We start from the raw sequence: 114544 nt of genomic DNA, 5'->3' as shown, positions 1-114544 counted from the left end.
TCGACATGCTTCTGTCGATGCAGGGTATCTCCAAGTCCTTTGCGGGGATTGCTGCGCTCCGCTCGGCTTCCCTCGATATTGCCGAGGGCGAGATCATGGCGCTCGTCGGCCAGAACGGCGCGGGAAAATCGACGCTGATCAAGATCCTCACCGGCGCCTATCAGCGCGACGAGGGATCGATCCGCTTCAATGGTGAAGATGTCGCCTTCTCGACGCCGGCCGAAAGCCAGGCCGCCGGGATCGCCACGATCTACCAGGAAATCAATCTGGCGCCGCAGCGCTCGGTCGCCGAGAACATTTATCTGTCGCGCGAGCCGAAGAAATTCGGCTTCCTCGACCGCCGCGCCATGCGCGAAGGTGCCCGCAAGGTGCTCGCCACCTTCAATCTCGACATCGACGTCGATCTTCCGGTTTCCCGCTTTAGCGCCGCTACGCGTCAGATGGTCTCGATCGCCCGCGCCGTCACCCAGAATGCCCGGCTGCTGATCATGGACGAGCCGACCTCTTCGCTCGACGAGCGCGAGGTGGCCGTGCTTTTCGAGACGATCCGCACGCTTCAGAAAAGTGGCGTCGCGGTGATCTTCATCGGCCACCGCCTCGACGAGCTCTATGCCATCTGTGACCGCGTCACCATCATGCGCGACGGACAGACGGTTGCCGTCAGCGCCATGAAGGACATCCCGAAGATGGAGCTCGTGCGCCACATGCTCGGCCGCGAGCTTGCCGCCTTCGAGGCGCTGAGTCGCGATGCCGACAATGCGATCGAACGGCCCGTCCGCCTCGAGCTCGAGGGCGCCGGCTCCGGTTTGCGCGTGCGTGACGTCGATCTTCTGATCCGCGAAGGCGAGATTTCAGGGCTTGCCGGCCTTCTCGGCTCCGGCCGCACGGAAACGGCGCGCATCATCTTCGGCGTCGACAAGCTGGAACGCGGCAGCCTGCGCTTCGGCGGCACCGACCGGAACTATGCCGAACCGGCCGCGGCGATTGCCGATGGCATCGGCCTGGTGTCAGAAGACCGCAAGGTGGATGGCATCGTGCCCGACATGAGCATCCGCGAGAACATGACGCTGGCGCTGCTGCCGAAGCTCAAGAAGGCGGGCATCGTCGATCGCGTCCGCCAGGACGAGATCGTCGCGCGCTTCATCAAGTCGCTCGGCGTCAAATGCGCCTCGCCGGATCAGCCGATCAAGGAACTGTCGGGCGGCAACCAGCAGAAGGTGCTGCTGGCGCGCTGGCTCTGTACCGATCCGCGCGTGCTGATCGTCGATGAGCCGACCCGCGGCATCGATATCGGCGCCAAGTCCGAGATCCTGCGCCTGCTGCGCAACCTCGCGGACGAAGGCCTCAGCGTATTGATGATTTCGTCGGAGCTGGAGGAGCTGCTTGCCGCGGCCGACCGTGTGACCGTGTTGAGCGATGGAGCATCGGTGGCGGTTCTTCCGCGCCGGGAGCTTTCTGAACAGAGCCTTCTCGCCGCGATGGCGCATCAGGTAGATTGATATGACGATGACGGACACTTCCCTCAAAGCCGACGCCCCGCCCCGGCCCTCCGCCCTGCAGATCGCCAGCCGCTACGGCACGTTCGCGGCCTTCCTGTTGTTGATCGCCGTCAACATCGCGATCACCCCGAACTTCCTCTCGTGGCAGACGCTGAACGTCAACCTGACCCAGGTCGCCACCATCGTCATCGTCGCGACCGGCATGACGCTGGTGATTGCGACGGGCGGCATCGATCTCTCGGTTGGTTCGCTGATGGCGATATCGGGTGCCGTCGCGCCAATGATCTTTCTCGGCACGCTCGTGCCGATCGACAATGCGGCGCTCGCCGTCGGCCTCGCCTTTGTGCTGCCCGTGATCGTCGCCATGCTCTTCGGCTGGTTCAACGGCTTTCTTGTCACGCATTTCTCGATCCAACCGATCGTCGCGACGCTGGTGCTCTTCATCGCCGGGCGCGGCATCGCGCAGGTGATGACCAACGGCAATCTGCAGGTCTTCAAGAACCCGGCCTTCCAGTGGATCGCCATGGGCAATGTCGCGGGCATCCCGGCCCAGGTTCTGCTGATGGTCGTCATCGCCGCGCTCGCCTATTGCCTGATCCGCTTCACCGTCATCGGCCGCCAGATCATCGCCGTTGGCGGCAACGAGAAGGCGGCGCGCTTGACCGGCATTCCGGTCAAGCGGGTGAAGACGCTGGTCTATGTGATCAGCGGTGCGCTGGCCGGCATTGCCGGACTGGTGGTCGTGGCCCGAAATTCCGCCAGCGACGCCAATCTCGTCGGCATGGGCATGGAGCTCGATGCGATCGCTGCGGTCGCGGTCGGCGGCTCGCTGCTGACGGGCGGGCGCGCCAATATCTTCGGCACGCTTCTCGGCGCCTTCGTCATTCAGCTGGTGCGTTACACGCTGCTTGCCAATGGCGTGCCCGATGCCGCCGCCCTCGTCGTCAAGGCCGGCCTGATCGTCGTCGCCGTCTTCATCCAGCAGCGCGCCGACAAGACCTGAGGATACCTAGATGCTTTCCGCTCTCATCAAACCCTTCGCACCGAAATCCTCAGGCGATCTTGCGCGTCTCGGCGTACTCATCGCGCTCGCGGCACTGATCCTCTTCGGCGCGCTTCGCTACGAAAACTTCCTGTCGCCGTTCAACATCCTGAGCTTTCTGCGCTACAATTCGATGTTCGCGCTGATCGCGCTCGGCATGGCTTTTGTGATCATGACCGGCGGCATCGATCTTTCGGTCGGCGGCGTTGCCGCACTTGCAAGCGTCGTCTCGGCACTGGCATCGCCCTATGGCTGGGCGGCCGGGCTTGCCGCCGGCATCGGCGCGGGCCTCGTCGTCGGCATGCTCAACGGCTTCGTCATCTCCAAGATGCGGATCCAGCCCTTTATCGCGACGCTCGCCGCGATGCTGGCTGCCTATGGCACGGCACTGCTGCTCGCCGACAATCAATCCGTTTCCGTCGATTACGACACCGCCTTCGTCTCGATCGGCCAGGATGATTTCCTGGGCTTCCCGATCCCCGGCTGGATCGCGCTTGCAGCCTATGTCGCCGGCTGGATCTTCCTAGAGCGACGCCCCTCCGGCCGCCATATCCTGGCGATCGGCGACGGTGAACAGACCGCCGCGCTGATGGGCCTCAACGTCAACCGCACGCTCTTTGCGATCTACGCGCTTTCGGGCGCACTCGCGGGCCTTGCCGGCGTCATCCTCGCCGCGCAGTTCGGCGCGGGGCAGCCGACGGAAGGTGTCGGCTGGGAGCTCTTCGCGATCGCTTCCGTCGTCGTCGGCGGCACGCTACTGACGGGCGGTTCCGGATCGGTCGGCGCCACGCTGGCAGGCGCGCTGCTGCTCGGTATGGTCTTCAACGTGCTGAACTTCGAAAACGGCCTCGGCTGGATTTCACTGTCGGCCTATTGGCAATCGGTAATCCGCGGCGCCTTCCTGCTCGTCGTCGTCATCCTGCAGGCAAGGCTGACCGCGAAGTCGGCCACCTAGGACACCGAAAGACCGCCATCGACAGGCAGCGAAACGCCGTTGACCATCGCGGCACCGTCGCTCAGCAGAAAGAGGATCGCTTCGGCAACCTCGTCCGGATCAAGGAAGCGGCCGAGCGGGATGCGTGCCTTGACCGGATCGGCCTTCGCCGGGTCGCTCCAGGCAAGTTCGCCCATCGGCGTCAGCGTCACGGTCGGATTGACGCTGTTGACGCGGATGCCCGACGGGCCGAGCTCCGCCGCCATCACCCTGGTCATCGCATCGAGCGCTGCTTTCGAGGCGCAATAGGCCGTGTGGTTGACGACACCGCGCCGGGCCGCATCGCTCGACACATTGACGATCGCGCCCTTGATGCCGCGCGCCAGCCAGTCCTTCACGACGATCTGCGATAGAACCATCGGCGCGACGGTGTTGACACCCAGCACCCGGTTGAACTCCGAGAGATGGCTGTCGACGAAACTCTGCAATGTCGTCGTACCCGCGCAATTGACCAGCAGGTCGATGGGAAGAGCAGGCTTCACCGCTGCCTCGATCTGATCGATCGCCCCGAGATCGGCGCAGATCGTCTCGCAGCCGGTTTCCGACTTGAGGGAAGCGAGATCATCGGCACTGCGGCTGAGCGCCACGACCCGCGCCCCGCGTGATGCCAGCATCACGGCGGTTGCCCGCCCGATCCCCTTGCCTGCTCCCGTCACCAGAACGCGCCGTCCACTCCAGTTCATGCTCTTCCTCCGGATCATTTTCGATCGGGATCATGAAGGCTTGGGAAAGCGAAATCCACCTCATTCGCGCTTTCGCCGCAGAGAATTGCGTTGCCCGATCAACCGTTTCCGGCGGGACGCGCAGGCACGGATTTGGTTTTGCCAAACCGCCTCGCTGGGGATCATCCAAATATTGCTATTGACTAATTGATACGTAGCAATAATTTGTTGCTACGTATCAATTAGGGTTTTCTTGCGTGAGCGGGCGACGAATTACGCAGAAGGAAGTTGCAGAAAGAGCCGGCGTTGCGCAGGCCACGGTGTCGCTCGTCCTGAATGGCGGACGCGACAAGGTGACCTCCGAAACAGCCGAGCGCATCGAGGCGGCAATCTCCGAGCTCGGCTACCAGCCGAACCGCTTCGCACAGGCGCTGCGCACCAAGCGCACCTATGTCATTGCCTGCGTCGTTCCCGATCTTGCCAACCCCTTCTACCCCTCTCTGGTCGTTGCCGTGCAGAAGGTGGCGCGCGCCGGCGGCTACGAAGTCGTGACGATCGATACCGAGGGCGAGCTTGCCAACGAGCGCCAGGTCATCCTCGCTGCGCAGCAGGGCCGCTTCGACGGTGTCGTCGGCGTTTTCTTCAAGACCAGCGCGCGCGATCTGGCGCCGCTCGGCAAAAGCGGCGTTCCCGTCGTTCGCATCGAGGTCAGCCGCAAGACGGGCGGGCCGCTGCCGATCGACAATCTGTTCATCGACAATGTCGCCGCCGCCCGGGCGCTGACGCTTCACCTTCTGGAACTCGGCCACCGCTCGATCGCCATGATCGCCGCACCCGGCGGACCGCAGCAGGTGCGTCTGCAGGGCTATCTCGAGGCGATGGCGACCATGGGCGCGGAGCCGATCGTGCTCGAAGCCGCGCATTTCACCCTGGAGGCCGGGCGCGAGGTCGCCGACCGGCTGATCGAAAGCGGCCGCTCAGTCAGCGCCGTGATTGCCGCAAACGACTTGATGGCAATCGGCGTCATGCAGGGTCTCTCGGCGAAGGGACTGTCGGTGCCCGGTGATGTCTCGGTTGCCGGCTTCGACGACATCCTGGCGGCAGCGCTCGTGACCCCGCCGCTGACGACCGTTGCACAATTTCAGGACCGGATCGGCGCCCGCGCCGCCGAAAAGCTCGTCGAGCGCCTGGGAGGCGATGCCTCCGCACCGGGCGAGGCGGAGGAAATGGCATACCAAATCATCATCCGCGCTTCGGTCGCCCCGTTTTCGGCGCGGCCGGACCAAACGCATCCAGTAAGGGAGGAAATATCATGACCAGGCTGAAGCTCTTAGCCGCCACCGCATTGATCGCCAGTACCGCACAGATGGCCGCCGCACAGGAGAAGGTCTCCTGGTGGTACGAGCAGGCGACGCCCGACCAGCAGAAGCTGATCCAGCAGAACATCGTCGAGCCCTTCGCCAAGGCGAACCCGGATTACAGCCTCGTCATCGATTATCGCGGCAACGAGCTCGACAAGCAGCTGCGCGTCGCGATGCTCTCCGGCAACGGCCCCGACGTCGTCTATACCGCCGGCCCGAGCTATGTCGCGCCGATGGCCCAGTCCGGCCAGCTGATGCCGCTGAACGACTATGCCGCCAAGTACAAGTGGGAAGACCGCATCTTGCCGGTATTCCTGAAGATGGGCGAGTATAACGGCAAGATCTACGCGCTGCCCAAGACCTACGAAACCGTCGGCCTGTTTTACAACAAGACGCTGTTTGCCCAGAAGAACTGGCAGCCGCCGAAGACACTGGACGAGCTGGAAACCGTCGCAGACGCCATGCTGAAGGACGGCATCACGCCGTTTGCCGCAGGCAATGCCGATTGGCGCGGTGCAAACGAGTGGTTCGTGACGCTGGCGCTCAACTCCGTCGCCGGCCCCGAGAACCTCAACAAGGCGCTCCGCGGCGAGATGCCCTGGACGGCGGAACCCTTCGTCAAGTCGATCGACCGCCTGAACTCCTGGTGGCAGAAGGGCTATTTCGGCAAGAACTACTTCTCGATCGCCAGCGGCGAGCAGGCCGCCGATGCCATGGCGTCGGGCAAGGCCGGCATGATGCCGACGGGCACCTGGCAGTTCCAGAACGTCGACACCTACGGCAAGAAGGCAGGCAGCGAAGCAGGCTTCGTCGGCTTCCCGAGCGCGTCGGGCGACCCGGTCTTCCCGCTCGGCATCGGCTCCACCTTCTCGATCGCCACCAAGGCGAAGAACCCGGATGGCGCCGCAGCCGCGATCAACTACGTCTTCTCGCCCGAAGTCTACGGCACGATGAACTCGGCCTGGCAGGGTGAGTGGAACATCCCGCTGAAGGACATCTCCAACGTCAAGATGGCAAGCGAGGTCACGCCGCTCTTCACCGAGACGATGAAAACCCTCTCCTCCGAGGTCAACGACGGCAAATACGGCTACACGACCTGGACCTTCCTGCCGCCGGCGACCGACAGCTATGTCATCAACGGCATCGAGGAAGTGTGGTTGAAGAAGACAACCACCGCAGACTTCCTCGCCAAGATGGACGCATCCTTCCAGAAGGAAATGAAGGCCGGAAAGGCGCCGGCCGTCCCGGCCCGCTGATCGCAACGACAGTGAGGGTGCGGTTCGCGCGCCCTCACCTTCCCGCTCGCGCCATCTGGCGCAAAGCGGCCCGATTGCCTCGAAAGGTAGATAATGCACCGACTTTACGTCTTGCCGACATTGATCATCAATGTCGTCATCATCGCCATTCCGGCGCTGCTGACGGTGGCTCTCGCCTTCTTTGAGTGGGACGGGATCAGTACGCCTGTTTTCGTCGGGCTCGACAATTTCCGTGCCCTTTGGGACGACAGCGTCTTCTGGACGGCGCTGACCAACAACATCGTCTGGACGCTGATCTTCCTGACCGTCCCGATCGCCATGGGCCTGCTTGCGGCAACCATGATGCTTGTCGTGCGCCGCGGCTCGAACTTCTTCCAGGTCATCTATTTCCTGCCCGTCATCATCGCGACGGCGATCACCGGCCGCGTCTGGCAGGGCATGATCTATTCGCCTGTCACCGGCGTCACCGGCCTGCTTCAACGCCTCGGCCTCGACATCGCCAACCCGCTGACCGAAACGTCGAGCGCGCTCTACGGCATCGCCGTCGTCGACCTCTGGCACTGGTGGGGCTTCCTCTGCGTCATCTTCTTCGCCGCGCTGCGCCAGGTCCCGGCCGAGCAGATCGAGGCATCGCGCATCGAGGGCGCCACCTTCTTCCAGACGATCCGTTACGTGCTGCTGCCGGGCATCATGCCGACGATCACGCTGATGATGATCATGACCGTCATCTGGTCGTTCCTGGTCTTCGACTTCGTCTACATCCTGACGCAGGGCGGCCCGGCCTATTCCTCCGAGGTGCTCTCCACCTTCGCCTATCGCTCGGCCTTCTACGACCTCGCGGTCGGCAAGGCGGCAGCGATCTCCGTGGTCATCAGCCTTTTCGGCCTCGCCGCCACGATCTTCTATATCCGCGCCCAAGCGACGGAGTTCGAACAATGAACATTTCCGAAAGCCGCCTCACCTTCGCGATCGTCTACATCACGCTCTCGGTGCTGCTGATCGTCACGCTGTTTCCGATTGCGCTGACGGTTCTCAACGCGCTGAAGCCGTCCGCCGAAATCGTCCAGAACCCGCTGGCGATGCCTTCGGTGATCCGCTGGGACAATTTCACCCGCGCCTGGACGGATGCCAATTTCGGCACGACGCTCGTCAACTCCGCCGTCCTGACCGGGCTGACGATCATTCTCGTCTGCTCGACGGGCTCGCTGACGGCCTATGTTCTGGCGCGCCAGAAGATCAAGCGCTGGAAGGTCCTGACGTTCTATCTGCTGGCCAGCACCACCGCGCCGATCCAGCTCTTCCTCTTTCCGCTCTATTTCGGCTTTGCCCGTTTCGGGCTGATCAACAACCCGATTGCCGTCGCCTTCATCTATACGGCCGTTTATTCGCCCTTCGCGATCATGCTGCTGCGCACCTATTTCCTCGCTGTTCCCAAGGAGCTCGAGGAAGCCGCGCTGATCGATGGCGCGACCCATTGGCAGGTGTTCCGTCGCGTCTTCCTGCCGATCGTTTCGCCCGGAATCCTGACAGTGGCGCTGATCATCGGCCTGTATTCCTGGAACGAGTTCCTGATCGCAACGACCTTCCTGCAGGAACAGGACAGGCTCACCGCCGTCGTCTCCTTCTTCCTGCTTTCTGGCCAATACTCGTCCGATTGGGGTGAGATCATGGCCGCCGCCCTCATCATCATTCTTCCCATCGTAATCCTCTTCGTCCTGCTGCAGCGCCACTTCATCGAAGGAATGGCCGGCGGCTCGGTGAAGGGCTGACAAGGAGTTTCGCATGCCAATCCCCGCAGATTACACCAACCGCGTCTATGCCGGCGTTCTCGGCAAGCTGATCGGCGTCTATCTCGGCCGCCCCTTCGAGAACTGGCGCTACAAGGACATCCTCGAGAAGCTCGGCCCGATCACCTATTACGTCCACGACCGCCTGGGCGATCCGCTCGTCGTCACCGACGACGACGTCGCCGGCACCTTCACCTTCCCGCGCGCCCTGGACGATTACGGCATTTCGCCGGATCTCTCGGCCGAAGACATCGGCAAGGCCTGGCTGAACTACATCATCGAGGAACGCTCGATCCTCTGGTGGGGTGGCGCCGGCAATTCGACCGAACACACCGCCTGGCTCAACCTGCAGCGCGGCATCCCGGCTCCGGCATCCGGCTCGATCGAGGTCAATGGCGCTACCGTCGCCGAGCAGATCGGCGCGCAGATCTTCATCGACGGCTGGGCTCTCGTTTCGCCCGGCAACCCGGCGCAGGCCGCCAAGCTGGCGCGCGCTGCCGGTTCCGTCAGCCATGACGGCGAAGCCGTCAACGCCGCCGTGCTCTGGGCGGCGATGGAGGCGGAAGCCTTTGTCAGCAAGGATGTGAACCACCTGCTCGACACCGGCCTTGCCCATATCCCCAAGGACAGCCTGATCGCCAAGCTGATCGGCGATATCCGCAACTGGACCTCCGGCAACGAGGACTGGGAAGCCACGCGCCAGAAGATCGAGGACAATTACGGCTACGACAAATATCCAGGCAACTGCCATGTCGTGCCGAACCACGCACTGATGATCATGGCGCTGCTGCATGCCCCGCACGATTTCCAGCGCGGCCAGATGATCGTCAACACCTCGGGCTGGGATACCGATTGCAACGCCGGCAACCTCGGATGCCTGCACGGGATCATGCTGGGTCTCGACGGCCTCGATGCCGGGCCAGACTGGCGCGGCCCCGTTGCCGACCGCCTCTACATGTCGACCGCCGATGGCGGCCGCTCGATCTCCGATGCTGCCGATATCTCTCTGTGGCTCGCCAATCTCGGTCGCAAGCTTGCGGGCGAGACGGCAAAGCCGGCGCCGAAGAACGGTGCGAAATTCCACTTCGCGTTGCCGGGCTCCGTCCAGGGCTTCCGCCCGCAGGCCGGCCAGACGGCGCTCGACGGCCTCAAGGTCACCGGCACTGGTTCGGCTCTGGCGATCGACTATCTGGCGCTGGCGCCAGGCCGCGAGGCTGCGGCAACCACGCCGGTCTTCACGCCGCACGAAGTCACCAAGATGCGCACCTACGATCTGGTCGCCAGCCCGCGCATCCACGCCGGCCAGACGCTGCGCGCCACGCTTTCGGCAGAAGCCGGAAACAGCGGCACGGTGGAGGCCAAGCTCCGCATCCGCCACTATGACGGCGGCGACAATCTCGTCGATATCGACATGCCCGCAGGCAAGCTGCTCGGCCCCGGCGGTTCGGCGACGCTCGAATGGACGGTTCCCTCGACTGGCCATCAGCCGATCGCCGAAATCGGCGTCGTGCTGAGCGCCCCGCAGGGCCGTGCCAACGGCCGTGTGCTCGTCGATACCGTCACCTGGGACGGTTGCCCGGATGTGACCTTCCGGCGCCCGGAAGACGGTGGCGATTTCTGGCGCCGCGCCTGGGTCAGCAACGTGCACTTCTTCTCGAAGAACTTCCCGCAGGATTTCCGCATCAGCCAGAACCGCGGCGAAGGCATGATCCTGCAGGGCACGCGCGACTGGACGGATTACGCGATCGAAGCCGACATGATGCTGCATCTCGGCGATCGCGGCGGCCTGGTGATCCGCGCCGAAGGCCAGCGCCGCTACTATGCGGCCCAGGTGACGCGCCAGGGGCAGTTGCAGATCGTCTGCTGCAAGGACGAAAAGCAGACCGTGCTCGCCTCCGCGCCGCTTCGCGTCGAGTTCGAGACGCGCTTCACGATGAAGTTCTCGGCCAAGGGCGGCAAGCTTTCGGTGAAGGTCGGCGATACCGTGGTCGAGGCCAATGACCAGACCTTTGCCGGCGGTTCCGCCGGCCTGATCATCCACGAGGGCGCCCTGTCGGCCACGCGCATCCATATCGGCGCGGCATAAGGAGGACTTCATGGCAAGTGTAACGATCGACAAGGTCGCCAAGCGTTTCGGCAGCGCCGAGGTCATCCACGGCATCGACGCGGCGATCGGCGACGGCGAATTCGTCGTCCTGGTCGGGCCGTCGGGCTGCGGAAAGTCCACCCTTTTACGGATGATTGCCGGGCTGGAGGACATTTCCGGCGGCACGATCTCGATCGGCGGAAAGGTGGTCAACACCCTGCCGCCGAAGAGCCGCGACATCTCGATGGTCTTCCAGAACTATGCGCTCTACCCGCATATGACCGTCGAGGAAAACATGGCCTTCTCGCTGACGCTTGCCGGCGCCAGCAAGGCCGAGAAGCAGAAGAAGGTCCGCGAAGCCGCCGAGATTCTCGGTCTCGAAAGCCTGCTGCAGCGCAAGCCGAAGGCGCTTTCCGGCGGCCAGCGCCAGCGTGTCGCCATGGGCCGCTCGATCGTCCGCAATCCGCAGGTCTTCCTGTTCGACGAGCCGCTCTCCAATCTCGATGCGAAACTGCGCGTCCAGATGCGCGGCGAGATCAAGAGCTTGCACCGGCGCTTGGGAACGACGATGGTCTATGTGACGCATGACCAGGTCGAGGCGATGACCATGGCCGACCGTATCGTCGTCATGCAGGCCGGGCGCATCGAGCAGATCGGCACACCGCTGGAGCTTTACGACCGGCCGGCCAACGCCTTCGTCGCGCAGTTCATCGGCTCGCCCGCGATGAACCTGTTCCCGGCGACCGTATCCGCCGGACAGCTGGTGCTGCAGGGCGGGCGGGCTTCCGGCCTCGCCACGCCGGCCGGCGTGAAAGACGGCCAGAAGCTGCTCATCGGCAAGCGCCCGGAAGAAATCGCCCTCGGCCCGGAAGGGTCGCTCGAGGCCACCGTCGAGAATATTGAGCCGACCGGCTCCGAAACCTTCCTCGAGCTGAAGCTCGGCAGCCAGCTGGTCTCGGCGGTTCTGCGCGAGCGGCCTTGGTTCGAGGTCGGCAGCAGCCAGAAGCTGTCGCTATCGAAGGGTGCTATCCATGTCTTCGATGCCGATAGCGGCCAGCGGATCGGCTGACGGCGTCAGCGGCGCCCGTCGCCGGGGATCGCCGAGGTGATCAGCAGATCGGCGTCATATTGTTTGATATAGACGCCCGGAAGCTCGATCTTGGCGAGGATCAGCGGCGGATCCGGATCCTGCGGCGGCAACAGGCCGCCCTGGGCCCAGATCGCCTTCAGCTGGTCGCGCGGGACCGGGGCGAGATTGACGTCGATATCGGTCAGCGTTCCCGGCACGCGATAGGGACAGCGCCGCTTCGAGCAGTTCGCCGCCGAGGAGAACTGCCAGAGGAAATATTGCTGCCAGTTTCCCATCGGGAAGACGCCATCGACGCCGGGCTTGTAACGCGCATACCAGATCGGCAGCCGTGACAGGATGCGGTAGGTCTGCCGGTAGGCGGCGATATAGCGGGCGGTCACATGATTGGTGTAGAGGATCGGATAGCGGCCGGTCCGGGCGCGGATATGCCCCGCGAAGATCTGCGCATCGGCGAGCGACATATACTGCTCGCCATCGAGCCCTTCGAGGTCGAGCACCATCAGATCGTCAGGGCCGGGCTCGGCATAATCGAGGAAATGGTTTGCCTGGTCGATCGGATTGCCGGGCCGCGCCAGATGGTAGGCGCCCCATAGCAGCCCACTCTGCTTGGCGATGAATTTGCGCGTCTGGTAGAGCTCGCGGCTCACCGCATATTTGCGCCACATCGTCTTGCAATGGGCCGTCGTATCGCCGCGATGCTCACCGCTGCAATCGAACACTCCAGGCAGACCGTCCGATGCCTTGGAGATCACGCCGGCAATCCGCTTGTCGGTGAGCAGAGCCTGCCAGTCGATCGGGTTCATCTCATAGGCGTCGACGACAAGTGCCGCGTCGGGGCTGTTCCAGGGGGCCGGATCGCGGGCGCAGGCTCCGGAAGCGGCGAGCCAGAAGCAGGCCGCGATCAGATATGCAAACATCGATATATGCGACAGCCGCATCGATCGCCCTCTGCCTCGCATCATGTTTATATTAGCTGATTCTTGCGCGAAGCTGCGCAAGGCGTGGCGCATCAAGGCTGGCGGGTAGAACGCCTACCACTTTCGGCCAGATTGCCGATCGAGCCCCGCGCGAGCATATCCAACTGGCTATGGTGGGCAGGACAGATGACCGCCACCAAAGGCGGGGCCCGTTGAACCGGAATTCGGCGGGCCTCACTTCCTCAGCGCCCGAGCGCAACACGCGAATTGCGCACTGTCCATCCACCCGATCGCCCCCACATCCCGGCCCGCCACGAAAGTTGCGTCACGGCAGTGTCACGCGACAGCCCGAATGCTTTGTGGTTATGTCCCGGCGCCGAGGGGCTGTGGGGGGCCTCTCTCAATCCGAAAATCCGATGACGGGCTCGCCTTCGTATCGCGTGGCGGGCTCAAGACTTTTTTGTCGTGGCAGGGCAGTGCAGCGTGAGGAGGCACATATGTCCAGTACCAACGCCTTCATTACGGAACTGATCCGGGCTGCAAACCAGATCGACAGATTGAGCCATACCGATGCCCGGGGACTGATCCTCAGGGCCGTCACGATGATCCGCGACATGCGCACGCGGGTCGGCATGCCCAACAACAGCAGCTATGATACCGTGTTCGATCTCCTGAAGATCGCGTCATCGCCGGAGCGGCACCAGCTTTCGGAACTCGCCCGGGCACTGCTGATGGCGGCAGACATGCTGCGTACCCTCTATCTCGTGGTGGACAGCAGCCCCGAGATCACCGTGGCCGGGATCACGCAATCCCGGTGATGCCTCAGCGTTTATCTGCATAGTCGCTGCGGACGATGCCGTGGCGCTGCAGCTTGTCGTAGAAGGTCTTGCGGGGAATGCCGAGCGCCGCAATCGTCTGCTGCACATTGCCGCCGAAGGAGGTCAGCGTCTCCCGGATGATGCCGGCCTCGTAGCGGTCCAGCCGCTCCGGGAGCGGCATCTCCGCGCCCGCAGCCGGTTCGATCTCCGCCATCGGTTCCGGCGGCTGCATGCCGAGCACCGCGCGTTCGGCAAAATGGGAGAGTTCGCGGACATTACCCGGCCAGTCATGTTCCTTCAGATGCCGGGCAATGGCGGGTGTCAGCGATGGAATATCGCGCTCGAAGCGGCGGGCGGCGCGTTCGGCGAAATAGGTGAAGAGCAGCGGGATGTCGTCGCGCCGTTCGCGGAGCGGCGGGATCGCCAGCGTCACGACATTCAGCCGGTAATAGAGATCCTCGCGAAAGCTCTGGCGCTGCGAGGGATCGCCGAGATCCACCTTGGCGGCGGCGACGACACGCAGGTCGACCGGGCGGACCTCATTGGTGCCGAGCGGCGTCACCTGCCGCATCTCCAAGACGCGCAGCATCTGCACCTGTGTCGAAAGCGGCATGCTCTCGATCTCGTCGAGAAACAGCGTGCCGCCGCTCGAATGCTCGATGCGCCCGACGCGCTTCTTCTGCGCGCCGGTAAAGGCGCCCGGCTCATGGCCGAAGAGCTCGCTTTCGATGATCTGCTCCGGCAGCGCGCCGCAGTTCAGCGCCACGAAATTGCCCTTGGCGCGGCGGCTCCAGCCATGCAGCAGGCTCGCGACCACTTCCTTGCCGCTTCCGGTCTCGCCGGTGACGAGCACGTCGACATCGGTGTCGGCGATCTGCCGCAGCATATGGCGCAACCGTTCCATGACAGGCGTCTGGCCAATCAGCGGCATGCCCTGCTCCGCTTGCTGCGCAGCCTCGCGAAGGCTGCGATTTTCGATAACGAGCGCCCGCTTCTCAGCCGCCCGGCGCACGCATTGCACCAGCCGTTCCGTCGCGAAGGGCTTGGCGATGAAATCATAGACGCCGTCCTGGATCGCCTTGACGGCCATCGGGATATCGCCGTGGCCAGTCATTAGGATAACCGGCAGTTCGTGATCCATCTGCCGGATGCGCTGGAACAGCTGCAAGCCGTCGAGGCCGGGCATCCTGATATCGGAGACGACCACGCCAGCGAAATTCCGCTCGATCCTGCCGAGCGCCTCGGCGGCCGACGAAAAACGGCTGACCTCGAAGCCCGCAAGTTCCAGCGTCTGGCCGGTCGCGCGCAGCAGATCCTTGTCGTCGTCGATCAGGAAGACCGGAGTTGCGCTGCTCATGTCGAAGCCTTCTTGAGATGGACGATGAAGCGTGTACCGGCCGGGCCGCTCTCGACCTCGATACTGCCGCCGTAATCCGAAACGATATCCTTGGAGATGACGAGGCCGAGGCCGAGACCCTTTTCTTTGGAGGAGTTGAAGGGTTCGAACAGCACCTCGAGAATATCGGAAGCAATCCCCGGTCCGTTATCGGTAACCGCTATGGCGACATCCTCGCCGGCGGCGGTCACGGCGACATCCACGCGTCCGCCATCCTGCGCCTCCACGGCTTCCAGCGCATTCTGGAAGAGGTTGATGAAGACCTGTTCCAGCCGCAGCCGGTTGCCCATCACCTTCAGACCTTCGGCGACGGTGGCGACGGCGAGCATATCCAGCCTGCCGGTGAAGCGGCTGCGGAGCAGCATCAAGGCACCCTCGATCACCTCACCGACAGCGACCGGCTCGGCCACCGCCCTGCCCCGCCGCGCGAGCGCCTTCAGATCCTCGGTGATTGTGCCGATCCGCTCGGTGAGGCCGGCGATGAGCTCAAGATTTTCAATTACCGGCGCCACCTGCTGGCGTTCCAGATAGACCTTCGAATTGTCCGCATAGGCGCGGATCGTCGCGACCGGCTGGTTGATCTCATGGGCCACACCGGCGGCGACCTGGCCGAGAATGGCAAGCCGGTTGGCCTGGACGAGATCCTGCTGCACGGACTGCAGACGCGCATCGGTCTCGCGATGCCTTACGATTTCGGCCTGAAGATTGTCGCGGGTCTCGCTGAGATCGCGCGTCCGCTCAGCAACCCGCCGCTCCAACTCCTCGCGTGCCGCCTCCTGGCGAACGATGGTCAACAATGCCGCCTCGCGGCGGCGCAGCCAGATGGCCGCGATGGCGATAGCCGTCAGCAGCAGCAGCGCCGCGACCAGCAGAGCCTCGCGGATGGCCGCGGCCACCGGAATTTCGACCGGCAACAGGTACTCGAAAGTCCAGTTCGTCGAGGGCACCGGCGTCATGATCTTGAGATAGGTGGCGGCGCGGCCGCCGGGAAGAATGGCGCGGATCAGCCCGGCATCGGCGCCGAACGCCTTCTCGGGCTGAAACGGCAGCGGCAGGAGCGGCGCATCGCCGAACTGCAGGCTTTCGCGGATCGCCGCGAGGCCATCGGGCGACAGCGCTTCCGTCGTCATGAACCGCCAGGAAGGGATGCTGGTGATCAGCACGACATTGTGGTTGTCGACGACGAAGGCGGGGCGTTGCGTATCGCTCCAGTCGCTCTCCAGCTGGTCGAATTCCATCTTGACGACGACGACGCCGAGCGGCGCGGAGGCCAGCCCGATCCGGTGCGAAATGTAGAGGCCGGGACGCTTGCTGACCGAGCCGAGTGCAAAATGCTCGGCCATGCCCTCGCGCATGCCGCGGGTGAAATAGTTGCGGAACGTGTAGTCGTTGCCGACGAAACTGGTCGCCTCGTGCCAGTTGCTCGCCGACACCGCGATGCCGTCGGCGCCGACGACATAGATCACCGCGGCGTTGGTGCCGTTGACCAGATCCTCGAGCTTGCGGCTCAGCGCATCCTTCTTCTCCGGCCCCGGCGTTGTCAGCGCATCCTCGACATCGCGGTCGCGCGACAGGAGCAGGGGCAGCGCCCGGGGCCGCTCCAGCACAGCCTGCAGCAGCGCCACTTTCAGGTTGGCATCGGTGCGCCCCTGCTGCTCCAGCGCGGCGAGCGCGGCCGAACGGCCGTAGATCGCGGCGGCAGTCAGCGCGGCTGCCGCGATCAAGGCCGAGATCAGCGCGAAGGCAATCCACGTCCGGCGAATGCTGAGCCGCAAGCGCGCTTCTTCAGTCCGTGGAAGAGCAAGAGACATCGCAGATATTGAGCATAAATCCGCACTTTCTTCAAATCAAATCGTGCGGAATTACGCACAACGTCTAGCCGCGCGTTATATGGCCAGACAGACAACGTAACAAAAACATGACGTTACCTGTCAGAATCGAGTTTGGCACGCCGATTGCTGTTCCCATAGCGATGAAACGCAATTCGCCCGGGAGAGCCAGGATCCCTTGGTTGGGCGACATGGAGGATAACATGGACATTGCACACCAGGACACGCAGCCGCGTGCACCACTGCCGTTCTACCGGCATCTCTACGTACAGGTCATCGCCGCCATCGTGGCCGGCATCCTGCTCGGACATTTCTATCCCGATACCGGCACCGCGCTGAAGCCGCTCGGCGACGCCTTTATCAAGCTCGTGAAGATGATCATCGCACCTGTCATCTTCCTGACCGTCGCCACCGGCATTGCCGGCATGTCGGATCTGAAGAAGGTCGGCCGCGTCGCCGGCAAGGCGATGATCTACTTCCTCGTGTTCTCGACGCTGGCCCTTGCCGTCGGCATGCTGATCGCCAACGTTCTGCAGCCGGGCGCCGGCATGCATATCTCGGCCGCTTCGCTCGACGCCAACGCCGTCTCCAGCTACGCCAGCAAGGCGCATGACGCGACGATCACCGGCTTCCTGATGAACATCATTCCTGACACGATCGTCGGCGCCTTCGCGCAGGGCGATATCCTGCAGGTACTGTTCTTCTCGGTGCTCTTCGGCATCGCGCTCGGCATGGTCGGCGACCGAGGCAAGCCGGTGCTCGATTTCCTCAACGCCCTGACCGCCCCGATCTTCCGCCTCGTCGCCATCCTGATGAAGGCCGCCCCAATCGGCGCATTCGGCGCCATGGCCTTCACCATCGGTAAATACGGTATCGGCTCGATCGCCAATCTCGCATTCCTGATCGGCACCTTCTACGTGACGTCGCTGCTCTTCGTCATCGTCGTGCTCGGCGCCGTCGCCAAGTATAACGGCTTCTCGATCTTCGCGCTGATCCGCTACATCAAGGAAGAGCTGCTGCTGGTTCTCGGCACCTCCTCGTCGGAAGCTGCCCTTCCCGGCCTGATGCAGAAGATGGAACGCGCCGGCTGCAAGCGCTCGGTCGTCGGTCTCGTCATCCCGACCGGCTACTCGTTCAATCTCGACGGCACCAACATCTACATGACGCTGGCCGCCCTCTTCATCGCCCAGGCAACGGATACGCCGCTAAGCTTCGGTGACCAGATCCTGCTGCTGCTCGTGGCGATGCTGAGCTCCAAGGGTGCTGCAGGCATCACCGGCGCCGGCTTCATCACGCTCGCCGCCACGCTCTCCGTCGTTCCCTCGGTTCCGGTTGCCGGCATGGCACTGATCCTCGGCATCGACCGCTTCATGTCGGAATGCCGCGCGCTCACCAACTTCGTCGGCAATGCCGTTGCCACGATCGTCGTCGCCCGCTGGGAAAACGAACTGGACACGAAGATGCTCGCCAGCGCCCTTTCCGGCCAGATACCCGAAGAGCAAGTTCCTGCCCTGCAGGCGGCCGAATAGTTCCTCGCGGTCTCCGGAAGGCCCGCCGCTTGCGGCGGGCCTTTTTCGTTCCGGCCTATGCCGTCGTCAGGCCAGGCTGGCGCTGAAGGAGATCGAAGCCCTCATCGATGTAATGCGTAAGCGGATGCGCTCCGTTTGCCTGCCGCCAGTTCTCCTTGGCGAAGCGGAGGGTTCCCATGGCGATGATCGCCGCCAGCCGCAGGCTCGGCCGCTTGGCGCCGTCCGGCCATAGCTCGCACATCGCCTCTGCCAGCACATCTTCCATCTGAATGTGCAGCGCATCCTTGCGGAGCCGCAGTGTCTCCGTCGATCGCAGAATCCGGTCGGCGAGAATGGATTCCTTGCTTTCATATCGCGAAGCCAGAATGAGAAAGGTCTTGCGGGCAGCCTCAAGCGGCGGCTGATCCGGCGACTGCGCCAGAAATGTAGGCCGCAGCATGTCAGGGATATCGCCGCTTTCGTGGGCGAGAAGAACGTCCTCTTTCGACTTCAAATACGAGAAGAAGGTCCGGCGCGATATTCCCGACGCCGCGGCGATGGCATCCAGCGTCGTGGCCTCGTAGCCGTTTTCCATAAACAGTTTCAGGCCGGTCTTGGCGATGCGGTCGAGTGTCGATCTGCGTTTGCGCTCGCGCAAGCCGGTGGGGGCGGTGTCAGCGGTTTCCATGGCGACGACTCTTACCGCAAAAAAGGCGCTTGCCAAACTTGCACTCAGTGCGATATTTATTTTGCACTCAGTGCAATTATTTCAATGGAGAACAGCAATATGACATCGCCCAAAGTTTGGTTCATCACCGGCGCGGCCCGGGGATTCGGACGTGTCTGGACCGAGGCCGCACTGCGGCGCGGTGACAAGGTCGCCGCCACCGCACGCGACACCACGTCGCTCAGCGATGTGGTGGCCACCTATGGTGACGCGGTCCTCATCCTGCCGCTCGATGTCACAGATCGCAGTGCTGTCTTCGACGCGGTCGGCAAGGCGCATAGCCACTTCGGACGCCTCGACGTGGTGGTCAGCAATGCAGGCTATGGCTATTTTGGCGCCATCGAAGAGATCGAACCCGAACAGGCCAGAGCCAATTTCGACACGAACTTCTTCGGCACGCTCTGGCTGATGCAGGCCGTCTTGCCGATCCTGCGCGCGCGAGCCAGCGGTCACATAATAACGGTATCGAGCATCGGCGGCGTGATCGGCTTCCCGACGGGCGGGACCTATACGGCGACCAAATTTGCGATCGAGGCCATGACGGAAGGTCTGGCTGCGGAAGTCGCGACATTCGGCATCAAGGTCACGATCCTTGAACCCGGCCACTTCACGACGGGCTTCGGCTCATCGGCCCGCTCTGCGCCGTCCATCGAGGTCTATAATCCGATCCGTCAAGCCATTCGCGCCTCGTTCAAGCCTGAGGATTTTGGCGACCCGGAAGCCACCAGCGCGGCGCTCTTCCAGGCGGTCGATGCCGATCAACCACCGCTGCGCCTGGCGCTCGGCACAGGAACGATCACGAAGTTCAGATCGGTCTACGAGGCGCGGCTGACAAACTGGGCTCAGTGGGAAACCGTCACCAATGCTGCTCAGGGCCGCCCTGGCGCCTAGATTGCATGCGCCCCGGCGATCACTTGACGGCTTCCGGAGCGTGGCGTTCTCTGCGGATCGTTATCTCAAGTTGTGAGAATTGAAAATGAAGCTGCTATTGCTTGGCGCGACGGGACTTGTCGGCAACAAGGCATTGGAATTGGCGCTTGCCCACACCGCGATCTCGGAAGTCATAGCGCCGACAAGGACGCCGCTCCCGGCCTGCGACCGGTTGTTGAACCCCGTCGCACCGCGTCTTGAGGAACTTGTCCCCATCTCCATCTCCCACCAGCCGGACGCGATCCTGTGCGCTCTCGGCACGACGCAAGCCAAGGCCGGTTCGAAGGAGGCGTTTCGCTACGTTGACCACGACCTGCCGATTGCTTTCGGCAAGGCCGCATTTGACGCCGGTATCAAGACCTATGCCCTCGTGTCCGCCATGGGGGCTTCCGCGACATCCATCAACTTCTACACGCGGACGAAAGGCGAGGTTGAGCGGGACATCCAGAAGATCGGATTTCAATCCCTGACGATCTGCAGGCCGAGCCTGATCGGCGGCGAGCGGAAAGAGACGCGGCGCGCGGAAAGAACGGCGCTGGCATTGGTCCGTCTTCTGGCGCCGGTTCTGCCGAAGAAATTCCATCTCAATCCTGCAGAGGCGATTGCCGCTGCCGCGCTCGATGCGGTCATCGCCGCAAAGCCCGGCAGCCACTTCATTTACGCCGAGCAAATGCGATGACGGAGCCTATGACGCCGTCAGCGTCTCGACGCGCTTAAGGTTGACAACCGCCTTGATCGGCAGGTGGTCGGAGGCGACGCGGGAGAGCGGCGTGTCATGGGCCTCGACCGTCGTCAGCACGCCCTTGCGGTTTGCCATGATACGGTCGAGCGCCAGGACCGGCAGCCGTGCCGGAAAGCTCGGCACGGCAGGCGGCTGCGGCCCGAAGGCGGACTGAAAGGTGTTGAGCGACGAGCGGTCGCCGAGCCGCCATTCGTTGAGATCGCCGAGCAGGATGGTCGGCATCTCGTGGCGGTCGTTCATCAGTTCGACCAGCATCTGCGCCTGGCGCGCGCGCGAATGGCGCAGCAGGCCGAAATGGGCGGCGATGATGCGCAAGGCGCCGCCGCGTTCGAGTTCGATTTCGGCAACAAGGGCTCCGCGCGGCTCCAGTCCCGGCAGAACGATCTGGTGAACGTCGCGGACAAGCCCCTTCTTGAACAGCACAACATTGCCGTGCCAGCCATGCGCCTTCGCCATGCCGGAGACCGGCACCGGGATCAGCCCGGTCTCGCGCTCCAGGCGGGAGAGATCGAGAATGCCTGTCCGCTCCCCGAAACGGGTGTCGGCCTCCTGCAGGGCAATGACATCGGCATCGATCTCGTGGATGACGCGGCTCGTACGCTCAGGATCGAAGCGGCGGTCGACGCCGACGCATTTATGGACATTGTAGGAGGCAATCAGCGTGCCCTCGGCGCGGGGACGCGCCTCCGCAAGCGCAGCGTCCAGCCGCTTCTTCCTGTTGCGGATCGAAGCGAGGATATTGGCGGGGAGGCTGTCTTTTCTGGCATGCATCGGAGTGGGCATGGCTCCGTTGATCGAAAGTGGCTCTGGAAGGGATTATAGGCAGCACGTCGCGGGCGGCCATAGCTTGGATCAAGAAAATCAGAGATAGGGCGAACCGAGCCACAGCACCTTTTCGACCAGCCGCACATAGAAAGGTCTCGACCGCAGCCCCTCGAGCGTGACGGGCGTTGCCGTGCGCAGGAGTTCCTCGACATGCTCGTCGATTTCGGCGGCAAAGCCTTCGTTGAAGACTTCGAGGTCGATCTCGAAATTCAGCCGCAGCGATCGTGGATCGATATTCGACGAACCGACATAGGCCCAGGCGCCATCCACCGTCAGCAGCTTCGAATGGCTGAAGCTGCCAGTCGCCCGCCAAATGCGGCAGTAATTCTTGAGGATCTGGTCGAACTGCGCCGTCATGGCGCGATCGACCAGCATCAGATTGTTGACGGCGGGAACGACGATATCGACCTCGACGCCGCGACGTGCTGCCGTGACCAGTGCGCTGATCAGCTCCCGATCCGGCAGGAAATAGGGCGACATGATGCGGATCGACTTGCGCGCCACGGAGAAGGCGCCCATCAGCATCTTGTGATTGGTTTCGACGCTGCGGTCAGGACCGGAGGCGACGACGCGCATGAAAACGGGATCGCCGGGTTCGCGCTCTGGTGTCTCGATCCGCCAGGGTTCTCCGTTCAGGAGTTCGCCCGTCGCAAAGCGCCAGTCTTCGGCGGCCACGTCGAAGAGATCGGCGACGGCGGGGCCGGTCACCGCGAAATGCGTGTCGCGGGCATAGCCCTCGCCCGATATCTCCTCGCTGAACCCCTCTCGGATGTTCATGCCGCCAGTCAGCGCCATCCGGCCGTCGACGATGACGATCTTGCGGTGGGTGCGCAGATTGGCATAGGGCAGCCGGAGGCCCATGATGACATTGCCGTTGAAGACCGAGACGGTGACGCCGCCCTCCGAGAGATAGCCGAGAATGCTCGGCACCGAATAGCGCGCGCCAACAGCATCGATGAGGACCCGAACCTCGACGCCGCGCTTGACGGCCGCAATCAGCGCATCGGCGATCCTGAGGCCGATCTTGTCGCGATCGAAGATGTAGGTTTCCAGAAGCACGCTGCGCGCCGCGCCATCGATCGCGGTCTTCATGGCGCGATAGGCATCGTCGCCACTCTCCAGCATGTCGATCGTATTGCCCGTGGTCAGCGGATTGCGCGCGACGCGATCGCCGAGCGTCTGCAGCGCCGCAAAGCGGTAGCCGAATCCGCCGATAACGGTCTCGGCGTCGGCATCGAAAGTCTCGAGTTCATCGAGTTCATCCTCAGGCAGCAGCGCGTCGCGCCGCAGGCTGAGCGACTTACGGCGAATGCGGTTCACACCCGCGATCGCATAAAGCACGGCGCCGACGATTGGCGACAGGATGATGACGCCGACCCAGCCGATCGCGGCGCGCACCTCTTCCTTGGTCATGGCAGCATGAATCGCCGCCGCTGCTCCCATGGCGATCGATATGACGAAGAGAATATGCGGCCAGTAAGTCGATATGAGATAGAACATCGGCTCGAAATATAGACGTAAAGTGGCGGCGTTCAATTCGCCGCCCTTCGCGTTCTGCGCGAATTTTTCATTAGAGATCAGGCGATGGCAAAAACAACCGTGTTCGGCGCATAGAGCCTGCTCTCCGGCGGCGCGCCATAAATCGGCCGGCCGCTTGCGGCGGGGAGCGTCAACGGCTCTGCCGAAAGGTTGGCGCGCAGCTGCAGCACCGCACCCTCCATATGCCAATCGATCGCCAGCCCACCGTCAGCGGCCTCCAGTGCCTTGGCATGCATCCGGCCAGTCTCCTTGATCAGCGGAACGATATGCAGCTGGCGAAGACGGGCAAGCTCGCGCACGAGATCTCTCCGGCGCCGGCCTTCCGGGCTTTCGGCGCGCTGCCATTGCAGCTTCGAGCCGTCGAAGGTCGATTGGGCATTCGGATCCGGCAGCTCATCCTTCGAGCGGCCGTCCTTCAACCCGCCAAAACCTTCCGCCTCGGCCATGCGACCCTTGCGGACGATCTCGCCGAGTTCGCCCGTATAGTCGCAGAAGAAATAGAAGGGCTGGCTCTCGCCATAGTCCTCGCCCATGAACAGGAAGGGGATCTGCGGCGACAGCATCATAATGGCGGTCAACGCTTCGACCGTCTCTTGCGGGGCGAGGCTGGCGAGACGCTCGCCGAAGGCGCGGTTGCCGATCTGGTCGTGGTTCTGCAGGAAGTTGATGAAGGCTTCCGGCGGCAGGTAGACGCGCTCGCCGTCAGGCAGCACAGGCGGATCGGCACGGTCCGGATAGACAAAGCCGTGCTGCAGGGCGAGCCGGGTCTTCTGCCAGAGCTCTCCGGCAAAGGCGGTGTAGTGACCATCAGCCTCGCCGGTCGCGATGATGTGGGCGACGTGATGGAAGTCGTCGTTCCACTCGGCGGTGAAGGCCTTGACGCCGCCGCGGGTGTCGCGTTCGAGAAGGCTCACCAGGTTCCGCTGGTCCTCGACGACCAGGTGCACCTTGCGATCGGCAAAGGCAGCCCGCACTTCCTGCGCCAGTTCGTCGAGAACATGGCGTGCGGACGTGTCGTGGATCTGCTCGACGGCGTCGAGTCTCAGGCCATCCAGCCGGAAATCGCCGATCCAGTAGAGCGCATTGTCGATGAAATAGCGGCGCACCGCCGGTTGGCTGAAATCGATGGCATCGCCCCAGGGCGTCGCCCGGTCGGTGCGGAAGAACTCCGGCGCGTAGCCGTGGAGATAATTTCCCTCCGGCCCGAAGTGATTATAGACGACATCGAGCAGCACCATGATGCCCTCGGCATGCGCGGCATCGATGAAGGCGCGGAACTCATCCGGCGTGCCATAGGCGGGATGCGGCGCATAATGCAGCACGCCGTCATAGCCCCAGCCGCGTCGGCCCGCAAATTGTGCCACCGGCATGATCTCGATTGCGGCAATCCCTGCCGCCGCGAGATCGGCGAGTTGTTCGGCAGCACCGGCGAAAGTGCCTGCTTGCGTGAAGGTGCCGATATGGATTTCGCTGATGACGGCCTCTTCCCAGTCGCGGCCCGTCCAGCTGTCGGTGCGCCAGCGGTAGTCGGAGGAAGCGATAAGCGATGGGCCGTGGACGTCGCCCTTTTGGCGGCGGGCGGCTGGGTCGGGTACTGCGCGGCCATCCCCGGTGACGAAGGCATAGGCGTCGCCCGCTCTCGCGTCGGCGATCGAGGCCTCGAACCAGCCATCCTCGAAACGCACCATCGGCGTATCACGGCCATTGAGGCGCAGCGAGACCTCGGCCTCTCCCGGCGCCCACAGACGAAAGCGCATGCCGCCATCGATTGCTTGCGGCCCCCAGGCCATCCTGCGCTTTTCCGTCGTCTGCATGCCTACCCCGCTTGATCCGATGCGACGGGTCTTGAACTGCCGGGAGCGGCCGCTTGTTCCCTGCGGCGTTTGCGTTTCTGCGCGGGACGCGCGAACGCCGTTTTATTGGGCAGAAAAGTACAAACCACTGAATATCAAAGAGGCTTCACTGCCCATTTATGCTGCAGCGCAAACAATGTTTTGCAGTGTGTCAAAATTCTTCTTGAAACTGCATGATTCCTCTGGAACCATCCCACCTAGTCTAGCGTTTGACTGCGGCATGTTGTGACGGGAGATCAGCGATGGCAGAAACTCGCGAAGAGTGGATCAAGAAGCGTGCATATGCTCTCTGGGAAGAAGAGGGCCATCCGACGGGGCGTGATTCAATTCATTGGGAGCAGGCAAGGAAAGAGCGTGAGACGCTCGAAACCTCTGCGGCCTCCAAGGACGGCACCGAAGTAAAGACCAAGGCAAAGCGGACCGCTACGACCGGCACCAAGACCAATGGCGCCGTCAAAGCTGCAGCCGCTCCGAAGAAGACGGCAAGCCGCAAGTCTGCCTGAAGGCAGACGAAGCAGCGTGCCAGTCGGCAACGCGCAGACGCGATGAAAACCGCGTCCGCTGTTTCATGTCATATATCTGAATTACTTGCGTTTTATGGTGTGATTCACGGGCGGTTCGCGCCCCGGGGGATAATTCCAGGAAGATGGCGTCAACAGCTGGGCAACTTCAAAAAATTGCCGTGAAATGGCCACGAATGGCGGAACCAAAGACCGCCTCGAATGTTTATGGCGAGAATGGGAGAACCGCTATGAACAAAGGCTATTTCGACGTAATCCTCGTGTCCCTGATTGTAGCCAGCTGCTACATGTTCGTCGTTCCGGTGTGAGGGGAAATGCTGGTCCTGACGATCGCCGCTCTCGCCTATCTGATCCTGGCTCTCGGGCTGGTGCTTGCGATCGACAACATGGTCGGTTTCGTCTTTCCTGAACGCCGCACTACATCGGGCCGCTTCTTCGATATCGCCAAGGCGATCGCTGCGGCGCAGCGCTTCAATCGCAAGTAAAATTCTTCCACCCGGCAGTTATTCGCCTCAGCGAATACGCGCGTGTTAAGCTTATTTTCCGCAAGCCCTTTCCCTATACGTGCGACCCTCTATTTTAGCTGCAATTGGGCAGCATCGCGCCGCGTCTTCGCGGCTTGGCACGGAAGTGAAATGAATGACGGGGCAGACTGAAGGCGATTGGCCGAAAGGTGGCGGCGAAATCGGCAAGATGCTCCGGGATCCAGCATTCCACGCCTCGGGCATAGGGCCTGTCGATCAATGGCCTGCCTCGCTGCGCTATTACGCCGATGCGATGCTGAACTCCCGCCATGCGAAGTTTGTCGCCTGGGGTCCAGACCTCGCCTTCATCTATAACGATGCCTATGTGCCCGTTTTCGCGGAGCGCCACCCGCAGGCGCTCGGCCGTCCGTTCCGTGAGGTCTGGAGCGATATCTGGCAGCAGTTCGAACCGATCGTGAAGGCGACGCTGAGCGGCCAGGCACAGCTTTTCGAGGAACTGCTGGTCCCGATGCGGCGCGCCGGCAAGGTTGCCGATACCTGGTTCACCTTCTCCTACACGCCACTGCGCGATGAAACCGGCTCGATAGCCGGTATTCTCTGCGCCACCATGGAAGTCTCGGCGCAGGTGATGGCCAAGCGGCGCGAGCGGCGCGCGCTCGACGAGTTGCGGATCAAGTCCGACGCGCTGTCGATCGTCAACGCCGCCGGTGCGGCGATCACTGCCGAGCTCAATGTCGAGCGGCTGACGCAGACTGCCGTCGATGCCGGCGTGGCGCTGACCGGCGCGGAATTCGGCGCTTTCTTCTACAATGTCGATGACGGCGAAGGCGGCAGCTACATGCTCTACGCGCTGTCGGGGGTCGACCGGAAGAATTTCGAGCGCTTTCCGATGCCGCGCAACACCAAGGTCTTCGCGCCGACGTTCAGCGGCGAGGGCGTGGTGCGCTCCGACGATATCCTGCAAGATCCGCGCTACGGCAAGAACGCGCCGCATCAGGGAATGCCGAAGGGGCATCTGCCGGTGCGCAGCTATCTCGCCGTGCCGGTCAAATCCCGTGACGGAAGCGTGATCGGCGGCCTGTTTTTCGGTCACGCCCAGCCCGGACGGTTCAACGATGCGGCCGAGGCAAGTCTCGTTAGCCTCGCCGGTCAGGCAGCTGTTGCCATCGACAATGCGCGGCTCGTTCGCGCTCAGGAGATGGAGATCAACCAGCGCCGCAATGTCGAGGAGCAGCTGCGCCGCCTCAACGAGACGCTCGAGGTGCGCGTCGCTGCCGAGATCGCCGAGCGCCAGCAGGCCGAAGCCGCCCTGCAGCAGGCGCAGAAGATGGAATCGATCGGCAAGCTCACCGGCGGCGTGGCGCACGACTTCAACAATCTGCTGCAGGTCATCTCAGGCAATCTGCAGCTGCTCGGCAAGGATGTCTCCAGCAATACCCGCGCCAAGGAGCGTATCTCCAATGCGCTGACCGCTGTCGATCGCGGATCACGGCTGGCGAGCCAGCTCCTCGCCTTCGGCCGCCGCCAGCCGCTGGAGCCGAAAGTCATCAATGTCGGCCGCTTCGTCGCCGGCATGGACGATATGCTGCGACGCGCGCTCGGCGAAGAAATCGAGGTCGAGACCGTCGTCTCCGGCGGGCTCTGGAATACGTTTGCCGATCCGATCCAGATCGAGAATGCGCTGCTGAACCTTGCGATCAACGCCCGAGATGCGATGGACGGTTCCGGCAAGCTGACGATCGAAGTCGGCAATGCCTTCCTCGACGATTCCTATAGCCGCACCCATCCCGAGGTCGTGCCTGGGCAATATGTCGTGCTCGCGGTCACCGATACCGGTTCGGGAATGACTGCCGATGTCATCGAGCAGGCTTTCGAGCCGTTCTTCTCCACCAAGCCGGAGGGCAAGGGTACCGGCCTCGGGCTCTCGATGGTCTATGGCTTCGTCAAGCAATCGGGCGGCCATGTGAAGATCTACAGCGAGGTCGGAGAGGGCACGACGATCAAGCTCTATTTGCCGCGCTCCTTCCAGAGCGAGGACCGGATCGCTAGCATCGAGACGGTTCCGGCCGTCGGCGGCACCGAAACCATCCTGGTCGCCGAGGACGATGAGGGCGTGCGCGCCACCGTCGTCGAGATGCTGACCGATCTCGGCTATTACGTTCTGAAGTCGCGCGATGCGCAGAGCGCGCTCACCGTCATCGAAAGCGGCGTCCACATCGATCTGCTGTTCACCGACGTCGTCATGCCCGGCACGCTGAAGAGCCCGGAGCTTGCCCGCATGGCGCGCGAGCGGCTGCCGCATATCGGCGTGCTCTATACGTCAGGATATACCGAGAACTCGATCGTCCACGGCGGACGGCTGGATCCGGGCCTCGAATTGCTCTCCAAACCCTATACGCGCGAAGCGCTCGCCCGGAAGATCCGCCATGTGCTTGCCAATCAGGCGCAGCGCCGGCAGGGGCATGCAGCGGCCGCCGCCGCTCCCGGTACGCCGCCGCGCGAGATCATTCAGGAAAAGCTGAAGCTGCTCCTGGTCGAGGACGACGCCTTCATCCGCATGGATACCGCCGAGATCCTGCAGGACCTCGGCTATGAGGTGATCGAGGCGGAAAGCGGCGAGCGCGGCGTGGAAATCCTCGCGGCCGCGGCGATCGATATCATCGTCGCCGACGTCGGCTTGCCCGGTATGTCCGGCCCGGCCTTCGCGGCCAAGGCGCGGGCGGCCTTCCCCTCGGTCGGGATCGTCTTTGCGACCGGCAACAGCAGCCTGCCGGAAGCGGCCCGCTTTACCGGCTCGGTGCTTTTGACCAAGCCGTTCAGCAGCACCGCTCTCGACAAGGCCATCAAGACCGCCGCGTTGCAGCGCCCGATTGCCTGAGACTTCAGAAACCATCGAGCTTATGGCTGCCGCTGTTGAACTCCGGATATTTGCGGACGATATCGTCCGTGCTGGTGCAGCTGTCGTCGCGGGCGACGAGCTCCACGGATAGCGCATCGCCGCTGCCCAACTCTCCGCCCGGATGATAGACGGGAATGCGCGCACCGCTGGCGCTGATCAGGACGGCATCGCTGCCGAAGCCACGCTGCAGCAACCAGTCGCGTGGCGCGAGCAGCCGTACGCTGATCTCAAAGGACCGGCCTGTGCCCTTCCTTACCTTGAGGCTGTAGGCAACAGGCGACAGCTGGCCATTCAGATCGATCTTGCCGTTTCCATCGGCTTCGCTGATGTGGTTATCCATCTCTCTGCTCCTTCCTGTTTGGTCATCAGGTTTGCAGGACTTGCCCCCGGAAACAGGGTTAACGCGGCTTTTGTTCCGTTTACGTAAGAATCGTTCTGCAGCGCAAAAAGAGCGGAACCTTTCAGGTTCCGAACGGTTGGAATCTCTTTGCACAAAGAGGAGGCAGCCATGCCCAGAGGCGATAAATCCGCCTATTCCGACAGGCAGAAGCGCAAGGCAGAACACATCGAAGAAGGCTACGAAGACCGCGGCGTCTCCCACAAGGAAGCCGAACGCCGAGCCTGGGCCACCGTCAACAAGGAAGAAGGTGGCGGTAACAAATCCGGCTCCGGACGCGGCAAGAAGGATACCCACGTCTCCTCCGAGAAGGGTGGCCGGATTGGCGGCAAGGCATCGGCATCCCGCCCGGCGGCAGAGCGTTCGGCGTCTGCCAATAAGGCTGCAGCGACCCGCAAGCGCAATGAGCAGCACGCTCATCATTGACGCACGAGCCGCGCCCGTTGACGGATAGGCAAGCCGCCACATTTCAAGGGGTGGAACAGGATGACGCTAGCCGGGGAATTGCATGGCATACGAGCTCTACTATTGGGATGGAATACAGGGGCGCGGCGAGTTCGTGCGCCTGGCGCTCGAGGAAGCTGGCGTCAGCTATATCGACGTGACACGCGAATCTGGCAGCGATCGCGGCACCGGTGCGATGATGAAGATCATGGAAGATAGCGCAAGCACCGACATCCCCTTCGCGCCACCCTTCCTGAAGGATGGCGATCTGATCGTCTCGCATGTCGCCAATATCCTCTTCTATCTCGGAGCGAAGCTCGACCTGGCGCCGAAGCACGATACGGCGCGTTATGTGCTCAACGGCCTGCAGCTGACGATCACCGACTTCGTCGCCGAGGTGCACGACACGCACCACCCGATCGCGACCTCGCTCTACTATGAGGACCAGAAGGAAGAGGCGAAGGCCTGCTCGGCTGAATTCATCAAGGAACGCATCCCGAAGTTCCTCGGTTATTTCGAGCGCGTCATCGCCAACAATCCGAAGGGAACAGCGCATATCTCGGGCGACAAACTGACCTATGTGGACCTGTCTCTGTTTCAGGTGCTCAAGGGGCTGCGCTACGCCTTCCCGAAGGCGATGAAGGGCTCCGAGAAGCAATATCCGTTGTTGCAGGCGCTGCATGACATGGTCGAACAGCGGCCGAATATTGCCGCCTACCTGAAATCGGATCGCCGCCTCGCCTTCAACATCAACGGCATCTTCCGTCATTATCCCGAACTCGATCAGGCTGCGTGAGGAAACGAGCCATGCCCCGGCAGACATTCTGGAAAGGCTACCTGAAGCTCTCGCTGGTGACGGCACAGGTATCGCTGACCCCTGCGACGACGGACAGCAATAAGGTGCGCTTCAATGTCCTGAACCGCAACACCAAGAACCGCGTCGAAAGCCGCTATGTCGACAGCGTCACCCATCGGCCGGTTGCGGCCAAGGAGCAGGTGAAGGGCTATCCGCGTGGCGAGGACGACTATGTGCTGCTCGAGGATGCCGAACTCGACGAGGTCGGTCTCGAGAGCACGCGGACGATCGATATCGACAGCTTCGTGCCGCGCGGCTCGATCGACTGGATCTGGTACGACAAGCCGCATTTCCTGGCGCCCGAAGACAAGGTCGGGACCGAGGCCTTCTGCGTCATCCGCGAGGCGATGGCCGCAAACGACGTGGTCGGCATCGCCCGGCTGGTGCTCTACCGGCGCGAACGCGCCGTGCTTCTGGAGCCGCAGGGCAAGGGCATCGTGCTTTGGACGCTGCATTATGGCGATGAGCTGCGCGAACCTGCCGGCACCGTCGATATCGACGCCAAGCCGGATGCCAAGGTGCTGGCGATGATGAAGAAACTGGTGAAGGAGCAGACGCAGGACTGGAGCCCGGCGATGATGCAGGATCCGGTACAGAAGCGGCTGCAAAGTATCATCCGCGCCAAGCTGAAGACCATGAAGAAGATGACGCCGGTCAAGAAGGCGCCGCCGGTCAAATCGACAGGCAATGTCGTCAACATCATGGATGCGCTGAAGAAGAGCCTGGCGAAGGAAAGCGGCCAGCCGAAGCGTCATTGAGCGGCCAATTCCGGACCCAAACCGTCGCATTCGGAACGGTGCCTGTTTCCATATCCTCTAATCTGTGAGCACAGCCCGCAGCGGGAGGAGCCGCGCGGGATGGCGACATTTTCAACGGAGGAGACGAAAATGAGCAAGAACAGAGGCGTGGTCTATCTGCGGCCCGGCAAGGTGGAAGTCCGCGACATCGACGATCCGAAGCTGGAAGCGCCGGATGGCCGCCGCATCGAGCATGGCGTCATCCTGAAGGTTATCTCGACCAATATCTGCGGCTCCGACCAGCACATGGTCCGCGGCCGCACGACCGCTATGCCGGGCCTGGTTCTCGGCCATGAAATCACCGGCGAAGTCATCGAAAAGGGCGTCGATGTCGAGATGCTCGAGATCGGCGATATCGTATCCGTTCCGTTCAACGTCGCCTGCGGCCGCTGCCGCTGCTGCAAATCGCAGGACACCGGCGTCTGCCTGACGGTCAACCCGTCGCGCGCCGGCGGCGCCTACGGCTATGTCGACATGGGCGGCTGGATCGGCGGACAGGCACGCTACGTCACCATCCCCTACGCCGACTTCAACCTCCTGAAGATCCCGGATCGCGACAAGGCGATGGCCAAGATCCGCGATCTGACGATGCTGTCCGACATTCTGCCGACAGGCTTCCATGGCGCGGTCCGCGCCGGTGTCGGCGTCGGCTCGACGGTCTATGTCGCCGGTGCCGGCCCGGTCGGTCTTGCCGCCGCAGCTTCGGCCCGTATCCTCGGCGCTGCCGTCGTCATGATCGGCGACTTCAACAAGGATCGCCTCGCCCATGCCGCCAAGGTCGGCTTCGAGCCGATCGATCTGTCGAAGAGCGACCGTCTCGGCGACATGATCGCCCAGGTCGTCGGCACCAATGAAGTCGACAGCGCGATCGACGCCGTCGGTTTCGAAGCCCGCGGTCACTCGGGCGGCGAACAGCCGGCGATCGTCCTGAACCAGATGATGGAGATCACCCGCGCAGCAGGCTCGATCGGCATTCCCGGCCTCTACGTGACTGAAGACCCGGGTGCAGTGGACGCCGCCGCCAAGCAGGGCAGCCTGTCGCTGCGCTTCGGCCTCGGCTGGGCCAAGGCGCAGTCCTTCCATACAGGCCAGACGCCGGTCCTGAAGTACAACCGCCAGCTCATGCAGGCGATCTTGCATGACCGCCTGCCGATCGCCGATATCGTCAACGCCAAGGTCATCTCGCTCGAAGACGCCGCTCAGGGCTACGAGAGCTTCGACCAGGGTGCGGCGACGAAATTCGTCCTCGACCCGCATGGCGTCGTCTCCAAGGCAGCCTGATTTCGGAAGGGCGGCGCAAGCCGCCCTTTTCATTTCCGCACGCGATTGACCGGCCCAAAGTTTGCCGGTAGCTCTAGAGCATTATGATCGCGACGGTTCTCGTAGTGGTGATAGGGCGCATGGGCAGGATGGCGTAGCCATCCGGCGAAAGCACCCATGCGCGGTAAGCAGGCTCCCGGCGGGGCCTTTTTTATTGCCCGGATTGCGGGCAGCGGCCTGCCGGACATCCCTCTTCCCATCACCCGAGAGACCGACCGATGACCGGAAATTCCGCATCCGAACTCACGCGCACACGCCAACCCAAACCGCCGCGACTGATCACGCTTATCCTGCTGACCGCCCTCTCCGTCCTGCCCGTCAATCTGATCCCGCCGTCTCTTCCCGAGATCGCCACCGATCTGCGCACCGATCCCGCGCTCGTGGCTCTCAGCGTCGCGGCCTACGCCGCACTAACCGCCTTTGCCGAAATCGTCGGCGGCGCCCTGTCCGACCGCTTTGGCCGCAGGCCGGTGGTCTTTGTCTCGCTGTCGATCTTCATTCTCGCTTCGGCGGGTTGCGCGCTAGCGGGCAATGTCCATGTCTTCCTGCTGTTCCGCACCTTGCAGGCGGCGATAGCCGCCTGCTTTTCCATCGCACTCGTCATCGTCAAGGAAAGCTGGGGCGGGCAGAAGGCTGCGAGCAAGTTCGGCTATCTCGCCATGGGCTGGGCAGTCGCGCCGATGGTCGGCCCGACGATCGGCGGAGCGATCAGCGAACTCTTCGGCTGGCGGGCAAATTTCGTGATGTTTGCGGCGCTCGGCGCAATCATGCTGGCGCTTGCCGCGCGTGAAATCCGTGATGCGGCTGTGAAGCCTCCGTCTGCGCACGGCTATTTCGCATCTTACCGGCTACTGCTCGGCTCGCCGCGGTTCCTCGTCTATGCCGCCTGCATGGCTTGCTCAATGGGGACGCTTTACGTCTTCCTTGCCGGAGCTCCTCTAGTCATGAACGAGGCGCTCGGCGGATCAAGCGCCAAGCTCGGTCTCTACATGGGCATGGTGCCCGCCGGCTTCATTCTCGGCAGCTATCTCGCCGGACGTTATGCGAGCCACATGCCAATCGCCGTCGTACTGATCGCGGGACGCACGCTGACATGTGCTGGCCTGCTCGGCGGTCTGGCTCTTGCGGTCGCCGGCATCACGACGCCTCCGGCCTTCTTCGCGGCCTGCATCTTCATCGGCATCGGCAACGGGTTGACCATGCCCGCCGCCAATTCCGGCATATTGGCCGTCCAGCCTGATCTGGCAGGAACCGCCGCAGGGCTGGCAGCTGCCGTCAGCGTTGGCGGCGGCGCGGTGATCGCTTCGATGGCCGGACTTCTCCTCGATGCGGCCTCGACCGGTCACGAATTGCTGTGCGTGATCCTGATCCCGGCGACATCGGCACTCGTTGCGGCAGGTCTCGCGGGATTGCTGGACCGCCGGAAGGCGATTGCGGCATGATCCGTGGAAGAGCGGTCCCTAGGACCGCTTCTTCTTTTCGAGCGGCTTTGCCGCTTCGAAGAAATCCGCCCAGGGATCGCGCGACAGCGCGTTGATCCTGGCAGGCGTATTATCGACGGTGAAATAGGCAGGGCCGATTTCGCTTGTCAGTTCGCTCCAGTCGATAGGCATCGAAACTGGCGCGCCTTTGCGGGCGCGGGCCGTATAGGGGGCGACGGCGGTGTTGCCGCGGCCGTTGCGCAGGTAATCGATGAAGATCTTGCCATTGCGCTCCGCTTTCGTCGCCTTGGCGATGTAGCGGGAGGGGTCGGAGCCTTCCATCGTGTCGGCGATCCATTTGGCGAAGGCTTTCACCTCGGTCCAGCCGGCTTTCGGGGCCAGCGGCGCCACGACATGCAGACCCTTGCCGCCCGAGGTCTTGACGAAGGCCGCAAGCCCCTCGCCTTCCATGATCGCCTTGATCTCATGCGCGGCGGAAATGACCGCCGTCCAGGGCACATCATCGGCCGGATCGAGATCCATGATCACCATGTCGGGCTTTTCCCACTTGGCGGTCGTCGCGCCCCAGGGATGGATTTCCAGCACGGCCGATTGCACCAGAGCAACGAGACCGTCGAAATCCCTGATCCGTAACAGCTTCTCACCGCCGCGATCCTTGGGATCGGCAATCTCCTCGATGTGGGCGTTCATGCCCTTCCAGGCATGTTTCTGGAAGAAGCACTGCTTGCCCGATATTCGATCCGGCAGACGCAGCAGCGATAGCGGCCGATTGACGACGAAAGGCTTTATCAGTTCCCAGACATTGGCGTAGTAATCCGCCAGCCCGGCCTTGGTGATACCTTCGTCGGGCCAGTAGATGCGATCGGGATGCGTCAGCGTCACATCCGATACCGGCAGCTCTTTTGCAGCAGTTGCACCCATTTCGCGCCCCACTTCCTTTGCCGCCTTGTCCTCGCGCAAGCCGCGGAAGGCGGCGTGGCGCAGATTCCCATCCGCCGACCAGGCGCTGAATTCAACCTCGGCCACGAGCTCCGGCTTGACGAAAACCAGCCCGCGGCGCTCGTCCGCCGTCAGCTTGCCGTCGAAGGCGCTTTCGGTTTGCTCAAGCTTCGAAAGCTGCCGGTAGAGATCATGCGACAGCTTGACGGTATAGCCAGTGCCGACCCGGCCGACATGTTTCAGCTTGCCCTTGTCATAGTAGCCCATGGCAAGCGAGCCGATCGCGCTTTTCATCGATGTCGAGGGGAGGTACCCGCCGATGACGAACTCACTGCGTTGAACGCATTTCGACTTCACCCAATCACCGGTGCGGCCCGACACGTAATGGCTGTCGCGCTCCTTGGAGATCACGCCCTCAAGACCAAGCCGGGAAGCATGATCGAGAACGAGGCCGCCATTCTCGTTGAAATGCTCGCTGTATCGCAGTTTTGCGCTGCCGGCGGGCAGCAGCTTTTCCAGCAGTGCCTTGCGGTCGATGAGCGCGACATTCTGCAGATCGTGGCCGTCGAGATAGATGAGGTCGAAGGCGTAGTAGGAGAAGCGGTCGCTGCGGCCTTCGCTCAGATCGTGCTGCAGCGCTGAGAAATCGGAGGCGCCGTTCTCCCGCTCGACGACGAGCTCGCCATCGATCAATGCGCTATCGACAGGCAGCGCGCCGAAGGCGGCGTCGATCTCCTCACCGAACTTCTCGGTCCAGTCGAGCCCGGTCCGCGTCAGCATCGTCACCTTGCCGTCGCGGATGCGGATCTGTAGGCGGTAGCCGTCGAACTTGATCTCGTGGATCCAGCCGTCTCCGGCAGGCGGGCGCGGTTTCAGCTTGGCAAGCACCGGCTCGACGAAATCCGGCATCGCGGCCTTGCGCGCCCCCTTCGGCCACTGATGCACCTGCGGCTGTGCCTTGGCCTTGGCGGCGGGTTTCGCAGCGGTCTTGCGGCCGTTCGGCTTGGAGTTCCAGGTGTCATCAGGGTTCTTGGCGACCTGCTCGATCGTCCGTCCGCTCTTGGCGGATTCCGGACGTTTCTTCAGGATGTCCTCGCGCCGGCCGTGGCGCGCCTCCTCGTCTTCACCCTTGATTAGCAACCAGTTCTCGCGCTTCTCGCCGGGCTTGCCGTGCATGCGTACCAGATGCCAGCGGCCCTTCAGCTTGTCGCCATCAAGCTCGAATTCGATATGGCCCTTTCGGTAGGCCTTCTTGGCGTCGCCAAGCGGCGCCCAGGTGCCCCGGTCCCAGACGATGACGGTGCCACCGCCATACTGACCCTTCGGGATGACACCCTCGAAATCACCGTAGGAGAGCGGATGATCCTCTACATGGACGGCGAGCCGCTTGTCGTCAGGATTGAGGCTCGGGCCGCGCGTCACCGCCCAGCTCTTCAACACCCCATCCATCTCCAGGCGGAAATCGTAGTGCAGGCGCGTCGCATCATGTTTCTGGATGACGAAGCTGTTGCCCTTGCTCTTGCCTTTCGCGCCGCGCGGTTCCGGGGTGACCTTGAAGTCGCGCTTTTGCTGATAGGTTTCGAGCGCCATTGTCAGCTCGCCTTCTTGCGGCGGCTGGATGCGCTGGCGGCAGGCTTACCGGATCCCGATTTGCCGCCGATCTTGGCGCTCTGGCGAAGCGCCTCCATGAGATCGACGACCTTGCCCTCCGGCTTCGGCTTGCGCTTCGGCGGCTCGCGACCCTCGATCTTGGCTTTCACGAGTTCAGTCAGCGCCGCCTCGTAGCGGTCCTCGTATTCGGCCGGATTGAAGCTGCCCTTCTTGGTGCCGATGATATGGCCGGCGAGCTCCAGCATTTCCTTGTCGAACTTGATGTCCGGGATGTCCTTGAAGACGGTCTCGGCGGAGCGGACCTCGTAGTCGAAATTCAGCATGGTGGCGATGACGTGATCGTCCTGCGCGCGGATCAGCAATGTCCGGTTACGGCGAAACAGCACCGCCTGGGCAAGTGCCGCGACCTTGTTGTCGCGCATGCTGCGCATGATCAGGCCAAGGGCTTCGGCATCGTGATCTTCAATGGGGGCGAGATAGTAGGGACGGTCGAAATAGAGCTTGTCGATCTCCGCCAGGGGAATGAAGCTCTGGACACCCATCACCTTGTCGCTGTCAGGCATGACGCTGGCGATCTCGTCGCCTTCGATGACGATATAGTCGCCATTGTCCATCCGGTAGCCCTTCACCTGATCCTCGCGATCGACGGGCTTTCCGGTTTCGCTATCGACGAACTGCCGCTCGACGCGGTGGCCGGTCTTTCGGTTGATGATGTTGAAGGACAGGCGCTCGGAGGATGAGATGGCGGTGTAGAGACCGACGCCGCAGACAAGGTCGCCAATCTTCAGATGGCCTTTCCAGCTTGCCCGCGCCGCCATGTCACTCTCCTACGCTAAAGTTATCCTATCAGAGTCTGCTACCGCTTCTGTCAGTTTCAAGGGGCTGGAACTGCCAACCGCCATCAGGAGCCGGATAAGCGAGCAAAGCATCGCCATCGCCGATCTTCTGCCGCGATGCGGCGCTCCTGGCGCGATCGGCGGCTTCCTCCGCCGTCGCATAGGTTTCGGATATCGTATCGCCGAGCTTGTAGGCCCAGCCTTCATCATGCGGCACGATCTGATAGGTAATGTCGACCATCTTTTTCTCCTCTCTTCAGTCGTAGTCGCGTGGAGCGCCCTTGCGGCGCTCGTCCAAAGCTATGATCTTCTCGACGGAAGCGATCTCGTCGCTGGTCACCGGCCTGACAGGGTCGGAGGCGATCGCCTCAAGCACCGCGTCGGACAGCCCGCCGTTGCGGATGACCCATTCGAGCGTTTCCCGCGTCTCGCGTTCAGCCTTCAATTGTGCATAGAGCGCAATGATCAGCCGGTCACGCGGATCGAACTTCTGGTTCTTTTCCGAGACCTTACGGACATTCGGCATAGAAAAGCCCTTTCAGAATTGCTCCCGATCAAGCTTTGAAACGTGATGTAAGAGAAATTGTTCCGTCCAGAAATTGCGGAACGATCGGCGGCTTCAACTGTTCTTCCCCTGCAACCTGCGCTTTGCAGAGCGCCAGCTGCGCGCGGCTCGCAAAGCGGAGCAATCGAGGAAGGCCGGCGACAGAACCGGGCCGCCCTTGGTGGACCTCCTGTCACCTGAGAAGCCCGCGTCCACCCGGCGCGGGCTTTTTTCGCCGGCAATGCCTCAGGCGGTCATTCCTGCTTCGCGCATGAGGAAATCCAGCAGCCGATTTTCCTCGGCGCGCAGACCGCGCAGCGGTGCCGCCGCTTCGGGCATATCCTCCGGAATTTCGCGATCGCGATCGGCCAGAGCGATGACGCGCGGATGAATATAGCTGGAGCGCGAGATCGCCGGCGTGTTGTGCAGCACCTCGGCCGAAGCCTCCGCCATCTCCTTCACGGTCGGGCGTCGCCCCTCCAGGATCGCGCTTCGCGCCACGCCGAAACCGGCAAGCGATCCCGCCCATGTCCGGAACGTCTTGGCAGAGATGGAAATGCCGGAGATCTCGGCGAGATAGCTGTTCAGCCGCCCGGACTCGACGGGTTTCAGCGATCCCGTCTCATCTTTCCAGACGAAAAGCTGGCGGCCGGGAAGATCGGCGATCTCTTCCAGTATCTTCTGCAGGCGAGGATGCTTGAGGCTCCGCTGCACCCGCTTGCCCCCCTTGGCGCGGAATTTCAGCTCGATCTTGCCGTCGTTGAGCTTGATATGGCGCTTGAGCAGCGTGGTGGCGCCATAGGTCCCGTTTTCCTTGACATAGGCCTGATTGCCGACGCGCAGATGCGCCTCGTCGAGCAGTGTCGTCAGCGCCGCCAGGATGCCCCTGATATCGTCGACGCCGGTGTCGAGATCCCTCAGCGCCTGCCGGCGGATTTTTGGCAATGCCTGGCCGAACTCGATCAGCTGATGGAACTTCTCGACGCTGCGGAAGGCGTTCCAATCCCTGTGGTAGCGATACTGCTTGCGCCCGCGGGCATCGTAGCCGGTCGCCTGCAGGTGACCGTTTTCCTGCAGGCAGATCCACACATCGTCATAGGCGGGCGGCAGGCCGAGCGCGGCGATCCGGTCCTTGAGCTCTGGGTCGGCAACCAGTTTGCCGCCAGGCAGCCGATAGCAGAAGCCCTTGCCCTTCCGGCTGCGGCGAATGCCGGGTTCGGTATCGCTCACATAGATCAGGCCGAGATCGGCAATCGCGTCCGCATTCATCGCGCTATCAGTGGCCCGTCATTTCGGCTTGCGGCCGAAGTTGAACCAGCGGCGGCGCTCGGCCGTGTCTGCCTCCTTCGGCGGCTCCGTCGCGCCCTTCGGCGCGAAGACGGCGACGCTTTCGCGGTAGAGCGTGATCGGGCTATCGACATCGATGATCTCGAAGGCATCGTCGGCGCCGGTTTCGACCAGTCGTTGCCAGTGATCGATGCCGTTCACCTCAGGCAGGCTGATCTCGCAATCGCCACCGGCGTTGAAGAGCATGAAGAGCCCGTCCATCTTCTCGCTGTCGGGCGTATGGACGCTGCGGGAGATATAGACGCCGAGGACGCGAAGCTCGCCATCGTTCCAGGCGCCGTCATCCATGAAGGTGCCGTCGTGCTTGTACCAAGCGATCTCGATACGACCGTCGTCGCTGGTCTCGCCGGTGAGGAATCGCTCCTGATGCAGCTCGGGATGCGCCTTCCGGAGTGTGATCATCTTCTGGCAGAAGGTCAGGAACGGATCGTCGAGCCCGCTCCAGTCGATCCAGCCGATCTCGTTGTCCTGGCAATAGGCATTGTTGTTGCCATGCTGGCTGTTGCCGATCTCGTCACCGGCGACCATCATCGGCACGCCCTGCGACAGCATAAGCGTCGCCATCATATTGCGGCGGCGGCGCGCACGGTTGTCGTTGATCCCCGGATCATCGGTGGCGCCCTCAGCGCCCATATTGTCCGAATGATTGTCCGAATGGCCGTCGTTATTGTCCTCGCCATTCGCCTCGTTGTGCTTGTCGTTGAAGGACACCGTATCCATCAGCGTGAAGCCGTCATGGGCAGCGAGCAGGTTGACCGAAGAGGTCGCGCCGCGGTCGGAATGGTTGAACTGGACGGCAGAGCCGGTGATGCGCTGCGACAGGCTGGAGACCAGGCCGCCATCGCCCTTCCAGAAGCGGCGGACATCGTCACGGAACTTGTCGTTCCATTCGCGGAAGGGATGCGGGAAGCCGCCGACCTGATAGCCGCCCTCGCCGACATCCCAAGGCTCGGCGATCAGCTTGACGCCGGCAAGGATCGGATCCTGGCGGATGGCGCTGAAGAAGATGCCCTGGCGGTCGAACTCCAGATCCTGGCGGCCGAGCGTGCTCGCCAGATCGAAGCGGAAGCCGTCGATATGCATGACGCCCACCCAATAGCGCAGGCTGTCGAGTACCATGCGCATCACCATCGGATTGGCGATGTTCAGCGTGTTGCCGGTGCCCGTCGTGTCGAAGGTGTGGCGCGCGTCGTCGGGTGAGAGAATGTAGTAGCTCGCATTATCCAGGCCGCGGAAGGAGAGCGTCGGGCCGCGCTCGCTGCCTTCGGCCGTATGGTTATAGACCACGTCCATGATCACTTCGATCCCGGCCGCATGGAACTTGCGCACCATCGTCTTGATCTCGGTGATCTTGTCGCTGGAGAGATAGCGAGACTGCGGGGCGAAGAAGCCGAGCGTCTGATAGCCCCAGTAATTCGTCAGGTTCTTCTCTTCGAGATAGCGGTCGTTCGGGAAGAACTGGATCGGCAGCAGCTCGATGGCGGAGACCCCCAGCTTCGTCAGGTGCTCGATGATCGGATCGCTCGCCATGCCGAGGAACGTGCCGCGCAGCCGGTCGGGCACCTTGGGATGGGTCATCGTCATGCCGCGAACATGCGCCTCGTAGACGATCGTTTCTGTCCACGGGCGGCGGATCGCCTGATCACCGTCCCAGTCGAAATCCGGATCCTGCACCACGCCCTTGACCATGAAGGGGGCGCTGTCGCGCTCGTCGAAGGAAAGATCGTCTTTGCCGATCGTGTAGCCGTAGAGCGCATCGTTCCACTTGAGATCGCCGACCACCTGCTTGGCATAGGGATCGAGCAGCAGCTTGTTGGGGTTGAAGCGATGGCCGTTCTGGGGATCATAGGGGCCGTGGGCGCGGTAGCCATAGACGGTGCCCGGCCCGACGCCGGCGATATAGCCCGACCAGATATCACCCTCACGCTTCGGCAGCGGCAGGCGCGCCTCCTCCTTCTTGCCATCGGCGGAGAAGAGGCAGAGCTCCATCTGCTCGGCATGGGCGGAATAGACGGCAAAATGCGTCCCGGAGCCTGTATATTCCGCGCCAAGTTCAGGCTTGAGGAAATCGAGTTCCGAGAACGAGTAGCTCATTGTTGTGTCGCCCATCCTTTATATCGCTTCATTAAATGGTTTCGCTGCCATGACAGCAGACGAGCCGGACAGGCAGTTCAATCTGCAGGCACAGCAAAGCGCTGCGTCCGGCAATAATGCCCGGCACAGCGATGAGAGTGGCTTGGCTTGAACATGATCGTCCGTCTCGAAGGTACAGGAACGGCGATCGCCTTCCCCCAATCCTCGAAACGTCAAGGGAACCCGAAGGTTCCCTTGTGCAGTGCAAAATATCGGTGAGACGAAGTGCCGATTACGGCATCAGCTGGCCGCCATTGACCTCGATGATCTGGCCGGTGATGTAGCCCGACAGCGTCGGCGAGGCCAGGAAGAGATAGGCGCCGACGCAATCCTCCGAGGTGCCGACGAAGCCCATCGGGATCGACTTGCGCTGCAGCTCCATCTGCTCGTCATTGGTATAGCGCTCGTGGAAGGGCGTGGCGATGACGCCGGGTGCAACCGCGTTGACGCGGATGCGATCGGGTACGAATTCCTTGGCGTGGCCGCGGGTGATCGTCGAGACGAAGCCCTTGGATGCCGCGTAAAGGATCGCGCCGTTGCCGCCGCCGTTGCGGGCAGCGATCGAGGTGGTGTTGATGATGAAGCCGCCCTGCTTCTTCAGCCAGGGATGGGCGGCGCGCACTGCTGCCAGCACCGAGCGGGCGTTGAGGTTCATCACCTTGTCGTAGTGCTCGTCGGTATATTCCGAGGTCGGCTTGCGTCCGAGCATGCCGCCGGCATTGTTGATCAGGCCGTCGAGATGGCCGAAGGTCTTGGCCGTCTCTTCGACGACGCGCTCCGTCTCGCCTTCCCTGGAAACGTCGCCATGCACGAGATGAACCGTGGCGCCGGTCGCGCGGATTTCCTCGGCGAGCTTTTCGGCCGGCTCGCGGCTGGCATTGTAGTGGATGCCGACTTTCATGCCCTGTGCGGCGAAAGCGCGGGCAAGGGCGGCGCCGATGCCGGTCGATGCGCCGGTGATGAGCACGGCCTTGCCGGCCAGATCCGGCAACTTGATGGACGCGAGTGATTGAGCAAGATCAGCCATGGCTGCAAAGCCTCCCTAAAACAATTGCATGGTAATGATATGCGGGAGTCTTAGCAGGCCGTGTCCGCCAACTGCAATGCCGGACACGGGAATTTGTATCGGGTCAGAGGCGCTCGAGCGCCACGGCGATCCCCTGGCCTACGCCTATGCACATGGTCGAGAGGGAATAGCGGCCGCCGGTTTCGGCAAGTTCGAGTGCCGCCGTGCCGGTGATACGGGCGCCCGACATGCCGAGCGGATGGCCGAGCGCGATGGCGCCGCCATTGCGGTTCACACGGCCGTCGTCATCGGCAATCCCGAGCTCGCGCAATACCGCCAGCCCCTGCGAGGCGAAGGCCTCGTTGAGCTCGATGACGTCGAACTGCTCCTGCTTCATGCCGAGGCGCGCCATCAGCCTGCGCGATGCCGGGACCGGCCCGATGCCCATGACGCGCGGCGGAACGCCGGCCGCAGCACCCCCGAGGATGCGAGCGATCGGCCGCAAGCCGTATTTCTTCGCCGCCGCTTCCGAGGCGATGATCAGCCCCGCAGCCCCGTCATTCACGCCCGATGCATTACCCGCGGTGACCGTCCCGCCGTCCTTCTTGAAGGGCGTGCCAAGCTTGGCGAGCGCTTCCATCGAGGTCGCGCGCGGATGCTCGTCCTTGTCGACGACGATGGGATCGCCCTTGCGCTGCGGGATGGTAACGGCAGTGATCTCCTTGCCGAGCCGGCCGCTTGCCTGGGAGGCTGCGGCCTTCGCCTGCGAGCGGACCGCGAAGGCGTCCTGATCCTCACGGCTCACCTTGTAGTCCTCGGCGACATTCTCGCCGGTCTCCGGCATGGAATCGACGCCATATTGCTTCTTCATCACCGGATTGACGAAGCGCCAGCCGATCGTCGTGTCGTAGATTTCGGCATTGCGCGAAAAGGCCATATCGGCCTTCGGCATGACGAAAGGCGCGCGCGACATGCTCTCGACGCCGCCCGCGATCATCAGTTCGGCCTCGCCCGCGCGGATCGCCCGCGCCGCAGTGATGACGGCATCCATGCCGGAACCGCAGAGGCGGTTGATCGTGGTACCGGATACGCCGAGCGGCAGACCGGCAAGCAGCAGGGACATGCGGGCGACGTTGCGATTGTCCTCGCCTGCCTGGTTGGCGCAGCCGAAGACGACGTCATCGACCGCCTCCCAATCGACGGAAGCGTTGCGCCCCATCAACGCCTTCAGCGGCACGGCGCCGAGATCATCGGCGCGAACGGAGGAGAGCGAGCCGCCGAAACGGCCGATTGGCGTGCGGATGTAATCGCAGATGAAAGCTTCAGCCATCGGTGAACTCCTTACAGCTCGGGCACGACGAGATCGGCAACCGGACCTTCGATATGCAGTTTTGCGCCGGTCATCGCCTGCAGTTCCTCGACCGACATGGCGGCGAGCTTCTCGCGCAGCACGAAGCGGCCCTTGACGATGTCGATGACTGCGTGGCTCGTATAGACGCGGGTAATGCAGCCGACGCCGGTCAACGGGAAGGTGCATTTTTCCACCAGCTTCGGCTCGCCGTTCTTGGTCACATGCTCGGTGATGACGCAGACCTGCTTGGCGCCGTGGACAAGGTCCATCGCCCCGCCGACGGCCGGCACTCCCTTCGAGCCGACCCGCCAGTTGGCAAGATCGCCGTTCTCGGACACTTGATAGGCGCCGAGGATGGCGATATCCAGATGACCGCCGCGCACCATGGCGAAGCTGTCGGCATGGTGGAAGAAGGCGGCGCCCGGCTTCAGCGTCACTGCCCGCTTGCCGGCGTTGATCAGATCCCAATCCTCTTCACCGGCGGGCGGCGCCTCGCCGAAATTCAGGATGCCGTTTTCGGTATGAAAGATCGCCTCGCGCCCCTCGGGCTGGTAGCGAGCGACCATTTCGGGGAAGCCGATGCCGAGGTTCACATAGGCACCGTCGGTAATGTCCTGGGCAGCGCGCCAGGCGATCTGGGCGTTGGAAAGCTTGATGTCTTCGCGCGTATCGAGTGTCATGCGTAGGCCACCCCGGCTCGAATGAGCTCTTCTTCCTGTTGCGGATTGGCGATCTCGACGACGCCATCGACGAAGATGCCGGGCGTCACCACCTGTTCCGGATCGATGCCGCCGGCGGGCACCAGCTTCGAGACCTGGGCCACCGTCCTTGCCGCCGCCATGCACATCAGCGGGTTAAAGTTGCGGCCAGCCTTGTTGTAGGTGAGGTTGCCATGAGTATCGCCGAGCTGCGCCTTGACGATCGCGAAATCGGCCTTCAGCCAGCGCTCCTGCACATATTGCCTGCCATCGAACTCGGCGACCGGCTTGCCCTCGGCAAGCTCGGTTCCGTAGGTCGTCGGCGTATAGAAGGCCGGGATCCCGGCGCCGCCAGCGCGGATGCGCTCGGCAAGCGTGCCCTGCGGCACCAGCTCGAGCTCGATCTCGCCCGCCAGATACTTGTCGGTGAAAGCCCGCGGATCGGACGAGCGCGGGAAGGAGCAGATCATCTTCCTGACCATCCCGGCATCGATCATCGCCGCAATACCGATCTGGCCGTTGCCGGCATTGTTGTTGATGACGGTAAGGTTCTTCGGCCCCTTGTCGATCAGCGCATGAATGAGCTCGATCGGAGCACCCGATCCGCCGAACCCGCCAATCATCACGACGGCGCCATCACCAATATCGGATACGGCGTCGGCCGCGCTCCGGATCGTCTTGTCCATGCCGGATATCTCCTCGCCTGGCATCGCGGGGATCTCCCGCCTCAGGCCAAAGGGATAAGTCCGCGGTGGCGGGGCAGGCAAGCAAATTGTGCGTTATTTGACATTTGTTCGCATATCGCACAATGTCTTTATGACAATTGAACGAGACACAAGATGCGAGAAACAGATTTCGTCAGCGGATTTGCGAGGGGGCTGAAAGTCATCGAGGCCTTCGGAGAAATGCATCAACGGCTGTCGATCACCGATGCTGCCAAGCTGACCGGGCTTGACCGCGCAACGGTGCGGCGCTCACTGCTGACGCTTTCGGAGCTTGGCTATGCCGATTACGACGGCAAGTTCTTCACGCTGACGCCGAAGGTGCTGCGGCTGGGCCATGCTTATCTCTCGGCCACACCGCTGCCCACCATCCTGCAGCCGCATCTCGATCTGCTCTCGGAAAAGGCAGGCCAGAGCGCCTCGGCCTCGGTGCTCGACGGCACTGAGATCCTCTATATCGCCCGGGCCTCGCAGAGGCGGGTGATGTCGATCAACCTGACGCCGGGAAGCCGCCTTCCCGCCTATTGCGCTTCGATGGGCCGGGTTCTGCTGGCTGCACTCCCCGAAGCCGAGGCGCGCGCCATTCTTGCCCGCAGCGATCTCAAGGCCAACACGCCGCGCACGCTCACCGACCCGGGGAAACTGATCGCCGAATTCCAGCGCGTCCGCGCCCAGGGCTATGCGGTCATCGATCAGGAGCTGGAGCTCGGCCTCTGCTCCATCGCGGTCCCCGTCGAGAACGACCGCGGCCAGCTGATCTGCGCGCTGAATATCGGCGCCCCCGCGGCGCATGCTTCGGCGGAGGAGATGGTGACGCGCTATCTGCCGCTGATGAAGGAAACGCAGGCCGCGCTTCGCCTCGTTCTGCGCTGATTACATCCCGAGCTTCGCACGCTCCGCCAGCCGCCACGCGCGCGGCGTTTGTCCCGTCTGCTTCACGAAGAAGCGGGAGAAATAGGCGGGATCGGCGAAGCCGAGGCGATAGCTGATTTCCTGAGCGCTGCCGAAGGTGAACACCAGTTCGCGTTTGGCTTCGTCGGCGAGCCGCTGGGCGATCATCTCGTGCGTGCCGAGGCCGGTCGCCGCCTTGACGATGCGGTTGAGATGGGTCGCGGAGATGCCGAGTTCGGCGGCGTAGAAGGCGGCCGGTTTGTGGGTGCGCAGATGCTGCTGGATCAGTCCGTTCAGCCGCTCCATGCGCCGGCCGTTCTCGTCGGAGCTCTCACCCGCAGCGCTTCCGGAAAGCCGCATCGTCAGCTGCAGTGCGATCGTCACATAGGCTTCGAGCAGATCCGTGCGGCCGCTGTTGCGGGTGGCGAATTCGGCGCCGAGGCGCGACAGCGTCTGCCCGGCATAGGCGGCATCGGGGTTTTCTCTGTTAAGCACGGTCAGATGCGGATGGGCGAGCCATTCGCCGAGCGGGCTGCGGCCGCCCGGCAGCGCCTTCAGGTGCGAGGCGAGCACCGTGATGACGAAGCCGTCAATATCCCTCGAGAAGCGGAAGCCGTGGGTGAGGCCGGGCGGCACGGTGATGACGGTGTCAGGCGCGATCTGATGATGCTCGGCGCCGAAGATGGCATCGCCCGATCCGGCGCTGATGTACAAGATCTGGAAAAAGCTCTCATGCCGATGCAGCTTGATCTCCCAATGATGCAGGCTGCTGCGTGAGGGAATTGTTTCGCAATGCAGCCAGAAATCCGGCTTGCGCCCGGCATTTTCACCATAGAGCTCATAGGTCGGGACGAATTTGGTCATCGCTGCCGCCTCCTTCGATGTTCGATTAGTGCAATTTCTGGCCTGAAATGTCCATTGCCCCGAACATCCGCTCTTCGCAGAATTGCAGGAAGAGGACGCCAGGAGGAAACATGCGCACCAAAGTCGCCATCATCGGCTCAGGCCCGTCGGGCCTGCTGCTCGGCCAGTTGCTGACGGAAGCCGGGATCGACAACGTCATCCTCGATCGCGTCGGCAAGGATTACATTCTCGGCCGCGTGCGCGCCGGTGTGCTGGAAGAAGGCACGGTCGGCCTGATGGATCAGGCGAAGTCAGGCGCGCGCATGCATGCCGAGGGGCTGCCGCATGACGGCTTTTCGCTCGCGTTCGACGGCCGCGATCACCGCATCGATCTACACGGCCTCACCGGCGGCAAGCGGGTCATGGTCTATGGCCAGACCGAGCTGACACGCGACCTGATGGAGCATCGCGAAGCAAGTGGTGCAGCGACGATCTATGACGCGGCCAATGTCACTCCGCATGATTTCGATGGTGAAACGCCCTACCTGACATACGAGAAGGATGGCATCACCCATCGCATCGATTGCGATTTCATCGCTGGCTGCGACGGCTTTCATGGCGCCAGCCGCAAGGCGGTGCCTGCATCGGCGATCCGCACCTTCGAGAAGGTCTATCCCTTCGGTTGGCTCGGCATTCTCGCCGATGTCGCCCCCGTCAGCCACGAGCTGATCTATGCCAATCATCCGCGCGGCTTCGCGCTCTGTTCGATGCGCTCGGAAAGCCGCAGCCGCTATTACATCCAGTGTCCGCTCGACGAAAAGATCGAGGACTGGAGCGACGAGCGCTTCTGGGACGAGCTGCGCCGCCGCCTGCCCGCCCATCACGCCGAGGCGCTGCAGACCGCGCCGTCCTTCGAAAAATCGATCGCGCCGCTGCGCTCTTTCGTCGCCGAGCCGATGCGGTTCGGACGCCTGTTCCTGGTCGGCGATGCCGCCCATATCGTGCCGCCGACGGGCGCGAAGGGGCTGAACCTTGCGGCGAGCGATGTGCATTACCTGTTCGGCGGCCTCGCGGAATATTATGACGAACGCTCCGGCGCCGGGATCGATGCCTATTCCGGCCGGGCTCTATCGCGGGTCTGGAAGGCCGTCCGCTTTTCCTGGTGGATGACGACTATGCTGCACCGCTTCCCGGACACCGGCGATTTCGGCCAGAAGATCCAGGAGGCCGAGCTCGATTATCTCACCCATTCGACAGCTGCCGCTACGGCGCTCGCCGAAAACTACGTGGGCCTCCCCTACTAGCCTGATGCCTTCCGCAATCCACGGAAGGCAGCCTGGAAGCGGCGGCGTCTCATGCGTTCCCGCCGCCGCTTCACCACAACAGGCAACTCGCCGATGAATATGCTCGACAACAGAAATACGATGTCCGATCCTGTGACCATAGGGCTTTGAACACCGGTCAGCGAGCGGGGCAGATCGTGGAGACGCGGGAACAGGAAATTTCGACGGCGCGCAAGAACGCCTATCTGGTCGGTCTGGTGACGCTGATCATGCTGGCAGGCCTGCCGCTTGCGGCCTGGCTCGATGTCAGCACCCTGTCGCGCGATGCCGTTCATCGCCAGGCGCAGGACATGAGCTCGCTGATCACCAGCATACGGTCCTACTATGCCACCAATGTCGTCGGCCGGATTCTGGCGGCCCACACGGCCGGGCAGGAAGAGCGAACCGCCGTATCGCACAACTATGCGAATATTCCGGGCGCCGTGCCGATCCCGGCGACGCTGTCGCTGGAACTCGGCGATGTCATCAAGGAACAGCAGGCGAATATCACCTATCGCTTCGTCTCCGACCTTCCCTTCAAGAACCGGGCGTCGCACGATCTCGACAAGTTCGAGAGCGATGCCCTGACCGCTCTCAGGAGCAATCCGAAACAGACGCTGACGGAGAACAAGCGCTCCGGCTTCACCAATGTCTTCCGGCTGGTGACCCCGGTTCTGATGGGGCCGCCTTGTGTAGCCTGCCACAACACGCACCCTGAAAGCCCGAAGACCGACTGGAAGGTCGGCGATGTCCGCGGCATTCAGGAGGTGATCATCCGCCAGCCCTTTGCGGCCAACATCTTCGCCTTCAAGTATCTGCTGGCCTATTTCATCTGCGTCGCGGTGCTCGGCGCCTCCTTCATCGTCATGCAGCGCCGTCAGGCTTCGCTTCTCCATGCCTTCAACCACGACCTCGAATCCACCAACGAATTCCTGGCCAGCATCTCGTTGAAGATCTCGCGCTATCTCTCGCCGCAGATCTATAAGAGCATTTTCAGCGGCCAGCGCGACGTCGTCATCCAGACCGAGCGCAAGCGGCTGACGATCTTCTTCTCCGATATCAAGGACTTTACCGCCACGACCGAGCGGCTGCAGCCGGAAGCGCTGACGGAGATGCTGAACGAGTATCTGACGGAAATGTCGAAGATCGCGCTGAAGCATGGCGGCACCGTCGACAAGTTCATCGGCGACGCGATCCTCGTCTTCTTCGGCGATCCCGAGACCAAGGGCGCGGTAGAGGATGCCAAGGCCTGCCTGCGCATGGCCGTCGACATGCAGCAGCGCCTCGGCGAACTGAAGGCGAAATGGCGCCGCGATGGCACGGCCCAGCCGTTCATCGTGCGCATGGGCATCAATAGCGGCTACTGCAATGTCGGCAATTTCGGCAGCACTGACCGTATGGACTATACGATCATCGGCGCCGAGGCCAATCTGGCGGCGCGGCTGCAGTCGATCGCCGAAGGCGGCAAGATCGTCATGAGCTATGAGACCTATGCGCTGGTCGAGGACATCGTCGAGGCGGTGCCGCTGACACCGATCACCATGAAGGGCATTCAGCGCGATATCGTGCCCTACGAGGTGCAGGGCCTGCTTGTCGGCGGCGACGGACATACGCGGGTGATGAGCGAGCATTTTGCCGGTCTCGACCTGCATCTCAACATGTCGCAGCTGGAACCGGCCGAAAGGAACAAGGTGAAGGCGGCGCTGATGGAGGCATTGGCCGCGGTGGAAACGCCTGCCGAGAAACCAGCCTAGGATTTCGGTGCACGGGCAGCGATCGCCTGGATAACGGCGGCCATATCGAGGGCGCCGAGGCCCATCTCCACGGCTTCCGCATAGAGATCGCCGCAGATATCGAGCAACGGCACCGGCGTGCCGCTCGCCCGGGCGGCATCGACGACCAGCCGGTTGTTCTTCAAGACGTCGGCGATCGCCGCCTGCGGCGCGAAATCCCGATCGGCGAGCTTGCCGGTCTTGATCCTCGATATGCCGCTCGCCATCTGGCCGCCATCGGCGATCCGCTTGAAGAGCTGCATGTCGAGCCCCTGGCTGGCGGCGAAATTGGCGGCTTCCGCCAGTCCCGTCACCGTCGAGATCAGGAAGATGTTGACGGCGAGCTTCATCAGCAGCGCATTCGGCACCGGACCGCAGGCGATCGCATCGCGGCACATCGGCGAGAGCAGCGGCCGGATGCGCTCGACGGCATCATTCTCCCCGGCAAGCATCGCAACGAGTTCGCCGGCCTCGGCCGGCAGGCGCGATCCGGAGACTGGCGCCTCGACGTAGAATCCACCCGCGGCGCGGATATCGCTTTCCAGAGCCCTGGAGAATTCAGGCGTGGTCGTGGCCATATGGATCAGCGTGCGGCCACGCACACGTTCGGCAAAGAGAGCGGAGCCGCGGCCGAGCACGTCGTCGATCGCCGCCTGCGTCGCCAGCATCAGGATGATCGCATCGGCCTGGGTGAAGACCTCGCCGGCGCTCGCGGCAACCTCGGCCCCGGCCTGCCGCAGCGCTTCGGCCTTGTCCGCCGACCGGTTCCAGACGATCAGCGGCTGGCCCGAGCGCACCAGATTGAGCGCCATCGGTGTTCCCATGATCCCGAGCCCGATGAACCCTATCCGCATGGCTTGTCCTCCCATTCGGGAAGACTATGCGCGGGTGCGGGCCGGGCTGTCTTGAACGTTAGTGCCGGGTCGATGAAGGCCGGCGAAAATAAAGACGTGTAGCGTCATTGAAATCACAACTTTAGACCACAATTCAGCGGTAAAAAATACAGCAACCAGTTGTTTAGGACCGGTGCGCATAATACTCATCATCATTACATAGCCCTTGCGGTGCTTCGTTAGACAGTGGCCATGACAGTCGTTTTCAAGCGGATCAATAAAGATCAGGCGCTTCTCGGCGCCGCCATCATCGTCGAAGCCTATAGCGCCGAACCCTGGCACGAACATTGGTCGATCGAGCGGGCGACTGCCCGGATGGTCGAGCTGTCGACGACGCCGGGCTGGATGGGCGTCGGCGCGCTGGATGGCGACGATCTGCACGGCTTCGCCATCGGCTATCCGCACACGGCGGCCACCGGCTGCATGCTCTACATTCCCGAAATCGCCGTCATGCCCGCTCACCAGGGGAAGGGCATCGGCACCACACTGTTGAAGCTTCTCGAACAGGAAGCCTTGGCCAGCGGCTTCTCCAGCACCTGGCTCTTGTCACAGAACGAGGGCGTCGCCGCGGACTATTACCGGTCCGCGAGCTACAAACAGTCCCCCAATCACCGCATCTACTCGAAGCCGCTGAAGTAGGCGCGTTTCCGCGCAGCAGACCGGATCTGGCCTCGATGGCTACTGGACACACGAAAGCGGCGGGCAACCCGATCGTCGCCCGCGCTTCAAGATCCCAGAACTCAATCAGTCGATATCAGCCGTCGTAATGGCCGGCGGCAACGGAATCGGCGGATTTCACGGCGACGGCCAGATTGACGCCCTTGGTGATGACGCTGCCCCGCGCCGCGAGTGCCGCCGCCTCCGCCAGCGCGCCCGCCTTCGGCACGCTGAGCGGCGTCACCGTCCCGCGGCCGAGATCCGCCACCCAAAGCCCTTTTTCACCTTCAACACTGATCACAACAACCTTAGTCATGCTGCAATTCCCTCTTCCAGAGTTGATGTTAAAAGCCTGCCTTCTTCAGTCCTTCGCGATAAAGGTCTTTATGCCACTGTTCCTTGCTCGGAACGGCGGACAACCATTTATCGACATCGAAGTTCGGATTGGCCTCGCGGACACGGCGAACGAGGACACGCGCCTTGTCCTTGTTGCCGAGCATCGCCCAGCTGGCGGCCGCAAGCCTGTCTGCCAGGCTCGGATCGCTCATCTGGCTGATATAGTCCAGTGAAGCCGAGAATTCGCCCAGCGCATAGTTGGCGCCGGCCGCAGTCCAGAGATAGGGATCCGGGCTCAGCGGATTGAGCTCGATCGCCCGCTCGATCTTCTGCAGCGCCATGCCCGGACGAGAGCAATGAACCAGCGTATCGGCATGGTCGGCGATGACGTCGGCATAGTGCGGCGAGAGCGTCTCGGCAACTTCCATCGCCTCGGCGCTTTCGTCGAAAGCGCCCTGCAGCAGCTTGGCGACGCCGAATTCGCGGTAGCCGTCGGCCAGATCGTTGCGGGCCTCGATCGATTTCGTGGCGAATTCCTCGGCCGATTTCAGCAGTTCCATGTCGCCGCGAGCGGTCAGCAGCCATTCCTTCGAATAGGTGCGCGCCGTCGAGCTCAGCGCCGGAGCAAAATCCGGCGTCGCCTTCAGCGCAGCGCGCATCTCCTTGCGGGCACGGCGCAGGTTCGGCAGCGTCAGCCGACCGAGATATTGCTTGCCGACCAGATATTGGTGATAGGCGGCCGGATTGAGCTCCAGGTAGGAGCGCGTCGCCTCGTGTCGCTCGATCTCGCTCGAGACCGACAGCGCGACGCGGCGCGAGATCACCCGGCGGTCGCGCAGCAGATCAGCCTGGCTGAGGCTGAACCGCTCGGCCCAGACGATCTGGTTATCGTCGAAGAAGATCAGCTGGGCGAACAGCTTGACCTCGTCGAAACCGGTGATCTGCGTATCCAGCACGTAATTGACCGAGTGACGCTCGAAGAAGGCCGACTGGTCCTCGTTCTGATGGCCGATCTGCACGGCCGAATGCGGGGCGATCACCTGCAGGCTGTTAAAGGCGCAGAAGCCGATGGTGATGTCCTCGATCAGCGAGGCGGCGATCAGGATCGATTGCGGATTGCTGGAAAGATTGCGAGGCGGCAGCAGCACGAGACGCGGAATGGCCGGCCGGCCGATCTTGTTGAGCGGCAGCGCATCGATGCCGTCATTGGCCGCCACCGGGCGCGCTTCGACCTTGTGCTGGCCGTTCGTACCGTTCGGCGCCACGGCTTCGAGGCCGCGCGAGATCGAGCTTTTGCGCCGCTCGATATAATCCCGGATATAATCAACCTCCTCCTGCGCATCGAAGATTTCGAGCAGCAGGCGAAGAATGTCGGAATCCTTCGGTTCATCGCGAAAGACGAGGAGACCGGCCTTGCGCAGGATTTCCCAATCCTCGGTCGACTCGACCGGCAGCGAAACCGCTTTCAGCGCATCCTGGAGCAGGCCGGAATGGCGGTAGATCTGATCCTTCTGCCAGGTCTCGAACACGCCGCTCTGGCAATTCACCTGACCGAGAAAGGGATGGCTCATCGCCTTGGTCAGTTTCGCAAGCCGTGGCATCGCATCGCCGGGAAGCGGCAGATCGGTGAAGTCGGCGGTCAGCGAAGCCGGGTCGAGCGAGACGGCGGTATCGGTGAAGATCAGGAACTGGGCGCCGAGCTGGTCCTGGCGCGCCTTGATGCGCGAGATCGTCTTGCGCAGGTTGGAAAGCGAGACGGCCTTGTCCTCGTTGCCCCACAGGAAATCGGCGGCCATGGTGCGGTGTGCGGCGTTCTTATCGAGCGTCAGCAGGTAGGCGATCAGGAGCAGGCCTTTTTCCGGGAAAGCGATATCGTTGCCTTCCGCGTCGGCAAGCCGCAAGCGTCCGAACGTTTCGACGATAAAAGCCATTTTAACCTATGAGTTGCGCGCCGCCCCGAGTCGCATCTCTCATGCGAGACAATTATGCAACCAAAATACGAATAACGCTCAGCAAAGCAAGCGCTTGCCAAGCGGTCAGGAGATATGAGTTTGGCTTAATATGCGCGCGAATTCAACTGTTGTGCAGCGCACACATGACGATTACTCAGCCGCGAGTTGGTGAAATGGCCGGGCGCGACCCGCATGAGGCGCATGCCCGGCCTAAACGGGCTACTTCTTAACCGGGTAACCGGCGGCTGCGAGGATCAGGTTGGCAACCTCGCGCGGGTGCGAAACCAGCGACACATGGCTCGAATTCAGCTCCACCGTGGTGGCGTTCATGCGCTTGGCAAGGAAGCGCTCGAGGTCCGGATTGGTGGTGCGGTCATTCTTGGAAACGGCATACCAGCTCGGCTTGGTCTTCCAGGCAGCCTGCGTCGTCTTCGCGGTAAAGAGCGTATCGGAGATCGGGCCCTGTACGGCATAGAGCGCCAGCGCGTCCTTGTGGCTCAGGTCACCGGCGAAGTCATGCACGAAGGCATCTTCGCTGAGCTGGGCGAACCCGCCGTTATGAACCAGCCCCTTGCTTGCCGGGGGAGCCGGGAACTTGGCAGCAAGTGCCGGATAGTCCTCGCCGGCATCCGGCGCGCGGGCGGCCAGATAGACCAGTGCCGAAACCTTCGGGTCGACGCCGGTCTCGCTGACCACCATGCCGGCATAGGAATGGCCGACGAGCACGGTCGGGCCGTCTTGCAGGGCGAGAGCCCGCTTGGTCGCGGCGACGTCGTCGGCAAAAGAGGTGAGCGGGTTCTGGACCGAGGTGACATGCAGCCCGGCCTTCTGCAGCAGCGGGATGACCTTCGACCAGCTGGAGCCGTCGGCATAGGCTCCGTGGACGAGGACGACGTTGCGCGCTTTGACCGGCGCCTGATTGGCAGCAGAGGAGGCACCGGCAAAAGAGACTGCGGCGATGAATGTTGCCGCGGCAAAGGCGGCCTTCTGGAAGATGTTCATGATCTGACGTCCGTATCGTTTTCGTGATGAAGCACGTCGCTTCAAAACCCTATTCGACCGGCAGCCGCGCGGCGCAACATGATCACGCTTTTGTGACGGCCTCAATTTTTTCATCAGCCCGTGTAACGAAACGCTGGCAACAGCGAAAAGACGATCATGACCCCTCGCGAAGACACCTGGGCGGACGCCATGCGCGCCGCCCGCGGCGGCAATACCGGAGCCTACGAAGCGCTGCTCGAAGATATCGGGCGGACGCTGCGCGTGCTCGTCGGGCGCAAGCTGTCGCGGCTCGGCATGGGCACCGACCAGACCGAGGATATCGTCCAGGAAGCGTTGCTCGGCCTGCACATGATGCGCGACCGCTGGGACGACAGCCGGCCGTTCCTGCCCTGGCTGCACGCGATCGTCCGCTACAAGATCGGCGATGCGGTGCGCAAGCGCAGCCGCGAGGCCCGCCACCGCTGCGATGTGACGCTGGACGAGCTCTCCGATGTCATCGCCGCACCCGATCAGAGCGACCGCCATATGCCAGACATGGACAGGGCGCTTGCCAGCCTCTCCTCCGGGCAGCGCGACGTCGTCTCGTCCCTGGCGATCGAGGGGCAGTCCGTTCGCGAGACGGCGGAACGGTTGAAGACCAGCGAGGGTGCGGTCCGCGTCACCCTGCATCGCGCCCTGCAGCGCCTGACGGCCTTTGCCGATCCGGCGTCCGGCTATGCAAGAAAAGGCAAATCATGAAATCCGCCCAAGACACATCCGCGCTCATCCGCAGCCTGGCGCGCGAGGCGACCGAGAAGGAGCCGCCGCAGGGCCTGCGTTTCCCTCGACTGCTGCTGCTCGCGGCCGGCTTCTCGCTGATGCTGTCGATCGCGCTGGCGCTCGGCGTCTTCGGCATCCGCCCCAATCTGCCTGCCGTGCTCGCCGGCACGCCGTTCCTGTTCAAATTCGCAACGATGCTGCTGCTTGCCGCAGGCGGCCTGGCACTGGTTCGCCGCGCCGGTGAGCCGGGTACCAGCAGTTCTGCCTGGATGATGCTCATTCCCGGCTTCCTGGTGCTCGCGATGGGCCTTGCGCTCGACAGTTCCGGTTTCCCGCTTCTCGGCCGTCATGGCGGCGCGGTGCCGAACTGCGTCGGCGCGATCGTTCTCCTGTCATTGCCGGCGCTCGCGGCCGGCCTGGGCGTTCTGAAGCGCGGCGTGCCGGTGCAGCCGCTGCGGGCCGGGCTTGCGGCAGGCTTCCTTGCCGGGACGATCGGCGGGGCCGCCTATGCTTTCGTCTGCAAGAATGACGGCGCGCTGTTCGTCGCCATCTGGTACGGGCTGGCGATCCTCATCGTCGCGACGCTCGGTGCCCTGATCGGCCGCAAGGCGCTTGCCTGGTAGGATCAGGCCTTGGCCGATACCTCGTCGGCCGCCTCGCGGATCGTCTGCATCAGGATCGACAGCGGCAGCGACGGTATCGCGTCGGTCCGCATCGTCAGCCCGACTGGTCCCTTGGTCTCGCTGGTATCGATCGGCAGCACCGCCAAAACGCCATCCTCGACATCCTTGGCAACGACGCCGGTCGAGATGATCCAGACGGCATCGCTTGAGCGCACGAAGGCGCGGCCGAAACTGTCGGACACCGTCTCGATCTGGTTCGGCAGGCTGGGCACGCCATTGGCGATCAGGAAGCTCTCGACGAAGGGGCGGATGATCGAGGCGCGCGTCGGCATCAGGATCGTGTAATCGCCGAGCGCATTGAAATGCGACTGCCTCGTCTTCAGCAAGGGATGACCGGCGCGCACGGCAAACACCACCTGCTCCGAGTAGAGATGCTCGAAGGAGAACCCGGCCATCTTTTCAGCGCCGGCGAGACGCCCGACCACGAGGTCGAGATCCCCGACCCTCAACTGCTCCAGCAGCACGGCGTTTTCGCCGGTAACGATCTTCAGCCGGCTCCAGGTATTCTCCTTGAGAAACAGCTCCATCGCCCGTGGCATGATCCGCGTCGACACCGTCGGCAGCGCGCCGACACGGATCGGCGGCGCGTCGCCGACGCGCTCCTGCGTCACCGAATCCAGCCCTTGGCGCAGCGCTGTCAGCGCCGCTCCGGCGTGCTTCAGAAAGACCTCGCCATAGCGGGTGATCTTGATGCCACGGCCGTCGCGCTCGAACACCTCGACGCCCAGAACCTCCTCCAGTTCGCGGATCGTCTTGGTCACGGCGGGCTGGCTGACATGCAGCAGTTCGGCCGCCTTCATCACGCTTTTCTGGCGCGCGACCTCGACAAAGGTCTGCAGATGGCGGAACTTTATGCGGCTGTCGATCATCGATCACATAACTCCGGAGTTATCGGAAAGCCACGAAATATCATTTTACCTAACCAGATTAAACATTCAATTTCCTGTCCGGAGGAGTTTCCAGTGCAGTTTGCCCGCGTCAACGACATCGCCATTCACTATCAGGTTATCGGCGGCCCGGCCGACAAGCCGGTGCTTGTCTTCGCCAATTCGCTCGGCACCGATTTCCGCATCTGGCGCGATGTCATCGTCCGGCTGGCGGGCGATTTCGCCATCCTGCTCTACGACAAGCGCGGCCACGGCCTCTCCGATGTCGGCCAGACGCCCTATTCGATAGAGGATCATGCCTCCGACCTGATCGGTCTCCTGGAAACGCTGGAGATCAAGAAGGCGATCATTTGCGGCCTCTCGGTCGGCGGCTTGATCGCCCAGTCGCTCTATCAGCAGCGCCCCGATCTCGTCAGCGCGCTGATCCTCTGCGACACCGCCCACAAGATCGGCACGGCCGAGAGCTGGAACAGCCGCATTTCGGCCATCGAGAAGGATGGCATCGGCAGCATGTGTGACGCCATCATGGAGCGCTGGTTCACACCGGCTTTCCGCCGTCCTGAAAACACCGCCTATAACGGCTATTGCAACATGCTGGTGCGCCAGCCGGTCGCCGGTTACGTCGCGACCTGCGAGGCGGTCCGTGACGCCGATTTCACCGAAGTGGCAAAGACCATCGCCGTACCGGCGATCTGCATCGTCGGCGATCAGGACGGCTCGACACCACCCGATCTCGTCAAGTCGCTGGCGCAGCTGATCCCCGACGCCCGCTACGAGATCATCCGCGATGCCGGGCATATCCCCTGCGTCGAGCAGCCAGAGGCGCTGACGGCGGTGATCCGCGCATTCATCGATTTCGCATTGCATGGAGAAAAGAGCCCATGAGTGACAGTTCGCGCCCGTCCGAGCGCCACAAGCAGGGCATGGCGACGCGCCGCGCCGTTCTCGGCGACAGCCATGTCGATCGCGCCGAGGCCGGATCGACGGATTTCGACAAGCCGTTCCAGGACCTGATCACCGAAGCCGCCTGGGGGCATGTCTGGTCACGGCCGGGGTTGACGAAGCGCGAGCGCTCGATCGTCACGATCGCGCTGCTGGCCGCTCTCGGGCAGGACGATGAAGTCGCCATGCATGTGCGCGCCACCGTCAATACCGGCGCCAGCCGCGACGATGTCTGCGAGGCGCTGCTGCATGTGGCGATCTATGCCGGCGTGCCTGCCGCCAATCATGCGATCAAGATCGCCAAGCAGGTCTTCGAACAGATGGACGCCGGGAAGGCGGCATAAGAGGAAGCCATGTCCGACATACCGAACCGCAAGCCCGAAACCGGCGCCTTTTTCGCCCGCGACCACGCCTGGCATCCGCCGGCATTCGCGCCGGGATACAAGACCTCGATCCTGCGCTCGCCGCAGCGCGCGCTGCTGTCGCTCGACGGCACGATTTCCGAGATCACCGGCCCGGTCTTCGGCCACGGCATGATCGGCGAACTCGATAACGACCTGATCCATAACTACGCGAAATCGGGCGAGAGCGCGATCGGCGAACGCATCATCGTCCACGGGCAGGTGCTCGACGAGCGCGGACGCCCACAGGCCGGCGTTCTCGTCGAATTCTGGCAGGCCAATGCCGGTGGGCGCTACCGCCACAAGAAGGAAAGCTATCTGGCGGCGATCGATCCGAATTTCGGCGGCTGCGGCCGCGCCATCACCGACGAGGAAGGCCGCTATTACTTCCGCACCGTCCGGCCCGGCGCCTATCCCTGGCCGAACGGCGTCAACGACTGGCGCCCGGCCCATATCCACTTCTCGGTCTTCGGCCAGGGCTTTTCCCAGCGGCTGATCACCCAGATGTATTTCGAAGGCGATCCGATGATCTGGAAGTGTCCGATCGTCGGCACCATCCCCGACAAGGCAGCGATCGAGCAGCTGATCGCGCCGATGGACTGGGGCAATACCATCCCCATGGATAGCCGCGCCTACAAGTTCGACATCGTGCTGCGCGGACGCCGCTCGACGATGTTCGAAAACAAGCTGGAGGGGAACTGATGGCCCAGGATCTGCGCTATCTCAAGGAAACCCCGTCGCAGACGGCAGGACCTTACGTCCATATCGGCCTGACGCCGAATTTCTGCGACATCTCGGGTGTTTACGAAGGCGATCTCGGCACCGCGATGGTCAATGACAAGACGACAGGCGAGCGGATCATCGTGACTGGCCGCATCTTCGACGGTGCCGGGGCTCTGGTGCGCGACGCCGTCATCGAAATCTGGCAGGCCGATGGCGCCGGGCTCTATAACAGCCCTTCGGAAATGCGCGGCACCGCCGATCCGAATTTCACCGGCTGGGGCCGCTGCCCGACGCGCGCCGAAGACGGCGTCTACAGCTTCGAGACCATCAAGCCCGGCAAGGTGCCGTTCAAGGACGGGCGCAGACAAGCGCCGCACATCACCTTCTGGATCGTAGCGCGCGGCATCAATCTCGGCCTGCACACGCGCATGTATTTCCCCGAAGAATCAGAGGCCAACAATGCCGATCCGCTGCTGCTGCGCATCGAGCATCGCGACCGCGTGGCGACACTTATTGCCGCACGCGACGGCTCAACCTATACGTTCGATATCCGACTGCAGGGAGAAAACGAAACAGTCTTCCTGGATATTTGACAGGCATTACTGCTGGCGGATTTTGGACCGATACCGGAAATCCGCCGGCAAACGTTTTTCGTTAAGCACGCGCAGCTCTAAACACAACCTCTAATATATTTCGTATGCTGCACCTGCGTAAAGCGGGTTGGCATTCATGTTGCGCCGCGATATGAAAAGGACGGGCTGAACGTTGATGGTGGAAACATGCAGAAGACTTTCGGACACGTCCTGGCGGCGCATAAGGGCCTCGGTCCAGGCTTCGACTTTTTGAGAATCGCTCTCGCCTTTACGATCGTTTTTTCACACAGCTTCCTTCTGACCGGAAACGACGAATTCTTCCGCTCCAGCCCGCTCTGGTTTGCGGAATATGCGCTCGTTCCGATGTTCTTTGCGCTGAGCGGCTTCCTGATCGCGGGCAGTGCCCAGCGGCTCAGTCTCAAGAACTTCCTGCTCAATCGTGGTCTGCGCATCGTGCCGGCCCTTGCTGTCGATATCGTCGTCTGCGCGCTGATCATCGGTCCGCTGGTGACGCCGGTGGCCCTGAGCTACTATTTCGGCAGCGCCGATTTCTTCAAATATTTCCTGAACATCGTCGGCTGGATCCACTACAGCCTGCCGGGTGTCTTCGAGAACAACCCGACGCACCGGGTCAACGGCGCGCTGTGGACGGTTCCCTGGGAAATCTTCTGCTACATCATCATGTCCGGCCTGATGATCACCTCGATCGTCAAATCCTGGCAGAAGACCGCGGCGCTGACGGTCGCCTTCATCGCCATGGGCGTTGTCGTTCAGTTCTACGGGCATCACCTGCCCTACCGCGTCAATCTCGTACTCAGCACCTTCTTCGTCAGCCGCGGCGCCCAGCTGGTCTTCGCCTTTCTGCTCGGCATCCTGGCCTATCAGCTGCGTGAGGTGATCCCGCACAGCCGCGTCCTTCTCGCCATCAGTGCGGTGATCGCCATCGCCGCGATATTCGTCCTGAGCAGCCCGTCGATCGAGACCGTTCCCAACCGGATCATCTTCATCCCGGCGCTCGTCTACATCACCGTCTTCATCGGCCTGACGCCGGTGCCGCTGCCTTCGATGTTTCACAAGGGCGACTATTCCTACGGCGTCTATCTCTACCACGACCCCTTCCTGCAGATCCTGATCGGCCTGGCGCCCGGCATCTTCCTGGCGCCGAAGGTTGGCGCGCTGGCGCTCTATGCGATCGGCATCTGCGCGGCGATGACGGTTGCGGTGATCTCCTGGCACATGATCGAGAAACCCATTCTCGGCATGCGCAAGAAATTCTCCTTCGTCGCCAAGGCGCGCGGCGTGGACGAGAACGCCGATACGACAATCTTGCCGGTCGAGAAGCCAGCCAAGGCATAGGCATCGCGCCTTCCTGCTATTGACGTCTCGACAGGCACAAGGCTTTCTGCCGCTTCAAGGCGGCAGGAAGCCGGCAAGCCAAGAAGAGACGAACAGTGAGCGCAATTGCCTTCGACCACCCCTTCCTCTCCGGCCTCCTCGGCGATGAGGAGACCGCAGCCTATTTCAGCGCCGAAGCGGATATCCGCGCCATGCTGCAATTCGAGGCTGCGCTCGCGCGGGCGCAGGCGGCGCATGACATCATTCCGCTCAGCGCGGCCGAAACCATCTCGGCCGCCTGTGCAAGTTTCGCGCCCGATATCGGCAGCCTGCGCACGGCCACGGCGCGCGACGGTGTCGTCATCCCGGAACTCGTGCGCCAGCTGCGCGCAGCCGCGGGAGAGGCTGGCACGCAGGTTCATATCGGCGCTACCAGCCAAGACGTGATCGACACCAGCCTGATGCTTCGCCTGAAGCCGGTCGCCTTCGTTTTCGCGGCCCATCTGACCGCAATCGAGGTCCGTCTCGCCGAACTGCACCAGACCTTCGGCAGCCGGCCGCTGATGGGCCGCACGCGGATGCAGGCGGCAATCCCGATCACCGTCGCCGACCGGCTGCGCGCCTGGCGCAACCCCTTCGATGGCTATCGCGAGAAGCTGACCGAGCTGCGCTTTCCGCTGCAGTTCGGGGGTGCGGCCGGGACACTCGAGAAATTCGGCGACAAGGCGGCTGCGGTGCGCAGTTCGCTGGCGCAGGAGCTCGGCCTTGCTGACCTGCCGCAGTGGCAGAGCCAGCGGGGCATCATTGCCGAATTTGCCAATCTTCTCGCATTGATCTCCGGCAGTCTCGGCAAATTCGGCCAGGACATCGCGCTGATGGCGCAGGCGGGCGACGAGATCGCGCTCAGCGGCGGCGGCGGCTCGTCCGCCATGGCGCACAAGCAGAACCCGGTCGCGGCCGAAACGCTGGTGGCGCTAGCACGCTTCAACGCCACGCAGATTTCGGCGATCCACCAGTCGATGATCCACGAGCAGGAACGCTCTGGTGCCGCCTGGACGCTCGAATGGCTGGTACTGCCACAGATGGCGATCGCCACGGGGGCCGCACTACGCCTTGCGCGCGAGCTGGCGAACAACATAAATCGGCTTGGCGCCGTCAACTCATAACCATTTCAACATGCATTCTGGCATTTATTTCATTTTACATTACCGTTTCGCATGACACACTAGCGTGAAAAGTTCTAGCTGCGAGCTAATACGGCGCTGGAGTACGCCGACAAAGGGAGAGAGAAGAATGAAGAAGCTGCTTTTGGCCGCCGCTGCGGCCATCGTCATGGGCACGAGCGCCTATGCCGACACGATCAAGGTCGGTGTCGTCGGACCGTTTTCCGGTCCGTTCGCCCTGCAGGGGAAGAATTTCAAGGCGGGTATCGACGCCTATATGGCGACCAACGGCGCCAAGGTCGGCGACCACACGGTCGAGGTCATCTACCGCGACCTCCCGGCTGCCGATCCGGCTCAGTCCAAGGCGCTCGCCCAGGAGCTCGTCGTCAAGGAAAAGGTCCAGTATCTGGCCGGCTTCTACTTCACACCTGATGCGATGGCCGTCACCCCGATCCTGAAGCAGGCCAACACGCCACTGGTGATCATGAACGCCGCCACCTCGGCGATCGTCACCAAGAGCCCGCTCGTGGTGCGCACCTCCTTCACCACATGGCAAACCTCGACGCCGATGGCGCAGGTCGCTTTCGACAAGGGCGTCAAGAAGGTCATCTCCGTCGTCAGCGATTACGGCCCGGGTGTCGATGCCGAGAACGCCTTCAAGGCAGGCTTCGAGAAGGCAGGCGGCGAAGTTGTGGAAGCGATCCGCATGCCGCTCGCCACCAACGATTTCAGCCCGATCATGCAGCGCATCAAGGATTCCGGTGCAACCGGCGTCTTCGCCTTTCTGCCGTCGGGCCCGACGACGCTCGGCTTCGTCAAGGCCTATAACGAAAACGGCCTGAAGGGCGCCAACATCCAGCTCTTCGCCCCCGGCGACCTGACGCAGGAATCCGACCTTCCGGCGCTCGGCGATGCCGCGCTCGGCATGCTGACCACCTTCCACTACGCCGTCTCGCACGACTCGCCGGAGAACAAGGCCTTCGTGGCAGCCGCCGACAAGGCGATCGGCAACCCGGCGGAACTGACCTTCCCGGCTGTCGGCGCCTATGACGGCATGCATGTCATCTACAAGATGATCGAGGCGACCGGCGGCAAGCAGGACGCGGCCAAGGCTGTCGAAGCCGTCAAGGGCCTCGCCTGGACGAGCCCGCGCGGCCCTGTCTCCATCGACCCGGAAAGCCGCCACATCACGCAGAACATCTACCTGCGCGAAGTCGCCAAGGATGCCGACGGCAAGTTCATCAACAAGGAAATCCAGACCTTCGAAAAGCAGGGCGATCCGGGCCTTGCTGCTGTGAAGTAAGGATTTCCCACGTAGACGTTGTGCCGTGAGCCCCCTCACCCTACCCTCTCCCCGCTGGGGAGAGGGGAAGTGACCGTGGTGCGGCACTCCCTTCTCCCCAGCGGGGAGAAGGTGGCCCGTAGGGCCGGATGAGGGGCCACGCGGCACAACGCCTGCAAATCGCCGCCCTCGTGTAGAACAAGGACCACACCAAGCCCATGCAAACTGTCTTCAGCATAGCCGTCGATGCGCTCGCCTATGGCATGGTGCTGTTCGTCATCTCGATCGGCCTTTCGGTGACCATGGGCCTGATGCGGGTCGTCAACCTCGCTCACGGCGCCTTCGCCATGATCGGCGGCTATATCGCCTCCTACGCAGTGCGCGATCTCGGCCTGGGCTACGGCATCGGCGTCATCGCCGCCGTCGTCGGCACGATCATCATCGCCATACCCATGGAGCGCTTCCTCTACCGCCGCATCTACGGCGCGCCCGAGCTGACGCAGGTGCTGATGACCATCGGCATCACCTTCTGCATCATCGGCATCGCCAACTATGTGATGGGTCCGACGTTGAAGACCATTCCGCTGGCCGAGGGATTGCAGGGCTCCGCCAATCTCGGCTTCCGCACCATCCCCGTTCATCGCCTCTTCGCCATCGCCTGCGGCCTCGCGGTCGCCGTCGCGCTCTGGTTCACGATCGAGCGGACGAGCTTCGGCGTGAAGCTGCGCGCCTCTGTCGACAATGCCGCGATGGCCGCGGCGCTCGGCGTGCGCACCGAGATCATCTACGCGCTCAGCTTCGCGGTTGCCGTCGGCCTTGCCGCCTTCGGTGGCGTTGTCGGCGCCGAGCTGCTGCCGGTCGAGCCCTATTATGCGCTGCGATATATGGTGACGTTCCTGGTCGTCGTCTCAGTCGGCGGTGCTGGCTCCATTCCCGGTGCGCTGATTGCCTGTCTGGTGCTCGGCGGCATCGATACAACCGGCCGCTACCTGATGCCCGAGTTCGGCGAGTTCTTCTTCTACCTCGCGGTTATCGCCATCATCTGCATCTTCCCGCGCGGCTTTGCCGGAAGGGCGAAATAGGATGACGCTCGCCATGAACACCGACACGACAACGACAGCTGCCGCCTCCGCGCGCCGCCACCGCTCCGCCGGACGCGACCTCGCAGGCATCGGCGCGATCATCATCCTCGCGGCGATCGGCTACGTGCTCTTCCCCGATAATCTGGCGCTGCTGACCCGCATCATCGCCATCGCACTCCTGGTGCTCTCGCTCGATCTGGTCACCGGCTATGGCGGCATCGCCACACTCGGCCATGCGGCGCTGTTCGGCTCCGGCGCTTATGCGGCCGGCATCGTCTCGGCGCATTACGGCATCACCGATCCACTGCTGATGACGCTTGCCGGCATCATCGGCGGCGCGGTGGCCGGGCTCATCTGCGGCGCGATCATCCTGCGCGCCCACGGACTGCCGCAGCTGGTGCTGTCGATCGCGCTGATCAACCTGTTCCACGAATTCGCCAACAAGGCGTCGTCCTGGACCGGCGGCAGCGACGGCCTTTCCGGCATCTCGGCCGATCCGATCTTCGGCTATTTCGAATTCGACCTCTACGGCCACACCGCTTATTTCTTCGGCGTCATCCTGCTGCTCGCCGTCTTCGTGCTGCTGCGCCTGCTGGTGCGCTCGCCCTTCGGCATGCTCTGCCGCGGCATCAAGGAAGATCCACTGCGCATCAAGGCCCTGGGCGCATCCCCCAAGGCGGCGTTGATGAAGCTCTACGTGATCTCGGGTGCGGTCGCTGGTATCGGCGGTGCACTGACGGCGATCTCGACCCAGGTCGTCGGCCTCGACAGCCTCTCCTTCACGCTCTCGGCCGAGAGCCTCGTGATGCTGGTTCTCGGCGGCACCGGCTCGCTGTTCGGCGCGCTCTCGGGCACCGTCATCTTCATGCTCTTCGAAGACTATGTCTCGGCCGCCAATCCGTTCCACTGGCTGACGATGGTCGGCGCGCTCTTGATCGCCGTTGTGCTCTTCGCACCGAAGGGTCTCTATGGCACGGCCGCGGCCTTCTTCGCGCGCCGCAAGGAGGCAGGCGAATGAGCGCCGTATTCGAAGTCGTCAATCTCAAGAAGTCCTTCGGCGGCCTCGCCGTCACCAACAATGTGTCGATCTCGATGGCACCGGGAGACCGCGTCGCGCTGATCGGGCCAAACGGTGCGGGCAAGACCACCTTCGTCAATCTCGTCACTGGCAATCTGGCCCCCGATTCCGGCGAAGTCCGCCTCGGCGGCGAGACGGTGACGAAGGTCGATGCCGCGGGCCGCGTGAAGCGCGGGCTGGTGCGCTCCTTCCAGGTCACACGCCTCTTCCAGGACATGACGCCGGCGGAGCACGTCGCGCTCGCCGTCCTGCAGCGCAACGGCCGCTCGGGGCGCATGTTCGGCAATTTCCTGTCGATGCCCGATGTCATGGCCGAGGCCACCAGTCTGCTCGATACGCTCGGCCTCAGTGCTCTCATGCATCGCAAGGTGAGCGAGATCGCCTACGGCCAGCAGCGCCTCCTCGAGATCGCCGTCGCCATGGCGCTGAAGCCGAAGGTGCTGCTGCTCGACGAACCTGCCGCCGGCGTGCCGCAGAGCGATACCGGCCGCATCGAGCAGGCGCTTGCCGATCTGCCTGCCGATCTCGCTGTGCTAATGATCGAGCACGACATGGACCTCGTCTTCCGCTTCGCCAAACGGGTCATCGTGCTCGCCGCCGGCGCCATCATCTTCGACGGCTCGCCCGCCGACGTCACCAAGGATGCCCGCGTGCGCGAGGCCTATCTCGGGAGCTATGCCAATGCCAGCCACGCCGCTTGAGGTGGAAAACCTGTCGGCCGGTTACGGGCCGACGCGCGTTCTCGAAGGCGTCTCCTTCTCCGTTCCGGCCGGAGCCCGCCTCGCCGTGCTCGGCCGCAACGGCATGGGCAAGACGACGCTGCTCGCGACGCTCGCCGGACAGACGAAGCGCTATGATGGCCAGATCCGGCTCGGCTCCGCGGACGTCACGGCGATGCCGAGTGCCGCCCGCGCCCATCAGGGCCTCGGCTACGTACCGCAGGCCCGCTGCATCTTCCCGACGCTGACGGTCGAGGAAAACCTCTTCGTCGGCCTGAAGGGCCGCCCGAAGACGGCGATCGAGGAAGCCTACCGAATGTTCCCGCGCCTGAAGGAGCGCCGCCGCAACCTCGGCAACCAGCTTTCCGGCGGCGAACAGCAGATGCTTTCGACCGTCCGCAGCATCCTCGGCCGCCCCTCCGTGCTCCTGCTCGACGAACCGCTGGAGGGCCTGGCCCCTGTCATCTGCGAAGAACTGATGGCGGCCTTCGCCGAACTCGCCAAGACCGGCGACATGACGATCCTGCTCGTCGAACAGCGCATCCAGAGCGCCCTCGATTTCGCCGACCAGGTGATCATCCTCGAACGCGGCCGCCTCGCCTGGAGCGGCACACCGGAAGCGCTCTCGGCCGATCACGACGCCGTCGAACGGCTGCTCGGTGTCGGCGGCTTGCATTGAGCTCCCTTCTCCTCTTTGATCGCGCCATCAAAGAGGAGTGCTTCGCTTGTCCTTCCCGCTATTCGACCTTACCGGAAAACGCGCGCTGATCACCGGTTCCAGCCAGGGGATCGGCTATGCGCTGGCGCTTGGCCTTGCCGAGCATGGCGCCTCCGTCGTCATCAATGGGCGCAATGCCGCCAAGGCTTCGGAAGCGGCGGAGACGATCCGGGGCAAGGGACATCATGCGCTGAGCGCGGCTTTTGACGTAACCGACGCCCAGGCGGCGCGTAGCGGCGTTGGCTATATCGAAGAGGAGATCGGCCCGATCGATATCCTCGTCAACAATGCCGGCATGCAGTTCCGCACGCCGCTCGAGGACTTCCCGGTCGAGAAGTGGGACGAGCTGTTCAAGACCAATGTCTCCAGCATCTTCTATGTCAGCCAGCCGGTCGCCAGGGCGATGATCGGCCGCGGGCGCGGCAAGATCATCAATATCGCCTCGGTCCAGGCCGAGCTCGCCCGCCCGAGCATCGCGCCCTATACGGCGACCAAGGGCGCGGTGAAGAACCTGACGCGCGGCATGGCGACGGATTGGGCCAAGCACGGGCTGCAGGTGAACGCGATCGCGCCCGGCTATTTCAAGACACCGCTGAACCAGGCGCTGGTCGATGACCCCAAGTTTTCGGCCTGGCTGGAAGGCCGCACGCCGGCAGGCCGCTGGGGCAATGTCGAGGAGCTGGTCGGCGCGGCCGTGTTCCTGGCCTCCGAGGCATCGTCCTTCGTGAACGGCCATATGCTGATGGTCGATGGCGGGATTACCACCAGCCTTTAATCGGCGACGATATTTCCCCGCCGCATCAGCCGCATAAGGATCAGTGGCAAAAGCGTCGTGATGCAGATGGCGATGAAGGCCATGGCCATGCCGAGACCGATTGAGCCCTGCTCGAACTGGCGCCAGATAAAGGTGGCGATCGTCTGCATGCCGACAGGGGCGACGACGACGGAGGCCACGAGCTCGCGCGAGGCCAGCGCAAAGACCAGCAGCATCGAGGAAGCGAGGCTCGGGAATACGAGCGGCAGGAGGATACGGCGGAAGGCCGTGACGCCGCTGGCGCCGCAGACGCGCGCGGCCGCTTCCAGATTGTCGCCGATCTGCTGAAAGGCGGCCGCCGTATAGCGCACCGGCTGCGGCAGCAGGATGCAGCAATAGGCGAGCAGCAGGATGAAAGCGGTATTGTAAGGCGTGAACGGCAGGCCCGGCATGTTCCAAGCGAGGATGAGGCCGACGGCGACGACGATGCCGGGAAGCGCATTCGGCAGGATGGTCATGATATCGATTGCCATCCGCCCGTGCATCTTCGTCTTCACGACCGTATAGGCGGCGGTAACGCCGACGAGGCCGGTGATGACCGCGGTGCCGATGCCGAGCGAGAAGCTGTTGATCAGCGCCGTTACAGCGCCTGCGCTATTGCTGAAGACTGCGATGAAATTGTCGAGGCTGACATTATCGAGCGCCAGACCGCCGGAGATCGTCCGCGCCAGCGCCGTCGCCAGGATCGCCAGGAGCGGCACGCCCGTCGCCAGGAAAGCGACGACGGCAAACCCGATCATGACGGGGACTTTCATCGCGCCGAGCGGGCGCTTGTCCTTCGCCATCGGCTTGCCGCTGACGGTCTGGCAGGAGCGGCGCGCCAGAATCCAACGCTGCAGCAGGAAGGTGGCGAGCGACATGCCGACCAGCACCAGCGACAGGATCGCCGCACCCGGAAGATCGATCGGCCAGTCGGTGACGCGCAGGTCGATGCCGGTCACCAGCACCTGGAAGCCGGCGCGGCGGCCGAGCGCTGCCGGCGTGCCATATTCCTCGATCGCGGCGGCGAAAACCAGCATGAGGCTTGCGGTCAGGCCCGGCGCCGAAAGCGGCAGCGTGATGCGCCAGAAGGCACGTGCCGGGCTGGCGCCAAAGACACGGCCGACATCGGCATAGCGGGCGCCGACGGCCTCGACGGTGCGCGACACCGCGAAATAGACGACCGGAAATGTGTTGAAGGCCATGACGACGGTCATGCCGAACAGCGAGAAGAGGTAGGGCGCCAGGTTGAAGCCGGCGAGCTGCTCGAGATAGCCCCGCGGCTGCAGCGTCATGATCCAGCCGAGCGTGGCGATATAGGGCGGGATCATGAAGGGCACGAGCAGCACCACATCCCAGAAGGTTGCGAAGGGAATGCGGTAGAGCGCGCGGAAGACGCCGAGCGGCACGGCGACGAGCGCGGAGGCGAGAACGACGCAGGCGCCGAGCAGGATGGTATTGCCGCCCATGCGGATCAGCGAGCTATCGGCAAGCGTCGCATAAAACGAGGAGAAAGGGCTCGCAAACGAGCCCTGTCCGAGTTCGGGGAAGATGCCCTGCAGCACCACGGCGACGAAGGGAACGGCAACGACGAGGATGAGACCCGCTGTTGCCAGCCAGGCAGCCGGAGCCGTGCCGCCGATGCCGTTCGCTTTCATCTGCCTGCCCTGCTTACTTGGCGCCGTAGAGATCGGCGAAGGTCTTCAGCGTTTCCTTACGCTTGCCGTAAACGGCAGCCGAATCGTACTTCAGCAGCTTCAGGTCGCTGATCAGCGGACGGCTGGCGGCAACGTCGGTGCGCGATGGCATCAGCATTTCACCGGCAACGAGAGCCTGGCCTTCATCGGACAGCATGTAGTCGATGAACTTCTTGGCGTCATCCTGGTTCTTGGACCAGTTCATGATCATGGCCGGGCGCGGCGCGATGACGGTGCCGGATGCCGGGAACACGACTTCGATGTTCTCGCCCTTCTTCTGGGCGGCGAGAGCGATGTAGTCGACAGCGCCGAAGACGACGGCCTTCGCACCCTGCAGAACCGGGTTCAGGGCGTCGGCATTGGCACCGGCGATGATCGCGCCGTTGGCCTTCAGATCCTTGAAGAGCTTCCAGCTGTCCTGGCCGGCGAGAGCCGCCGTCAGCTCGAAGGAGGAGCCGGACTGGGCCGGATCCGGAATGTTGACGAGGTCCTTGTATTCCGGCTTCGTCAGGTCAGCCCATTCGGAAGGCTTCGGCGTGCCGCTCTTGGAGTTCCAGACGATGCCGAGAGCCGAGATGCCCTGCGCAACCGCGCCTTCGGACTTCAGGAAGTCGGGAACCTTGGCAGCGTTCGGGCTGGAATAGTTGACGAGCCAGCCGCGCTTGGCGAAATCGTTTGCCGTATCCCAGGAAGCCGAGATGACGACGTCGACAACCGGATTGGCGGCTTCGGCTTCGATACGGGCCATGACCTTGCCGGTCGTTGCCTGGAAAACATTGACCTTGACGCCGGTCTGCTTGGTGAAGCCAGCCGACAGCTTGTCGATCAGGCTCTGCGGGCCAGCGGTGTAAACGGTAACGTCAGCGTGGGCGACGCCGGCCATCAGGGCGGCGGCAACAACGCCAAAAGTGATGCTCTTCAAAGACTTAAACATTTTCCAGTCTCTCCTGTTTTGAATTATCGGCAGTCTCTTGAAACCAGCGGATCTGTGCTGCATCGACGGCAAGGCCGATGCGCTCGCCGGGGCGCAGCTTCAGGCGGCTCAGCACCTGCAGCTCGACGGAAGGCAGACCGGCAAGCGCAACCGTCGCCAGATGACCGTCGCCGCGGAACTGCGAGCGCAGCACTTCGGCGCTCAGCCGCTCCGGCGTATCCTCGCCCGCCGAAATACTGGCGGTCGGGATCAGGATGCGGGCAGACCGCGCCGCGCCGTCTTCCGCCGGCATCAGCGCCACGTCGCTGCCTTTGAAGAACCAGATCGCGCCGCGGCGCTCGATCCCAGCGAGACAGCCAAGCCGCAAAAAGTCGGCAACCTCGGGCGTCGCCGGGCGCTCGATCAGCATGTCGGGCGATGCAAGCTGCTCGATCAGGCCGCCGCGCATCACCGCAACGTGATCGGCAAGCGTCAGCGCTTCGCTGTGATCGTGGGTCACGTAGATCGCCGTCAGGCCCAATGTCGCAATCAGATCAGCGAGCTCGCCGACCATGTTTTCGCGCAGCTCGCGATCGAGGTTCGAAAGCGGCTCGTCGAAGAGGATTAGCTGCGGTTCGGCAACGATGGCGCGGGCGATTGCGACGCGTTGCTGCTGGCCGCCGGAGAGATCACTCGGGCGCCGGTCGGCGTAGGCCGCAAGCCCGACCTTGTCGAGCGCCCGCATCGTCCGTTCCTGGCGCTCGGCCTTGCCGACGCCGCGCATTTCAAGCGGGAAGGAAACGTTGCCGCCGACCGTCAGATGCGGCCAGAGCGCATAGTCCTGGAAGACCATGCCGAGGCCGCGGCGCTCCGGCGGAACGAATACATTCTGAGCGGCAACCGTCTGCCCAGCAATGGCGACAGAGCCCTTGGTCGGCACCAGCAGACCCGCAACAAGCCGCAGCAGCGTGGTCTTGCCGCAGCCGGAAGGGCCGAGAAGCGCCAGAGTCTGCCCGCGCTCGAGAATGAAGTCGATGCCCTTGAGGATACGGGTATCCCCATAGCTCAATTCGAGCCCGGCCGCGGAAACGGCGGAAATCGGTGAATTTTCGGGGGCACTCATGGGATGGACCGATGTCGCTGCAAAAAGTAAGGCGACATTTAGGCAGGCCACATGACAGCTTTGCGACAGTTGGATTTCAGTTTTGTGACATTGCCTTTACATCCCGGCTGACAACCGAGTTTGCAATTTGCGACATTAGAACCCATCTAATGTCGAGAGAAACGGATGCATTCTCGGCCGTTTGATGGCCCAGCCGCTTCCGTTTACGGAAAACAAACCATATGCAGTTGCAATCCAAGGCGAAAACCGCTTGCTTAGGAAAATCTACTTGTTCTGCCTGTAGCGGTAGGCGGATTGGTAAGGAAACGGCTTGTCCGTAGAACTGCGCACTTCGCAACCCGATCAGATTGTGGTTACGATTGCAGCCTCGGCACGGTCCGCTTGACGAAAGAATGAGCAAAGAACTGTTTCAGGTAAAGTTTTGGGGCGTACGGGGCAGCATCCCGGTTTCGGGACCCGAATTCGATCACTACGGGGGCAACACCTCCTGTATCGAAGTCCGCTGCGGCGCCCACCGTATGATTTTCGACGCGGGCTCCGGCCTGCGCGAAGCCGGTCTCGCGATGCTCAATGAGAGCGTCAGCGATGTCGATCTGTTTTTCAGCCACTGCCATTACGACCACATCATCGGCCTGCCCTTCTTCAAGGCCATCTATTATCCGTCGATCCATCTGAATATCTGGTCGGGTCATCTGGACGGAAAGATGAGCACCAAGGAGATGGTCAACCAGTTCATCAGCCCGCCGTGGTTCCCCGTGAAGACGGATATCTGCCAGGCGACGATGAATTTCCGCGACTTTCATGCCGGCGAAATCCTGAAGCCGCGCGAAGGCGTCAGGATCAAGACCTACATGCTGAACCATCCGGGCGGCGCGATCGGCTACCGCATCGAATATGGCGGCCGGTCACTGGCACTGGTCTTCGACGTCGAACACATCCCCGGCTCCTACGATCCCGTATCGCTGGAGATGATGAAGGGCGCCGATCTGGCGGTCTATGACTGCACCTATAACGAAGACGAGATGCAGCGCTTCAAGGGCTTCGGCCATTCCACCTGGCAGCACGGCACCGAGCTGGCGAAGATGGCGGGCACCAAGCGTTTCGCGCTCTTCCACCATGCGCCCTCGCGCACCGACACGCAGCTCGCCCAGATGGAGCTCGACGCGCAGGCCGTATTCCCCGGCTCCTTTGCCGCCCGCGACAATCAGGTCGTCGAAATCTAAGCTTTCATAAGCGCTGCCGCCGGCTTCCAGGCGACGGCCTTATTGCCTGCAGTTGCCTTGAACAGGCGCTCGCAGAAGCCCCAGGCCTGAACATCATGGTCAAGGTGATGGGTCAGCAGGCCAATCGGCTCGTCGCTTCCGTCGAAGCGGCTCTGCAGCTCCGCCACCAATTCCGCGATCAGCTCCTCATCCGGCCGGCCTCCACGGGTGCCGTGCCAGTCGATGATGTCGACATGGGTATTGAGAATACCGATCGGCTCTTCGTCGGCGGCAGGGCCATAGGTCGAGAGATTTTCGAAGCCGAGCGCCGAGAGTTTGGGGATCAGCAGCGGGTCGATGCGGTTCCATGGCGGCACCAGCATCGGCACGAAGGACGCCTCGTGCAGCTGCTTCAGGTGCAGGAAGCCGTGGTAGAGCTCGCCGAGCACGGCCTCGGCCAGCCGGTGATGCCCAAGTTCCTGCTTCTTTTCGCTCTCGCTGGCATGATTGTGATGCGCCCAGCCATGGACGGCGACGGCGGCGTTACGCTCGCCCGCGAGACGGCGCGCGAGCGGCTGACCGGCCTTCGCCGGAACGACGGCGAGCGTCACCGGTACCTCGTAGCGATTGGCGAGATCGAGCAGCGTATCGAGGGCGACCGTCGGCTCGAAGGCGTCGTCATCGCGCCACCAGAAAACCGCGGTGCGTCCGGCCTCCTGCCAGCGCGCCAACTCGTTGTGAAGAGGTTCCCAGGCTTCGTTGCCGCTCATCACTTCACTCCTGCATGTTGTTTCAATATGCCGTCGAGCGCCTTGGCCGCTGTCGCGATCGAGCGCTCTTCCAGCACGAAGCGGCGCGCCGCCTCTCCCATCGTCCGCCGTCTCTCCGGCTGCTCCAGGAGATCGCGGATGGCCTGACCATAAGCGGCGATATCGCCCTCTGCTGTCAATACGCCGCTGCGGCCGTTTTCGATCACTGCCGGAACACCGGCCGTATTTTCCGCGACGACGGGGAGGCCTGCAGCCTGCGCCTCGAGATAGGCAAGACCATAGGCCTCGCCGCATCCCGGCCAGACATAGATGCCGGATTGGCCGAGCAACGCCGCCACCTCTTCGGCACTGCGCTCACCTTGCCATTCGATCCGCCCGGGCTCGAACCTGGCAAACAGGGCTTCGACAGCCGCCCTCTCGGGTCCGTGGCCGACGATCGACAGCGTCCAGTCCGCGGACTCGATCTCGCCCAGTGCGGCGGCAAGCCGCTCATAGCTCTGCATCTTGTCGCCGGGACGCATCATCGCGACCGCGATCAGGCGCTTCGGATTCTCTCCAGCAGGCGGAGCCACAAAGAGCTTGGGATCGATAAAGGGCGCAAGCGAAGCCGTGCGTGCTTTGGGGATTGCGCTCACAACACCCAGCCGGTCGCGCTCCGTCATTGCGATATTGACCGCGGCCGTCCGGATGCTCTCGGCGACGAGCGCCTGATATGGCTGCCAGGGGCCATGATCGCGCTTTGGCGAATAGGAGGTTTCGGCCGTGACATAGGCGAAGCCGAACTCCGCGGCGAGTGCCGGGCCGAACGGATCGGGCGACTTGTAATAGGGGTGATAGCAGAACCAGAGATCGGGCCTGCTGCCCGCCGCGAATTTCTGCCTCAGCCGCAAGAGTTCGGCCTGACGTCCCTCTTCGAGCGCTGCAGCCGCCTCCGGCGTAGCGGCGAAATTTCTGAACGACGAGACGAGCTCGACCTCGTGACCGGCAAGCTCGAGCGCCTGCATCAGGAGCCGCGCCATCAGCCGATCCCCCGATGGTACAGGATGATCCGGGGATTTCAGCGGAGCGTAGAATGCAATGCGCATCAGTGGACGCCTCCGGAGACGCACCGTTTCCAATTCCCGGTCCGGCCGGCGGCGAAATTCTGCGCTATGGTCTGCTTCCTTAAGAGTTACCGGTGAACATATAGAATGTGATCGCAGTTGAAGAAGGCGGCATTCCGCTTCTCTTCGAACATCTCTATTTCATAAGAGATTCGATCTTCAAGAACGGGAATGAATGGCGGTCGCAGACACAGGCTTTTTTACGGAACGGAACATCCGGCGCGCGCGCCTCGGCGCCGGTCTCGTGATGTTTGTTTTCGTGACGCTGCACCTCTCCAATCACGCGGTCGGGCTGATTTCGGTCAACGCTGCTGACGATGCCCGCCGCCTGTTCATGATTCCCTGGCGCAATCCCGTCGGCACCGTGGTCCTCTATACCGCGATCTTCATCCACATGGCTCTGGCGCTGCGCTCGCTCTATATCCGGCGCAGCCTTGTAATGCCGAAGGGTGAGCTGGCGCAGATCGCGCTTGGTCTCGCCATCCCGCTGATCATCATGGATCACGTGATCGGCACGCGCGTCGTCCACGAGCTTTATAATTACGTCGACAATTACGAGACGATCGTCCGGCTGCTGTGGATCACCTCTCCGGGCAATGGCGTCCGTCAGGCTCTCGCGGTGGTGATCGTCTGGACGCATGGCTGTATCGGCCTGCATTACTGGCTGCGCTACCGCCCCTGGTATCAGGCCTTCTCGCCGCTGCTGCTGGCGCTGGCGATCCTGTTGCCGGTGCTGGCATTGCTCGGCTTCGTCGAGATGGGCCGGACGATCGCCGAGCCCGACTATGAAGGCCTCGTCGATACCGGCCGCTACCAGGAAAATCTGAACAGCCGTTACTATTCGGATCCGGACGCGCAGCGCCAGATCGCCATGATCCGCGCCGGTCTCTACGGCGGATTTTCGCTGGCTCTCCTGACTGTCGTGCTTGCCCGCAGCCGCCGCCGGTGGAAGGAAGCCACCGACCAGATCGCGGTCCACTATCCCGCCGGCGAAACGATCAAGGTGCCGCGCGGCTTCACCGTGCTGGAAGCAAGCCGCCTTGGCGGCGTGCCGCATTATTCGGTCTGCGGCGGCAAGGGGCAATGTTCCACCTGCCGCGTGCAGATCCTCAGCGATTACGAAAGCCTGCCGCCGCCCGACAAGATGGAACAGACGACGCTGAAGCGGATCAATGCCGCACCCGACGTGCGCCTTGCCTGCCAACTGCGCCCCAACCACGATCTCACCGTCGTACCGCTCCTGATCCCGGCGACGGAAGCCGCCCTGCCCGCCAATACGCAGGAGACGAGCCCTGGGCGAGAGCGCGACATCGCCGTACTCTTCTGCGATATGCGCAACTTCACGACGCTGACCGAACCGCGCCTGCCCTTTGACATCGTCTTCCTGCTCAACCGCTATTTCGCGCTGGTCGGCAAGGCCGTCGAACAGGCGGGTGGACGCGTCGACAAGTTCATCGGTGACGGCGCAATGGCGCTGTTCGGCATCAACACCTCGCCGGAAGAAGGGTGCCGCCAGGCTTTGCGCGCGGCCGCGACGATCGCCGAAGAGATCGAGAAGCTCGGCGAGGAACTGGCGCACGAGCTTTCGATACCGCTGCATATCGCCATCGGCATCCACACCGGCCCCGCCGTCGTCGGTACGATGGGCTACGGGCGCGTGCGCAGCCTGACGGCCGTCGGCGACACCGTGAATGTCGCGAGCCGCCTCGAACACGCGGCCAAGGAATTCGACGCGGCGATCGTCATTTCGGAGCCGGTTGCGGAACTTGCCGGTGCCGATATGGAAGGTATCGAGAGCCATGAGATCAGCGTTCGCGGCCGGGCGCTGCCGCTCAAGGTCTACGTGATCTCCAAGGACAAGGCGGCGCAGCCGCTTCAAGGAAAAGCTTGATGGCCGCAAATCCGCTGCTGACGAAGAAATACTGGATGAAGCGGATCCGGAAGCTGCGCAATGCGGCCGCGACGCGCTTTTTCGATACCCGCTTCGGACGGCGACTGCTGATCGAGAACATCGGGCCGCGCGTTCTGATGATGACCGTCGATGCCGGCGACCACCGGATGACCTTCTCGCCATCGGACTATATCGGCCGCAAGGTGTTCCGGAAGGGCCATTTCGAGCGTGAGAATGTCGACCGGCTGCTTGCCGTACTGCGCGAACGCGGCCTGCTGCGCAAGGACAGCGTGCTCCTGGAGCTCGGCGGCAATATCGGCACGCAGACCGTCTATTTCGCGCTGAGCGGCGCCTATTCGCGCATCGTCAGCGTCGAACCCGATCCGCGCAACTTCCCGCTGCTGAAGACCAACATCGAGCAGAACGGGCTGGAGACGACGGTCACTCCGGTCAATTGCGCCGCAGGCGAGGCATCCGGTGAGATCGATTTCTTCATGAATGCCGCCAATCACGGCAAGAGCAGCGCCATCCGGCAAAGCCCGACGGACATCAGGATTAGCGTACCCGTCAGGCCCGTTGCCGCCATTCTCGGCGATCTCGGGCTCGACCAGAGGGCCGTCGGTCTCGTCTGGATGGACATCGAGGGCTATGAGCCCGTCGCGTGCCGGTCGATGACAGAGCTGATGGGCCGCCGCGTGCCTCTCTACATGGAGTTCACGCCGCTCTTCTACGGCCCGGAGCAGACCCGCGACTTCATCATGACGCTCTCCTCCCATTACGAGGATTGCCTCGTCTTTTTCGAGGAAGGCGAGCAACAGATGAAGGTGCGCGATCTGCCCGGCTCTATCGATCAGTACGACGTGCTCTTCCTGCCCTAGTGCAGGACCGGCAGCGCCAGCGACTGGTGGCAATGCACCCCAGCAAGAACACCCGAGGCCGAGGCGAGCGTCGCGTTATGCATCGGGTTCGTGGCGTCACCCGCGGCATAGACGCCCTTCACCGTCGTCTCCTTGCGGTCATCGAGGCGGATGACCGGGCCGAGCGGGGCGTCGTCGAAAGCGCAGCCCAGTTGCTCGGCGAGCGGGCTTGCCATCGAGACCTTCGGCGCGACGAAGATTGCCGAAAGCGGCAGCACGCGCCCATCCCGAAGACGCACGGCCTCTAGCTCCGGCGCTGTCCCAAGAAATTCGGCGATCGGCGTATTTTCGATGGTGACGGTGCGGGCGGCGAGTTGCGCTCGCTGGTCGGCATCAGGCTGGAAGAGCCCTTGCGAGAAATAGGTGGCCGGTCCCCAATCGGGCAGAAGCAGCGCCGCATGCACCGAGAAGGGATGGCTGCCGAGAATGCCGAGCGCGCGGTCGCGCACCTCGTAGCCGTGGCAATAGGGGCAATGCAGCGCGGTGCGGCCCCATCGTTCGGAAAGGCCGGGGATATCGGGCAGCGTATCCTTCACGCCGGTCGCAAGGATCAGGCGGCTCGCGGTGAATTCGCGCCCATCTTTCAGCGCAACCGAGAATGTGTCGCCGGTCTTTGATGCCGAGATCGCTTCGCCATCGGCAAAGGCAACCGTCGGATAGGCGGCGAGCTGGCGCTTTCCCTCCGCCATGATCGCGGCCGGCGCTACGCCGTCCTGCCCCAGGAAACCGTGGGAAGCTTCGGAGAACCGGTTTCGCGGCTTCTGCGCGTCGATCAGCAGAATCTTGCGGCGGGCGCGGGCGAGCTGCATGGCAGCCGAGAGACCGGCAAAATTGCCGCCGATGACGATCGCTTCATAGTGCATGACCTTACTCCATATCGATGCTCATGCACCTACATAAGTTACATGAAATGGCACAGTCAAGCCTCATGTCACTTGTGTTGTTACGATAGACATGGGATAGATCGGCGACAGGAAGATGAGGACCCACGATGAGAAGCGACAGCCGCCTCTCCCGCATGCTGCATGTGCTGATCCACATGGAGCGGCATCAGAAATCCGCGACATCGGAGATGATCGCCAGGATGCTGAACACCAATCCCGTGGTTGTGCGCCGCACGATGGCGGGGCTGAGAGATCAGGGATATGTGCGTTCGGAAAAAGGCCATCACGGCGGGTGGACGCTGGTCAAGCCGCTGGCGGAGATCGCCCTGCTCGACGTCTATCAGGCGATCGGCGAGCCGGCGCTGTTTGCGATCGGCCCCGCCTCGGACCATCCGGAATGTCTCGTGGAACAGGCGGTCAACGATGCCGTCGGCGATGCGCTGCGCGAGGCAGAGGCGCTGATCCTCGCCCGGCTGAAATCCGTGACGCTCGGCGATCTCGCAGCCGACTTCGAGCGCCGCTATGCGCGGCTTTCCACGAGCGGCCCTGTACCGGCGATCTGCAACGACTGATTACTTGCGGCGGTAGAGGAAATAGCGGCCGGACTTGATGCCTTCGGGAAGCGGCAGTTGCTCGAGCTCCGGCCGGTCGAGCGGCAGGCCGGAGACGGCGATGCCGCCCTGGCGGAGCACGCCGACCATCAGCTGCGGCAGCCATGTCAAGGTGATCGCATCGATCTCATCGTGACCTGTGCCGATATCGGCATGGGCGAGCGCCGCATCGATGCCGATGAAGGCCTGGCCGGTCTCCTTGATGTCGCCGGTGACCATGTCTTCGGCGGGTGGCGTCGACGACGAATAGGAACGGACATCGCGGTCGAAGGCGATGATGCGGCGTCCTGCGAAGATTTCGCGCAGATGATCGTAGGTGCGGCCGTTGCCGAGACCGAATTCGATGACCGGTCCCTCAAGCGGGCCAACCAGGTCGACGATGGAATTGAGGATATCGCGCTGAGCCGTCAGGCGGCGGATGAAGCTGTCGAGGCGGCTCATCTATGTCCTTGTCCGTCATTCATTTTTATCTTCCGGTGCTATCACACGAAACTGTCAGAAGTCGATTGCCGTAACTGAGGAAATGGCGTTGCCGCCGCAACAACTGTCTGTGATAAGGTCGGGGTCATGAGCGCCGTTTCGAATGATCAGTTCTTTGCCTCAGTTCCCGTCTTCGCGGAATTCGAAGGCGTGGCCAATACCGGCAACTACCGCCCCCTCCCCGAGGGCTGGATTCTCGCCCTTGCCGATATCGTGGGATCGACGCAGGCGATCGAAGACGGCCGCTACAAGGACGTCAACATGGCTGGCGCCTCGGTTATCTCGGCCGTTCTGAACGCCGTCGGAAAGGGCGACTATCCCTTCGTCTTCGGTGGCGACGGCGCACTGATTGCGCTTCCCGCCTCTCAGGAGGATGCCGCGCGGCAAGCGCTTGCCGCCGTTCAGGCCTGGGTGAAGGAAGATCTCGATCTGACGCTGCGCGCCGCCATCGTTCCGGTTGCCGATATCCGCCAGGAAGGCCTCGATGTCCGCGTGGCGCGCTACTCGGCGAGCCCCTACGTGACCTATGCGATGTTTGCCGGTGGCGGCAACAGCTGGGCCGAGCGGCAGATGAAGGACGGCAAGTATGCCATCGACCCTGCACCGCCAGGCACGCGCCCGGATCTTGCAGGGCTTTCCTGCCGCTGGAATCCGATTGCCGCCGAGAATGGCGAGATCGTCTCGATCATCGCCGTTCCCGGCGCAGCGGGCTCCGGCCCGGAATTCCAGTCGCTGGTCACCAAGATCGTGGCGATCTCCTCCGAACAGGGCCGTGGCGGCCATCCGGTACCGTTCGACGGACCGAAGCTTTCCTTCTCGATGAAAGGCATCGACCGCGAGGCGAAGGCGACCGCGCCCGGCCACAAGCTGCGCCAGAAGCTCATGATCATCATGCAGCTCGCCCTGACGACGCTGTTCTACAGGCTCGGCATTCCCTTCGGCCCCTTCGACGCCCGGCGCTACAAGCGGGATGTCGCGGGTAATTCCGATTTCCGCAAGTTCGACGACGGATTGAAGATGACGATCGATGTCGACCGGGCGCGGCTCGAACGGATCGAGGCGCTGCTCACGGAAGCGCAGCGGAACGGCATCGCCCGCTACGGCCTGCACCGGCAGGAATCGGCGCTGATGACCTGCTTCGTGCCGACGCCGCTGTCGCGCGACCACATGCATTTCATCGATGGCGCCAGCGGCGGTTATGCCGTCGCCGCTGGCAAGCTGACCGGCAAGAAGCTCGGCGCGGTCAGCGTCACGCCTTGATGATGTGATCGCCGGTGAGGCCAAGGCGCGTGAAGACGTTGCGGGTATCGACGATCAGCGGTGCGTGCTTTGAAAGCGCTGCGTAATCGACCGCATCGTGATCGGTGGCGATCAGGACGGCATCGTAATTTGCCAGCGTAGCGGCGCTGATCTCGACCGACTTTCGGCCCTTGAGCGCCTGATATTCGCGCGTCGGCGGAATTTCTGAAACGAAGGGATCGCTGTAATCGGCCTTGCCGCCGCGCTCCTCGATGATCTCAATCAGCCGCAGCGACGGGCTCTCGCGGATATCGGCGACGTTCTTCTTGTAGGCGAGCCCGAGCACCAGCACCTTGCTGCGGCTCAGCGCCTTGCCGGCCCGAATGTCGAGCGCTTCGGCAAGCTTGCCGACGACATAGCGCGGCATCGCCGAATTGATCTCCCCGGCAAGCTCGATGAAGCGCGTCGGCAGTTCGTATTCGCGGGATTTCCAGGTGAGATAAAAGGGATCGATCGGAATGCAGTGTCCCCCGAGACCCGGGCCGGGATAGAAGGGCATGTAGCCGAAGGGCTTGGTCTTGGCGGCATCGATCACTTCCCATACGTCGATGCCCATCGCGGCGTAGACGGTCTTCAACTCGTTGACGAGGGCGATATTGACCGAACGGAAGATGTTCTCGGTCAGCTTCACGGCTTCAGCCGTCGCGTTCGACGACACAGGCACCACCGTCTTGACGGCCGCGCCGTAGAAATCCGTCATCAGCTCCAGCGCATCGGGACCATCACCGGCAACGACCTTTGGGATGGTCGCCGTGTTGTAATGCTGGTTGCCCGGATCCTCGCGCTCCGGCGAAAAGCCGATGAAGAAATCGGTGCCAGACTTCAGGCCGGTCTTCTCCAGGATAACCTTGACGACATCGTCGGTCGTGCCGGGATAGGTGGTCGATTCCAGGACGACGAGCTGGCCGGGGCGCAGATGCTCGGCGATCGCCCGCGAGGTCGCTTCGACATAGGAGAGGTCGGGATCGCGATGCTTGGTCAGCGGCGTCGGCACGCAGATGACGATGACGTCGCACTGCTTCAACCCGGCAAACTCGGTCGTCGCGCCAAAGCGGCCGGCGATAATCTCCGCACTCAGCGCCTCGTCGGTGACCGCGTCGATATAGGATTTGCGCGCATCGAGGGCGACGATCTTCTTCGGATCGATGTCGAAACCGGTGACCGGGAAGCCGCTGCGGGCAATCGCCATGGCAAGCGGCAGGCCGACATAGCCGAGGCCGATGATGCCGGCGCGGGCGGTGCGGTCTTTGATCTTTGCGGAAAGGGCGATTGAAGTCTGCGAGCTGGCCAAGACGGGTCTCTTCGAAAGAGGAAAGTCCTCGTGAGATAATGCAAGATCGCGAGGATTTAAACCCGCCTTGGCGCTGACGCATCGGTGAAGCGATCGTGATCGATTTTGCCCGATAGCCGCCTCAATCGCCCGGCTACTGGCGCTGACTGTGGCCGAAATGACTCGCTTGGCGCAGACATCGAAACCGAAGGCAGAAAATTATCCGGATAGCATTGTTTCGGATCGATCATATGCCTATTTGAATGGGATATTGAACCACCAGAAAGGACATCCGTCCTCGCTCTTTTCGGGCTCTGAAAGGTAGGTTTGCCGGGTCTTCGGCAGATCGTTGACACAATAATACCGCTCGTCCATCTTGACCCCCCGCCCTGCGCGCGACCGTGCTGCAGGCAGGTTTTTCGTCGCTTCGGGAATGGACGTGCTTGATGAGGATAATACCAAAGATGAGCACGATCGAATCCAGCGTGTCCTCGATTCTTCTGGACCGCGTCGCTGAATGGCTGACGAATTCTTCGCTGGCCGGGGACGATCTGGAAAATATCGTTCGCGGTTTCTGCGAGCGCATTGCCGCTGCCGGTCTGCCGATCGCCCGCGTCCACCTGACCTTTTCGATGCTGCATCCGCTCTATGATGCGCTGAGCTTTACCTGGCGGCGCGCCAGCGGCGTGACGATCGAGGGCTACCGGCATTCTGCCGGCGCCAAGCCGGACCGTTTCCTGCAGAGCCCCTATTATTACCTGCTGGACAACAACCTGCAGCACATCCGCCGCCGGATGAGCCAGGAAGGACCGGCGGAATTTCCGATCTTCGACGACCTGCGCAAGGAGAAGATCACCGACTACCTCGCCTTCGTGCAGCCTTTCGGCGACGGCTCGGTCCAGGGCATGATGGGCTCGTGGTCGACGGACTCGCATTCCGGCTTTTCCGACGACATGATCGAGGCGCTGCTGCGCATGCAGAACCATCTGGCGGTCGCTGCCAAGATGGCCGTGCTCGGCAAGCTCGCCAACAACATGCTGACGACCTATCTCGGCGGCGATGCCGGCAAGCGCGTGCTGAACGGCCAGATCCGCCGCGGCGACGGCGAGACGATCCGCGCCGCCCTCGTCATGGGCGACATGCGCCAGTCGACGATGTTTGCAGAGAAGGAAGGCCGTCAGGCCTATATCGATACGCTGAACGAGTTTTTCGACGCGATCGCTGCACCGTTCAACCGCAACGGCGGCGAGATCCTGAGCTTCCTCGGTGATGGCTTCCTCGCCGTCTATCCGTGCGGCCGCCACAAGGACCCGTCGAAGATCGCCACGCAGGCCGCTCTCTCGGCCGTCCACCAGGCGCAGACCCGCGTCGCCGAACTGAACGGCGAGCGCGCCGAAAAGGGCCTGAACGCCATCCGCTACGGCATCGGCCTGCATATTGGCAATGTCATGTTCGGAAATGTCGGCCTCAAGGACCGGCTGACCTTCTCGGCCTTCGGCTCCGCGGTCAACGAAGTGCAGCGCCTGCAGTCGCTGACCAAGAAATACAATCGCGAAGTGGTCGCGAGCCAGGCCTTCGCCGGCTATTGCGGCGGCGAGTGGACGACGCTCGGCGAGGAAAAGCTGCGCGGCATTCGCCAGAAGGTCACGGTGCTGCAGCCGCGCATCACGCCGCCGGCGCTGCCCGATGGCGCAAGCTTCCCGGAGGTCGCCCAGAACGGGCTGTCCGAGGCCGAACAGGTCATCCTGCTTCACCGCGACGCGAAGAAGCAGGAGAAGCGTCCGATGGTTGAGAGGTTCGTTCAGTAAGACGAACTTGAAACATCGGATTATGCTTGAAAATCAGCAGGAACGCGCCAGTTTTCCCCAGCCTGTCATAAACTGGACACCCCGCCTGCGGTACGATAGTGTGCCTTAACGGGAACAGACTAAAAGACTGGGGAATATCATTGGTATGGCGTCCGCGTCCGACTTGTTGCGTATCGAGAATCTCGACGTGTCATTCTCGGTTTTCGGGGACAAGCTGCGTGTCGTAAGAAACGCCGGGCTTCGTATCCTTCCGGGTAAGGTCACCGCGCTTGTCGGTGAATCCGGCTCAGGAAAATCCGTTATCAGCCAATCGATCATGGGCATTTTGCCGACGCCGGCCAAGGCGACGGGAAAGATCCTGTTCACAGATCCGCTCGACGGCAAGACCACCGACATCCTGCAATATGGCCGCGACAGCGAAGAGATGCGCGACCTGCGCGGCAAGCGCATGGCGACGATCTTTCAGGAGCCGATGACCTCGCTCTCGCCGCTCCACACGGTCGGCAACCAGATCAGCGAGTCCTTGCTGATCCATACCGATGCCGACAAGAAGCTGGCGCGCGAGAAAACCGAGGAAATGCTCGGTCTCGTCGGCTTTGCCAATCCGAAACGGACCTACGACATGTATCCGTTCGAGCTGTCGGGCGGCATGCGCCAGCGCGCGATGATCGCCATGGCACTGATCTGCCGGCCGGCGCTGCTGATCGCCGACGAGCCGACGACGGCGCTCGACGTCACCATCCAGGCGCAGATCCTCGAACTCCTGCGCGACCTGCAGCACAAGCTCGGCATGGCCATGCTGCTGATCACTCACGATCTCGGCGTCGTCGCCAACATGGCCGACGAAGTCGTCGTCATCTATCACGGCGAGATCATGGAAGCGGGTCCGGTCAAGGAGATCTTCCGCAACCCGCAGCATCCCTATCTGAAGGGGCTGATGGCGGCGGTTCCGCATTTCGACATGAAACCCGGCGAGCGGCTGAAGGCGCTGCGCGATGTTCCGGTCAATCTGGAATCGCTGATCGGCAAGAAGAAGACCGTCGAAGCAGATGCCCCGCAGGTGCTGCTTTCGGTCAACAATCTCTCCAAAACCTATACGACGCGCAAGCGCAGCCTTTTCGGCCAGGGTGAAAGGTCGGTGCTGCGCGCCGTCGATGACGTGAGCTTCGATATCAAGCGCGGCGAGTGCCTCGGCCTCGTCGGCGAATCCGGCTGCGGCAAGACGACGGTCAGCAAGATCCTGATGCGGGCGATCACGCCGGACACCGGTTCGGTTGTATTCAACGACGGCAAGGAAGTCATCGACGTCCTCTCGGTCAAGGGCGACGCGCTGCAGGAGCTGCGTACCAAGATCCAGATGGTTTTCCAGGACCCGGTCTCGTCTCTCTCTCCGCGCATGACGGTGCGCAACATCCTGAGCGAACCGCTGGAAATCCACGATCGCGGCGACAGCGAGGAGCGCAAGCGCAAGGTCGAAGCGCTGATGGGCGCCATCGGTCTCGATCGCCGCTATCTCAGCCGCTATCCGCACAGTTTCTCCGGCGGCCAGCGCCAGCGCATCGGCATTGCCCGCGCGCTCGCGCTTGGCCCCAAGCTCGTCATTCTCGACGAGCCGGTCTCGGCGCTCGACGTCTCGGTTCAGGCACAGATTCTCAACCTGCTGAAGGATCTGCAGAAAGAGCTCGGGCTGACCTACCTCTTCATTTCGCACAATCTCGCTGTCGTCGATTACATGGCCGATCGCATCGCTGTCATGTGCAAGGGGCGCATCGTCGAGATCGCGCCGCGCGAAATCATCCTGCGCGATCCCGTGCATCCCTATACGAAGTCACTGCTTGCCGCCGTCCCCTTCCCCGATCTAGACCGGCCGCTCGATTTCGAGGCGCTGCGCAAGAATGGCGCGGCCGACAAGCAGAACTGGGGGCTGACCTTCACCGCCGAGCATGACGACGCTTCCGAGCTTGCCTATGCCGATCTCGGCGACGGGCATTTCGTGCGCGCCCGCAAGGGCGCCGATGTCAAGGAGTTGCGGGCATGGTAACGCGGCGCACTTTCCTCGGCGGCATGATCGGCGCGACGGTTGCGCCGGGCCTCGTTCGCGCCGCCTCCGATGATCGCGACATCGAGCCGGAATTCCTGCGCGACCTGCTGCGCGCCGACGCCATTCCGCCGATGCCGCAACGTCTGCCGAAGCATCCGCGCATCGTCAACATGAAGGAAGCAGGGCTGACGCCCGGCACCTATGGCGGCAATGTACGCACGATCATCGGCGGCCCGCGCGACGTTCGCTACATGACCGTCTACGGCTATTCGCGGCTGATCGGCTACGACAAGCATCTGCAGTTCCAACCCGATATCCTGGGTGGCTATACGAGCGAAGAAGACCGCATCTTCACGTTCCACCTGCGCGAGGGCCACAAGTGGTCGGATGGCAAGCCGTTTACGGTCGATGACTTCCGCTACTGGTGGGAAGACATCATCCTCAACAAGGAAGCGACGCCGGGCGGCGGCGCGCTCGAGCTGCGTCCGCATGGCGACCTGCCAAAGTTCGAGGTGCTCGATGAGCTCATCGTCCGCTACACCTGGGAAAAGCCGAACCCGACCTTCCTGCCGGCACTCGCAGGCCCGCTGCCGCTCGTCATCTTCGGGCCGGCGCACTACCTGAAGCAGTTCCACAAGAAGTATCAGGACGATTTCCGCCTATCGGCGCTGATGAAGGAAAACCGGGTCAAGAAGTGGGCCGACCTGCACATCAAGATGTCGCGCGCCTCGCGCCCTGAAAATCCAGATCTGCCGACGCTCGATCCCTGGAAGGTGATGACCAAGCCGCCGGCCGACCAGTTCATCTTCGACCGCAATGCCTTCTTCCACCGCGTCGACGAAAACGGCGTGCAGCTGCCCTATATCGACCGCTTTATCCTGAACGTCAGCTCGTCCTCGATCATCGCCGCCAAGGCGGGTGCCGGCGAATCCGACCTGCAGGCGACCGGTATCGACTTCAACGACTATACCTTCCTGAAGGAAGCCGAGCAGCGTTTCCCGGTGAAGGTCAATCTCTGGAAGCAGGCGCGCGGCTCGCGCCTTGCGCTGCTGCCCAATCTCAACTGTGCCGACGATGTCTGGCGCAATCTCTTCCGCGATGTCCGTTTCCGCCGTGCGCTGTCGATGGCAATCGATCGCCACGAGATCAATATGGTCGCCTTCTACGGGCTCGGCACACCGAGCGCAGATACCGTTTTGCCGGACAGCCCGCTCTTCAAGCAGGAGTATGCGGACGCCTATATCCAGCACGACGTGGATCAGGCCAACAAGCTGCTCGACGATCTGGGTCTTGCAAATCGCGACGACGAGGATATCCGCCTGCTGCCGGACGGCCGGCGCGCCGAGATCACCGTCGAAACACCCGGCGAAAGCACGCTCGATACCGACGTGCTGGAGCTGGTGCGCGATCACTTCCGCACCATCGGCATTGCGCTCTATACCCGCACCTCGCAGCGCGACATCTTCCGCAACCGCGCCATGAGCGGCTCGATCATGATGGCGATCTGGTTCGGCATCGAAAACGGCGTGCCGACGGCCGATATGGCCCCGACCCAGTTGGCGCCAACCGCCGACGACCAGCTGCAATGGCCGATCTGGGGCATGTATTATCTCTCCGCCGGACAGGAAGGCAAAGCGCCCGACATTCCTGAAGTCGTCGATCTCGTCGATCTCCTGAACCAATGGGGTGCAACTGCCGACTTCACGGAGCGCGAGGCGATCTGGCACAAGATGCTGGCGCTCTATACCCAGCAGGTCTACTCGATCGGCCTGATCAACGGCGCGCTGCAGCCGATCCTGATCTCCAAGAAGATGCAGAACGTGCCGGAGCGCGCGCTCTACGGCTTCGACCCGACCTCCTTCCTCGGCATCTACATGCCCGATGCATTCTGGCTGAAGGAGACGTGAGATGCTGAGATATATTCTCTGGCGCATCGCCGCCATGGTGCCGACGCTCTTCGTCATCTCCGCGCTGGTCTTCACCATTATCGAACTGCCGCCGGGCGACTTCTTCGAAAGCCAGATCGCCGAACTGCGCGCCCAGGGCGAGACCGCCAACCTGCAGGAAATCGAAGAACTCCGGAAGCAGTACGGCTTCGACAAACCGGAGATCGTCCGTTACTTCTACTGGGTCGGCGGCATGCTGCACGGCGACTTCGGCTATTCGTTCGAATACCAGCTTCCGGTCTCCGAAGTGGTCGGCGACCGCCTGTGGCTGACGATCCTGGTTTCCTTCACGACGATCCTCGTCACGTGGCTGATCGCCTTCCCGATCGGCATCTACTCGGCCACGCATCAGTATAGCTGGGGCGACTACGGGCTAACCTTTTTCGGCCTGCTCGGTATCGCCATTCCAAACTTCATGCTGGCGCTGATCCTGATGTATTTCGCCAATGTCTGGTTCGGGCTGTCGATCGGCCACCTGATGGACCAGCAATATCTGAACGAGCCGATGAGCTGGGAGAAGGCGAAGTCGATCCTCGCGCATCTCTGGATCCCCGTCATCATCGTCGGCACTGCGGGAACAGCGGGCATGATCCGCCGCCTGCGCGCCAATCTGCTCGACGAGATGCAGAAGCAATATGTGACGACCGCGCGCGCCAAGGGCCTGCACCCGACCCGGGCGCTGATCAAATATCCGCTGCGCATGGCGCTGAACTTCTTCGTCGCCGATATCGGCTCGATCCTGCCATCGATCATCTCGGGTGCCGAAATCGTCGCGATCGTGCTGTCGCTGGAAACGACCGGGCCGATGCTGGTCAAGGCGCTGCAAAGCCAAGACATGTATCTCGCCGGCTCCTTCCTGATGTTCCTCGCCTTCCTGAACGTCATCGGCGTGCTGATCTCCGATATCGCGCTCGGCTTCCTCGATCCCCGCATCCGCTTGCAAGGCAGGAGCACCAAATAATGTCGCCCTTGCCGCCGCCCGGTGCGCCCCTGGAGCATTTTGTCTCGACCACGCCGTTCGATCCGCATGCGCAGGAGACGATGACCTCTGCGCAGTCGCGCATTCACCTTGCTTCGCAGAAGCAGCTGATGTGGTGGAAGTTCAAGCAGCACCGGCTGGCACTGGTCTCCGGCATCTTCCTCGCATTCGTCTATTTCGCGATCCTGATCGTTGAATTCCTGGCGCCCTACGGACTGCATAGCCGCAATGTCGATTACATTCATTCGCCGCCGCAGCGGGTGCATTTCTTCGACAAGGGCGAGTTCGTCGGCCCGTTCGTCTATGGCCGCTCGATGCAGCTCGATATCGATACGCTGCGCCGCATCTATACCGAGAAGCCCAACGATATTCAGCCGATCCGCTTCTTTTGCCGCGGCGATGCCTATCGTTTCTGGGGTCTGGTGGATTCCAACCTGCACCTCGTCTGCCCGGCCGAAGGCGGCCAGATGTATCTGCTCGGCACCGACCGTCTCGGCCGCGACGTGCTCTCGCGCATCCTCTACGGCGCCCGTATCTCGCTGACCATCGGCCTGATCGGCATCACAATCAGCTTCGTGCTCGGTATCGTCATCGGCGGTCTGGCCGGCTATCGCGGCGGTGTCTTCGACCTCATCGTCCAGCGCATGATCGAGGTGCTGCAATCGCTGCCGAGCCTGCCGCTCTGGATGGCGCTCGCCGCCATCATGCCGGTGACCTGGAGCCCGATCGTCATCTATTTCGGCATCACGGTCATTCTCGGCATCATCGACTGGACAGGACTGGCGCGCGCGGTGCGATCCAAGCTTCTGGCGCTGCGCGAGGAAGATTACGTGCAGGCGGCGCAACTGATGGGCGCCAGCACCCCGCGTATCATCGGCCGCCATCTGGTGCCCGGTTTCATGTCGCATCTCATTGCGTCGGCTACCATTTCCATTCCCGGCATGATCCTCGGCGAGACGGCCCTGTCCTTCCTCGGCCTCGGTCTGCGCCCGCCGATCACCAGCTGGGGCATCTTGCTCACGGAAGCAAAAAGCGTAAGTGTGATTGCCTTCTACCCTTGGCTGCTTTTTCCGATTATTCCGGTGGTTCTCGTCATTTTAGCCTTCAACTTTCTGGGAGACGGCTTGCGCGATGCAGCAGACCCCTACAAATAACAGGGCGCCCGGCGGCTGTCTGATCCGCTGTCGCGCGGCCTCCGGAAAGCGGGGGCGATAATGTCGTTCGCCCCAGAGGTATTGCCCATGGCCAGACGTGTCGAAGACGCGCGCATCCTGATGTACAGCCACGATACGTTCGGTCTCGGCCACCTGCGCCGCTGCCGGACCATCGCCCATGCGCTGGTCGAGGATTATCGCGGCCTGAACATCCTGATCATCTCCGGCGCCACGATCGCCGGCGCTTTCGACTATCGCGCCCGCGTCGATTTCGTGAAGATCCCGAGCGTCATCAAGCTTCGCAACGGCGAATATACATCGATGGCGAGCCATATCGATCTTCAGGATACGCTGAAGATGCGCGAATCGAGCATCCGCCACACGGCGGAAACCTTTCAGCCGGATATCTTCATCGTCGACAAGGAGCCCATGGGCCTGAAGGGCGAAGTCGAGGATACGCTCGCCTATCTCAAGGCCCGCGGCACGACGCTGGTGCTTGGCCTGCGCGAAATCATGGACGCCCCGCATCTGCTCGACGCCGAGTGGAAGCGCAACGGCATCATGCAGAAGATCGATCAGTATTACGACAGCGTCTGGGTCTATGGCCCGCCGGATTTCTACGACCCGCTCGTTGGTCTCGACGTTCCCGCCAATGTCCGCCGCAAGATGGATTTCGTCGGCTTCCTGCAGCGCAGCGTCTCCAAGAGCAAGAAGTCGCTGAACACGCCGAAGGACAACTATATCCTGGTGACCACCGGCGGTGGCGGCGATGGCTCAGATCTCGTCCATGACGTGATGAACGCCTACGAACAGGACCAGACGCTGCAGCAGAAGGCGCTCGTCGTCCTCGGCCCCTATATGCCCGCGGCGGAACGCACCAAGCTCGTCAAGAAGGGCGAGAAGATCGCGGCGATCGAGGTCATCGAGTTCGACAATCACATGGAAGAACTGATCGCCGGGGCAACCGCTGTCGTCGCCATGGGCGGCTACAATACCTATTGCGAGATTCTCTCGTTCGACAAGCCGGCGCTGATCGTGCCGCGCGTCAAGCCGCGCGAAGAGCAGCTGCTGCGCGCCCAGCGCGCCAGCGAACTCGGCCTCGTCGATATGCTGCTGCCGGACCAGTCAGCCAATCCGGCTGTGATGGCTGAGGCGCTGAAGCGCCTTCCGAGCCGCCTGCCGCCGTCGAAAAGCGGCTGCAACATGCGCCTCGAAGGCCTTGATCATATCTCGGAGACAGTCGGCCACTGGCTCGACAACCGCGGCGGCCACCTTTCCCTCGTCGGCGCAGAGTGAAGACAACAGCCTTGCCAGAACGCCGGAAGATCCTCGTCGTGCTGAAGGGCTATCCACGCCTTTCGGAAACCTTCATCGCGCAGGAACTGCTCGGCCTCGAGAAGGCCGGCTTCGACCTGACGCTGATTTCCATGCGCCGGCCGACCGACAAGAAGCGGCATCCTGTCCACGACGAGATCAAGGCCCGCGTCGTCTACCTGCCGGAATACCTGCACGAGGAGCCATTCCGCGTTCTGAAAGGCCTGTTTGCTGGTTTCGGCAAGGCGGGTTTCGGCGCATTGTTGAAGCGCTTCATGGCCGACCTGCCGCGCGATATCTCCCGCAACCGCTTTCGCCGTCTCGGCCAGGCGCTGGTGCTCGCCCGCGAATGGCCCGACAACGGCCGCTGGCTGCATGCCCATTTCATCCACACTCCGGCATCCGTCACCGAATATGCAAGCATCCTGACGGGCACGCCCTGGACCGTTTCGGCGCATGCCAAGGATATCTGGACGTCGCCGGATTGGGAGTTGAACGAGAAGCTCTCGAGCGCCCGCTGGGCGGTGACGTGCACGCGCACCGGCTACGAGCATATGCGCACGCTGACCAGCCGTCCGGATGCGGTGCATCTCAGCTATCACGGGCTCGACCTCGCCCGCTTCGGCCATTTCTCCGGCGAACGTTCGCTGCGGGACGGCTCGTCGGCCGATGATCCGGTCTTCCTGCTCAGCGTCGGCCGCGCCGTCGAGAAGAAGGGCTACGACATCCTGCTGCGGGCGCTCGCGCTTCTGCCGCCGGAGCTCAACTGGCGGCTGGATCATATTGGCGGCGGCGAGGAGCTGTCGAAGCTGAAGTCCATCGCCAATGAGCTCGGTCTCGGCAAGCGTATCGCCTGGAAAGGCGCACTCGCCCAGGAAGACGTGCTGGATCACTACCGCCGCGCCGATCTCTTCGTACTCGCCTGCCGCATCGCCGCCAATGGCGACCGCGATGGCCTGCCGAATGTCCTCGTCGAGGCATCAAGCCAGCGGCTCGCCTGCCTCTCCACCAATATTTCCGGCGTGCCCGAGCTGCTGACGGATGGCGAGAACGGCCTGGTCGTTCCCCCGGAAGATCCGAAGGCCCTGGCGGCAGCCCTTGAAAGGGCGATCCGCGATCCGGCGCTGCGCCATCGGCTGGGCGATGCCGCCGAGCAGCGGGTGCGGGCGCAATTTGACTATCACTCTAGCATCGCGCAGCTGACACAGCTTTTCGAAGACGAATGGCGGAAAGACCCATGAGCGCCAAGCGCGTTTTCTTCTACGTCCAGCATCTGCTCGGCATCGGCCATATCGCCCGCGCCAGCCGCATCGCCAATGCGATGGCGAAGGATGGTTTCGACGTCACCGTCGTGACGGGCGGTCTGCCGGTGCCCGGCTTCCCGGCCGAGGGCTTGAAGACCATCGCCTTGCCGGCGGTCGTTGCCGGCAATGCCGGTTTCTCCGGCCTCGCGGATGCCAACGGCAATCCGGCAACGGAAGATTTCCTCAATGCGCGTCGCGACCAGCTGCTCGCCGCATTCGCGAACGCCAAGCCCGACGCCGTCATCATCGAGGCCTTCCCCTTCGGCCGCCGCCAGATGCGCTTCGAACTGCTGCCACTGCTCGATGCCATCGCTGCAGCCAATCCGCGGCCGAAACTCTTCAGCTCGGTGCGCGACATCCTGCAGGAAAATCGCAAGGCTGGCCGCGATGCGGAAACCGTGAAACTGGTGCAGGAGCATTTCGATGCCGTCCTCGTTCACGGCGATCCCGATTTCGTCCGCCTGGAAGACACGTTTCCGCTGACACCGGAGATCGCCGGCAAGGTCCGCTATACCGGTATGGTCGCGCCGCCACCGGCGGCCGATCCGGCCGAACGCTTCGACATCATCGCCTCCGCAGGCGGCGGCGCCGTCGGGCTGGAGCTGATCCGCGCGGCCCGGGATGCGGCTCGCTCCCTGCCCGCAGAATACCGCTGGCTGCTGATATCGGGACCCAACCTGCCGGAGGCCGATTTTCAGTCTCTGCAGGACGATGCGCCTGCCAATGTCACCCTCGTGCGCTTCCGCAAGGATTTCCCTTCGCTGCTGAAGGGCGCCAAGGTCTCGATCTCGCAGGCGGGCTATAACACCGTCGGCGACCTCCTGCGCACCGATTGCCGGGCGATCCTCATCCCCTTCGTCGCCGGTGGAGAAACCGAACAGACGGTACGGGCCAAGCGGCTGAAGGCGATGGGGCTCGCGGGCATCTTGCCGGAAACCGGATTGACCGCAGCGCATGTCGCCGAAGCCGTGACCGAAGCGATGGATGCGCCGCCCCGCAAGGCCGCGAGCCTGGATTTGGCTGGCGCGGAGACCACAGCTGCGATCATTCGCACGATGCTCGGCTGAATTGCTCGCACTTTATGAAAGTCCTGTGATATAAACGAATTTCCGGCAGAATCGGCTTTTCGACGGCAGTCCGCTTCGCCTTGTTTTCGTTACGATATCCGGCGGTCCGGCGGCATGATCCTGTTTCCCGAATCTCCCTCCTCGAACGTCTCCGGACCCTCCCATCAGGCTGACGGTTAGCAATGGAAAAGAGCCTCGCCCGCTATATCTGGTCGAACACCCGCCTCCAGCAGCTCTGGATTCTGGCGGTCGTTGCGGCGTCGATGATCCCCTACTTCCTGTCCTTCGATCTGCCGAAGCAGATCGTCAACGGACCGATCCAGGGTGACGGCTTCGACAATGCCAATGCGACGCAGACCTTCATGCACCTGTCCTACGACCTGCCGCTGATCGGGCATGTCGAGCTCTTCCAGGGCATCCAGCTGAACCGCCTGCAGATGCTGATGGCGCTGAGCCTGGTATTCCTGGCGCTGGTGGTGCTGAACGGCCTCTTCAAGTTCTATATCAACACCTATAAGGGCCGCCTTGGCGAGCGCATGCTGCGCCGCATCCGCTTTCAGCTGATCGACCGCGTCCTGCGTTTCCCGCCGTCGCACTTCAAGAAGGTGAAGTCGGCCGAAATCGCGACGATGATCAAGGACGAGGTGGAGCCGATGGGCGGCTTTACCGGCGACGCCTTCGTTTCTCCGGCGCTACTGGGCGGCCAGGCGCTGACGGCGCTCGCCTTCATCATCGTCCAGAATTTCTGGCTCGGCATGATCGCCGCCGGTATCGTCGGCGTGCAGGCCATCGTTATTCCGCGGATGAGAAAGCGGCTTCTGGATCTCGGCCGCCAGCGCCAGCTGACCGCCCGCGAACTCTCCGGCCGCGTCGGCGAAATCGTCGATGGCATCGGCACCATCCATGGCAACGATACGTCGAATCTCGAGCGCGCCGACATCGCGTCGCGCCTCGGGCTGATCTTCAAGATCCGCTACGACCTCTATCAGTGGAAGTTCCTGGTCAAGTTCCTGAACAACTTCCTGGCCCAGGTCACGCCCTTCCTGTTCTACGCGATCGGCGGTTATCTGGCGCTGCAGGGACGGCTCGATATCGGTCAGCTCGTCGCCGTCATCTCGGCCTACAAGGACCTGCCCGGCCCGCTGAAGGAACTGATCGACTGGGACCAGATGCGTCAGGACGTGCAGGTCAAGTACCAGCAGGTCTACGAGCAGTTCAACGTCGAGCCGCTGATCGACAGCAAGATCCAGGAAATTCCGGGCGACGTCGTCGGCCCGCTGACCGCGGCTCTCGTCGTCACCAATCTTGCCGTCAGCGACGACAGCGGCGCGCGTCTCGTCGATCACGTCTCGGTCGAGATCAAGCCGAACGAAACGGTCGCCATCGTCGGGCCGAACGGCAGCGGCGCGGAAGCCTTTGCCGAAGCGCTCGGGCGCATCGTCTGGCCGGATTCCGGCCGCATCAGCATCGACGGGCGCGACCTTCTCGACATGCCGGAATCGGTGACGGGCCGGCGCATCTCCTATGCTTCGTCGGACACCTATTTCTTCCACGGCACGCTGCGCGACAACCTGCTTTACGGGCTCAAGCACGCGCCGCTGACCGATCCAGGCTACGACTCGCAGAAGGCGCTCGAACTCAAGTGGCGCAATGCCGAGGCGCTACGCGCCGGCAATCCGACATTCGACCTGAACAGCGACTGGGTGGATTACAATGCCGCCGGCGCCAACGGGCCCGAAGACCTGCTGAAGGCGATCCGCCCGGTTCTCGACGCGGTGATGATCTCACAGGATATCCTCGACCTCGCCTTGCGCTCCTCGGTCGATACATCCGTGCATGTCGTCCTGGCCGACCGCATCGTCGATCTGCGACTCGCGCTGCGTGACCGCCTCAAGGAAGAGAACCTCGATACGATCGTCGTGCCCTTCGATTTCGACGCCTACAATCCGCAGGCGACGGTCGGCGAAAACCTGCTATTCGGCACGATGAAGCGGCCGATGATGACCAACCGCCGGCTGGCGGCGCATCCCTATTTCCAGCAGCTGTTCCGGGATACCGGGCTCAGCAACGATCTCTACGCCATGGGTCTCGAGATCGCGGAAAACGCCGTCGAACTCTTCCATGACCTGCCGCCGGACCACCCGTTCTTCCAGCAGCTGACCTTCATGACGGCGGATGACATTCCGACCTATCAGGCGCTGCTCCAGAAACTGACAAGCCGGAAATTCGAGGATGCGACGGCGGAAGAACGCTCGAGCATCATCCGGCTAAGCTTCGCCTATATCGAGCCCCGCCACCGTTTTGGTCTGCTGACCGACGAGCTGATGGCGAAGATCGTTTCGGCCCGCAAGCAGTTCCACGAGCATATTCCCGACGACCTCTCGGCCCTGATCGAGCGCTACGATCCCGAGCGCTTCACCGCATCGGCAAGCTTGATGGACAACGTGCTCTTCGGCCGCATCGCCTATCAGCAGGCCGATGCCTCCGACCAGATCCGGTTGATCATGGGCGAGCTCTTCGATCAGCTCGATCTCTACGACGACGTGCTGTCGATCGGCATGGAATTCGACGTCGGTTCCGGCGGCAAGCGCCTGACGATGGTCCAGCGCCAGAAGGTCAATATGGCCCGCACGCTCTTGAAGCGCTCGGACTATTTCATCTTCAACCGGCCGCTGCTGGCACTCGACCAGCGCGTCCAGGACCAGATCATTCGCAACGTCGTGACCGGGCTGCATGAAGAGGGCAAGCGGCCCGCGATCATCTTCGTGCTCTCCAATGCCCGGCTGGCGGAAATCTTCGACCGGATCCTGCTGTTCGAGCGCGGCGGCCTTGCCGAAGCCGGTGGCTATCCGGAACTTTCGGAGAAAAACACTATGTTCAAGGAACTGTTATCGTAATAATCTATTGGGGCGGCTGAGACGGCATTCTTGCGAGGGAATGCCTGGTAGAGTTTTAAAAAGCGCGATCTCCTTTGGCGAGGAGGCGCTGCAGGGGGTAAAACGCTCATGCTGTTGAGAGATGAAGTCGAAATGCTGCGACGGGTGCCGATCTTTTCCAGGATCGCTCCGGCGAAACTCAAGCTTTTGGCGTTCACCTCCGACCGGATGACCTACAAGGCCGGTCAGAACCTCTTCCACCAGGGCGATCCGGGCGACGCAGCCTATGTGATCCTCTCTGGCACGGCCGATATTCTCGTCCACTCTCCCGCCGGCGACATCAAGGTTGCCGATGTCGAGCTCAATTCCATCGTCGGCGAAATCGCCATTCTCTGCGACGTCTCGCGTACGGCAACCGTGCGCGCCACCTCGGGCCTCGAAGTCCTGCGCATCAGCAAGGAACACTTCCTGAAGCTGCTGAGCGACTTCCCTGAAATGGCCGTCGAGATCATGCGCGTGCTGGCCGACCGCCTTAACCACACGACCGCCGAACTGACCGCCGCCCGCGCCAAGCAGCCGGAAGCCGTCGCTCGCTAACCAGCCTCACTCCTCTTCCGGCGGCCATTGCTGGGCGCCGTGAAGCAGGCGTAGAATGTGTACCTGCTGGGCCTTTTCATCGATGCGATAGATGATGACGTAGGAGCTGTTGGGAACAACGAGCTCCCGCGTGCCTTTCTGGCGACCAATTCGGCCAGCGAGAGGGTAACTGTGCAGGAGCTCGCTCTGGCTGCGTACAAGCGTTTCCAAATGGACTGCTGCCTGAGGGTTTCGCTGGAATATATAGGACACCTGGTTTCGGCGATCGTTCAGAGCACGCGGCAGCCATCTGACGATCACTGCCGATCACCTGGCAAGCGCGACCTCAGGCTAGCCAGCAACTCGTCCATTTCCTTGTTGGCCTCTTCATCGCTGATCCACACCGTATTCGGATCATCCGCTTCGCGAAGGCCGATCTGAACCTGTTCGCGGAACCACCGGTCATGCTCGGCGGCCTCATGCGCCCGCTTCAGAGCGTCGGCGCGATCGGGGCGTTTGGCGGGCTCGGCGGCATAATCGCTGGCGTCGACGTCGAACTGGGAGATGCCGATGTCCCGGAGATAAGACACCAGCGTCTCCATCTTCTTGAAGAGCCTGACCTGACGGCTGCGCTGTGCCGCAAGCGGATGCTCGCTCTTTCCGTAGCGCACGACGATGGACCAGCCGCCGGTCTGGCCGACGACAAGCGTCTTGTCGATGGCACCGGCGCCGGCCAGTTGGGCGAGCGTCGCATGGTCGATCGTGGAACGGGTCATGACGGCATCTCCTTCGCAGAGAAGGATATGCAATCAATTATAATTTGCAACGCATCGATTAATAAAAAGCCCGGTCGAAACCGGGCTTTTCGAATCGACCTGGCGCGGTCCCTAATCTATTCCCGCTGCTCCAGCGCCCTGCTGAAGGCGAGCGCTGCCAGCGTGCAGATGGCGCCCGACAGCAGATAGTAGCCGACGAAGGTCAGGCCAAAACTGCTGGACAGGCTGAGCGCCACCAGCGGGGCGAAGCCGGCGCCGACGAGCCAGGCGAGGTCGGAGGTGAAGGCGGCGCCTGTGTAGCGGTAGCCACGGCCGAAGCGCGAAGAGATCGAGCCGGTCGCCTGGCCGAAGGAAAGGCCGAGCACGCCGAAGCCGATGATGACGAAGGCGTCCTGGCCGGCATCGCCCGAAGCGATCAGCATCGGACCGACGAAGGAGAAGATCGCGATCAGCACCGCACAGACGGCCAGTTGGGCACGGCGGCCGATTCGATCGGCGATCAGGCCCGACGCGATGATCGCGACGATACCGACGAGCGCGCCGATGATCTGCACCACCATGAAAGTGTCGAGCGGCTGCGTGCCGTAGAGGCTCATCCAGCCGAGCGGGAAGATGGTGACGAGGTGGAACATCGCGAAGCTCGCGAGCGGCACGAAGGCGCCGATCAGGATATCGCGGCCGTGGATTTTCAGAACCTTGCCGATCGGCGCGGCTTCAAGTTCGTGCTGTTCCAGAAGTGTGCCGAACTCCTGCGTCATGACCAGACGCAGGCGCGCAAAGAGCGCCACGACATTGATCGCAAAGGCGACGAAGAACGGATAGCGCCAGCCCCAGGAGAGGAAATCCTCATTGGAGAGATTGGCGATGAAGAAGCCGAAGATAGTGCTCGCCAGCGCGAAGCCGATCGGCGCACCGAGCTGCGGGATCATCGCGTACCAGCCGCGCTTGTTCTGCGGCGCGTTCAGCGCCAGAAGCGAGGCGAGACCATCCCAGGCGCCGCCGAGCGCGAAGCCCTGGCCGAGCCGGAAGAGCGCCAGAAGCGCGATCGCCCAATAGCCGATCTCGTTATAGCCGGGCAGGAAGGCGATCGAAGCGGTCGAGCCGCCGAGCAGGAACAGCGCGATCGTCAGCTTCGTGCCGCGGCCATAGAATCGGTCGATCGTCATGAAGACGACGGAGCCGACCGGACGCGCCAGGAAGGCCAGCGAAAAGATCGCGAACGAATAGAGCGTCCCCGTCAGCCTGTCCGGTGCAAAGGGAAAGATCAGCTGCGGGAAGACCAGGACAGAGGCCAGGCCATAAACAAAGAAATCGAAGAATTCGGACATTCGCCCGATGATGACGCCAAGAGCAATACTTCCAGGCGAAACCTTTTCGCCAGCATGAATCTGTCTTGCGTCACGTTCGAGTGTCGTGGACGATGGTCCATAGTGTGCTGCAGTCATTAAACGCCTCCCTCGTCGAGACGCTTGCGGCAAAGCGCCTCAAGACGATCTTGATCAAACCCGCAAGGTTATCAAGTCTGACGGACGTAAATAGTTCATCATCCATTCTCAAAATTAGATGTGGATGAGAAATTGGGCGTGATCGCCCGATTCGCGGCCTTTCAAGTGGCCGTTTTCGTTTTCGCGGATATATTATGCCGCACAAAAGCATGCGCCGGGGCCAAATCCTTCCGAAACTTATCAGGATTTCAACGCCGTAGCGCCTTACATTCTTTGCCGCGCTGCGGCATGTTTGCTGCAGTGCGACCAAACACCTCATGTTGCCATCAGGTTCAGTGCTTTAGTCGCGGTTTGGACGAAACAACAAGAGCTTAGAGACGTGCAAAAACTCGTGAAGTTTTCCCGCCTTCTATCCGTGTTGCCGCTGATGATGCTGGCAGGATGCAATATGGTCGTGATGTCGCCGTCGGGCGATATCGCAAGTCAGCAGGCAGACCTCATTCTGGTCTCCACCTTCCTGATGCTGCTGATCATCGTGCCGGTCCTGTTCCTGACGTTCTTCTTCGCCTGGCGTTACCGGCGTTCGAATACGGCAGCGACCTATGATCCGGAATGGCATCACTCGACACGGCTGGAAGTGGTTATCTGGTCGGCACCGCTGGCCATCATCATCGCCCTTGGCGCCATCACCTGGATTTCGACTCACAAGCTCGATCCTTACCGTCCACTCGATCGCATCGATGCCGAGCGGAGCATCCCCGAAAACGTCAAGCCGATGACGGTCGAAGTCGTGGCGCTCGATTGGAAGTGGCTGTTCTTCTATCCGGAGCTCGGCATTGCGACGGTCAACGAGCTGGCAGCGCCGGTCGATGTGCCGATCAATTTCAGGATCACCGCATCCTCGGTCATGAACTCCTTCTACATTCCCGCACTTGCAGGCCAGATCTACGCAATGCCCGGCATGCAGACGCAGCTTCATGCCGTCATCAACAAGGAAGGCGAGTATGAGGGCTTTTCCGCCAATTACAGCGGCGAAGGCTTCTCGCATATGCGCTTCAAGTTCCATGGCCTGAACCAGCAGGGCTTCGACGATTGGGTCGCCAAGGTGAAGAGCCAGGGCACCGCGCTGAACCGTGACGCCTATCTCAAGCTTGAAAAGCCGTCCGAGCGCGAGCCGGTCCGCTACTACGCGACCGCCGACAAGGACCTCTACCAGGCGATCCTCAACCTCTGCGCCACGCCGGGCAAGATGTGCATGAGCGATATGATGCATATCGACATGATGGGCGGCGGCGGCAAGGAAAGCGCCGAGAACCGCGAAAAGCTGGAATATGACAACCGCCACGTCGGCGAAGGCCATGGCGCAGAAGCCGAAGCAGTCCCCGCGGCCGCGACCCCTGCTTCCGGCGATCAGAAGCCGGCAGATGCTGCGAACGGCAGTCAGCAGGACATGCAGAACATGCCCGGTATGGACATGAGCGGCAGCGGCCACGACGGCCATTCGATGCCAGGCATGAACCACGGCAGCGGCGATCCGGCACCGGCCCAGCCGAGCAACAATTAAACCTGGCGCTTTGCGTCGCTGAGACACCAATGAACGGGTTATTCCATGTTTTCCAATCCTGACCTCCTGAAGTTCATCTTCGGCCGGTTGACCCTCGATGCGATCCCCTATCACGAGCCGATCCTGATCTTCACCTTCATCGGCGTTGCGATCGGCGGCATCGCCGTCGTGGGGCTCATCACCTATTTCAAGTTCTGGGGACCGCTCTGGCGCGACTGGATCACCAGCGTCGATCACAAGAAGATCGGCATCATGTATGTGATCCTCGCCGTCATCATGCTGCTGCGCGGCTTTTCCGACGCGATCCTGATGCGTATCCAGCAGGCGATCGCCTTCAATGGTTCGGAAGGCTATCTGCCGCCGCATCACTACGACCAGATCTTCACGGCGCATGGCGTCATCATGATCTTCTTCGTGGCGATGCCCTTCGTCACCGGCCTGATGAACTTCGTCGTGCCGCTGCAGATCGGCGCCCGCGACGTCTCCTTCCCGTTCCTCAACAACTTCTCGTTCTGGATGACCACCGCCGGCGCGATCATCATCATGATCTCGCTCTTCATCGGTGAATTCGCACGGACCGGCTGGCTTGCCTATCCGCCGCTTTCGGGCGCGGACTACAGTCCTGGCGTCGGTGTCGACTATTATATCTGGGGCCTGCAGGTCGCCGGTGTCGGCACGACGCTGTCGGGGATCAACCTGATCGCGACGATCGTGAAGATGCGCGCGCCCGGCATGACGTTCATGAAGATGCCGGTCTTCACCTGGACTTCGCTCTGCACCAACGTGCTGATCGTCGCCTCCTTCCCGATCCTGACCGCGACCCTCGTTCTGCTGTCGCTCGACCGCTATGCCGGCACGAACTTCTTCACGAACGATCTCGGCGGCAACCCGATGATGTATGTCAACCTCATCTGGATCTGGGGCCACCCAGAAGTCTACATCCTCGTGCTGCCGGCCTTCGGCATCTTCTCCGAAGTGGTCGCCACCTTCTCCGGCAAGCGCCTCTTCGGCTACGCCTCGATGGTTTACGCCACCTGCGTCATCATGATCCTCTCCTACCTCGTGTGGTTGCACCACTTCTTCACAATGGGTTCGGGCGCCAGCGTCAACTCGTTCTTCGGCATCACCACGATGATCATCTCGATCCCGACAGGGGCGAAGATGTTCAACTGGCTGTTCACGATGTATCGCGGCCGCATCCGCTACGAAGTGCCGATGCTCTGGACCGTCGGCTTCATGGTGACCTTCGTCATCGGTGGTATGACCGGCGTCATGCTCGCCATCCCGCCAGCCGACTTCGTGCTGCACAACTCGCTGTTCCTGATCGCCCACTTCCATAATGTCATCATCGGCGGCGTGCTGTTCGGCCTCTTCGCCGGCGTCAACTACTGGTTCCCGAAGGCCTTCGGCTTCAAGCTCGACCCGTTCTGGGGCAAGATGAGCTTCTGGTTCTGGCAGATCGGCTTCTTCTTCGCCTTCATGCCGCTCTACGTGCTCGGCCTGATGGGTGTGACGCGCCGCGTCTCGCAGTTCGAAGATCCGTCGCTGCAGATCTGGTTCATCATCGCCGCCTTCGGCGCCGGCCTGATCGCCATCGGCATCGCCTCGTTCCTCATCCAGATCTTCGTCAGCTTCCGCAAGCGCGAAGCTCTCAAGGACGAGACCGGCGACCCGTGGGATGGCCGTACGCTCGAATGGGCGACCTCTTCGCCGCCGCCGGACTACAACTTCGCCTTCACGCCGGTCGTCCACGATCACGACAGCTGGTACGACATGAAGAAGCGCGGCTATGTCCGTCCGCTCGAGGGCTTCAAGCCGATCCACATGCCGAAGAATACCGGCACCGGCGCGATCCTCTCGGCACTCAGCATCGGCCTCGCCTTCGGGCTGATCTGGTACATGTGGTGGCTGGCGATCCTGTCCTTCGCCGCGATCGTCCTCGTGTCGATCCTCCACACCTTCAACTACAAGCGTGACTTCTACATTCCCGTGGAAGAAGTCACCGAGACGGAAGACAAGCGCACGCAGCAGCTTGCCGCGGCGCAGGGATGACGACCATGACCGATCACACAATCGACACGGCCGAGAAGCCCGTTTTCTACCTCACCGAGGAGCATCATCCGGAGAGCAGCACCAATCTCGGTTTCTGGCTCTACCTGATGAGTGACTGCCTGATGTTCGCAGTGCTCTTCGCCACCTATGGCGTGCTCGGCCGCAACTATGCGGCCGGCCCGTCGCCGAAGGATCTGTTCGATCTGCCGCTGGTGGCGATCAACACCTCCATGCTGCTGCTGTCCTCGATCACCTACGGCTTTGCGATGCTGCAGATGATGCGTGGCTACAAGGCCGGCGTGCTGTTCTGGCTGGCCGTCACCGGCCTGTTCGGCGCAGCCTTCATCGGCCTCGAACTCTATGAGTTCGCGCATCTGATCCACGACGGCGCAGGCCCGACGCGCAGCGCCTTCCTGTCGGCCTTCTTCACCCTGGTCGGCACCCACGGTCTGCACGTGACCTTCGGCATCATCTGGCTGATCACGCTGATGATCCAGGTCTCGATGCACGGCCTGATCGAAGCCAACAAGCGCCGCCTGATGTGCCTGTCGATGTTCTGGCACTTCCTCGATGTCGTCTGGATCGGCGTCTTTTCCTTGGTCTATCTGCTGGGAGTTCTCGGATGAGCTCGAACACTCACGCCCACGACGCACATCACGACCATGGCCATGGCGGCCACGGTCACGGCGGTCACGAGGCCGATCACGGCTCGTTCAAGAGCTACATGATCGGGTTCGTCCTGTCGGTCATCCTGACGGCGATCCCCTTCTGGCTCGTCATGGCCGGCGTCTTCGAAAACCCGCTTGTCACGGCAACCGCGGTGATGATCCTCGGCGCGATCCAGATCGTCGTCCACATGATCTACTTCCTGCATATGAACACGCGTTCTGAAGGCGGTTGGACCATCATGGCGCTGATCTTCACGATCGTCATCGTCGCCATCGCGCTCGCCGGTACCTTCTGGGTCATGCATCATCTGAACACCAACATGATGCCGATGAGCCCCGAAATGATGAAGAACATGCCCTGAGCATGACGCGGGCGGCGATCAGCCGCCCGCCTTTTTTGCCATGACCGATCTTTCCGACACCAAGCCCGACAGCCGCCGTTCGCCCGTGAAGCTCTTTGCGCTCTGCGGCCTGATCCTCTTTGCCATGGCCGCATTCGTGGGCCTCGGCATCTGGCAGATCGAGCGGCTTTACTGGAAGCTCGACCTGATCGCCCGCGTCGACCAGCGCATCCATGCCGAACCGGTCGCGGCACCAGAAGGGCGCAACATCAATCCCGCCGAAGACGAATATCTGCGCGTCAAGGCAACCGGCACGCTGGATAGCGGCAAGGAGACCTTCGTCTATACATCGACGGAGCTCGGCCCCGGCTATTGGGTGATGACGCCGCTGATGCTGGCGGATGGCAATGCCATCCTGATCAACCGCGGCTTCGTACCCTCCGAAAAGCGCGATCCCAAGACCCGCGCCGAAGGGCAGCTCTCCGGCACGGTGACGATCACCGGCCTGCTGCGGCCGACCGAGCCGAAAGGCTCGCTGCTGCAATCCAACGATCCCGCGACGGGATGGTGGTATTCGCGCGATGTCGCGGCGATCACCGCCGACAAAGGCGTCGAGAAGCCAGAGCCCTATTTCATCGATGCCGATGCAACGCCCAATCCCGGCGGTTCGCCGGTCGGCGGGCTCACCCGCGTCGTCTTCCCGAACAGCCACCTGAGCTACGCGATCACCTGGTTCGCCATGGCGATCATGATGGCCGGGCTGCTTGTGGTCGTTATCCGCAGTGAGTTGCGCCGCCGCTAATCACATCGCCCGGCATTGCGGGAAGGCGCGGGCCGCGACCTCTTCCGCCGCGGCATAGGCTTGGCTGACAATCTCCGGCACCAGATCGATATCTGGCAGACTGCCGAGCCCGAGCGGACCGATCGCAAAGATGCCATCCACAGCGGAACCATCTTCGAGATAGGGCTCGCCCCTCTGGTTCACGGCAATGCCGAGACCAAGCTCGTCCGGCATCGCCAATCCGGCAGCAAAGAGGCTCTGCAGCAGGGGCGCCTCAAGATCGGCAGCGCGGCAGCGGCAGTCGATGACCCGCTCTGCATGGATCACTTCCTCAGCGGCCGATCCCGCCGGCGTAAAGAAGATGCCGCTCAGGCCTTGCCGCCCGGCAACGCCGCGGCGAAGTACGGTATTGCCACCGGCGAGCTCGCGCTTCAGACGCAGATACATGGCTTCGGGCAGACGGTTGCGGTGGCTGTCATAGATGGCACGCAGATGCCGGTTGAACTGCTGCTTCTGGCGCGCCGGCAGCGCCCGCCAGAGCGAGCGGGCATGTTTGCGTAATCCGTTCATCACCGACTGCCAGCTGCGCCCCGCCTCCTCCGCCTCACGGCAGGCATTGCGGATAAAGCGCAGGATGTCAGGCAGATCCTTCGGCAGTTCTTCTGCAGGGAAAACCGGCTCGGCGGAGTTCGGCGTATGGCTCTGCGGTAGGAAGCCGTGCTTGGAGACAATGGTGATCTGGCCACCATAGCCTTCGTCGCGTAGCTGCAGCAATTGGTCGACAACGCGGATGCCGCTGCCGAGAAGAATCGTATGCGGGCGGCCAACGAGACGCTGGGCGCGCACCGGCGCACCTTCGCCGGAGAGCAGATCGGCCTGCGGGAGCCCGTAGCCGGTTGCCAGGAAAACGGTATCGAAGAGCGGATTGGCAGGGCCGGCATGTTCGAGAAGGAAGCGGTGGCCGTGGCTCCTGCGGATCGCCACGACGGGTTCGTGGCTGACCTGGACGGTGATGTCCTTGCGGGTGGCGAGCGCTTCGGAAAAGCGCTGGTAAACGTAATCGCTGAAAATTTCCTTGGGCACGAAGATCTGGCGGAATCCCGGGATCGCCGCAGGCACCGCGGCGCGGAACTCCGCGTTGCTACAGAGCCAGTCGTTGAAATCGCCGGCATCCCCGGTCGAGACCGAGAGATCGCGAACGCGGGTGTTGAGGATCGCCGAGCGCCGGGCCGAGGACAGCGCCTGCCCGCCGCTGACGGAGGAATTGGGATCGAAGAGCTGCAGATGGAACGGTGTGCGAACCGTCTTCATCAACGCAATCGCCGTCATCATCCCGGAAAAGCCGCGCCCGACAATGGCGACGCGCGGAATGGCGGAAGGCTTCGCCGCCGCCGCGGCCTTCGCAGAGAAAAGTCCTTGAACCGTCATCTCAACTCCTCGCGGTCATCACCGCATCCGTGTCTCGATCAGGGTATCGACGCAGAAAAATCGCGCTGCGTCGGCCGGGGTTCGCGCCGCCATACAAGCGGTTGTCCGGCACGCGCCGGAAGGGGAACTAGGGCCGCAATCGCTGCTGTCCATAGTCTATCAAACTGGTCGTGTATGAGAGCGGAAAATGACGCGGCTGGCAACCCCCTCGCCCACGAAGCCCCCACGCGACATGCTAACCCGTTGATCTCGATGCGGACTTTCCCTTTTTCCGGCACACCGCCAAGGCAACAGTGATTTCCACCAGAAGGCGAACGGGAAGCCGGCGATCTTTCACGCGCGCCCGCCGCCGGATTTTCCCCTCACGATAAAATAACCAGTTGGTGAATTCTTTACTTGAACGGCCGGATGGAATCGGCAAAAGTAAGCGTACTATCAATCCCTTCATGGAATTGCCGTCTTTTCGGGCCACCGTCCGGACACACACATCTATTTGGAATCATTACCGTGAGCAGCGATGCGTCTATGAGCGCCACGAAGCCTTCAGCTTCGCTGGCGAAAGCGACCGCGGCGGGCTGGGGTAAGGGCCTCTTTACGCTGGTCCGCATTACCGTCATGGCCTTCCGTCATCCCTGGCAATCAGGTTTCGCGATCGGTGCGACGCTTGTCGCATCGACGTTTCAGCTGCTGATTCCCCGGCTTCTCGGCCAGGCCGTGGACCACACGCAGGTTGCATTGAGCGGCGGCACGGCCGGGCAGATGGCGCAGGATGCGCTGTTGACGACCGCACTCATGCTGCTCGGTGCCAGCGTGTTGCGCGGCATCTTCACGATGATCCAGAACTACTATTCCGAGAGCGTCGGCCACCATATGGGCTACGAGCTGCGGCTCGCCTGCTACGAGAAGATCCAGCGCCTTTCCTTCAGCTTTCACGACACCGTCCATTCCGGCGATCTGATCACTGTCGGCCTTCTCGATCTCGAAGGCGTGCGCATGTATTTCTCGACGGCGCTCGTGCGTGTCTTCCTGCTGTCGATGCTGATCGGCATTGGCGCCTATATGCTGATCTCGACGGATGTGGTGCTCGGGCTTCTGGCGCTGTCCTTCGTGCCCTTCGTCGGCTGGCGATCCTCGGTGACGCAGCTGAAGCTGCGTGCCACCTGGCTGGAACTGCAGGAACGGCTCTCGGTCCTGACCCGCATCATGGAAGAAAATCTCGGCGGCATCCGCGTCGTGCGCGCCTTCGCGGCACAGGATCACGAGATGGCGAAGTTCGAGGCTGCCTCGACCAATGCCGTCGAGCTTGCCCATGAGCGCGTCGGCATCCGCGTTGCCAATACCAGCGCCATGACCTTCTCCTTCTTCGCCTCGATGGGCCTGGTGCTCTGGGTCGGCGGCGGCAAGGTCATGTCCGGCGAGATCACCGTCGGCACGCTCGCCTCGTTCCTGACCTTTATGACCATCCTGCAGATGCCGGTGCGCCAGCTCGGTCTGATGGTCAATGCCTTCGCCCGCGCCTCCACCTGCGGAACCCGACTGTTCAACCTGCTCGATCTCGAGATCGCGGTGCGCGATGCGCCTGACGCGAAAGAGCTGAAGGTCACCGAGGGCACGCTGCGGTTCGAGCATGTCGAGTTCGCCTATCCGAGCTCCGAGATGCATCAGGTGCTCTACGATATCAGCTTCGAGGCCAAGCGCGGCGAGACTGTCGGCATCGTCGGCCCGCCCGGCAGCGGCAAGTCGACGATCGCGCATCTGATCCCGCGCTTCTACGACGTGACCCGCGGCAAGATCACCATCGACGGACAGGATATCCGCCAGGCGACGTTGCAGTCGCTGCGCCGTTCGGTCGCCGTCGTCCAGCAGGATTCCTTCCTGTTCACCACCTCGATCGAGAACAACATCGCCTATGGCGACCCCTGGGCGAAGGAACAACGCATCGAGCGCGCCGCCGAAAGCGCCCAGCTGCACAATTACGTGCTGGGCCTGCCGACCGGCTATGACACCGTCGTCGGCGAACGCGGCGTGTCGCTCTCCGGCGGCCAGCGCCAGCGCCTGTCGATCGCCCGCGCCCTGATGCTGCGGCCGGCCGTGATGGTCTTCGACGATTCGACCGCGGCAATCGATGCGGCGACCGAGCAGCGCATCCGCGCCGCCATGCGCAAATATGCCGCCGATCGCGTCACCCTCATCGTCGCCCACCGCCTGAGCTCGCTGATGCATGCCGACCAGATCCTCTTCGTCGAGGAAGGCCGGATCGTCGAGCGCGGCACGCATGCGGAACTGCTGGCCCTCGGAGGGCGCTACAAGGCGCTTTACGACCTGCAGGTGCGGCCAGGGGATGAGGCTTTGAGTGCTTAACGATTGAGGGCGTGCTGTGCAGCCCCCTCATCCGGCTGCCGCCACCTTCTCCCCGTTGGGGAGAAGGGATGTGCCGCGTGGTTTCCATCTTCCCTTCTCCCCTCGGGGAGAAGGTGGCCCGAAGGGTCGGATGAGGGGCCACAGGCACCACTGCTTTGGCAGCGGCCAAATAAAACAAATACGGGGCCTAAATGGCCGTGGGAGGAATGACATGGCCGAGGAGATGGAAACCGAGCGTCCGGATCCGCGCGAAGACGGCAGGCGGCCGCCGCGAGCGGTGGTCGGGTCGCATCGTGTCGAGGAGGAGATGTTCGGCAAGGCCTTCGACGGCAATATCGTCAAGCGCATCTGGGCCTTCGTTCATCCCTATCGCGACAAGATCGTCTGGTCTGTCGTCGCCGTGCTCACCTTCACGGCGATGCAGCTGACGATCCCGCTGATTATCCGTTACGCCATCGACCACGGCATGCAGCCGGGCAGCAATTCCTCGGCGCTGACTTGGGCGATCGTCGCCTTCCTCTGCGCCATCCTCGTCAACTATGCCGCAAGCTATGCGCAGGAGACGTTGGTCGGCGGCGTCGCCGAGAACGTGCTTTTCGACATGCGTAAGGCGATGTTCTCGCATCTGCAGCGCGTCTCGCTCTCCTTCATGGACAAGACCGAAGTCGGCCGCCTGATGTCGCGCCTGCAGGGCGACGTCAACTCGATGCAGGAATTCCTGGAAACCTCGGTTCTCTCGGTCGGCGACATCGCCCTGCTCTTCGGCATCGTCTTCGTGATGCTCTATCTCGACTTCAAGCTCGGCCTGCTGACGCTTTCGGTGCTTCCTGTGCTGTTTGTCGTGCGCCTGTTCTGGCTGCCGCTCGCGCGCAAATCCTTCATGGCAGCGCATGAGACGAACTCGGTGGCGGCCGGTGCGCTCGCCGAAGCCATTCATGGTGTCCGCGCCGTCCAGAGCATGGACCGCCAGGGCGTCAACTTCACCCTCTACGACGACAAGGCGCATGCCAACCTGCTGACCCACCTGACGGCAGCGCGCTATGCGCAGGTCATGGTGCCGATCGTCGACAGCCTGACGGGTGTCGCCATGGCGCTGGTCATCGTCGTCGGCGGTGCGCGGGTGCTCAACCAGGCGCTCGATGTCGGCGTGCTCGTCGCCTTCCTTTTCTATATCCAGCGCTTCTTCGACCCGATCCGCTCGCTGACGCTGCAATATTCCGTCATGCAGCGCGCCATGGCGTCGGGCCAGCGGCTGACCGAAGTGCTCGACGTGCCTGTCGATATCAAGGATGCGCCTGACGCCAAGGTGCTGTCGAAGGACATGGACGGTTCGGTCGAGTTCCGCGACGTCGTCTTCGGCTACAATCCGAAGCATCCGGTGCTGAAGCATGTCAGCTTCCGGGTAAACCCGGGCGAGACTGTCGCGCTCGTCGGGCCGACGGGCTCCGGCAAATCCAGCTGCATGTCGCTGATCCACCGTTTTTACGATGTGCAGCAAGGCCAGGTCGTCGTCGGCGGCCATGACGTTCGCGAGCTGACGCAGGATTCGCTCGGCGACCAGATCGCCATGGTTCTGCAGGAGCCCTTCCTCTTCACCGGCACCGTCTTCGAAAACATCCGCTATCACAAGACCAAGGCGACGCGCGAACAGGTGATCGAGGCGGCCAAGGCCGTCGGCGCGCATGATTTCATCATGCGGCTGCCGCAGGGCTATGACAGCATGCTCGGCGAGCGCGGCGGCAACCTGTCGCTCGGACAGCGCCAGCTCCTCTCCTTCGCCCGCGCGCTGGTGGCGGACGCGAAGATCCTCGTTCTCGACGAAGCCACGGCGAATATCGACAGCTATACCGAGATGCTGATCCAGAAGGCACTGGTAAAGCTTCTCGAAAACCGCACGGGCCTCGTGATCGCCCACCGCCTTGCCACCATCCGCGAAGCCGACCGCATCATCGTGCTGCAGAACGGCGAATTGATCGAGAGCGGCAATCACAACCAGCTGATGAAGAACGGCAAGCTCTATTCACGGCTTTACAATCTTAACTACGCTTCCTTTGACGATATCCCGGAAGAGGTGCTCGAGGAGACCGCCTCGAATAGTTCGGCGACCTAGCGCATTGCCGATCACGCCGGGCGCGCCAGATTTGGAATAAAGAGGAATACGATGCCCGAGCCTGTCGAAAACGTGAAGATCACCTTGGCATCACGGCCGTCAGGCCCGCCGATGCCCAATAATTTCCGCATCGAGCGGGTTGCGGTGCCGGAACCGGGCGAAGGCGAACTGCTGCTGCAGATCCTCTACCTGTCGCTCGATCCCTATATGCGCGGGCGGATGGACGACGCCAAATCCTATTCGGCGCCGGTCGCGCTCGGCGGCGTCATGGAGGGCGGCACGGTCGCCCGCGTCGTCAGCAGCCGTAACAGCAATTTCGCGCCCGGCGATATCGTGCTCTCCCACTCGGGATGGCAGCTTTATGCCACGTCCAACGGCGACGGACTGCGGAAGCTCGATCCCACGCAGGCGCCGGTCACGACGGCGCTCGGCGTGCTCGGCATGCCGGGCTTCACCGCCTATGCCGGACTTCGCAATATCGGCAAGCCGAAGCCGGGCGAGACCGTCGTCGTCGCGGCTGCGAGCGGTGCCGTTGGATCGGTCGTCGGGCAGATTGCCAAACTGAGAGGCGCCAGAGCTGTGGGCATTGCCGGCGGGCCGGAGAAATGTGCCTTCATCCGCGACGAGCTCGGCTTTGATGTGGCGATCGATCACCGGGCCAAAGATTTTGGCGTTCAGCTCGCGGCGGCCTGTCCCGATGGGATCGATGTCTATTTCGAGAATGTCGGCGGCGCTGTCGCCGAGGCGGTCTTTCCGCTCCTCAACGATTTCGCACGCATACCGGTCTGCGGCCTGATCGCCCATTACAACAACGAACCAGCTGAAGGCCTCGACCGCCTCCCCGGCTTCATGCGCGCCGTGCTGCGCAAGAGCCTGACGGTCCGCGGCTTCATCCAGCGCGAATTCGTGGACCAGAGGCCCGACTTTCTCGCGGAGGCGTCGGCCTGGATCGCAGACGACCGCCTGAAATTCCGCGAGGACATCGTCGATGGGCTTGAGAATGCGCCCGAGGCTTTCATCGGCCTGCTGCCGGGCAAGAACTTTGGAAAGCTGATCATCCACGTCAGCGAATAAGGGATCCTCAGCCGAAATCGCGGAAGCCCAACGCCTCGGCCTGGCGGGCAAATTCAAGCAGCGGCTCGTAGGCGGCATCGGACAGGATAGCGATATTCGTAAGCCCCAGCGTTTCGCGAACGGCCGCAAGCGATGGATCGGCGATTGCTGCCGATAATGCGTCTCTGAGGAGAGCGACCTGCTCATCGCTTGCGTCGCCAGCGGTGATGAACGGCAATCCCGGCCCCGCCGGTGTCTCGCCGATGATCCGGATCATTTCGAGCCTCGCCGGATCGAACCGCCTGATATTGCCGAAGGTGATGCAATCGATCGAAGCGCAATCGGCCTGCCCGGCTGCAACCGCGTCGATACTGGCGCCGTGGCTGCCGGTCTGGACTACGCGGGCAAAGAACGGCCGCCCTCCGGCGAGCGGCGCGGCAGCCGCCCGGAAGAGATTGGCGCCGGAATTGCTGTCCGGGCTGTTGATGGCAGCGATCTTGCCGCGCAGGTCCTCGAGACCGCCGAACGGCGAGTCGCGCCGGACAATGATGAAGCTGCGCATCAGCGGGCCGGAGCAGCCCTGATGGTTGTATTCCGGCGTGGCGACCAGGCGGACTTTGCCGCGCAGCCGCGTCACATAGGGATATCCGCAGGTCTGAGAAAGCAGGAGATCCGGCCGCAGCCACGCCTCGTCATAGGCTATATCCCGGCTGAGTCTCTCCGGTACGCCGGAGAGCCCGGCCTCCAGAAGCTGCTCGCGGATAAACGACCATAGGGCCTCGGTCGCCTCGGCGAGAGGTGCGGGCGTGACATACATGGCGATACTGGCAAGGCTCATCATTTGTCCAATATTGGCAGCAGCGGGATCGTGCAATGGCCGTTCTCGTGCCCATGCCATCCCCCGAAAATGCCCACAAATCCTGGGTTTTGCCGATAAATTGCGAAAGAAACGCAAAAGAGAGCAATTCAGCGCTGTCTAAGCCATTGATATATCAAGGCTCGGACGATAGGGTCTGCCGTCGATTTCAGACCAGCTGACATAAAAGGAACGTCAATGGCTACGGGTACCGTAAAATTCTTCAACGATGACAAGGGCTTTGGATTCATCACGCCGGAAAACGGCGGCCAGGATGTATTCGTCCACGTCTCCGCTCTGCAGCGCGGCAGCTCGCTGCGTGAAGGCGACAAGGTGAGCTACGAAGTCGGCCAGGATCGCAAGACCGGCAAGTCCAAGGCTGAGAACGTTTCGGTTCTCTAATCCCTTGAAATATCCGGCCCGTACCGATGCGGGCGGGCCGGAGATGATCATAGGCGACGATGGTTCGCCTTAGCGCAGCTAGTTATCCAGCTCCGCAAAATACTTCGCGCCCGCGTCGGTCAGAAGCGGCCGCGCGTCCTTCAGCGGCACACTCAGCATATCGTAGGTGCAGGCGAAGATCACATGCGGCAGGCCCTGCAGCGTGAAGACCAGGCTATCCTGCGTGAAATAGACGGCGAGGTTCTGCTTGACGAGATCGTCATAGCCGCAATCCTGCTCGCTATCGGCGTCCATCTTGTCGCGATGGCTATTCACATAGGCAGCAAGCTCATCATCCGGTCCCCAGGTGATGATCGCATCCTTCGCCGCCGTGGCGGGGTCGATAATGTTGCCGCTATCGTCCTTGGCAACCCAGCCCTTCAACAGCTTTTCCGGCACCAGCGCCTGGCCGGTGCGCGCATCGGCAAGCCGGTGATCGGTGAAATTGTCGGGATGCGCCCCACCGCAATAGAAGCTGCCGCTCTCGGAGATACCTATGAGACGCTGGCTGAGATGCTCGACCGTCACCTGGCCGCCACCATCGAAGCCGCTCGTCCCCTCGCCATCGAAACCGGACCAGGCAAAGCCGAGATAGGCGCGCGACAGGCAGGTGAAGGCCGGGATTTCGAACTGCAGCCGCTGCTGGGCGAGATAGGCATTGATCGGCCCGATATCCTCGCCGCCAAGCGAGACGACGGTGGGATAGGCGAGCCCGACGCGGCTATCCTCATCCATGCGATAGCTCAGCTGACCGGCATTGGTGATCGGCCCTTCCTTCAACGGGCGTGAGACCTTGAGGAAGTCGTAGGGCAGGTCGTTCTCGGTAAAAACCGGCGGCTCCGGATGTCCTGACGGATAGTAGCCGGGATCCATCGCATCGAAGAGATCATCGGAATCGCGCAAGATACGGCTGCCCTTCCGCTCCAGCTTTATGGGCAACACCTTGCCGCTATCGGCGTCCTTCCAGGTTCCGGCGAGACCGCCGGCGGCATCGGCCTTCAGGCTCCAGATGGCGCCGATCGGGGCCTCGTCGACCTGCGTGTCATCCGTATTCTTGCAGAGCTTCGGCGTGCAGGGCTCTTCCTCCTCAAGGGTCACGCTGCCCTTACCGTTTGCGGAAGCATGCAGCGGTATGTCGGCGCCCTTCGCCATATAGGAATAACGCCCGGCCTCGTATTGGCCGCTGGCGCCATTGGCGAGCTCGACGATGATCGGCAGCTTGCCGATCGTGCCCGAGAAGGTGACGGCCTCGCCGGCAGCGGCAAGGGGCGCCGTGGCGACGAAGGAAAGGAAAGCCAAAGCCGCAACTCGCATGAAATCTCCTCGAATATCACCGGCTGGAAACGGCCCGATCTAGCAGGGTGTTGAAGAAGTCAATCGCGTTCGCACACGAAGCCGGAATCGTCTC

General features: G+C 62.5%; 102 protein-coding genes. 63 read left to right on the top strand and 39 right to left on the bottom strand.

The features are described from left to right. The first annotated feature begins 5 nt into the window (after window positions 1-5). Genes ACODR6_RS20280 through ACODR6_RS20270 form a run of 3 tightly spaced genes read left to right on the top strand, consistent with a single transcriptional unit; the run spans window position 6 to window position 3496 of the window. Window positions 6-1499, top strand: a complete 1494-nt coding sequence (locus ACODR6_RS20280; RefSeq protein ID WP_489023996.1) for a sugar ABC transporter ATP-binding protein — start codon at window positions 6-8, stop codon at window positions 1497-1499. Between the two features lie 7 nt (window positions 1500-1506). Further along, window positions 1507-2502 (top strand): ABC transporter permease, encoded by a 996-nt coding sequence (locus ACODR6_RS20275; protein ID WP_489023994.1) that lies wholly within the window; start codon window positions 1507-1509, stop codon window positions 2500-2502. 10 nt (window positions 2503-2512) lie between these two features. Continuing rightward, the gene (locus ACODR6_RS20270; protein WP_489023992.1) at window positions 2513-3496 is read left to right on the top strand and encodes an ABC transporter permease; all 984 of its coding nucleotides are present in this window, start codon (window positions 2513-2515) and stop codon (window positions 3494-3496) included. Here ACODR6_RS20270 and ACODR6_RS20265 read toward each other — a convergent pair. Next, window positions 3493-4218: an SDR family oxidoreductase gene (locus ACODR6_RS20265; protein WP_489023990.1), complete on the bottom strand. Its 726-nt coding sequence runs from the start codon at window positions 4216-4218 to the stop codon at window positions 3493-3495. The genes ACODR6_RS20270 and ACODR6_RS20265 overlap by 4 nt on opposite strands. Window positions 4219-4454: 236 nt before the next feature. Between ACODR6_RS20265 and ACODR6_RS20260 the strand changes: the two genes are divergently transcribed. The 6 genes from ACODR6_RS20260 (at window position 4455) to ACODR6_RS20235 (ending at window position 11756) form a co-directional block, all read left to right on the top strand. Continuing rightward, on the top strand, window positions 4455-5513 hold the full coding sequence (locus tag ACODR6_RS20260) for a LacI family DNA-binding transcriptional regulator (protein ID WP_489023988.1): 1059 nt from the start codon (window positions 4455-4457) through the stop codon (window positions 5511-5513). Next, entirely contained in the window at window positions 5510-6814 is a 1305-nt protein-coding gene (locus ACODR6_RS20255; RefSeq protein ID WP_449097836.1) for an ABC transporter substrate-binding protein, read from the top strand. The genes ACODR6_RS20260 and ACODR6_RS20255 overlap by 4 nt, the downstream gene beginning before the upstream one ends. Window positions 6815-6907: 93 nt before the next feature. After that, window positions 6908-7753: a carbohydrate ABC transporter permease gene (locus ACODR6_RS20250; RefSeq protein ID WP_076845981.1), complete on the top strand. Its 846-nt coding sequence runs from the start codon at window positions 6908-6910 to the stop codon at window positions 7751-7753. After that, the gene (locus ACODR6_RS20245) at window positions 7750-8583 is read left to right on the top strand and encodes a carbohydrate ABC transporter permease (RefSeq protein ID WP_112712201.1); all 834 of its coding nucleotides are present in this window, start codon (window positions 7750-7752) and stop codon (window positions 8581-8583) included. Before ACODR6_RS20250 ends, ACODR6_RS20245 begins: the two co-directional genes overlap by 4 nt. A 13-nt stretch (window positions 8584-8596) precedes the next feature. Then, window positions 8597-10687 (top strand): ADP-ribosylglycohydrolase family protein, encoded by a 2091-nt coding sequence (locus ACODR6_RS20240; RefSeq protein WP_489023987.1) that lies wholly within the window; start codon window positions 8597-8599, stop codon window positions 10685-10687. A 10-nt stretch (window positions 10688-10697) separates the two neighbouring features. After that, a complete protein-coding gene (locus ACODR6_RS20235) occupies window positions 10698-11756 on the top strand; it encodes an ABC transporter ATP-binding protein (RefSeq protein ID WP_489023986.1) in 1059 nt (352 codons plus the stop codon). A gap of 5 nt (window positions 11757-11761) precedes the next feature. Here ACODR6_RS20235 and ACODR6_RS20230 read toward each other — a convergent pair whose 3' ends face one another. Further along, window positions 11762-12736, bottom strand: a complete 975-nt coding sequence (locus ACODR6_RS20230; protein WP_489024212.1) for a glycoside hydrolase family 25 protein — start codon at window positions 12734-12736, stop codon at window positions 11762-11764. 455 nt (window positions 12737-13191) lie between these two features. On the opposite strand from ACODR6_RS20230, the gene ACODR6_RS20225 reads away from it, so the two are divergent. Further along, on the top strand, window positions 13192-13512 hold the full coding sequence (locus ACODR6_RS20225; RefSeq protein WP_112712207.1) for a hypothetical protein: 321 nt from the start codon (window positions 13192-13194) through the stop codon (window positions 13510-13512). Window positions 13513-13516: 4 nt separating this feature from the next. On the opposite strand, the gene ACODR6_RS20220 is transcribed toward ACODR6_RS20225, so the two are convergent. Beyond that, the gene (locus tag ACODR6_RS20220; RefSeq protein ID WP_489023983.1) at window positions 13517-14869 is read right to left on the bottom strand and encodes a sigma-54-dependent transcriptional regulator; all 1353 of its coding nucleotides are present in this window, start codon (window positions 14867-14869) and stop codon (window positions 13517-13519) included. Then, the gene (locus ACODR6_RS20215) at window positions 14866-16719 is read right to left on the bottom strand and encodes a sensor histidine kinase (RefSeq protein ID WP_489023981.1); all 1854 of its coding nucleotides are present in this window, start codon (window positions 16717-16719) and stop codon (window positions 14866-14868) included. The genes ACODR6_RS20220 and ACODR6_RS20215 overlap by 4 nt, the downstream gene beginning before the upstream one ends. 221 nt (window positions 16720-16940) lie before the next feature. Here ACODR6_RS20215 and ACODR6_RS20210 point away from each other — a divergent pair, with 221 nt between their 5' ends. Next, a complete protein-coding gene (locus ACODR6_RS20210; RefSeq protein WP_112712213.1) occupies window positions 16941-18266 on the top strand; it encodes a dicarboxylate/amino acid:cation symporter in 1326 nt (441 codons plus the stop codon). Between the two features lie 55 nt (window positions 18267-18321). On the opposite strand, the gene ACODR6_RS20205 is transcribed toward ACODR6_RS20210, so the two are convergent. Next, on the bottom strand, window positions 18322-18933 hold the full coding sequence (locus ACODR6_RS20205) for a TetR/AcrR family transcriptional regulator (RefSeq protein WP_489023979.1): 612 nt from the start codon (window positions 18931-18933) through the stop codon (window positions 18322-18324). Window positions 18934-19017: 84 nt separating this feature from the next. Between ACODR6_RS20205 and ACODR6_RS20200 the strand changes: the two genes are divergently transcribed. Next, window positions 19018-19863: an SDR family NAD(P)-dependent oxidoreductase gene (locus tag ACODR6_RS20200; RefSeq protein WP_489023977.1), complete on the top strand. Its 846-nt coding sequence runs from the start codon at window positions 19018-19020 to the stop codon at window positions 19861-19863. 85 nt (window positions 19864-19948) lie between these two features. Beyond that, the gene (locus ACODR6_RS20195; protein ID WP_489023975.1) at window positions 19949-20581 is read left to right on the top strand and encodes a Rossmann-fold NAD(P)-binding domain-containing protein; all 633 of its coding nucleotides are present in this window, start codon (window positions 19949-19951) and stop codon (window positions 20579-20581) included. A gap of 6 nt (window positions 20582-20587) precedes the next feature. Here ACODR6_RS20195 and ACODR6_RS20190 read toward each other — a convergent pair whose 3' ends face one another. The 3 genes from ACODR6_RS20190 to treZ all read right to left on the bottom strand — a co-directional run bounded on the left by ACODR6_RS20190 (window position 20588) and on the right by treZ (window position 24822). Next, the gene (locus tag ACODR6_RS20190) at window positions 20588-21415 is read right to left on the bottom strand and encodes an endonuclease/exonuclease/phosphatase family protein (RefSeq protein ID WP_489023973.1); all 828 of its coding nucleotides are present in this window, start codon (window positions 21413-21415) and stop codon (window positions 20588-20590) included. A 90-nt stretch (window positions 21416-21505) separates the two neighbouring features. Beyond that, complete coding sequence (locus tag ACODR6_RS20185; RefSeq protein ID WP_489023971.1) at window positions 21506-22969, bottom strand: phospholipase D-like domain-containing protein; 1464 nt, start codon at window positions 22967-22969, stop codon at window positions 21506-21508. A 77-nt stretch (window positions 22970-23046) separates the two neighbouring features. Beyond that, window positions 23047-24822 (bottom strand): malto-oligosyltrehalose trehalohydrolase, encoded by a 1776-nt coding sequence (gene treZ, locus ACODR6_RS20180; RefSeq protein ID WP_489023970.1) that lies wholly within the window; start codon window positions 24820-24822, stop codon window positions 23047-23049. Window positions 24823-25103: 281 nt separating this feature from the next. Here treZ and ACODR6_RS20175 point away from each other — a divergent pair, with 281 nt between their 5' ends. The 3 genes from ACODR6_RS20175 (at window position 25104) to ACODR6_RS20165 (ending at window position 28745) form a co-directional block, all read left to right on the top strand. Next, window positions 25104-25364: a DUF2934 domain-containing protein gene (locus ACODR6_RS20175; RefSeq protein ID WP_112712227.1), complete on the top strand. Its 261-nt coding sequence runs from the start codon at window positions 25104-25106 to the stop codon at window positions 25362-25364. Window positions 25365-25696: 332 nt separating this feature from the next. Continuing rightward, window positions 25697-25867 (top strand): hypothetical protein, encoded by a 171-nt coding sequence (locus ACODR6_RS20170; protein ID WP_165402756.1) that lies wholly within the window; start codon window positions 25697-25699, stop codon window positions 25865-25867. A gap of 154 nt (window positions 25868-26021) precedes the next feature. Further along, window positions 26022-28745, top strand: a complete 2724-nt coding sequence (locus ACODR6_RS20165; protein ID WP_489023967.1) for a hybrid sensor histidine kinase/response regulator — start codon at window positions 26022-26024, stop codon at window positions 28743-28745. A 4-nt stretch (window positions 28746-28749) separates the two neighbouring features. Here the strand turns inward: ACODR6_RS20165 and ACODR6_RS20160 are convergent, their stop codons facing one another. After that, window positions 28750-29106 (bottom strand): hypothetical protein, encoded by a 357-nt coding sequence (locus ACODR6_RS20160; protein WP_112712231.1) that lies wholly within the window; start codon window positions 29104-29106, stop codon window positions 28750-28752. 168 nt (window positions 29107-29274) lie between these two features. Between ACODR6_RS20160 and ACODR6_RS20155 the strand changes: the two genes are divergently transcribed. The 5 genes from ACODR6_RS20155 (at window position 29275) to ACODR6_RS20135 (ending at window position 34022) form a co-directional block, all read left to right on the top strand. Beyond that, window positions 29275-29589, top strand: a complete 315-nt coding sequence (locus tag ACODR6_RS20155) for a plasmid stabilization protein (RefSeq protein WP_148194660.1) — start codon at window positions 29275-29277, stop codon at window positions 29587-29589. Between the two features lie 82 nt (window positions 29590-29671). After that, window positions 29672-30403, top strand: coding sequence for a glutathione S-transferase (locus tag ACODR6_RS20150; protein WP_489023966.1), 732 nt, complete (start codon window positions 29672-29674; stop codon window positions 30401-30403). A gap of 11 nt (window positions 30404-30414) precedes the next feature. Then, entirely contained in the window at window positions 30415-31221 is an 807-nt protein-coding gene (ku, locus tag ACODR6_RS20145; RefSeq protein ID WP_489023963.1) for a non-homologous end joining protein Ku, read from the top strand. A gap of 129 nt (window positions 31222-31350) precedes the next feature. Beyond that, the gene (gene fdhA / locus ACODR6_RS20140; protein WP_130283607.1) at window positions 31351-32541 is read left to right on the top strand and encodes a formaldehyde dehydrogenase, glutathione-independent; all 1191 of its coding nucleotides are present in this window, start codon (window positions 31351-31353) and stop codon (window positions 32539-32541) included. Window positions 32542-32798: 257 nt separating this feature from the next. Beyond that, window positions 32799-34022 (top strand): MFS transporter, encoded by a 1224-nt coding sequence (locus ACODR6_RS20135; RefSeq protein ID WP_489023961.1) that lies wholly within the window; start codon window positions 32799-32801, stop codon window positions 34020-34022. Window positions 34023-34040: 18 nt separating this feature from the next. On the opposite strand, the gene ligD is transcribed toward ACODR6_RS20135, so the two are convergent. The 10 genes from ligD to ACODR6_RS20085 all read right to left on the bottom strand — a co-directional run bounded on the left by ligD (window position 34041) and on the right by ACODR6_RS20085 (window position 45173). Further along, window positions 34041-36551, bottom strand: a complete 2511-nt coding sequence (gene ligD, locus ACODR6_RS20130; RefSeq protein ID WP_489023959.1) for a DNA ligase D — start codon at window positions 36549-36551, stop codon at window positions 34041-34043. 2 nt (window positions 36552-36553) lie between these two features. Then, window positions 36554-37390, bottom strand: coding sequence for a non-homologous end joining protein Ku (gene ku / locus ACODR6_RS20125; protein WP_489023958.1), 837 nt, complete (start codon window positions 37388-37390; stop codon window positions 36554-36556). A 28-nt stretch (window positions 37391-37418) separates the two neighbouring features. After that, window positions 37419-37649: a DUF2188 domain-containing protein gene (locus ACODR6_RS20120; protein WP_112712249.1), complete on the bottom strand. Its 231-nt coding sequence runs from the start codon at window positions 37647-37649 to the stop codon at window positions 37419-37421. 15 nt (window positions 37650-37664) lie between these two features. Continuing rightward, a complete protein-coding gene (locus ACODR6_RS20115) occupies window positions 37665-37934 on the bottom strand; it encodes a hypothetical protein (protein ID WP_112712251.1) in 270 nt (89 codons plus the stop codon). Between the two features lie 264 nt (window positions 37935-38198). Next, window positions 38199-39221 carry a DNA topoisomerase IB gene (locus tag ACODR6_RS20110; RefSeq protein ID WP_489023955.1) on the bottom strand — a complete coding sequence of 341 codons (1023 nt, stop codon included), beginning with the start codon at window positions 39219-39221 and terminating at the stop codon, window positions 38199-38201. A gap of 18 nt (window positions 39222-39239) precedes the next feature. Beyond that, window positions 39240-41393 carry a glycogen debranching protein GlgX gene (gene glgX / locus ACODR6_RS20105; RefSeq protein WP_489024210.1) on the bottom strand — a complete coding sequence of 718 codons (2154 nt, stop codon included), beginning with the start codon at window positions 41391-41393 and terminating at the stop codon, window positions 39240-39242. A 271-nt stretch (window positions 41394-41664) separates the two neighbouring features. Further along, complete coding sequence (locus tag ACODR6_RS20100) at window positions 41665-42459, bottom strand: SDR family NAD(P)-dependent oxidoreductase (protein ID WP_130283593.1); 795 nt, start codon at window positions 42457-42459, stop codon at window positions 41665-41667. 103 nt (window positions 42460-42562) lie between these two features. Next, window positions 42563-43768, bottom strand: a complete 1206-nt coding sequence (gene pcaF, locus ACODR6_RS20095) for a 3-oxoadipyl-CoA thiolase (RefSeq protein ID WP_489023953.1) — start codon at window positions 43766-43768, stop codon at window positions 42563-42565. A gap of 11 nt (window positions 43769-43779) precedes the next feature. Further along, on the bottom strand, window positions 43780-44469 hold the full coding sequence (locus ACODR6_RS20090) for a CoA transferase subunit B (protein ID WP_413711591.1): 690 nt from the start codon (window positions 44467-44469) through the stop codon (window positions 43780-43782). Continuing rightward, window positions 44466-45173, bottom strand: coding sequence for a 3-oxoacid CoA-transferase subunit A (locus ACODR6_RS20085; RefSeq protein WP_489023951.1), 708 nt, complete (start codon window positions 45171-45173; stop codon window positions 44466-44468). Before ACODR6_RS20085 ends, ACODR6_RS20090 begins: the two co-directional genes overlap by 4 nt. Before the next feature lie 153 nt (window positions 45174-45326). Between ACODR6_RS20085 and ACODR6_RS20080 the strand changes: the two genes are divergently transcribed. After that, window positions 45327-46082, top strand: coding sequence for an IclR family transcriptional regulator (locus tag ACODR6_RS20080; RefSeq protein WP_489023949.1), 756 nt, complete (start codon window positions 45327-45329; stop codon window positions 46080-46082). Here the strand turns inward: ACODR6_RS20080 and ACODR6_RS20075 are convergent, their stop codons facing one another. After that, window positions 46083-46964 carry a helix-turn-helix domain-containing protein gene (locus tag ACODR6_RS20075; RefSeq protein WP_489023947.1) on the bottom strand — a complete coding sequence of 294 codons (882 nt, stop codon included), beginning with the start codon at window positions 46962-46964 and terminating at the stop codon, window positions 46083-46085. 110 nt (window positions 46965-47074) lie between these two features. On the opposite strand from ACODR6_RS20075, the gene pobA reads away from it, so the two are divergent. Both pobA and ACODR6_RS20065 read left to right on the top strand, forming a co-directional pair. Continuing rightward, window positions 47075-48247 (top strand): 4-hydroxybenzoate 3-monooxygenase, encoded by a 1173-nt coding sequence (gene pobA / locus ACODR6_RS20070; RefSeq protein WP_203431061.1) that lies wholly within the window; start codon window positions 47075-47077, stop codon window positions 48245-48247. 248 nt (window positions 48248-48495) lie between these two features. Further along, window positions 48496-50019 carry an adenylate/guanylate cyclase domain-containing protein gene (locus ACODR6_RS20065; protein WP_489024209.1) on the top strand — a complete coding sequence of 508 codons (1524 nt, stop codon included), beginning with the start codon at window positions 48496-48498 and terminating at the stop codon, window positions 50017-50019. Here the strand turns inward: ACODR6_RS20065 and ACODR6_RS20060 are convergent. After that, window positions 50016-50891: an NAD(P)-dependent oxidoreductase gene (locus ACODR6_RS20060; protein ID WP_489023945.1), complete on the bottom strand. Its 876-nt coding sequence runs from the start codon at window positions 50889-50891 to the stop codon at window positions 50016-50018. The two genes, ACODR6_RS20065 and ACODR6_RS20060, sit on opposite strands and share 4 nt — an antisense overlap. Window positions 50892-51122: 231 nt before the next feature. On the opposite strand from ACODR6_RS20060, the gene ACODR6_RS20055 reads away from it, so the two are divergent. Continuing rightward, a complete protein-coding gene (locus ACODR6_RS20055; protein ID WP_130283577.1) occupies window positions 51123-51569 on the top strand; it encodes a GNAT family N-acetyltransferase in 447 nt (148 codons plus the stop codon). A 115-nt stretch (window positions 51570-51684) separates the two neighbouring features. Here the strand turns inward: ACODR6_RS20055 and ACODR6_RS20050 are convergent, their stop codons facing one another. The 3 genes from ACODR6_RS20050 to ACODR6_RS20040 all read right to left on the bottom strand — a co-directional run bounded on the left by ACODR6_RS20050 (window position 51685) and on the right by ACODR6_RS20040 (window position 54877). Continuing rightward, a complete protein-coding gene (locus tag ACODR6_RS20050; protein ID WP_112712271.1) occupies window positions 51685-51903 on the bottom strand; it encodes a hypothetical protein in 219 nt (72 codons plus the stop codon). Between the two features lie 28 nt (window positions 51904-51931). Next, window positions 51932-53854 carry a hypothetical protein gene (locus ACODR6_RS20045; RefSeq protein ID WP_449097866.1) on the bottom strand — a complete coding sequence of 641 codons (1923 nt, stop codon included), beginning with the start codon at window positions 53852-53854 and terminating at the stop codon, window positions 51932-51934. Window positions 53855-54094: 240 nt separating this feature from the next. After that, window positions 54095-54877, bottom strand: coding sequence for an alpha/beta fold hydrolase (locus ACODR6_RS20040; protein ID WP_203431063.1), 783 nt, complete (start codon window positions 54875-54877; stop codon window positions 54095-54097). A gap of 156 nt (window positions 54878-55033) precedes the next feature. Between ACODR6_RS20040 and ACODR6_RS20035 the strand changes: the two genes are divergently transcribed. Together ACODR6_RS20035 and ACODR6_RS20030 are read left to right on the top strand one after the other, a co-directional pair. Then, complete coding sequence (locus tag ACODR6_RS20035) at window positions 55034-55615, top strand: sigma-70 family RNA polymerase sigma factor (protein ID WP_489023941.1); 582 nt, start codon at window positions 55034-55036, stop codon at window positions 55613-55615. After that, complete coding sequence (locus ACODR6_RS20030) at window positions 55612-56259, top strand: NrsF family protein (RefSeq protein ID WP_489023939.1); 648 nt, start codon at window positions 55612-55614, stop codon at window positions 56257-56259. The genes ACODR6_RS20035 and ACODR6_RS20030 overlap by 4 nt, the downstream gene beginning before the upstream one ends. 2 nt (window positions 56260-56261) lie before the next feature. Here the strand turns inward: ACODR6_RS20030 and pcaQ are convergent, their stop codons facing one another. After that, window positions 56262-57188, bottom strand: coding sequence for a pca operon transcription factor PcaQ (gene pcaQ / locus ACODR6_RS20025; RefSeq protein ID WP_130283567.1), 927 nt, complete (start codon window positions 57186-57188; stop codon window positions 56262-56264). 93 nt (window positions 57189-57281) lie between these two features. Between pcaQ and pcaD the strand changes: the two genes are divergently transcribed. From pcaD to ACODR6_RS19965, 12 genes are all read left to right on the top strand, one after another. Continuing rightward, window positions 57282-58091, top strand: coding sequence for a 3-oxoadipate enol-lactonase (gene pcaD, locus ACODR6_RS20020; RefSeq protein WP_489023936.1), 810 nt, complete (start codon window positions 57282-57284; stop codon window positions 58089-58091). Then, on the top strand, window positions 58088-58492 hold the full coding sequence (pcaC, locus tag ACODR6_RS20015; RefSeq protein WP_112712285.1) for a 4-carboxymuconolactone decarboxylase: 405 nt from the start codon (window positions 58088-58090) through the stop codon (window positions 58490-58492). Before pcaD ends, pcaC begins: the two co-directional genes overlap by 4 nt. Window positions 58493-58501: 9 nt before the next feature. After that, window positions 58502-59251, top strand: a complete 750-nt coding sequence (pcaH, locus tag ACODR6_RS20010; protein ID WP_413711603.1) for a protocatechuate 3,4-dioxygenase subunit beta — start codon at window positions 58502-58504, stop codon at window positions 59249-59251. After that, window positions 59251-59865 (top strand): protocatechuate 3,4-dioxygenase subunit alpha, encoded by a 615-nt coding sequence (pcaG, locus tag ACODR6_RS20005; protein WP_489023934.1) that lies wholly within the window; start codon window positions 59251-59253, stop codon window positions 59863-59865. The genes pcaH and pcaG overlap by 1 nt, the downstream gene beginning before the upstream one ends. Before the next feature lie 186 nt (window positions 59866-60051). Continuing rightward, entirely contained in the window at window positions 60052-61221 is a 1170-nt protein-coding gene (locus ACODR6_RS20000; protein ID WP_489023932.1) for an acyltransferase family protein, read from the top strand. Window positions 61222-61316: 95 nt separating this feature from the next. Beyond that, entirely contained in the window at window positions 61317-62366 is a 1050-nt protein-coding gene (locus tag ACODR6_RS19995; RefSeq protein WP_489023930.1) for a 3-carboxy-cis,cis-muconate cycloisomerase, read from the top strand. Window positions 62367-62493: 127 nt separating this feature from the next. Next, on the top strand, window positions 62494-63666 hold the full coding sequence (locus ACODR6_RS19990; protein ID WP_130283556.1) for an ABC transporter substrate-binding protein: 1173 nt from the start codon (window positions 62494-62496) through the stop codon (window positions 63664-63666). 197 nt (window positions 63667-63863) lie between these two features. Further along, the gene (locus tag ACODR6_RS19985; RefSeq protein WP_112712651.1) at window positions 63864-64727 is read left to right on the top strand and encodes a branched-chain amino acid ABC transporter permease; all 864 of its coding nucleotides are present in this window, start codon (window positions 63864-63866) and stop codon (window positions 64725-64727) included. 1 nt (window position 64728) lies between these two features. Beyond that, window positions 64729-65745 (top strand): branched-chain amino acid ABC transporter permease, encoded by a 1017-nt coding sequence (locus ACODR6_RS19980; protein ID WP_489023927.1) that lies wholly within the window; start codon window positions 64729-64731, stop codon window positions 65743-65745. Beyond that, window positions 65742-66506, top strand: coding sequence for an ABC transporter ATP-binding protein (locus ACODR6_RS19975; RefSeq protein WP_489023925.1), 765 nt, complete (start codon window positions 65742-65744; stop codon window positions 66504-66506). Before ACODR6_RS19980 ends, ACODR6_RS19975 begins: the two co-directional genes overlap by 4 nt. Continuing rightward, window positions 66487-67203, top strand: a complete 717-nt coding sequence (locus ACODR6_RS19970; protein ID WP_489023923.1) for an ABC transporter ATP-binding protein — start codon at window positions 66487-66489, stop codon at window positions 67201-67203. The genes ACODR6_RS19975 and ACODR6_RS19970 overlap by 20 nt, the downstream gene beginning before the upstream one ends. Before the next feature lie 46 nt (window positions 67204-67249). After that, on the top strand, window positions 67250-68017 hold the full coding sequence (locus ACODR6_RS19965; protein WP_489023921.1) for an SDR family oxidoreductase: 768 nt from the start codon (window positions 67250-67252) through the stop codon (window positions 68015-68017). Here ACODR6_RS19965 and ACODR6_RS19960 read toward each other — a convergent pair. The 3 genes from ACODR6_RS19960 to ACODR6_RS19950 are packed head-to-tail and all read right to left on the bottom strand — an operon-like array spanning window position 68014 to window position 71768. Next, window positions 68014-69693: an ABC transporter permease gene (locus ACODR6_RS19960; protein ID WP_489023919.1), complete on the bottom strand. Its 1680-nt coding sequence runs from the start codon at window positions 69691-69693 to the stop codon at window positions 68014-68016. The two genes, ACODR6_RS19965 and ACODR6_RS19960, sit on opposite strands and share 4 nt — an antisense overlap. A 13-nt stretch (window positions 69694-69706) precedes the next feature. Continuing rightward, window positions 69707-70666, bottom strand: coding sequence for an ABC transporter substrate-binding protein (locus ACODR6_RS19955; RefSeq protein WP_112712305.1), 960 nt, complete (start codon window positions 70664-70666; stop codon window positions 69707-69709). Then, window positions 70659-71768, bottom strand: coding sequence for an ABC transporter ATP-binding protein (locus ACODR6_RS19950; protein WP_489023916.1), 1110 nt, complete (start codon window positions 71766-71768; stop codon window positions 70659-70661). The genes ACODR6_RS19955 and ACODR6_RS19950 overlap by 8 nt, the downstream gene beginning before the upstream one ends. A 392-nt stretch (window positions 71769-72160) precedes the next feature. On the opposite strand from ACODR6_RS19950, the gene ACODR6_RS19945 reads away from it, so the two are divergent. Continuing rightward, on the top strand, window positions 72161-72991 hold the full coding sequence (locus ACODR6_RS19945) for an MBL fold metallo-hydrolase (RefSeq protein WP_112712309.1): 831 nt from the start codon (window positions 72161-72163) through the stop codon (window positions 72989-72991). Here ACODR6_RS19945 and ACODR6_RS19940 read toward each other — a convergent pair. Beyond that, entirely contained in the window at window positions 72988-73740 is a 753-nt protein-coding gene (locus ACODR6_RS19940; RefSeq protein ID WP_203431075.1) for a polysaccharide deacetylase family protein, read from the bottom strand. The genes ACODR6_RS19945 and ACODR6_RS19940 overlap by 4 nt on opposite strands. Next, entirely contained in the window at window positions 73740-74825 is a 1086-nt protein-coding gene (locus tag ACODR6_RS19935; protein WP_489023913.1) for a glycosyltransferase family 4 protein, read from the bottom strand. Before ACODR6_RS19935 ends, ACODR6_RS19940 begins: the two co-directional genes overlap by 1 nt. A 193-nt stretch (window positions 74826-75018) precedes the next feature. Between ACODR6_RS19935 and ACODR6_RS19930 the strand changes: the two genes are divergently transcribed. Both ACODR6_RS19930 and ACODR6_RS19925 read left to right on the top strand, forming a co-directional pair. Next, complete coding sequence (locus tag ACODR6_RS19930) at window positions 75019-76734, top strand: adenylate/guanylate cyclase domain-containing protein (RefSeq protein ID WP_112712315.1); 1716 nt, start codon at window positions 75019-75021, stop codon at window positions 76732-76734. Next, a complete protein-coding gene (locus tag ACODR6_RS19925) occupies window positions 76734-77612 on the top strand; it encodes an FkbM family methyltransferase (protein WP_489023910.1) in 879 nt (292 codons plus the stop codon). Before ACODR6_RS19930 ends, ACODR6_RS19925 begins: the two co-directional genes overlap by 1 nt. Here the strand turns inward: ACODR6_RS19925 and ACODR6_RS19920 are convergent. Then, complete coding sequence (locus ACODR6_RS19920; protein ID WP_489023908.1) at window positions 77609-78514, bottom strand: NAD(P)/FAD-dependent oxidoreductase; 906 nt, start codon at window positions 78512-78514, stop codon at window positions 77609-77611. The genes ACODR6_RS19925 and ACODR6_RS19920 overlap by 4 nt on opposite strands. Window positions 78515-78642: 128 nt before the next feature. On the opposite strand from ACODR6_RS19920, the gene ACODR6_RS19915 reads away from it, so the two are divergent. Further along, window positions 78643-79107 carry an Rrf2 family transcriptional regulator gene (locus ACODR6_RS19915; RefSeq protein WP_489023906.1) on the top strand — a complete coding sequence of 155 codons (465 nt, stop codon included), beginning with the start codon at window positions 78643-78645 and terminating at the stop codon, window positions 79105-79107. Here ACODR6_RS19915 and ACODR6_RS19910 read toward each other — a convergent pair whose 3' ends face one another. Then, the gene (locus tag ACODR6_RS19910; RefSeq protein ID WP_489023904.1) at window positions 79108-79587 is read right to left on the bottom strand and encodes a class I SAM-dependent methyltransferase; all 480 of its coding nucleotides are present in this window, start codon (window positions 79585-79587) and stop codon (window positions 79108-79110) included. It lies immediately after the preceding gene. Window positions 79588-79713: 126 nt separating this feature from the next. Here ACODR6_RS19910 and ACODR6_RS19905 point away from each other — a divergent pair, with 126 nt between their 5' ends. Beyond that, window positions 79714-80886, top strand: a complete 1173-nt coding sequence (locus tag ACODR6_RS19905; RefSeq protein ID WP_489023902.1) for a DUF3095 domain-containing protein — start codon at window positions 79714-79716, stop codon at window positions 80884-80886. Here the strand turns inward: ACODR6_RS19905 and ACODR6_RS19900 are convergent. Next, complete coding sequence (locus ACODR6_RS19900; RefSeq protein ID WP_489023900.1) at window positions 80876-82216, bottom strand: nucleotide sugar dehydrogenase; 1341 nt, start codon at window positions 82214-82216, stop codon at window positions 80876-80878. The genes ACODR6_RS19905 and ACODR6_RS19900 overlap by 11 nt on opposite strands. A 443-nt stretch (window positions 82217-82659) precedes the next feature. On the opposite strand from ACODR6_RS19900, the gene ACODR6_RS19895 reads away from it, so the two are divergent. From ACODR6_RS19895 to ACODR6_RS19850, 10 genes are all read left to right on the top strand, one after another. After that, entirely contained in the window at window positions 82660-84003 is a 1344-nt protein-coding gene (locus ACODR6_RS19895) for an adenylate/guanylate cyclase domain-containing protein (RefSeq protein ID WP_112712327.1), read from the top strand. 145 nt (window positions 84004-84148) lie between these two features. Beyond that, on the top strand, window positions 84149-86044 hold the full coding sequence (locus tag ACODR6_RS19890; protein ID WP_112712330.1) for an ABC transporter ATP-binding protein: 1896 nt from the start codon (window positions 84149-84151) through the stop codon (window positions 86042-86044). Then, the gene (locus ACODR6_RS19885) at window positions 86038-87951 is read left to right on the top strand and encodes an ABC transporter substrate-binding protein (RefSeq protein WP_203431082.1); all 1914 of its coding nucleotides are present in this window, start codon (window positions 86038-86040) and stop codon (window positions 87949-87951) included. Before ACODR6_RS19890 ends, ACODR6_RS19885 begins: the two co-directional genes overlap by 7 nt. Before the next feature lies 1 nt (window position 87952). Then, window positions 87953-88951 (top strand): ABC transporter permease, encoded by a 999-nt coding sequence (locus ACODR6_RS19880; RefSeq protein WP_203431083.1) that lies wholly within the window; start codon window positions 87953-87955, stop codon window positions 88949-88951. Beyond that, window positions 88951-90123 (top strand): ABC transporter permease, encoded by a 1173-nt coding sequence (locus ACODR6_RS19875; RefSeq protein ID WP_165402755.1) that lies wholly within the window; start codon window positions 88951-88953, stop codon window positions 90121-90123. Before ACODR6_RS19880 ends, ACODR6_RS19875 begins: the two co-directional genes overlap by 1 nt. 87 nt (window positions 90124-90210) lie before the next feature. Next, complete coding sequence (locus ACODR6_RS19870; protein WP_112712338.1) at window positions 90211-91419, top strand: glycosyltransferase family protein; 1209 nt, start codon at window positions 90211-90213, stop codon at window positions 91417-91419. An 11-nt stretch (window positions 91420-91430) separates the two neighbouring features. Next, entirely contained in the window at window positions 91431-92678 is a 1248-nt protein-coding gene (locus tag ACODR6_RS19865) for a glycosyltransferase (protein WP_203431084.1), read from the top strand. After that, complete coding sequence (locus ACODR6_RS19860) at window positions 92675-93808, top strand: glycosyltransferase family protein (RefSeq protein ID WP_489023895.1); 1134 nt, start codon at window positions 92675-92677, stop codon at window positions 93806-93808. The genes ACODR6_RS19865 and ACODR6_RS19860 overlap by 4 nt, the downstream gene beginning before the upstream one ends. Window positions 93809-93990: 182 nt before the next feature. Continuing rightward, window positions 93991-96705 (top strand): ABC transporter transmembrane domain-containing protein, encoded by a 2715-nt coding sequence (locus ACODR6_RS19855; RefSeq protein WP_449097895.1) that lies wholly within the window; start codon window positions 93991-93993, stop codon window positions 96703-96705. A 108-nt stretch (window positions 96706-96813) separates the two neighbouring features. Beyond that, window positions 96814-97281, top strand: a complete 468-nt coding sequence (locus ACODR6_RS19850; RefSeq protein ID WP_112712346.1) for a cyclic nucleotide-binding domain-containing protein — start codon at window positions 96814-96816, stop codon at window positions 97279-97281. A gap of 6 nt (window positions 97282-97287) precedes the next feature. On the opposite strand, the gene ACODR6_RS19845 is transcribed toward ACODR6_RS19850, so the two are convergent. The 3 genes from ACODR6_RS19845 to ACODR6_RS19835 form a co-directional block, all read right to left on the bottom strand. Then, complete coding sequence (locus ACODR6_RS19845) at window positions 97288-97581, bottom strand: type II toxin-antitoxin system RelE/ParE family toxin (RefSeq protein WP_489023893.1); 294 nt, start codon at window positions 97579-97581, stop codon at window positions 97288-97290. Beyond that, window positions 97578-98036 (bottom strand): hypothetical protein, encoded by a 459-nt coding sequence (locus ACODR6_RS19840; protein ID WP_489023891.1) that lies wholly within the window; start codon window positions 98034-98036, stop codon window positions 97578-97580. Before ACODR6_RS19840 ends, ACODR6_RS19845 begins: the two co-directional genes overlap by 4 nt. 116 nt (window positions 98037-98152) lie before the next feature. Then, entirely contained in the window at window positions 98153-99481 is a 1329-nt protein-coding gene (locus ACODR6_RS19835) for an MFS transporter (RefSeq protein WP_112712350.1), read from the bottom strand. Between the two features lie 379 nt (window positions 99482-99860). On the opposite strand from ACODR6_RS19835, the gene cyoA reads away from it, so the two are divergent. The 5 genes from cyoA to ACODR6_RS19810 are packed head-to-tail and all read left to right on the top strand — an operon-like array spanning window position 99861 to window position 104908. Then, a complete protein-coding gene (cyoA, locus tag ACODR6_RS19830) occupies window positions 99861-101045 on the top strand; it encodes a ubiquinol oxidase subunit II (protein ID WP_413711624.1) in 1185 nt (394 codons plus the stop codon). A gap of 45 nt (window positions 101046-101090) precedes the next feature. Then, entirely contained in the window at window positions 101091-103097 is a 2007-nt protein-coding gene (cyoB, locus tag ACODR6_RS19825) for a cytochrome o ubiquinol oxidase subunit I (protein ID WP_489023888.1), read from the top strand. A 5-nt stretch (window positions 103098-103102) separates the two neighbouring features. Further along, window positions 103103-103723: a cytochrome o ubiquinol oxidase subunit III gene (gene cyoC, locus ACODR6_RS19820; protein ID WP_489023886.1), complete on the top strand. Its 621-nt coding sequence runs from the start codon at window positions 103103-103105 to the stop codon at window positions 103721-103723. Further along, window positions 103720-104127, top strand: a complete 408-nt coding sequence (gene cyoD, locus ACODR6_RS19815; RefSeq protein WP_112712356.1) for a cytochrome o ubiquinol oxidase subunit IV — start codon at window positions 103720-103722, stop codon at window positions 104125-104127. The genes cyoC and cyoD overlap by 4 nt, the downstream gene beginning before the upstream one ends. A gap of 40 nt (window positions 104128-104167) precedes the next feature. Then, window positions 104168-104908: an SURF1 family protein gene (locus ACODR6_RS19810; RefSeq protein ID WP_489023883.1), complete on the top strand. Its 741-nt coding sequence runs from the start codon at window positions 104168-104170 to the stop codon at window positions 104906-104908. On the opposite strand, the gene ACODR6_RS19805 is transcribed toward ACODR6_RS19810, so the two are convergent. Further along, entirely contained in the window at window positions 104909-106315 is a 1407-nt protein-coding gene (locus ACODR6_RS19805; RefSeq protein WP_489023881.1) for an FAD/NAD(P)-binding protein, read from the bottom strand. Window positions 106316-106711: 396 nt separating this feature from the next. Between ACODR6_RS19805 and ACODR6_RS19800 the strand changes: the two genes are divergently transcribed. The 3 genes from ACODR6_RS19800 to ACODR6_RS19790 all read left to right on the top strand — a co-directional run bounded on the left by ACODR6_RS19800 (window position 106712) and on the right by ACODR6_RS19790 (window position 111860). Beyond that, complete coding sequence (locus ACODR6_RS19800) at window positions 106712-108676, top strand: ABC transporter ATP-binding protein (RefSeq protein WP_489023879.1); 1965 nt, start codon at window positions 106712-106714, stop codon at window positions 108674-108676. A gap of 211 nt (window positions 108677-108887) precedes the next feature. Then, window positions 108888-110786, top strand: a complete 1899-nt coding sequence (locus ACODR6_RS19795) for an ABC transporter ATP-binding protein (protein ID WP_489023877.1) — start codon at window positions 108888-108890, stop codon at window positions 110784-110786. A gap of 51 nt (window positions 110787-110837) precedes the next feature. Continuing rightward, window positions 110838-111860: an NADP-dependent oxidoreductase gene (locus ACODR6_RS19790; RefSeq protein ID WP_489023875.1), complete on the top strand. Its 1023-nt coding sequence runs from the start codon at window positions 110838-110840 to the stop codon at window positions 111858-111860. Between the two features lie 7 nt (window positions 111861-111867). Here ACODR6_RS19790 and ACODR6_RS19785 read toward each other — a convergent pair whose 3' ends face one another. Beyond that, window positions 111868-112677 (bottom strand): phosphate/phosphite/phosphonate ABC transporter substrate-binding protein, encoded by an 810-nt coding sequence (locus ACODR6_RS19785; protein ID WP_489023873.1) that lies wholly within the window; start codon window positions 112675-112677, stop codon window positions 111868-111870. Window positions 112678-112893: 216 nt separating this feature from the next. On the opposite strand from ACODR6_RS19785, the gene ACODR6_RS19780 reads away from it, so the two are divergent. Continuing rightward, the gene (locus ACODR6_RS19780) at window positions 112894-113097 is read left to right on the top strand and encodes a cold-shock protein (protein ID WP_112712366.1); all 204 of its coding nucleotides are present in this window, start codon (window positions 112894-112896) and stop codon (window positions 113095-113097) included. Window positions 113098-113175: 78 nt separating this feature from the next. Here ACODR6_RS19780 and ACODR6_RS19775 read toward each other — a convergent pair whose 3' ends face one another. Continuing rightward, on the bottom strand, window positions 113176-114450 hold the full coding sequence (locus tag ACODR6_RS19775; protein WP_489023871.1) for a hypothetical protein: 1275 nt from the start codon (window positions 114448-114450) through the stop codon (window positions 113176-113178). Between the last annotated feature and the right edge of the window lie 94 nt (window positions 114451-114544).

The organism is Rhizobium sp. FG96, from assembly GCF_057808655.1.
This window is presented reverse-complemented; position numbering and strand designations above follow the sequence as displayed.

Excerpts from the sequence above, each read along its gene's own strand:
- ACODR6_RS19860 (WP_489023895.1), top strand. The coding sequence starts at position 92,675 with ATGAGCGCCAAGCGCGTTTTCTTCTACGTCCAGCATCTGCTCGGCATC.
- pcaC (WP_112712285.1), top strand. The coding sequence starts at position 58,088 with ATGAGTGACAGTTCGCGCCCGTCCGAGCGCCACAAGCAGGGCATGGCG.
- ACODR6_RS20135 (WP_489023961.1), top strand. The coding sequence starts at position 32,799 with ATGACCGGAAATTCCGCATCCGAACTCACGCGCACACGCCAACCCAAA.
- ACODR6_RS19945 (WP_112712309.1), top strand. The coding sequence starts at position 72,161 with ATGAGCAAAGAACTGTTTCAGGTAAAGTTTTGGGGCGTACGGGGCAGC.
- ku (WP_489023958.1), bottom strand. The coding sequence starts at position 37,390 with ATGGCGGCGCGGGCAAGCTGGAAAGGCCATCTGAAGATTGGCGACCTT.
- ACODR6_RS20000 (WP_489023932.1), top strand. The coding sequence starts at position 60,052 with ATGCAGAAGACTTTCGGACACGTCCTGGCGGCGCATAAGGGCCTCGGT.
- ACODR6_RS19950 (WP_489023916.1), bottom strand. The coding sequence starts at position 71,768 with ATGAGTGCCCCCGAAAATTCACCGATTTCCGCCGTTTCCGCGGCCGGG.
- ACODR6_RS19925 (WP_489023910.1), top strand. The coding sequence starts at position 76,734 with ATGGCCGCAAATCCGCTGCTGACGAAGAAATACTGGATGAAGCGGATC.
- ACODR6_RS20275 (WP_489023994.1), top strand. The coding sequence starts at position 1,507 with ATGACGGACACTTCCCTCAAAGCCGACGCCCCGCCCCGGCCCTCCGCC.
- ACODR6_RS19990 (WP_130283556.1), top strand. The coding sequence starts at position 62,494 with ATGAAGAAGCTGCTTTTGGCCGCCGCTGCGGCCATCGTCATGGGCACG.
- pcaH (WP_413711603.1), top strand. The coding sequence starts at position 58,502 with ATGTCCGACATACCGAACCGCAAGCCCGAAACCGGCGCCTTTTTCGCC.
- ACODR6_RS19935 (WP_489023913.1), bottom strand. The coding sequence starts at position 74,825 with ATGCGCATTGCATTCTACGCTCCGCTGAAATCCCCGGATCATCCTGTA.
- ACODR6_RS20280 (WP_489023996.1), top strand. The coding sequence starts at position 6 with ATGCTTCTGTCGATGCAGGGTATCTCCAAGTCCTTTGCGGGGATTGCT.
- ku (WP_489023963.1), top strand. The coding sequence starts at position 30,415 with ATGCCCCGGCAGACATTCTGGAAAGGCTACCTGAAGCTCTCGCTGGTG.
- ACODR6_RS19975 (WP_489023925.1), top strand. The coding sequence starts at position 65,742 with ATGAGCGCCGTATTCGAAGTCGTCAATCTCAAGAAGTCCTTCGGCGGC.
- ACODR6_RS19855 (WP_449097895.1), top strand. The coding sequence starts at position 93,991 with ATGGAAAAGAGCCTCGCCCGCTATATCTGGTCGAACACCCGCCTCCAG.
- ACODR6_RS19795 (WP_489023877.1), top strand. The coding sequence starts at position 108,888 with ATGGCCGAGGAGATGGAAACCGAGCGTCCGGATCCGCGCGAAGACGGC.
- ACODR6_RS19920 (WP_489023908.1), bottom strand. The coding sequence starts at position 78,514 with ATGCACTATGAAGCGATCGTCATCGGCGGCAATTTTGCCGGTCTCTCG.
- ACODR6_RS20255 (WP_449097836.1), top strand. The coding sequence starts at position 5,510 with ATGACCAGGCTGAAGCTCTTAGCCGCCACCGCATTGATCGCCAGTACC.
- treZ (WP_489023970.1), bottom strand. The coding sequence starts at position 24,822 with ATGCAGACGACGGAAAAGCGCAGGATGGCCTGGGGGCCGCAAGCAATC.
- ACODR6_RS19790 (WP_489023875.1), top strand. The coding sequence starts at position 110,838 with ATGCCCGAGCCTGTCGAAAACGTGAAGATCACCTTGGCATCACGGCCG.
- ACODR6_RS20265 (WP_489023990.1), bottom strand. The coding sequence starts at position 4,218 with ATGAACTGGAGTGGACGGCGCGTTCTGGTGACGGGAGCAGGCAAGGGG.
- cyoC (WP_489023886.1), top strand. The coding sequence starts at position 103,103 with ATGACCGATCACACAATCGACACGGCCGAGAAGCCCGTTTTCTACCTC.
- ACODR6_RS19835 (WP_112712350.1), bottom strand. The coding sequence starts at position 99,481 with ATGACTGCAGCACACTATGGACCATCGTCCACGACACTCGAACGTGAC.
- ACODR6_RS20220 (WP_489023983.1), bottom strand. The coding sequence starts at position 14,869 with ATGAGCAGCGCAACTCCGGTCTTCCTGATCGACGACGACAAGGATCTG.
- ACODR6_RS20200 (WP_489023977.1), top strand. The coding sequence starts at position 19,018 with ATGGAGAACAGCAATATGACATCGCCCAAAGTTTGGTTCATCACCGGC.
- ACODR6_RS20195 (WP_489023975.1), top strand. The coding sequence starts at position 19,949 with ATGAAGCTGCTATTGCTTGGCGCGACGGGACTTGTCGGCAACAAGGCA.
- ACODR6_RS20160 (WP_112712231.1), bottom strand. The coding sequence starts at position 29,106 with ATGGATAACCACATCAGCGAAGCCGATGGAAACGGCAAGATCGATCTG.
- ACODR6_RS20100 (WP_130283593.1), bottom strand. The coding sequence starts at position 42,459 with ATGGCTGATCTTGCTCAATCACTCGCGTCCATCAAGTTGCCGGATCTG.
- ACODR6_RS20170 (WP_165402756.1), top strand. The coding sequence starts at position 25,697 with ATGCTGGTCCTGACGATCGCCGCTCTCGCCTATCTGATCCTGGCTCTC.
- ACODR6_RS20085 (WP_489023951.1), bottom strand. The coding sequence starts at position 45,173 with ATGGACAAGACGATCCGGAGCGCGGCCGACGCCGTATCCGATATTGGT.
- ACODR6_RS20040 (WP_203431063.1), bottom strand. The coding sequence starts at position 54,877 with ATGAACATCTTCCAGAAGGCCGCCTTTGCCGCGGCAACATTCATCGCC.
- ACODR6_RS19940 (WP_203431075.1), bottom strand. The coding sequence starts at position 73,740 with ATGAGCGGCAACGAAGCCTGGGAACCTCTTCACAACGAGTTGGCGCGC.
- ACODR6_RS20230 (WP_489024212.1), bottom strand. The coding sequence starts at position 12,736 with ATGCGAGGCAGAGGGCGATCGATGCGGCTGTCGCATATATCGATGTTT.
- ACODR6_RS19915 (WP_489023906.1), top strand. The coding sequence starts at position 78,643 with ATGAGAAGCGACAGCCGCCTCTCCCGCATGCTGCATGTGCTGATCCAC.
- ACODR6_RS19890 (WP_112712330.1), top strand. The coding sequence starts at position 84,149 with ATGGCGTCCGCGTCCGACTTGTTGCGTATCGAGAATCTCGACGTGTCA.
- ACODR6_RS19930 (WP_112712315.1), top strand. The coding sequence starts at position 75,019 with ATGGCGGTCGCAGACACAGGCTTTTTTACGGAACGGAACATCCGGCGC.
- cyoB (WP_489023888.1), top strand. The coding sequence starts at position 101,091 with ATGTTTTCCAATCCTGACCTCCTGAAGTTCATCTTCGGCCGGTTGACC.
- ACODR6_RS19970 (WP_489023923.1), top strand. The coding sequence starts at position 66,487 with ATGCCAGCCACGCCGCTTGAGGTGGAAAACCTGTCGGCCGGTTACGGG.
- ACODR6_RS19980 (WP_489023927.1), top strand. The coding sequence starts at position 64,729 with ATGACGCTCGCCATGAACACCGACACGACAACGACAGCTGCCGCCTCC.
- ACODR6_RS19785 (WP_489023873.1), bottom strand. The coding sequence starts at position 112,677 with ATGAGCCTTGCCAGTATCGCCATGTATGTCACGCCCGCACCTCTCGCC.
- ACODR6_RS20065 (WP_489024209.1), top strand. The coding sequence starts at position 48,496 with ATGCTGGCAGGCCTGCCGCTTGCGGCCTGGCTCGATGTCAGCACCCTG.
- ACODR6_RS20240 (WP_489023987.1), top strand. The coding sequence starts at position 8,597 with ATGCCAATCCCCGCAGATTACACCAACCGCGTCTATGCCGGCGTTCTC.
- pcaG (WP_489023934.1), top strand. The coding sequence starts at position 59,251 with ATGGCCCAGGATCTGCGCTATCTCAAGGAAACCCCGTCGCAGACGGCA.
- ACODR6_RS20115 (WP_112712251.1), bottom strand. The coding sequence starts at position 37,934 with ATGCCGAATGTCCGTAAGGTCTCGGAAAAGAACCAGAAGTTCGATCCG.
- ACODR6_RS19840 (WP_489023891.1), bottom strand. The coding sequence starts at position 98,036 with ATGACCCGTTCCACGATCGACCATGCGACGCTCGCCCAACTGGCCGGC.
- glgX (WP_489024210.1), bottom strand. The coding sequence starts at position 41,393 with ATGAGCTACTCGTTCTCGGAACTCGATTTCCTCAAGCCTGAACTTGGC.
- ACODR6_RS20190 (WP_489023973.1), bottom strand. The coding sequence starts at position 21,415 with ATGCATGCCAGAAAAGACAGCCTCCCCGCCAATATCCTCGCTTCGATC.
- ACODR6_RS19910 (WP_489023904.1), bottom strand. The coding sequence starts at position 79,587 with ATGAGCCGCCTCGACAGCTTCATCCGCCGCCTGACGGCTCAGCGCGAT.
- ACODR6_RS20060 (WP_489023945.1), bottom strand. The coding sequence starts at position 50,891 with ATGCGGATAGGGTTCATCGGGCTCGGGATCATGGGAACACCGATGGCG.
- ACODR6_RS19985 (WP_112712651.1), top strand. The coding sequence starts at position 63,864 with ATGCAAACTGTCTTCAGCATAGCCGTCGATGCGCTCGCCTATGGCATG.
- fdhA (WP_130283607.1), top strand. The coding sequence starts at position 31,351 with ATGAGCAAGAACAGAGGCGTGGTCTATCTGCGGCCCGGCAAGGTGGAA.
- ACODR6_RS19880 (WP_203431083.1), top strand. The coding sequence starts at position 87,953 with ATGCTGAGATATATTCTCTGGCGCATCGCCGCCATGGTGCCGACGCTC.
- ACODR6_RS19960 (WP_489023919.1), bottom strand. The coding sequence starts at position 69,693 with ATGAAAGCGAACGGCATCGGCGGCACGGCTCCGGCTGCCTGGCTGGCA.
- ACODR6_RS19775 (WP_489023871.1), bottom strand. The coding sequence starts at position 114,450 with ATGCGAGTTGCGGCTTTGGCTTTCCTTTCCTTCGTCGCCACGGCGCCC.
- ACODR6_RS20225 (WP_112712207.1), top strand. The coding sequence starts at position 13,192 with ATGTCCAGTACCAACGCCTTCATTACGGAACTGATCCGGGCTGCAAAC.
- ACODR6_RS20080 (WP_489023949.1), top strand. The coding sequence starts at position 45,327 with ATGCGAGAAACAGATTTCGTCAGCGGATTTGCGAGGGGGCTGAAAGTC.
- ACODR6_RS19810 (WP_489023883.1), top strand. The coding sequence starts at position 104,168 with ATGACCGATCTTTCCGACACCAAGCCCGACAGCCGCCGTTCGCCCGTG.
- ACODR6_RS19870 (WP_112712338.1), top strand. The coding sequence starts at position 90,211 with ATGGCCAGACGTGTCGAAGACGCGCGCATCCTGATGTACAGCCACGAT.
- ligD (WP_489023959.1), bottom strand. The coding sequence starts at position 36,551 with ATGGCGCTCGAAACCTATCAGCAAAAGCGCGACTTCAAGGTCACCCCG.
- ACODR6_RS20155 (WP_148194660.1), top strand. The coding sequence starts at position 29,275 with ATGCCCAGAGGCGATAAATCCGCCTATTCCGACAGGCAGAAGCGCAAG.
- cyoD (WP_112712356.1), top strand. The coding sequence starts at position 103,720 with ATGAGCTCGAACACTCACGCCCACGACGCACATCACGACCATGGCCAT.
- ACODR6_RS19780 (WP_112712366.1), top strand. The coding sequence starts at position 112,894 with ATGGCTACGGGTACCGTAAAATTCTTCAACGATGACAAGGGCTTTGGA.
- ACODR6_RS19850 (WP_112712346.1), top strand. The coding sequence starts at position 96,814 with ATGCTGTTGAGAGATGAAGTCGAAATGCTGCGACGGGTGCCGATCTTT.
- ACODR6_RS20250 (WP_076845981.1), top strand. The coding sequence starts at position 6,908 with ATGCACCGACTTTACGTCTTGCCGACATTGATCATCAATGTCGTCATC.
- ACODR6_RS20035 (WP_489023941.1), top strand. The coding sequence starts at position 55,034 with ATGACCCCTCGCGAAGACACCTGGGCGGACGCCATGCGCGCCGCCCGC.
- ACODR6_RS20210 (WP_112712213.1), top strand. The coding sequence starts at position 16,941 with ATGGACATTGCACACCAGGACACGCAGCCGCGTGCACCACTGCCGTTC.
- ACODR6_RS19955 (WP_112712305.1), bottom strand. The coding sequence starts at position 70,666 with ATGTTTAAGTCTTTGAAGAGCATCACTTTTGGCGTTGTTGCCGCCGCC.
- ACODR6_RS19885 (WP_203431082.1), top strand. The coding sequence starts at position 86,038 with ATGGTAACGCGGCGCACTTTCCTCGGCGGCATGATCGGCGCGACGGTT.
- ACODR6_RS19905 (WP_489023902.1), top strand. The coding sequence starts at position 79,714 with ATGAGCGCCGTTTCGAATGATCAGTTCTTTGCCTCAGTTCCCGTCTTC.
- ACODR6_RS20205 (WP_489023979.1), bottom strand. The coding sequence starts at position 18,933 with ATGGAAACCGCTGACACCGCCCCCACCGGCTTGCGCGAGCGCAAACGC.
- ACODR6_RS20165 (WP_489023967.1), top strand. The coding sequence starts at position 26,022 with ATGACGGGGCAGACTGAAGGCGATTGGCCGAAAGGTGGCGGCGAAATC.
- ACODR6_RS20185 (WP_489023971.1), bottom strand. The coding sequence starts at position 22,969 with ATGTTCTATCTCATATCGACTTACTGGCCGCATATTCTCTTCGTCATA.
- ACODR6_RS20055 (WP_130283577.1), top strand. The coding sequence starts at position 51,123 with ATGACAGTCGTTTTCAAGCGGATCAATAAAGATCAGGCGCTTCTCGGC.
- ACODR6_RS19805 (WP_489023881.1), bottom strand. The coding sequence starts at position 106,315 with ATGACGGTTCAAGGACTTTTCTCTGCGAAGGCCGCGGCGGCGGCGAAG.
- ACODR6_RS20090 (WP_413711591.1), bottom strand. The coding sequence starts at position 44,469 with ATGACACTCGATACGCGCGAAGACATCAAGCTTTCCAACGCCCAGATC.
- ACODR6_RS19895 (WP_112712327.1), top strand. The coding sequence starts at position 82,660 with ATGAGCACGATCGAATCCAGCGTGTCCTCGATTCTTCTGGACCGCGTC.
- ACODR6_RS19875 (WP_165402755.1), top strand. The coding sequence starts at position 88,951 with ATGTCGCCCTTGCCGCCGCCCGGTGCGCCCCTGGAGCATTTTGTCTCG.
- pobA (WP_203431061.1), top strand. The coding sequence starts at position 47,075 with ATGCGCACCAAAGTCGCCATCATCGGCTCAGGCCCGTCGGGCCTGCTG.
- ACODR6_RS20215 (WP_489023981.1), bottom strand. The coding sequence starts at position 16,719 with ATGTCTCTTGCTCTTCCACGGACTGAAGAAGCGCGCTTGCGGCTCAGC.
- pcaF (WP_489023953.1), bottom strand. The coding sequence starts at position 43,768 with ATGGCTGAAGCTTTCATCTGCGATTACATCCGCACGCCAATCGGCCGT.
- ACODR6_RS20150 (WP_489023966.1), top strand. The coding sequence starts at position 29,672 with ATGGCATACGAGCTCTACTATTGGGATGGAATACAGGGGCGCGGCGAG.
- ACODR6_RS20175 (WP_112712227.1), top strand. The coding sequence starts at position 25,104 with ATGGCAGAAACTCGCGAAGAGTGGATCAAGAAGCGTGCATATGCTCTC.
- ACODR6_RS20245 (WP_112712201.1), top strand. The coding sequence starts at position 7,750 with ATGAACATTTCCGAAAGCCGCCTCACCTTCGCGATCGTCTACATCACG.
- ACODR6_RS20075 (WP_489023947.1), bottom strand. The coding sequence starts at position 46,964 with ATGACCAAATTCGTCCCGACCTATGAGCTCTATGGTGAAAATGCCGGG.
- ACODR6_RS20030 (WP_489023939.1), top strand. The coding sequence starts at position 55,612 with ATGAAATCCGCCCAAGACACATCCGCGCTCATCCGCAGCCTGGCGCGC.
- ACODR6_RS20110 (WP_489023955.1), bottom strand. The coding sequence starts at position 39,221 with ATGAATGCGGACGCGATTGCCGATCTCGGCCTGATCTATGTGAGCGAT.
- ACODR6_RS20235 (WP_489023986.1), top strand. The coding sequence starts at position 10,698 with ATGGCAAGTGTAACGATCGACAAGGTCGCCAAGCGTTTCGGCAGCGCC.
- pcaQ (WP_130283567.1), bottom strand. The coding sequence starts at position 57,188 with ATGATCGACAGCCGCATAAAGTTCCGCCATCTGCAGACCTTTGTCGAG.
- ACODR6_RS20050 (WP_112712271.1), bottom strand. The coding sequence starts at position 51,903 with ATGACTAAGGTTGTTGTGATCAGTGTTGAAGGTGAAAAAGGGCTTTGG.
- ACODR6_RS20045 (WP_449097866.1), bottom strand. The coding sequence starts at position 53,854 with ATGGCTTTTATCGTCGAAACGTTCGGACGCTTGCGGCTTGCCGACGCG.
- ACODR6_RS20270 (WP_489023992.1), top strand. The coding sequence starts at position 2,513 with ATGCTTTCCGCTCTCATCAAACCCTTCGCACCGAAATCCTCAGGCGAT.
- ACODR6_RS20120 (WP_112712249.1), bottom strand. The coding sequence starts at position 37,649 with ATGGTCGACATTACCTATCAGATCGTGCCGCATGATGAAGGCTGGGCC.